The sequence below is a fragment of the Halomonas sp. IOP_14 genome, from assembly GCF_021021315.1.
GTDB lineage: Bacteria > Pseudomonadota > Gammaproteobacteria > Pseudomonadales > Halomonadaceae > Vreelandella > Vreelandella titanicae.
Genome location: NZ_JAINWD010000007.1, coordinates 57,500 through 172,842 on the forward strand (window position 1 = coordinate 57,500; position 115,343 = coordinate 172,842).

Annotated in this window: 106 protein-coding genes (1 of these 106 cut by a window edge); 45 read left to right on the plus strand and 61 right to left on the minus strand. The window is 54.2% G+C overall.

Annotation, left to right across the window (positions count from 1 at the left end):
* Positions 1-193: 193 nt before the first annotated feature.
* The gene (locus tag K7H09_RS07330; RefSeq protein WP_230804253.1) at positions 194-1,144 is read left to right on the plus strand and encodes an AEC family transporter; all 951 of its coding nucleotides are present in this window, start codon (positions 194-196) and stop codon (positions 1,142-1,144) included.
* Positions 1,145-1,195: 51 nt separating this feature from the next.
* A complete protein-coding gene (locus K7H09_RS07335; RefSeq protein WP_051912793.1) occupies positions 1,196-1,939 on the plus strand; it encodes an SDR family NAD(P)-dependent oxidoreductase in 744 nt (247 codons plus the stop codon).
* Positions 1,940-1,980: 41 nt separating this feature from the next.
* On the opposite strand, the gene hglS is transcribed toward K7H09_RS07335, so the two are convergent.
* From hglS to K7H09_RS07375, 8 genes are all read right to left on the minus strand, one after another.
* Positions 1,981-3,342 carry a 2-oxoadipate dioxygenase/decarboxylase HglS gene (hglS, locus tag K7H09_RS07340; RefSeq protein ID WP_144810011.1) on the minus strand — a complete coding sequence of 454 codons (1,362 nt, stop codon included), beginning with the start codon at positions 3,340-3,342 and terminating at the stop codon, positions 1,981-1,983.
* Positions 3,343-3,389: 47 nt separating this feature from the next.
* Positions 3,390-4,886, minus strand: a complete 1,497-nt coding sequence (locus tag K7H09_RS07345) for a tripartite tricarboxylate transporter permease (protein ID WP_022521135.1) — start codon at positions 4,884-4,886, stop codon at positions 3,390-3,392.
* A 27-nt stretch (positions 4,887-4,913) separates the two neighbouring features.
* A complete protein-coding gene (locus tag K7H09_RS07350) occupies positions 4,914-5,420 on the minus strand; it encodes a tripartite tricarboxylate transporter TctB family protein (protein WP_230804255.1) in 507 nt (168 codons plus the stop codon).
* 72 nt (positions 5,421-5,492) lie between these two features.
* On the minus strand, positions 5,493-6,479 hold the full coding sequence (locus K7H09_RS07355; protein WP_022521133.1) for a Bug family tripartite tricarboxylate transporter substrate binding protein: 987 nt from the start codon (positions 6,477-6,479) through the stop codon (positions 5,493-5,495).
* Between the two features lie 225 nt (positions 6,480-6,704).
* The gene (locus K7H09_RS07360) at positions 6,705-7,748 is read right to left on the minus strand and encodes a Gfo/Idh/MocA family protein (protein WP_230804257.1); all 1,044 of its coding nucleotides are present in this window, start codon (positions 7,746-7,748) and stop codon (positions 6,705-6,707) included.
* Positions 7,749-7,778: 30 nt separating this feature from the next.
* The gene (aroQ, locus tag K7H09_RS07365; RefSeq protein ID WP_027958712.1) at positions 7,779-8,228 is read right to left on the minus strand and encodes a type II 3-dehydroquinate dehydratase; all 450 of its coding nucleotides are present in this window, start codon (positions 8,226-8,228) and stop codon (positions 7,779-7,781) included.
* Complete coding sequence (locus K7H09_RS07370; protein WP_230804259.1) at positions 8,225-9,091, minus strand: shikimate dehydrogenase family protein; 867 nt, start codon at positions 9,089-9,091, stop codon at positions 8,225-8,227. The genes aroQ and K7H09_RS07370 overlap by 4 nt, the downstream gene beginning before the upstream one ends.
* 57 nt (positions 9,092-9,148) lie before the next feature.
* Positions 9,149-10,993: a bifunctional sugar phosphate isomerase/epimerase/4-hydroxyphenylpyruvate dioxygenase family protein gene (locus K7H09_RS07375; protein ID WP_230804261.1), complete on the minus strand. Its 1,845-nt coding sequence runs from the start codon at positions 10,991-10,993 to the stop codon at positions 9,149-9,151.
* A 445-nt stretch (positions 10,994-11,438) separates the two neighbouring features.
* Here K7H09_RS07375 and K7H09_RS07380 point away from each other — a divergent pair, with 445 nt between their 5' ends.
* The 7 genes from K7H09_RS07380 (at position 11,439) to K7H09_RS07410 (ending at position 18,642) form a co-directional block, all read left to right on the plus strand.
* Complete coding sequence (locus K7H09_RS07380; protein ID WP_022521127.1) at positions 11,439-12,440, plus strand: tripartite tricarboxylate transporter substrate binding protein; 1,002 nt, start codon at positions 11,439-11,441, stop codon at positions 12,438-12,440.
* Between the two features lie 58 nt (positions 12,441-12,498).
* Complete coding sequence (locus K7H09_RS07385; protein WP_230804263.1) at positions 12,499-12,975, plus strand: tripartite tricarboxylate transporter TctB family protein; 477 nt, start codon at positions 12,499-12,501, stop codon at positions 12,973-12,975.
* 21 nt (positions 12,976-12,996) lie between these two features.
* Positions 12,997-14,499: a tripartite tricarboxylate transporter permease gene (locus K7H09_RS07390; protein ID WP_022521125.1), complete on the plus strand. Its 1,503-nt coding sequence runs from the start codon at positions 12,997-12,999 to the stop codon at positions 14,497-14,499.
* Between the two features lie 74 nt (positions 14,500-14,573).
* Entirely contained in the window at positions 14,574-15,236 is a 663-nt protein-coding gene (locus K7H09_RS07395) for an HAD family hydrolase (RefSeq protein WP_022521124.1), read from the plus strand.
* A 114-nt stretch (positions 15,237-15,350) separates the two neighbouring features.
* The gene (locus K7H09_RS07400) at positions 15,351-16,145 is read left to right on the plus strand and encodes an IclR family transcriptional regulator domain-containing protein (RefSeq protein WP_022521123.1); all 795 of its coding nucleotides are present in this window, start codon (positions 15,351-15,353) and stop codon (positions 16,143-16,145) included.
* Between the two features lie 143 nt (positions 16,146-16,288).
* Positions 16,289-17,143, plus strand: coding sequence for a DUF72 domain-containing protein (locus K7H09_RS07405; RefSeq protein ID WP_230804265.1), 855 nt, complete (start codon positions 16,289-16,291; stop codon positions 17,141-17,143).
* A 155-nt stretch (positions 17,144-17,298) separates the two neighbouring features.
* Complete coding sequence (locus K7H09_RS07410) at positions 17,299-18,642, plus strand: sodium-dependent transporter (protein ID WP_041157420.1); 1,344 nt, start codon at positions 17,299-17,301, stop codon at positions 18,640-18,642.
* A gap of 89 nt (positions 18,643-18,731) precedes the next feature.
* Here the strand turns inward: K7H09_RS07410 and K7H09_RS07415 are convergent, their stop codons facing one another.
* Entirely contained in the window at positions 18,732-18,947 is a 216-nt protein-coding gene (locus K7H09_RS07415; protein WP_022521120.1) for a PA3496 family putative envelope integrity protein, read from the minus strand.
* Positions 18,948-19,272: 325 nt separating this feature from the next.
* On the opposite strand from K7H09_RS07415, the gene hexR reads away from it, so the two are divergent.
* The 4 genes from hexR (at position 19,273) to K7H09_RS07435 (ending at position 24,218) form a co-directional block, all read left to right on the plus strand.
* Entirely contained in the window at positions 19,273-20,124 is an 852-nt protein-coding gene (hexR, locus tag K7H09_RS07420) for a transcriptional regulator HexR (protein ID WP_009286287.1), read from the plus strand.
* Between the two features lie 184 nt (positions 20,125-20,308).
* Positions 20,309-22,507, plus strand: a complete 2,199-nt coding sequence (gene uvrD / locus K7H09_RS07425; RefSeq protein ID WP_230804267.1) for a DNA helicase II — start codon at positions 20,309-20,311, stop codon at positions 22,505-22,507.
* 32 nt (positions 22,508-22,539) lie between these two features.
* Positions 22,540-23,019 (plus strand): phosphate-starvation-inducible PsiE family protein, encoded by a 480-nt coding sequence (locus tag K7H09_RS07430; RefSeq protein WP_035582211.1) that lies wholly within the window; start codon positions 22,540-22,542, stop codon positions 23,017-23,019.
* Between the two features lie 104 nt (positions 23,020-23,123).
* On the plus strand, positions 23,124-24,218 hold the full coding sequence (locus K7H09_RS07435; RefSeq protein ID WP_230804268.1) for a TRAP transporter substrate-binding protein: 1,095 nt from the start codon (positions 23,124-23,126) through the stop codon (positions 24,216-24,218).
* Positions 24,219-24,297: 79 nt separating this feature from the next.
* On the opposite strand, the gene K7H09_RS07440 is transcribed toward K7H09_RS07435, so the two are convergent.
* A complete protein-coding gene (locus K7H09_RS07440) occupies positions 24,298-24,714 on the minus strand; it encodes an acyl-CoA thioesterase (protein ID WP_022521117.1) in 417 nt (138 codons plus the stop codon).
* Between the two features lie 208 nt (positions 24,715-24,922).
* Here K7H09_RS07440 and K7H09_RS07445 point away from each other — a divergent pair, with 208 nt between their 5' ends.
* The 7 genes from K7H09_RS07445 to K7H09_RS07475 all read left to right on the plus strand — a co-directional run bounded on the left by K7H09_RS07445 (position 24,923) and on the right by K7H09_RS07475 (position 31,463).
* On the plus strand, positions 24,923-25,810 hold the full coding sequence (locus K7H09_RS07445) for a PstS family phosphate ABC transporter substrate-binding protein (protein WP_230804270.1): 888 nt from the start codon (positions 24,923-24,925) through the stop codon (positions 25,808-25,810).
* Positions 25,811-25,944: 134 nt separating this feature from the next.
* Positions 25,945-27,060 (plus strand): ABC transporter permease subunit, encoded by a 1,116-nt coding sequence (locus tag K7H09_RS07450; protein WP_009286291.1) that lies wholly within the window; start codon positions 25,945-25,947, stop codon positions 27,058-27,060.
* The gene (pstA, locus tag K7H09_RS07455) at positions 27,057-28,481 is read left to right on the plus strand and encodes a phosphate ABC transporter permease PstA (protein ID WP_141440245.1); all 1,425 of its coding nucleotides are present in this window, start codon (positions 27,057-27,059) and stop codon (positions 28,479-28,481) included. Before K7H09_RS07450 ends, pstA begins: the two co-directional genes overlap by 4 nt.
* Positions 28,475-29,290 carry a phosphate ABC transporter ATP-binding protein PstB gene (gene pstB / locus K7H09_RS07460; protein WP_009286293.1) on the plus strand — a complete coding sequence of 272 codons (816 nt, stop codon included), beginning with the start codon at positions 28,475-28,477 and terminating at the stop codon, positions 29,288-29,290. Before pstA ends, pstB begins: the two co-directional genes overlap by 7 nt.
* A 31-nt stretch (positions 29,291-29,321) precedes the next feature.
* A complete protein-coding gene (gene phoU, locus K7H09_RS07465) occupies positions 29,322-30,047 on the plus strand; it encodes a phosphate signaling complex protein PhoU (protein ID WP_009286294.1) in 726 nt (241 codons plus the stop codon).
* 78 nt (positions 30,048-30,125) lie between these two features.
* Positions 30,126-30,881 carry a sulfate transporter CysZ gene (gene cysZ, locus K7H09_RS07470; RefSeq protein ID WP_009286295.1) on the plus strand — a complete coding sequence of 252 codons (756 nt, stop codon included), beginning with the start codon at positions 30,126-30,128 and terminating at the stop codon, positions 30,879-30,881.
* A gap of 87 nt (positions 30,882-30,968) precedes the next feature.
* Positions 30,969-31,463, plus strand: a complete 495-nt coding sequence (locus K7H09_RS07475) for a copper chaperone PCu(A)C (protein ID WP_230804275.1) — start codon at positions 30,969-30,971, stop codon at positions 31,461-31,463.
* 92 nt (positions 31,464-31,555) lie between these two features.
* Here K7H09_RS07475 and K7H09_RS07480 read toward each other — a convergent pair whose 3' ends face one another.
* From K7H09_RS07480 to K7H09_RS07510, 7 genes are all read right to left on the minus strand, one after another.
* Positions 31,556-31,885, minus strand: coding sequence for a hypothetical protein (locus K7H09_RS07480; RefSeq protein WP_161463614.1), 330 nt, complete (start codon positions 31,883-31,885; stop codon positions 31,556-31,558).
* A 498-nt stretch (positions 31,886-32,383) separates the two neighbouring features.
* A complete protein-coding gene (locus K7H09_RS07485; protein WP_022521111.1) occupies positions 32,384-32,686 on the minus strand; it encodes a hypothetical protein in 303 nt (100 codons plus the stop codon).
* A 651-nt stretch (positions 32,687-33,337) separates the two neighbouring features.
* Complete coding sequence (locus K7H09_RS07490; protein WP_022521110.1) at positions 33,338-33,652, minus strand: hypothetical protein; 315 nt, start codon at positions 33,650-33,652, stop codon at positions 33,338-33,340.
* A 311-nt stretch (positions 33,653-33,963) separates the two neighbouring features.
* Complete coding sequence (gene phoR, locus K7H09_RS07495; protein WP_009286296.1) at positions 33,964-35,250, minus strand: phosphate regulon sensor histidine kinase PhoR; 1,287 nt, start codon at positions 35,248-35,250, stop codon at positions 33,964-33,966.
* A gap of 2 nt (positions 35,251-35,252) precedes the next feature.
* Positions 35,253-35,942 carry a phosphate regulon transcriptional regulator PhoB gene (gene phoB, locus K7H09_RS07500; RefSeq protein ID WP_009286297.1) on the minus strand — a complete coding sequence of 230 codons (690 nt, stop codon included), beginning with the start codon at positions 35,940-35,942 and terminating at the stop codon, positions 35,253-35,255.
* 125 nt (positions 35,943-36,067) lie between these two features.
* Positions 36,068-36,958 carry a 4-hydroxybenzoate octaprenyltransferase gene (gene ubiA / locus K7H09_RS07505; RefSeq protein ID WP_009286298.1) on the minus strand — a complete coding sequence of 297 codons (891 nt, stop codon included), beginning with the start codon at positions 36,956-36,958 and terminating at the stop codon, positions 36,068-36,070.
* A gap of 35 nt (positions 36,959-36,993) precedes the next feature.
* Complete coding sequence (locus tag K7H09_RS07510; RefSeq protein ID WP_167522527.1) at positions 36,994-37,569, minus strand: chorismate--pyruvate lyase family protein; 576 nt, start codon at positions 37,567-37,569, stop codon at positions 36,994-36,996.
* A 137-nt stretch (positions 37,570-37,706) separates the two neighbouring features.
* Here K7H09_RS07510 and K7H09_RS07515 point away from each other — a divergent pair, with 137 nt between their 5' ends.
* The 4 genes from K7H09_RS07515 (at position 37,707) to K7H09_RS07530 (ending at position 40,660) form a co-directional block, all read left to right on the plus strand.
* Positions 37,707-38,897, plus strand: a complete 1,191-nt coding sequence (locus tag K7H09_RS07515) for an NAD(P)/FAD-dependent oxidoreductase (RefSeq protein WP_230804277.1) — start codon at positions 37,707-37,709, stop codon at positions 38,895-38,897.
* A gap of 108 nt (positions 38,898-39,005) precedes the next feature.
* Positions 39,006-39,278, plus strand: a complete 273-nt coding sequence (locus K7H09_RS07520; RefSeq protein ID WP_007112276.1) for an HU family DNA-binding protein — start codon at positions 39,006-39,008, stop codon at positions 39,276-39,278.
* Positions 39,278-39,634, plus strand: a complete 357-nt coding sequence (locus K7H09_RS07525; protein WP_022521104.1) for a hypothetical protein — start codon at positions 39,278-39,280, stop codon at positions 39,632-39,634. The genes K7H09_RS07520 and K7H09_RS07525 overlap by 1 nt, the downstream gene beginning before the upstream one ends.
* A gap of 78 nt (positions 39,635-39,712) precedes the next feature.
* Positions 39,713-40,660 carry a LysR family transcriptional regulator gene (locus K7H09_RS07530; protein WP_230804279.1) on the plus strand — a complete coding sequence of 316 codons (948 nt, stop codon included), beginning with the start codon at positions 39,713-39,715 and terminating at the stop codon, positions 40,658-40,660.
* Here K7H09_RS07530 and K7H09_RS07535 read toward each other — a convergent pair.
* The 5 genes from K7H09_RS07535 to K7H09_RS07555 all read right to left on the minus strand — a co-directional run bounded on the left by K7H09_RS07535 (position 40,639) and on the right by K7H09_RS07555 (position 45,660).
* Positions 40,639-42,189, minus strand: coding sequence for an aldehyde dehydrogenase family protein (locus K7H09_RS07535; protein WP_230804281.1), 1,551 nt, complete (start codon positions 42,187-42,189; stop codon positions 40,639-40,641). The genes K7H09_RS07530 and K7H09_RS07535 overlap by 22 nt on opposite strands.
* Complete coding sequence (locus K7H09_RS07540) at positions 42,189-43,091, minus strand: NAD(P)-dependent oxidoreductase (protein WP_009286303.1); 903 nt, start codon at positions 43,089-43,091, stop codon at positions 42,189-42,191. The genes K7H09_RS07535 and K7H09_RS07540 overlap by 1 nt, the downstream gene beginning before the upstream one ends.
* A gap of 101 nt (positions 43,092-43,192) precedes the next feature.
* Complete coding sequence (locus K7H09_RS07545; RefSeq protein ID WP_027958722.1) at positions 43,193-44,350, minus strand: M20 aminoacylase family protein; 1,158 nt, start codon at positions 44,348-44,350, stop codon at positions 43,193-43,195.
* Between the two features lie 10 nt (positions 44,351-44,360).
* A complete protein-coding gene (locus K7H09_RS07550) occupies positions 44,361-44,855 on the minus strand; it encodes an ABC transporter ATP-binding protein (protein WP_027958723.1) in 495 nt (164 codons plus the stop codon).
* Positions 44,842-45,660 carry a DUF3100 domain-containing protein gene (locus K7H09_RS07555; protein WP_027958724.1) on the minus strand — a complete coding sequence of 273 codons (819 nt, stop codon included), beginning with the start codon at positions 45,658-45,660 and terminating at the stop codon, positions 44,842-44,844. The genes K7H09_RS07550 and K7H09_RS07555 overlap by 14 nt, the downstream gene beginning before the upstream one ends.
* 171 nt (positions 45,661-45,831) lie before the next feature.
* On the opposite strand from K7H09_RS07555, the gene yccS reads away from it, so the two are divergent.
* The gene (gene yccS / locus K7H09_RS07560) at positions 45,832-48,036 is read left to right on the plus strand and encodes a YccS family putative transporter (RefSeq protein WP_041157430.1); all 2,205 of its coding nucleotides are present in this window, start codon (positions 45,832-45,834) and stop codon (positions 48,034-48,036) included.
* 9 nt (positions 48,037-48,045) lie between these two features.
* Here yccS and recG read toward each other — a convergent pair whose 3' ends face one another.
* Positions 48,046-50,124, minus strand: coding sequence for an ATP-dependent DNA helicase RecG (gene recG / locus K7H09_RS07565; RefSeq protein ID WP_027958725.1), 2,079 nt, complete (start codon positions 50,122-50,124; stop codon positions 48,046-48,048).
* Entirely contained in the window at positions 50,121-51,050 is a 930-nt protein-coding gene (locus tag K7H09_RS07570) for a hydrogen peroxide-inducible genes activator (protein ID WP_022521096.1), read from the minus strand. Before K7H09_RS07570 ends, recG begins: the two co-directional genes overlap by 4 nt.
* Positions 51,051-51,272: 222 nt before the next feature.
* Between K7H09_RS07570 and K7H09_RS07575 the strand changes: the two genes are divergently transcribed.
* Positions 51,273-52,154 (plus strand): SDR family oxidoreductase, encoded by an 882-nt coding sequence (locus K7H09_RS07575; RefSeq protein WP_022521095.1) that lies wholly within the window; start codon positions 51,273-51,275, stop codon positions 52,152-52,154.
* On the opposite strand, the gene K7H09_RS07580 is transcribed toward K7H09_RS07575, so the two are convergent.
* The 4 genes from K7H09_RS07580 to gmk form a co-directional block, all read right to left on the minus strand.
* On the minus strand, positions 52,151-52,540 hold the full coding sequence (locus tag K7H09_RS07580; protein ID WP_022521094.1) for a RidA family protein: 390 nt from the start codon (positions 52,538-52,540) through the stop codon (positions 52,151-52,153). The genes K7H09_RS07575 and K7H09_RS07580 overlap by 4 nt on opposite strands.
* Before the next feature lie 97 nt (positions 52,541-52,637).
* Entirely contained in the window at positions 52,638-54,782 is a 2,145-nt protein-coding gene (locus K7H09_RS07585) for a RelA/SpoT family protein (RefSeq protein WP_041157433.1), read from the minus strand.
* Between the two features lie 32 nt (positions 54,783-54,814).
* A complete protein-coding gene (gene rpoZ / locus K7H09_RS07590; protein WP_007112267.1) occupies positions 54,815-55,072 on the minus strand; it encodes a DNA-directed RNA polymerase subunit omega in 258 nt (85 codons plus the stop codon).
* Between the two features lie 118 nt (positions 55,073-55,190).
* Positions 55,191-55,823 carry a guanylate kinase gene (gene gmk, locus K7H09_RS07595; RefSeq protein ID WP_161463622.1) on the minus strand — a complete coding sequence of 211 codons (633 nt, stop codon included), beginning with the start codon at positions 55,821-55,823 and terminating at the stop codon, positions 55,191-55,193.
* 148 nt (positions 55,824-55,971) lie between these two features.
* Here gmk and K7H09_RS07600 point away from each other — a divergent pair, with 148 nt between their 5' ends.
* Positions 55,972-56,667 carry an extensin-like domain-containing protein gene (locus tag K7H09_RS07600; protein ID WP_230804283.1) on the plus strand — a complete coding sequence of 232 codons (696 nt, stop codon included), beginning with the start codon at positions 55,972-55,974 and terminating at the stop codon, positions 56,665-56,667.
* A gap of 15 nt (positions 56,668-56,682) precedes the next feature.
* Here K7H09_RS07600 and K7H09_RS07605 read toward each other — a convergent pair whose 3' ends face one another.
* The 4 genes from K7H09_RS07605 to K7H09_RS07620 all read right to left on the minus strand — a co-directional run bounded on the left by K7H09_RS07605 (position 56,683) and on the right by K7H09_RS07620 (position 59,077).
* Positions 56,683-56,934 carry a hypothetical protein gene (locus tag K7H09_RS07605; RefSeq protein WP_022521090.1) on the minus strand — a complete coding sequence of 84 codons (252 nt, stop codon included), beginning with the start codon at positions 56,932-56,934 and terminating at the stop codon, positions 56,683-56,685.
* 121 nt (positions 56,935-57,055) lie between these two features.
* Entirely contained in the window at positions 57,056-58,267 is a 1,212-nt protein-coding gene (locus K7H09_RS07610; protein WP_022521089.1) for an MFS transporter, read from the minus strand.
* A 160-nt stretch (positions 58,268-58,427) separates the two neighbouring features.
* A complete protein-coding gene (locus K7H09_RS07615) occupies positions 58,428-58,748 on the minus strand; it encodes a helix-turn-helix transcriptional regulator (protein WP_039857806.1) in 321 nt (106 codons plus the stop codon).
* Entirely contained in the window at positions 58,745-59,077 is a 333-nt protein-coding gene (locus tag K7H09_RS07620) for a hypothetical protein (protein WP_230804285.1), read from the minus strand. Before K7H09_RS07620 ends, K7H09_RS07615 begins: the two co-directional genes overlap by 4 nt.
* Before the next feature lie 150 nt (positions 59,078-59,227).
* Between K7H09_RS07620 and K7H09_RS07625 the strand changes: the two genes are divergently transcribed.
* Positions 59,228-59,854 (plus strand): DNA-3-methyladenine glycosylase family protein, encoded by a 627-nt coding sequence (locus K7H09_RS07625; protein ID WP_230804289.1) that lies wholly within the window; start codon positions 59,228-59,230, stop codon positions 59,852-59,854.
* Positions 59,855-59,915: 61 nt separating this feature from the next.
* Positions 59,916-60,866, plus strand: coding sequence for a LysR family transcriptional regulator (locus tag K7H09_RS07630; protein WP_230804291.1), 951 nt, complete (start codon positions 59,916-59,918; stop codon positions 60,864-60,866).
* A gap of 25 nt (positions 60,867-60,891) precedes the next feature.
* Here K7H09_RS07630 and K7H09_RS07635 read toward each other — a convergent pair whose 3' ends face one another.
* From K7H09_RS07635 to K7H09_RS07660, 6 genes are all read right to left on the minus strand, one after another.
* Entirely contained in the window at positions 60,892-62,157 is a 1,266-nt protein-coding gene (locus tag K7H09_RS07635; RefSeq protein ID WP_230804293.1) for an OprD family porin, read from the minus strand.
* A gap of 116 nt (positions 62,158-62,273) precedes the next feature.
* Positions 62,274-63,260: a hypothetical protein gene (locus K7H09_RS07640; protein ID WP_230804295.1), complete on the minus strand. Its 987-nt coding sequence runs from the start codon at positions 63,258-63,260 to the stop codon at positions 62,274-62,276.
* The gene (locus K7H09_RS07645) at positions 63,257-64,621 is read right to left on the minus strand and encodes a lyase family protein (protein ID WP_230804297.1); all 1,365 of its coding nucleotides are present in this window, start codon (positions 64,619-64,621) and stop codon (positions 63,257-63,259) included. Before K7H09_RS07645 ends, K7H09_RS07640 begins: the two co-directional genes overlap by 4 nt.
* 27 nt (positions 64,622-64,648) lie before the next feature.
* The gene (gene dcuC / locus K7H09_RS07650; RefSeq protein ID WP_230804299.1) at positions 64,649-66,046 is read right to left on the minus strand and encodes a C4-dicarboxylate transporter DcuC; all 1,398 of its coding nucleotides are present in this window, start codon (positions 66,044-66,046) and stop codon (positions 64,649-64,651) included.
* 202 nt (positions 66,047-66,248) lie between these two features.
* Positions 66,249-67,124 carry a pirin family protein gene (locus K7H09_RS07655; protein ID WP_230804301.1) on the minus strand — a complete coding sequence of 292 codons (876 nt, stop codon included), beginning with the start codon at positions 67,122-67,124 and terminating at the stop codon, positions 66,249-66,251.
* 112 nt (positions 67,125-67,236) lie between these two features.
* Positions 67,237-68,277, minus strand: a complete 1,041-nt coding sequence (locus K7H09_RS07660; protein WP_230804303.1) for a zinc-dependent alcohol dehydrogenase family protein — start codon at positions 68,275-68,277, stop codon at positions 67,237-67,239.
* Between the two features lie 135 nt (positions 68,278-68,412).
* On the opposite strand from K7H09_RS07660, the gene K7H09_RS07665 reads away from it, so the two are divergent.
* The 4 genes from K7H09_RS07665 (at position 68,413) to K7H09_RS07680 (ending at position 70,488) form a co-directional block, all read left to right on the plus strand.
* Positions 68,413-68,892 (plus strand): Lrp/AsnC family transcriptional regulator, encoded by a 480-nt coding sequence (locus tag K7H09_RS07665; RefSeq protein ID WP_230804305.1) that lies wholly within the window; start codon positions 68,413-68,415, stop codon positions 68,890-68,892.
* A 125-nt stretch (positions 68,893-69,017) separates the two neighbouring features.
* Positions 69,018-69,431 (plus strand): DUF1016 N-terminal domain-containing protein, encoded by a 414-nt coding sequence (locus K7H09_RS07670; protein ID WP_230804307.1) that lies wholly within the window; start codon positions 69,018-69,020, stop codon positions 69,429-69,431.
* A gap of 140 nt (positions 69,432-69,571) precedes the next feature.
* Positions 69,572-69,877: a helix-turn-helix domain-containing protein gene (locus K7H09_RS07675; protein WP_230804309.1), complete on the plus strand. Its 306-nt coding sequence runs from the start codon at positions 69,572-69,574 to the stop codon at positions 69,875-69,877.
* Positions 69,874-70,488: a hypothetical protein gene (locus tag K7H09_RS07680; protein WP_230804311.1), complete on the plus strand. Its 615-nt coding sequence runs from the start codon at positions 69,874-69,876 to the stop codon at positions 70,486-70,488. The genes K7H09_RS07675 and K7H09_RS07680 overlap by 4 nt, the downstream gene beginning before the upstream one ends.
* 162 nt (positions 70,489-70,650) lie before the next feature.
* Here the strand turns inward: K7H09_RS07680 and K7H09_RS07685 are convergent, their stop codons facing one another.
* The 8 genes from K7H09_RS07685 to K7H09_RS07720 all read right to left on the minus strand — a co-directional run bounded on the left by K7H09_RS07685 (position 70,651) and on the right by K7H09_RS07720 (position 83,102).
* On the minus strand, positions 70,651-71,469 hold the full coding sequence (locus tag K7H09_RS07685; protein ID WP_230804313.1) for a hypothetical protein: 819 nt from the start codon (positions 71,467-71,469) through the stop codon (positions 70,651-70,653).
* 2 nt (positions 71,470-71,471) lie between these two features.
* The gene (locus K7H09_RS07690) at positions 71,472-73,397 is read right to left on the minus strand and encodes an AAA family ATPase (RefSeq protein ID WP_230804315.1); all 1,926 of its coding nucleotides are present in this window, start codon (positions 73,395-73,397) and stop codon (positions 71,472-71,474) included.
* Between the two features lie 13 nt (positions 73,398-73,410).
* Positions 73,411-75,624 carry a restriction endonuclease subunit S gene (locus tag K7H09_RS07695; protein ID WP_230804317.1) on the minus strand — a complete coding sequence of 738 codons (2,214 nt, stop codon included), beginning with the start codon at positions 75,622-75,624 and terminating at the stop codon, positions 73,411-73,413.
* Positions 75,625-76,563, minus strand: coding sequence for a PDDEXK nuclease domain-containing protein (locus K7H09_RS07700; protein WP_230804319.1), 939 nt, complete (start codon positions 76,561-76,563; stop codon positions 75,625-75,627).
* Positions 76,560-78,344 carry a class I SAM-dependent DNA methyltransferase gene (locus K7H09_RS07705; protein ID WP_230804321.1) on the minus strand — a complete coding sequence of 595 codons (1,785 nt, stop codon included), beginning with the start codon at positions 78,342-78,344 and terminating at the stop codon, positions 76,560-76,562. The genes K7H09_RS07700 and K7H09_RS07705 overlap by 4 nt, the downstream gene beginning before the upstream one ends.
* A 21-nt stretch (positions 78,345-78,365) precedes the next feature.
* Complete coding sequence (hsdR, locus tag K7H09_RS07710) at positions 78,366-80,810, minus strand: EcoAI/FtnUII family type I restriction enzme subunit R (RefSeq protein WP_230804323.1); 2,445 nt, start codon at positions 80,808-80,810, stop codon at positions 78,366-78,368.
* A 291-nt stretch (positions 80,811-81,101) separates the two neighbouring features.
* Positions 81,102-81,980, minus strand: coding sequence for a YicC/YloC family endoribonuclease (locus K7H09_RS07715; protein WP_230804325.1), 879 nt, complete (start codon positions 81,978-81,980; stop codon positions 81,102-81,104).
* 105 nt (positions 81,981-82,085) lie between these two features.
* Positions 82,086-83,102: a substrate-binding domain-containing protein gene (locus K7H09_RS07720; protein ID WP_009286319.1), complete on the minus strand. Its 1,017-nt coding sequence runs from the start codon at positions 83,100-83,102 to the stop codon at positions 82,086-82,088.
* A gap of 300 nt (positions 83,103-83,402) precedes the next feature.
* Between K7H09_RS07720 and K7H09_RS07725 the strand changes: the two genes are divergently transcribed.
* The 5 genes from K7H09_RS07725 (at position 83,403) to K7H09_RS07745 (ending at position 89,500) form a co-directional block, all read left to right on the plus strand.
* On the plus strand, positions 83,403-84,386 hold the full coding sequence (locus tag K7H09_RS07725; RefSeq protein WP_039857817.1) for a substrate-binding domain-containing protein: 984 nt from the start codon (positions 83,403-83,405) through the stop codon (positions 84,384-84,386).
* A gap of 76 nt (positions 84,387-84,462) precedes the next feature.
* A complete protein-coding gene (locus K7H09_RS07730; RefSeq protein ID WP_230804327.1) occupies positions 84,463-85,950 on the plus strand; it encodes a sugar ABC transporter ATP-binding protein in 1,488 nt (495 codons plus the stop codon).
* Positions 85,943-86,941 (plus strand): ABC transporter permease, encoded by a 999-nt coding sequence (locus K7H09_RS07735; protein ID WP_161463629.1) that lies wholly within the window; start codon positions 85,943-85,945, stop codon positions 86,939-86,941. The genes K7H09_RS07730 and K7H09_RS07735 overlap by 8 nt, the downstream gene beginning before the upstream one ends.
* Positions 86,938-87,930 carry an ABC transporter permease gene (locus K7H09_RS07740; protein WP_041157439.1) on the plus strand — a complete coding sequence of 331 codons (993 nt, stop codon included), beginning with the start codon at positions 86,938-86,940 and terminating at the stop codon, positions 87,928-87,930. The genes K7H09_RS07735 and K7H09_RS07740 overlap by 4 nt, the downstream gene beginning before the upstream one ends.
* 13 nt (positions 87,931-87,943) lie before the next feature.
* Complete coding sequence (locus K7H09_RS07745; protein ID WP_230804329.1) at positions 87,944-89,500, plus strand: FGGY family pentulose kinase; 1,557 nt, start codon at positions 87,944-87,946, stop codon at positions 89,498-89,500.
* A gap of 122 nt (positions 89,501-89,622) precedes the next feature.
* Here K7H09_RS07745 and K7H09_RS07750 read toward each other — a convergent pair whose 3' ends face one another.
* Entirely contained in the window at positions 89,623-90,507 is an 885-nt protein-coding gene (locus K7H09_RS07750) for a D-alanyl-D-alanine carboxypeptidase family protein (RefSeq protein WP_230804331.1), read from the minus strand.
* A gap of 41 nt (positions 90,508-90,548) precedes the next feature.
* Positions 90,549-92,261, minus strand: coding sequence for a M10 family metallopeptidase C-terminal domain-containing protein (locus tag K7H09_RS07755; RefSeq protein ID WP_230804333.1), 1,713 nt, complete (start codon positions 92,259-92,261; stop codon positions 90,549-90,551).
* Between the two features lie 478 nt (positions 92,262-92,739).
* On the opposite strand from K7H09_RS07755, the gene rph reads away from it, so the two are divergent.
* A complete protein-coding gene (rph, locus tag K7H09_RS07760; RefSeq protein WP_230804366.1) occupies positions 92,740-93,462 on the plus strand; it encodes a ribonuclease PH in 723 nt (240 codons plus the stop codon).
* A gap of 119 nt (positions 93,463-93,581) precedes the next feature.
* Here the strand turns inward: rph and K7H09_RS07765 are convergent, their stop codons facing one another.
* The gene (locus K7H09_RS07765; protein WP_009286323.1) at positions 93,582-94,349 is read right to left on the minus strand and encodes an exodeoxyribonuclease III; all 768 of its coding nucleotides are present in this window, start codon (positions 94,347-94,349) and stop codon (positions 93,582-93,584) included.
* A 141-nt stretch (positions 94,350-94,490) separates the two neighbouring features.
* Here K7H09_RS07765 and pyrE point away from each other — a divergent pair, with 141 nt between their 5' ends.
* A complete protein-coding gene (pyrE, locus tag K7H09_RS07770) occupies positions 94,491-95,156 on the plus strand; it encodes an orotate phosphoribosyltransferase (RefSeq protein ID WP_230804339.1) in 666 nt (221 codons plus the stop codon).
* Between the two features lie 6 nt (positions 95,157-95,162).
* Here pyrE and K7H09_RS07775 read toward each other — a convergent pair whose 3' ends face one another.
* A complete protein-coding gene (locus K7H09_RS07775) occupies positions 95,163-95,627 on the minus strand; it encodes a tRNA (cytidine(34)-2'-O)-methyltransferase (RefSeq protein WP_159177852.1) in 465 nt (154 codons plus the stop codon).
* A gap of 110 nt (positions 95,628-95,737) precedes the next feature.
* On the opposite strand from K7H09_RS07775, the gene rep reads away from it, so the two are divergent.
* Entirely contained in the window at positions 95,738-97,807 is a 2,070-nt protein-coding gene (gene rep / locus K7H09_RS07780) for a DNA helicase Rep (RefSeq protein WP_230804341.1), read from the plus strand.
* 106 nt (positions 97,808-97,913) lie between these two features.
* Here the strand turns inward: rep and K7H09_RS07785 are convergent, their stop codons facing one another.
* Both K7H09_RS07785 and K7H09_RS07790 read right to left on the minus strand, forming a co-directional pair.
* A complete protein-coding gene (locus tag K7H09_RS07785) occupies positions 97,914-98,789 on the minus strand; it encodes a c-type cytochrome (RefSeq protein WP_039857834.1) in 876 nt (291 codons plus the stop codon).
* Between the two features lie 184 nt (positions 98,790-98,973).
* Positions 98,974-99,924 carry a GNAT family N-acetyltransferase gene (locus K7H09_RS07790; protein ID WP_230804343.1) on the minus strand — a complete coding sequence of 317 codons (951 nt, stop codon included), beginning with the start codon at positions 99,922-99,924 and terminating at the stop codon, positions 98,974-98,976.
* 169 nt (positions 99,925-100,093) lie between these two features.
* Between K7H09_RS07790 and K7H09_RS07795 the strand changes: the two genes are divergently transcribed.
* The 3 genes from K7H09_RS07795 (at position 100,094) to K7H09_RS07805 (ending at position 102,887) form a co-directional block, all read left to right on the plus strand.
* On the plus strand, positions 100,094-100,774 hold the full coding sequence (locus K7H09_RS07795) for a response regulator transcription factor (protein ID WP_022521064.1): 681 nt from the start codon (positions 100,094-100,096) through the stop codon (positions 100,772-100,774).
* Positions 100,771-102,156, plus strand: coding sequence for an ATP-binding protein (locus K7H09_RS07800; protein WP_230804345.1), 1,386 nt, complete (start codon positions 100,771-100,773; stop codon positions 102,154-102,156). The genes K7H09_RS07795 and K7H09_RS07800 overlap by 4 nt, the downstream gene beginning before the upstream one ends.
* A gap of 131 nt (positions 102,157-102,287) precedes the next feature.
* A complete protein-coding gene (locus tag K7H09_RS07805; protein WP_230804347.1) occupies positions 102,288-102,887 on the plus strand; it encodes a CBS domain-containing protein in 600 nt (199 codons plus the stop codon).
* An 89-nt stretch (positions 102,888-102,976) separates the two neighbouring features.
* On the opposite strand, the gene nhaD is transcribed toward K7H09_RS07805, so the two are convergent.
* The 5 genes from nhaD to K7H09_RS07830 all read right to left on the minus strand — a co-directional run bounded on the left by nhaD (position 102,977) and on the right by K7H09_RS07830 (position 109,971).
* The gene (gene nhaD, locus K7H09_RS07810; RefSeq protein ID WP_230804349.1) at positions 102,977-104,443 is read right to left on the minus strand and encodes a sodium:proton antiporter NhaD; all 1,467 of its coding nucleotides are present in this window, start codon (positions 104,441-104,443) and stop codon (positions 102,977-102,979) included.
* A 157-nt stretch (positions 104,444-104,600) separates the two neighbouring features.
* Positions 104,601-106,427: a glutamine--fructose-6-phosphate transaminase (isomerizing) gene (gene glmS / locus K7H09_RS07815; protein ID WP_230804351.1), complete on the minus strand. Its 1,827-nt coding sequence runs from the start codon at positions 106,425-106,427 to the stop codon at positions 104,601-104,603.
* 189 nt (positions 106,428-106,616) lie between these two features.
* Positions 106,617-107,987 carry a bifunctional UDP-N-acetylglucosamine diphosphorylase/glucosamine-1-phosphate N-acetyltransferase GlmU gene (gene glmU / locus K7H09_RS07820; RefSeq protein ID WP_190374218.1) on the minus strand — a complete coding sequence of 457 codons (1,371 nt, stop codon included), beginning with the start codon at positions 107,985-107,987 and terminating at the stop codon, positions 106,617-106,619.
* Between the two features lies 1 nt (position 107,988).
* Complete coding sequence (locus K7H09_RS07825) at positions 107,989-109,158, minus strand: FAD:protein FMN transferase (protein ID WP_022521058.1); 1,170 nt, start codon at positions 109,156-109,158, stop codon at positions 107,989-107,991.
* 12 nt (positions 109,159-109,170) lie between these two features.
* Positions 109,171-109,971: an undecaprenyl-diphosphate phosphatase gene (locus K7H09_RS07830; RefSeq protein WP_027958510.1), complete on the minus strand. Its 801-nt coding sequence runs from the start codon at positions 109,969-109,971 to the stop codon at positions 109,171-109,173.
* A 217-nt stretch (positions 109,972-110,188) separates the two neighbouring features.
* Here K7H09_RS07830 and K7H09_RS07835 point away from each other — a divergent pair, with 217 nt between their 5' ends.
* A complete protein-coding gene (locus K7H09_RS07835; protein WP_022521056.1) occupies positions 110,189-111,382 on the plus strand; it encodes a cation diffusion facilitator family transporter in 1,194 nt (397 codons plus the stop codon).
* A gap of 26 nt (positions 111,383-111,408) precedes the next feature.
* Here the strand turns inward: K7H09_RS07835 and mgtE are convergent, their stop codons facing one another.
* From mgtE to atpG, 4 genes are all read right to left on the minus strand, one after another.
* Positions 111,409-112,791: a magnesium transporter gene (gene mgtE, locus K7H09_RS07840; RefSeq protein ID WP_009286337.1), complete on the minus strand. Its 1,383-nt coding sequence runs from the start codon at positions 112,789-112,791 to the stop codon at positions 111,409-111,411.
* 173 nt (positions 112,792-112,964) lie between these two features.
* On the minus strand, positions 112,965-113,393 hold the full coding sequence (locus K7H09_RS07845) for a F0F1 ATP synthase subunit epsilon (protein WP_027958509.1): 429 nt from the start codon (positions 113,391-113,393) through the stop codon (positions 112,965-112,967).
* A gap of 24 nt (positions 113,394-113,417) precedes the next feature.
* On the minus strand, positions 113,418-114,797 hold the full coding sequence (gene atpD / locus K7H09_RS07850; protein WP_009286338.1) for a F0F1 ATP synthase subunit beta: 1,380 nt from the start codon (positions 114,795-114,797) through the stop codon (positions 113,418-113,420).
* A gap of 73 nt (positions 114,798-114,870) precedes the next feature.
* Positions 114,871-115,343: the 3' portion of a F0F1 ATP synthase subunit gamma gene (gene atpG / locus K7H09_RS07855; RefSeq protein WP_141440222.1), read on the minus strand. Its footprint extends 415 nt past the window's final position; only the last 473 of its 888 coding nucleotides appear in the window; its start codon lies beyond the right edge, outside the window; it ends in the stop codon at positions 114,871-114,873.

Sequence of the window (115,343 nt, forward strand, 5' to 3'; positions counted from 1 at the left end):
GTCTGCGGGCTGAAAACACCGATTGCATCGCCTCTGAACAGATCGATCCGCATGTGACACCGCTGCGTACGCATTATATCGAGCAACTTGTCACGCCTTCTGTTCACTCCATGCCATGAAGCGCAAGAGAAATAGCGTACAATTATTCGTTATTCGAACTTAACCATTTGCCTTCATGCGCTAAGGGGCCGCCATGCTCGCTATACTTGGGATTACCACGCCCATATTCCTACTAATTGGCTTAGGCTATATAGCGAGATGGAGCGGCATTATCCAGCGCGAGCAGATGCAGGGGGTGGGCGTCTTTGTGCTCTACTGCGCACTGCCCGCGCTCGTGATTCGAGCGTTAACCCAGCAGCCTCTGGGAGATATTTTCAAGCTCAACTATCTGGTTGCTTACGGCCTGGGCTCTATCGCTGTTTTCGGGTCGGGGTTACTGCTCTGCTTAAAACTACAGCGCCAACCACTTAGCGCCAGTGCTATGCAGGCACTCGGTATGGCAGCAGCTAATAGCGGCTTTGTCGGCTATCCCGTGGCAGTCATGGTGATCGGTTCACCTGCGGCAGTGCTGTTGGCGCTCAATATGATCATTGAAACGCTGATTATTATTCCTATGGCGCTGATTCTGGCCGAAATGGGCAGCCATCAAGGTTCCAGCGTATGGAAAACGGTCAAACACACAGCGCTTAGCCTAATCAAAAATCCGGTGCTGATTGGTTTACTGGTCGGCATTAGTCTCGCGGTATCCCACGTACAGATACCTGGCCCGCTGTTTAAAGCCATTGATATGCTAGCCGACGCAGCTGGCCCTGCGGCGCTTTTCGTCATTGGCGGGGCGCTGTTTGGCCTGCAGGTGAAAGGAATGGCCAGGGACGTTGGCCAAATAGTGGCCGGCAAACTCCTCTTTCACCCGCTGGCTATATTCATCGCCTTTTATCTTGTCCCAGGTATCGACCCACTTTATATGGCCGGTGCGCTGCTGTTTGCTGCCGCACCGTTGATCAGCATTTACCCCCTACTCGGCCAGCGCTATGACTTAGCCGGGGTGAGCGCGGCGGCTCTGCTGGTGGCGACTATCGCCTCCTTCTTTACGCTTAGCCTAATAATTTGGTTGATGACGATGTCGGGACTGATGACGTTTTAACGTTTGGGTTTATACAAAAACAAAGATTGATGACCGCCAAGGATAACAAAAATGCATCCACACTCTGATCAAAGCAGAACATCTCAGCATCACTGCGCCGTGGTGACCGGCGGGGCTAGAAACATCGGCCAAGCCATTGCACTGCGTCTCCAGCAAGAGGGTTACCAGGTTATCGTGGTGGATATTGTTGAGCCGGAAGCAGCGTCTTTGCAAGCTGATGCCGTCCTGGTCGACCTTGCCGATGCCGATGCCTCTCGCCGGGTGATGGCGAAAATAGCCGAGCGCCATACGGTGACCCGGTTGATCAATAACGTAGGCATTGTCGCCCCCGCGCTGCTTGAAGAGACGCGGCTTGAAGACTTCGACACATTAATGCACCTGAACGTCCGCTCGGCGCTGATATGCACACAGGCACTGCTGCCTTCCATGAAAGCAGCCGGTATGGGGCGCATCGTCATCAATGCCAGCCGCGTGGTGCTCGGCAAAGAGGCGCGCACCATTTACAGCGCCACGAAAGGAGCGCTGCAGTCTATGGCGAGAACCTGGGCGTTGGAGCTGGCGGAACACGGCATTACGGTTAACTGCGTTGCCCCAGGGCCCATCGCTACCAGTGCCTTTTGGGAGAATAATCCTCCCGATTCTGAGCGCGCCCGTCGCATCATCGATAATATTCCGTTAAAGCGTATGGGCCAGCCCGAAGACGTAGCCCAGGCCGTCAGCTTCTTTTGCGACGACCGAAGCGGCTTTATGACCGGCCAAACGCTGTTTGTTTGCGGCGGTGTTACGGTCGGATAGGCCAACCAAGGGCTGCGCGCTCAGCGCAGGAATACTCCCCCTTATGCGCCGCCCAGCTCGGCAAGTGCCTGGGCCAGCGAGTTGGCTTGGCGACGCTCATACAGCGCAATTTCATCCGTCACGGCGGTGCCCAGGGCCTGCTCAAACGTCTGCTGGCTGGAGTGGCTGCTGTACTCATCGCGCGTCCCATCGCCCAGGTTAGACTGGAAGATGCCCGCCGCACTCACCGGCAGAAAATCTTCGTAGATCATGGGCGTTGCCACCAGCGCACCCGTTGCTAAAAGCCGTTCGATGTTATCGCTAGTGGCGTCCTCTGCCGTGGTAGCCCCCGGCACTGCACGGTAATGGAAAAATGCCAGCTCTTGGCGGCGCAGCGCGTCTTGATCATCAGGAAACTCAGCAAACGCTTGGGCTAAATGAGCTTGATGGTCAGCATTAGAAACGGCTGGTTCGCCCTGACGTGAAGCAGCCAGCAACTGGTCGTAAAGCATCCGCCCTTTACGGGTCAAGGCAACCCCGCGCTGCTCGATTTCACCAAAGCGCGCCGTATGCTGGCCTTCTGCCTCATCCGCAAAGTAAATGGACTCCTCCAGTGCTTTAAAACTGGTTTGCCGTAATAGAATTGGGCAGTGGCGCCTAGGCGGCCCTTCAATAATCGCCTTCGGGGTAATACCTTTTGTCGGCATGCGCTGCTGCACCGCGTCTATGTCCAGGGTACGCGGGGTCAAGTGGTTGATATGCGGCCCGCGGAAGCAGACCACATCCGCGATCAGGCGATGCTCTTGGTGTAGCGCTTGATAGGTCGCTAAATCGACAGTGGCATCGCGGTGCCAGCGGAAGGTTTCCAGCGCCTCAACCACAAAGGTTTCGGCCTCGGCTTCGTTGAGCCCACCCTGAGCCTCAAAGCGTTCGATCAGGGCGACGGCCTGCGGGGTGACGATCTCTCGCGACGCTATAATCGCCGCCGCCCGATCGCGCAGCTCGGCATCCGCAATGAGCTCAAGCCGGAGTAACGACGTGAACAAACGGAAAGGGTTTAACTTCAGCGCTTCATCGTCAATGGGACGAAACGCCGTTGCATGAACAGGCACGCCAGCGACTGAAAGGTCATAGTAACCCACCGGAAACATGCCCATAACGGCAAACATGCGGCGCAACAGCGCCAATTCTTCGGGGCTGCCCACCCGGATAGCGCCGTGTCGCTCAACGTGCAACCGCTCCATCTCACCGTTTGCAGTGAGCGTGTCCGCTAGCCTGACATCGCGCTCAATGACCTCTCGATTAACGTCCGCCACCAGCGAGAGCAGCGTGCCGTACTGGGGTACCTCTTGCTGATACATATCGGACATCGCTTGGGAAAAACGGTCGCGGATACGATCGGCACTATAAAAGTGGTCACTCATTGACTTGTTCTCTTGTCACATTCAAATGTTTGTAAAGCCTTAGCGGTTTAGGAGGTCTTAGACGTTATAGGGCGCTTCCTGCGCGCCTCCCAAAAGCGATAAAACGCCAAGCCAATCGAGCCCACTGTCAGGGCGATAAAGAACCAAGTAATCGGGCCACGTACAAAAATTGATAGGTCATTGGAGCCGATTAAAAGGGAGCGGCGCAGGTTATCTTCAAACATCGGACCCAGGATAAAACCGATCAGAAAAGGAGCTGCTGGTATCGCCGCCCGATTGAAGATATATCCCAGCACACCGAAGGCCAACATCAACCCAACATCGAAGGTATCGTTATTGACCGCATAGGCGCCGTATACGCAAAACATCAGGACGATGGGAAACAGAATCGGCTTTGGAATATCAGCAATTAATGAGAAGTACTTAATTGCCACATTACCCACCACCAGCAAAATAACGGAGCTGAGCATGATGCCCATAAACAGCGCATAAATCAGCGATAGGTTCTCTTGGAACATCAGCGGGCCAGGCGTCAAACCATGCACCATAAAGGCGCCGAGGATAATCGCGGTAATCACATCACCAGGAATACCTAACGAGAGCAGAGGGATCATGGTAGCGCCCGCGACGCCATTATTGCCCGCCTCCGCGGCCGCAACACCCTCGACTTCACCTTTACCGAAATTAGCCTTATTAGGCGAGCGCCTACGCGCATCACTGTAAGAAATAAACGCCGCCGCGGTGGCGCCAGTACCCGGTATCGCGCCGATGATGACCCCAATTAAACTGCCCCGTACGATGCTCGACATGCAGCGCTTCAGTTCGGAAAACGCCAAGCCAGCACCACTGGCCTTAGCCTTAATATGCGGCACCGCTTTTTTGCGATAAAACTCAATAATCTCCGGTATGGCGAACAGGCCAATCAACAAAGGAATAAAGGAGATGCTATCCATTAAGTTGTAGCTGCCAAAGGTCAACCGCTGAGAGCCAAAGACATCGTCAAGCCCTACCATGGAAAGCAGAATGCCCAGCAAAGCCGCCATTAAGCCCTTAATCATCGAGCCACTGGCCAAGGAAATAATAATGGTCAGCGAGAAGCAGATCAGCCAGAAAAATTCTGGGGCGCCGAAATTAAGCGCGATCTTAGCCAGATAAGCGGCAAAGAAGATAAGCGCGATGTTGGAGATAAAATCGGCGATAACCGAAGAGTATAGCGCCGCCTTGAGGGCTTTCTTCGCATGCCCCTGCTGGGCCATGGGATAGCCGTCAAGCAGCGTACAGGCAGAAGCAGGAGAGCCTGGCGTGCGTATCAAGATCGCCGTAATCGAACCACCGTACATCCCCCCTTTGTAAATCCCCACCAGCAGCAAGATGGCGGCAATCGGCTGCATTGAGAAGGTGAAGGGTAGCGCTAATGCCACCGCCATTGTCGCGGTTAATCCTGGGATCGAACCCACCACCACACCGATGACAACCCCCACGGCGATCGCCAGGAAGTTCTCCAGGGTAAAGAATAGGTGTATGACTTCCGAAAAATTTTCCATAGCTCACCCAGTACGAGAATCAGTCAATCAGAGCCAAAACGGCATTATCGGAAGCGGTACATTCATCACTTCAACAAATAAGAATGTCACGACGATGGGAAACAGGAAGGCCAAGCTATACACCCACCATGTGCGCACAGGGTGGGCCACAAACAAGACGAGCGTTGCAAGGATGCCACAGAACACCGCGCCCATCGTTTCAAACAGGGCAACGTAGATCACTAACGCAACGACCATCATAAAGAAACGCCGCGGCGAGCCCTTTTCAATCGCTCGCTCATCTTCCTCGCGAGCACCTGTTACCAGTAAGCCTTGGAGGATGAGCAGAATGGAAAACAGCAAAATCAACCAACCCACGATCGTGGGCAGCCAGCGGGGCGACATCATCGGGTTTTGCAGAATGGGCGGCTCATTGATGTAGTTGGGTACCAGGTAAAAGACCAGCACAAGGGCAAATCCCAGCAGGACAACGCCTGCTATCACATCGCCGATGTCCTTTATCCTCACCCTGCGATGGGAATCCGATGTCGTCATCGCTGCCTTCTCCTAACAAATAAGAGAGGCGAGGACATAGCCCTCGCCTTAGCTTATTGGGGGTTACTGAACTTATTGACTGATACCAGCCTGCTCGGCAACCTCTTCCCAGCGCTGCAGGTCATCGGCGATAAACTGTTTGAACTCATCACCGGCCACTTGGCCCGGCTCAGCACCCAGCTGTTCGGCGAAATCCAGAAACTCTTCGCGCTCCATGACATTGGCTAGCGCTTCTCGCATTGTGCTCTGGGCCTCTTCAGGGAAGGAGCTGTGCGCAATCAGGCCGAACCAGGCAGTCGTGATAAACTGGTCGAGGTTATATTCACCGATTTCTGACAACGTCGGGACATCGGGAAGGTACTCGGAACGCTCGGCAGAAGTAACCGCCAGCGCACGTAGATCACCTGAACGTATGTGCGAGAGCACCGCTGGCATGTTCTCAAACGAAACATCCACATCGCCGCTCAGCAACGCAGGAAGCGCCGCGCCGCTACCCGCAAAAGGCACTGCCGTCATATTCGTTTCGGTCAGCGTTTTGAATAACTCACCCGACATATGAATGGAGCTACCTACGCCGCTGTGGCTGAAGGTCATGTTGTCTTCTTTCGCAGCTTCGATAAACTCAATAACATTCTCATAGGGGCTGTCTGCGGGCACCACCATGACATTGGGGATATCGATCATATTTTGTAGAAAGACAAAATCTTCAACGGGGTCATAGGCCAGGTCTGGGTAAATCGCGGCACCAATCGTGTGCCCTGGGGATGCCATCAGGATGGTGTGGTCAGCATCACGGCCACCGCGGGCCAGCCTGCCAGTGCCTACAGTGGAGCCCGCGCCCGGGCGATTTTCTACAATGACATTGGCATCGAGTTCTTGCTGAAGGAGATCAGCAACACGACGGGACAAGACGTCGGTAGTGCCACCCGGCGCATAAGGAACGACCAGGCGAATATCGCTAGTCGGCCACTCATTGGCGCTAGCGGAGGAAACAGTGAGACCGAGAGCCAAGGCGCTGCTGCAAACGGCGAGACAGGTTGCGGCAAAGATTTTTTTCATTTTAACTTCCTATTATTGCTTTGTTTTTATGTTCGCATTTCGTACATCTATTCGCGCTACATACAGCGAGATTACTCTTTTACTTTAGTCATAAAAAACACGACTTTAGTATAAACATCTAAAACTAAAGCATATTTAACTTAATAGGTTTATCAATAGACAGTATTCTAACTATCAGAAATGTTAACTCTTGTTGTGGAACGACAACTTATTTTGATAACTCGCCTAGAGTGCTATACACCGGCCTGTGGCAGCCGCATCGTAAATCGCCTCAACGACTCTTAGGTTTTGCAAACCATCGTGCACGCTGACCAAGGGCGTTGCTTCGCCGCGGATAACGGCGACAAAATGAGCGAGTTGGCAATCCAAAGGGTCATCGCGGCGAACATCGAGTGTCAGCTCATCAAACGGTTCCCACCATGAAGCAACTTGCTCCTCACAGTAGCGTTTGATGCGCAGCGTCGGTACCGACAATGACCCCTGAGTACCGGCCACCAGATAACACTCCTCATCGGGGTAATGCGCGTAGACAGGATCCTCACCGCTAGACTGCTCCCAGCTACGCGGCGTGGCCGCCGTATCGCTCAGTAAAAATGTGCCCAGCGCGCCGTTAGCAAACCGAAAGTTAATGGCCGCGGTATCTTCCACGGTGAACTGGCGCGTGGCCTGGGAGGTCATCGCCTGCACATGGGTGATATCGCCCAACAGTGAGCGCAGATTACCAATCTCATGGATTAGGTTGATCAACACAGGCCCACCTCCCGGCTCCCTGCGCCATGCAGCCTCGTCAAAATAGCTATCCGGCTTATAAAAAAGCGCGCTTCCCTGAATAGCGACCGGCTGCCCAATCACCCCTTCGGCAATGATGGCACGCGCTTTGGCTAAAATGGGGCTATGGGCCCGGTGATGACCGACTAAAAGAGGGACTGAGGAAGTGCTTGCCGCGTTCAACAGCCGCTCGCCTTCCGCCACGCTATGCGCCACGGGCTTTTCAATTAGCGCAGGCACACCTGCTTCTATGCACAGCAGGGCTTGTTCCACATGTAGCGCGTTGGGGGTTGCCAAAATCACCCCGTCTACTGTTTGCCGGGCAAAAAGCGTGGGTAGATCCTGGTGGTGCTCAACGGCCAACGTATTGGCAAGGGTTTGCGTTGCAGCCCCTGGGCCAACAATGGCGGTTAGCGCTACCTGGGCACTCTCCTGGATCAAGCCGATATGGCGACGACCGATAACACCCGCCCCCACCAAGGCTAGTCGAAGTCTGGTCATGACAACCTTCTCAACTATTAATGGATCACCCTAGGAGATGCTCGCCGCTTTCATGATCGCATCCAGCGCGGCCTGATAACCCTGTGTGCCCAGCCCGGCAATGACGCCATCGGCACGCAGCGATACATAGGAGTGGTGACGGAAGCTTTCGCGCTTGTGTACATTAGAGATATGCACTTCGATGACCTTACCCTCAAAGGCGTTAAGCGCATCCAGAATCGCTACTGACGTGTGGGTATAGGCAGCGGGATTGATAATAATTGCCTGGGTACCATCAAGCCGTGCCGCATGAATAGCATCAATCAGCGCGCCTTCGTGGTTGCTCTGCAGGCAGTTAAGCTCCCAGTCAGCCATGACGGCTTTTTCACGTAGCGCGTTATTGACGTCTTCAAGGGTCTCATAGCCATAAATTTCCGGCTGGCGGGTACCGAGCAGATTCAAATTAGGTCCGTGCAGCACTAATACTTTACCTTGGCTCATTCGTCAGTTTCCTTGAGTAGTTCGCGACGGTAGTGGGCAAATAGCGTGGTTGACTGCTGGTCAGCCGCCTCGCGTTTAGCTTCATCTTCACAGAACAGCTTAAAGGCGTCGACGCCCTGATACACAAACAGGCTAACCCCGCTAACCACCGCAGCGCCCGCTTGCTTTGCCGCGGAAATAAATTCAGTGACGGCGGGCACGTACACCGCATCAAAAATCCAGTGGTGCGCCTGCACCAGCTCTGCAGGCAGCGGGCAGCCGGGGCTTTTTTCGTGCCCAATCGGTGTACAGTTTACTAGCCCATCGCAGTGGGGCACGGTATCAGCCAGCTGCGCGGCGGTAATGGTCGATGCAGTGAAACCGTGTTGCTGTAGCTCCTTGGCCAGCTGGCGCGACTTGGCGTCATCCAGATCCATCAGGATTACCTCGCTTGCACCCAGTTGCCCCAGGCCAAAAGCAACGGCTTTGCCGACGCCGCCGGTGCCCATCAACAGTACGCGGCCCGGTTTGCGCTCACCTAAGGTGGCACGAAAGCCACTCATAAAGCCGGTAAAGTCTGTGTTCTCCGCGATGATTTCGCCGTTTTCAAACACCAATGTATTGGCAGCGCCGACCATTTTTGCGCCCGTGGATAGACGGGAGGCCAGCCCAACGGCGGTCTCTTTCCAGGGAAATGTCACATTAACTCCGCGATAGCCTGCGGCGATGACTTTATCTACCTGTTTTGCCAGTGACTTAATCGGTTGCTCGTTGGCATCAAACAGGTCGTAAGTAGTAAGTATGCCAGTGAGCTGCCCCAGCCGAACATGCAAGTCCGGTGAACTGGAGTTCATAATCGCTTTACCGATTAGGCCAAGTTTCATTGCTATCCTCCCGAGCAGTGCCGCTTTGCACCGCCGCATTGTTTTCGTTTTGTCTAATTAGCGCTGGGCGGCCTGAGCGGCCAGGCGAATGCCCGCGTTGGCAGCACCAAACTGCTGGTAGGCTCCACGCCGCTCAACGATTTCGAAGAAGAATCGGCCCGAGAACGTTTCGGTATAGGCGTGGAGAAAGTCGCCTTCGTCGTTGCGATCAAACAGAATATTGCGCTTACGCATTGCCTCTAACAGCTCCTCTTCCAGCCCGTAGCGTGCTTCAAGATCGTCGTAGTAATTCTGCGGAATTTTCAGCAGCGGCAAGCCGCGCGCTTGTAGCTCATCAACCGTGGCGAAGATATCGTGGCTTTCAAAGGCGATCTGCTGCACGCCACCGCGAAACTCGCTCAGAAAACGCCCTGGCTGGGTATCCTGGGCCTGTGAAACCGTCAACGGGATGCGAATACTCTGCTCTGGGCTAATCACCGCTTGGCTGATCATCATGCCCCTTGGGTCGATGATCTCGTTCTCTGCGGCCGCGTTAAATCCAAATACGGTGCGGTGAAAGAGCTGCCAACTGAGTAGCTGCGTAGCGGGCAGTACGTAAGAGAGGTGATCTACCCGGGTGAGACCGGCCTCATTGCGGCTCTCTTGGTCAAACAGTTCAAAATCGGTTCGCCACTGCAAGTCCTCAGCCGCTTGATCATCCACCAGGTAAACAAGGCTGCCTTCTATACCCCGCAGCGCTGAGATTTCCATCTCGCCTTCGCCCACCTGGCCACGGAATGTCTGTGCTTTAAATGCTTTTGCACGGGCAAGCCCGCGTTCAACATCATCAACACGGAAACCCACCGCACACACTGAGGTGCCGTGAAGCAGCCGGAAAGTATGGGCAAAGCTGTCCGTTTCAAAATTGAGCACCAGATGAATCTCACCCTGCTTCCAGAGCTCGACATTTTTGGAACGATGGCGGCCTACATGACGAAAGCCCAGTGCATCGATAAATTCGCCGAGCGGCGCGGCGCTCTCTTCGTCGAGGGTAAACTCTATAAAATGAATGCCGTTGTAGTTGGGCGCCGGGGGAATAGGGCTTGCCCAGGGGCCCTCCTCGATAAGGTTTTCGAGCAGAATGAGCGAACGAAGACCATCCAGGGCAGTGATTTCGGTTGGTGCGGCGCGAAAGGCGTCGCTAAAAATTTCCAGCGACAGCGGGCCGTCGTAACCGGTTTTGGCGAGTTCGGCCATGAAGGCTTTCAGCGGTAGGCGACCTTGGCCGGGAAAGCAGCGGAAGTGACGGCTCCACTGCAGTACATCCATATCCAGCAGCGGCGCATCTGCCACCTGGACGAAGAAGATCTTTTGTTTAGGGATTTTGCCGATGGCAGAGAGATCGTGACCACGCGATAGAATGTGAAAGCTGTCGAGCACAATGCCCAAATTAGGGTGATCGACGCGCCGCACGGCTTCCCACGTATCGCGGTAGTCAGAAATATGCCTCCCCCAGGCCAACGCTTCAAACCCCACCCGAATATTCCGCTTCGCTGCCAGCTCGGCAAGCTCGCGCAAATCGGCCACTACGCGATCCATATCATCCATGGCCTGAGGAGATACATTGCTACACACCAGCAGAAAATCAGTACCTAACTGCTCCATCAGTTCGAACTTACGCTCTGCACGCTTTAGATTGCGGCTGCGCTGCGGCTCCGGCATCGCCTCAAAATCGCGAAACGGTTGAAAGGCAACGATCTTCAGACCCAGGCGCTCACACAGCGCACGCACTTCCTGCGGCGAGCCATCAAAAGAGAGCAGGTCGTTTTCAAATATTTCTACGCCATCAAAACCGGCACGGGCAATGGCTTCCAGCTTAGTTCGCAGGTCTCCGCTTAAACAAACAGTGGCAATTGCGCGCATAGCATCCTCCCAGGTAGTGCTTTCAAGCGAATGAGCTCTAGCACCACGACTATTATGTGTCGCTATGGCTGAGCTAATGGCTTTCAGTATAGGTGACCATTGTTCGCATAGCGCTCTTTAGTTCGCATTATGCACGATAGGATAGGGGGTGTGGCAACCTGTTCCCTATACGACTAACACGACACCTATCAAAAACCGTTACTATATAGAGGTAATAGAGGTTTATTGTTATCAGAAACAATGGCTAATAAGCCCAAAGTTCTATTAACACCTGCTAAAACAGCATGTTTAGTACTGCCTTGTAACGGCCATCACGCAATATTAAACCTTGGTCTTATACGAAGGTTTGTTGATTGACAGCCGCCATAGCGATCACTAGTGTTCGCCTTAAGCACTTAAGTTCGTAAGGCGAACTAATATAATAACTCGTTGGAGGATAAGCATTATGACTAAGCCACTTTTCACCCAGTTGGCTATCGCTATCGGCTCTTTGGCAGTCGCGGGGGGCGCCCTCGCCGATTATCCTGACCGTAACATTCAAGGCACCATCCAGTGGGGAGCCGGGGGCGCCACCGACAACGTCGTACGCAGCCTGACGCCCCATGTTGAAGAGGTTCTGGATACCACTATTGTTCTAACCAACCGCCCTGGCGGTACCGGCGTTATTGGCATGAACCATGTTATGCGCCAGCGTCCTGACGGCTATAACCTCCTTTTTGGTGCGGAGAACCCCCAGCTATACCCGCTGATGGGCTTAGCCGATTTCACCTACGATGATATGTACCCTATCAATATTATCGGCCAAGGCCGGGTGGTCATTGCCACCCATCCTAATAGCCCATTCGATACTTTCGCGGAGCTGCTTGAGTACGCCCACGAGAACCCAGACGAGCTCAAAATGGGCGGAACCGGTGCCGGTGGCTTGCCCAGCACGATTCACGCAATGATCAACTCTGTTGACGATCTTAATGTTCGCACAGTGACCTTCGGTGGGGATGGACCTGGTGTTACGGCACTGCTGGGTGAACATATCGACTTTATGCCGCTAAGCCTTTCCGCTGTGGCCGAACAGATCCGCGCAGGCCGCCTGAAGGGCCTTGCCGTGCTGGGTAGCGAAGAGCTGGAAGACCTACCGGATGTTCCGCCGATCACCGATGCTATCCCAGAGCTTGATTCCTTCTTGCCTTGGGGCCCGTTCTGGGGCGTCTTTGTGCGTGAAGATACACCCGATGACGTAAAAGCCACTCTGGAAGATGCTTACGAGCAAGCCGTTGCTAGCGATGGTTTCCAAGAGTTCTTGGCCAATTTTGGTGGCGAATCGCTCAACCTCAACGGCGAAGAAGCGCAGCAATACTTGGATAACTGGCAGTCCGTCACAGCGTGGTCAATGTTCGAAGCGGATGCGGTCGAAAAATCCCCTGAAGAGTTAGGCATTCCACGCCCCTAACGCTATCTTCCTATGACTTAGGGGACAGGACTACCACCTGTCCCCTTGGAGTCTCTGTATGACTAAAATAAATGAGCGCGTTCAAGCGGGTGAAAAGGTATTTGACTGGCTGCTTCTGCTCTTTAGTGTCGGTGTTCTCTACGAGGCTTATCGTATCGATAATGGAGTGCAGCTGAATTCCGCTGGCTCATTTCCTGTCGGGCTCGCCTTGATAATGCTTGCCTCCTCAATAGCGATTCTTTTCAGCCATCGGCGCAAGCAGCGAGACCCACAAATCCGTAGTGCAGGCCAAGAGTTTAAAGTGTTTTTACATGAGCATTTTAAAACTCATATTGTGGTGTTCTCGATAGTATCGATGCTCTATTTAGTAGCTATCGTATGGACAAGCTTCTATGTAAGCACCTTTATCTTTTTAGCCGCTATGTTCATTTATTATCGGCAAGGAAAAATCATTAGTTCTTTAGTGATTGCTTCACTTGCCATTGCGGTAATTTATGTACTTTTCACGATAGTGTTTCGTGTCTATCTTCCTTGATTATGAACCCCGAGGCATCCAATGAGTGATACCTTCTCCTATCTGCTCATGGCTTGGCTTGATCCAGGTCTATTGGGCTTAACTGCCCTTGGCGTTATCGCCGGTATTTACATCGGTGCCATTCCCGGCCTCTCGGTTACAATGGCCGTCTCTATTCTGATTTCATTTACGTTTTCCTGGGACATTAATAACGCGCTAGCGCTGATGGTGGGTATTTATGTCGGCGGCGTTTACGGCGGTTCGCGCACGGCCATTCTGCTTAATATTCCTGGTGCTCCATCAGCGGTCACAACTGCTTTCGACGGTTACCCGTTAGCCCAGAAAGGTGAAGCGGGCAAAGCGATCGGTCTGAGCACCGTGATGTCGGTCATCGGTGGCTTGATTGGTGTGGCCGTACTCGCTGCCACGGCCCCGCACCTTGCCGATCTTGCTCTTAAATTTGCCCCCCGCGACTACTTTTTAATCGCCGTCATGGGTTTGCTATTGGTCAGCTCGCTATCGGGTAAATCGCTTGCACGCGGTATTTTCTCTGTCGCCCTGGGGGCCACCATTGGGTTGGTCGGCATGGACATGGTAACCGCCCAGCCACGCCTAACCATGGGCAGTATGGAACTGCTGGGCGGGATTCATTACGTGGTGGTCATGATTGGCCTGTTTGGTGTCGCGGAAGCGTTTTACCAGCTACATAATATGGCCAAAGTGCCCGTTAAACAGAACGTCGATAAGATCGTTCCGCCTCTTAATATGGTGCTCAAGTTTTTACCGCTTTCTTTACGCACGTCTATTATCGGCGTCGTGGTTGGCGCTCTCCCCGGTACTGGTGGAGATATTGCATCACTGTTTGCTTATGATCACGCCAAGCGCACCGTTAAAAACCCTGAAGTGCCTTTTGGTGAAGGCGCGTATGAAGGGCTTGTGGCACCTGAAACCGCCAATAACGCAGCAGTGGGTGGCGCTTACGTACCTATGCTTACCCTCGGCATGCCGGGTGACGCAGTCACCGCCGTTATTATCGGTGCACTAGTCATTCATGGCCTGAATCCAGGCCCAATGCTGATGATCGAAACACCCTATATCTTTTGGTTTACGGTCGGCAATTTAGCATTGGCCAATATATTCCTGCTCATCTTTGGACTCACCGGTATTAAGCTTTTTTCAAAAATTGTTGAAGTGCCTAAAGCCATTATGATCCCGCTGATATTGGTGCTGTGTGTGGTAGGTACCTACTCGCTTAACAGCAGCATGACAGAAGTTTATTGGATGCTAGGCTTTGGCATATTGGGCTACTGGCTGAAGATGTTTGGCTTTCAGATGGGCCCGATTATTCTCGGTGTCATTCTTGGCCCGCTGCTGGATGAATCTTACCGACAGGCTATGTCATCGGTCGGTGACAGCAGTACGGATTTCCTACTCGCGCTGGTAATCAACCCACTTTCATTAGTGCTTACCTCAGTGATTGTGCTGGTTTTACTAGGCAATACTCCCCTAAAAAGTTGGTTATATTCACGCTTCAAACGTAGCTAATGTTCGTGTAACGGCACTTGTCGCCTAGGTATAGTGCCGTTTTTTGCCTGGAACCTAGCCAGCGGAGTAGTTCCGTGAGTGATGACGATACGATTCCTTCTTATGCATTGGTGTTTGACTTCGATGGCGTTGTTCTCGATTCAGCAACCCTAAAACGCCAGGCGTTTGCTGACGTATACTGTCAAGCGCCGGAAGCTCAGTACCGCGCCATCGTGGCCTACCTTAGCAGACGCGGTGGTCAGCCTAGAGAGGTCAAGTTTCGCCATATTGAAGAACACATCCTGGGCAAGCGAGCCAGTGACGCACGTATTCAGGCGCTTTGTGAGCAATTTAAAGCCAGTGTCGAAGAGCACTTACTGACCGCACCGCCCATTCCCGGAGCGCTAGAATTTTTAAGCGATTGGCACCACCACCAGTGGCTATATTTGCTCTCTGCCACCCCCGAACAGGAACTCAAGGCCATTGTGGAGCAGCGCCAGTTGGCGCCTTACTTTAAAGAGGTGGTGGGAGCGCCCCCGGACAAAGCCACGGGCTTACGCAACTTACTCACCCGACACCAACTAGCAGTGAAAGCCACCGTTATGATTGGCGATTCGTATAATGACTATCGCGCCGCACGCTCAAACGGAACGCTTTTTGTCGGTGTTACAGCGAATCCCGCTCAATCTCCTTTCCCAGCCGATGTCATCACGATTAAAGATCTACGCACATTGGTTCAAGCGCTCAACCGTTTATAGCGCCGTACACGGCGAATATATTCGCCAACCAAAGTCGCGCATACATGTTCGCCATTCGAACAATATGCTATATTGATCTTTAAAATTTACGCCTATTCCGATGAGTGGACACCAATGGAAGAGCAGCTTCAGGATGAAATGTTAACCCCCGATGACCGCGACTTCGTGACAGCGCTGGCGAGTGGCCTGGAAGTGATTTTAGCATTTGATGAGGGCCACCCAAGGATGACGCTTAGCGAAGTGGCCGCACGCACAGGCATGAACCGGGCCAAGGCCCGACGCTTTCTGCTCACCCTGCATGCACTCGGCTATGTGCGCAAACAGCAGCGCTACTTTGAGCTAGCGCCGCGAGTACTGCAACTGGGTTACTCGTTTTTGTCCGCCAATAATTATCGCAGCGCTATTCAGCAGTATTTGGAAGAGATCACCAACGAATGCGGTGAGTCATCCTCATTGGGTGTACTTGATGGCGACGATGTCATTTATGTTGCGCGCTCAGCGGCGCGTCACCGCTTGATGGCCATTACTCTGTCCATAGGAACCCGTTTACCGGCCGCATACACCTCAATGGGGCGCGTTCTGCTAGCCCAGCTGTCAGAGGCTGAGTTGGATGCCTACTTAGAGCGAATAACCCTACAGCGCCATACGGATAAAACCTTTACCTCTAAAAGCGAACTAAAAAAGTGTATTCACAAGGCCCGCCAGCAAGGCTACGCCATTGCCGATCAAGAGCTGGATTCAGGCTTACGCTCGCTGGCGGTACCGGCGTTTGATGCGAATGGCAAACTGTTAGGGGCTATCAATATTAGTACCAATGCGGCACGTATCGATTTAGACACCCTGCTCAAAGAGTACTTGCCGCTGCTGCAATCAAAAGCGCGTCTTATCCGCACCACCATTAGCTGCTAACCCGCCAGTGCGCCAGCCTCTGCTCACCCACGGCATACTGGCGCCGCATCTATAGACGTTTTAGAGCCGCCATTCACGCTTAACGGGCAAGGCTCTTAACCTGTTACATTAGCGCTTGATCTTGTCGATGTAGGCTGGCACCCATGACGCTTCCTCTTTATCTAGGCTTGCCTATGTGGGCCAATCAAGACTGGCTGGGCAACCTTTATCCACGCCACGCCAAAACTGAGTTGCTAAGCGATTACGCGGCGGTGTTTTCCAGCGTTGAGGGCAACACTACCTTTTATAGCGGTACCCCAAAACCGGACACCATTGCTGCCTGGGCGCGCCAGGCACCATCCCACTTTCGCTTTTGTTTTAAATTACCTGCCAGCGTAACCCACGATCAACGGCTAACGCGGTTAGAGGAGGCCTGGGCATTTTTAGCGGCGCTAGAACCTCTGCACGACCGCCTTGGCCCAACCATGGTGCAACTACCACGAGATTTCGGCCCCCAAGAGCTTCCCCAGCTTGAAGCGCTACTTGCCGCTTGGCCTACCCATTTGCCTTGCGCGGTCGAGGTTCGCCATCCTGAGTTTTTCCACAAAGGGGCCGCCGAAATTGCCCTTAACCGCCTGTTGATAACTTATTCGGCCAACCGCGTGATGCTCGACGTGCGCCCGCTCTTCTCAACCCCGGCAAATGACCATTTGGGCTTGGCCCACGCCCAGCAAGAAAAGCCGAAACTCCCGCTACACGTGCTTTCCACGGCAAATTTTCCTGTCATTCGCTTTATTGGCCATATTGACAAAACAATTAATAACGACTACTTCACCGCCTGGAAAACCCGCCTAAAGCTGTGGATAAGTCAGGGGAAAACCCCTTTCTTATTTGTGCATACTGCGGATAACCGCGAGTCTCCCCACATGGCCCGCTTACTCTATAACGCACTAGGAGAAGTGACGCCATTACCCGCTCTTGGCCCCTTTGCGGGTGAAAAGCAAAGCCAACTGTTTTAACCCACCTTTTTAGGCCAGCTAACTGGCATGCTTGCGGTCGATCAGATAAATTGCGCTTACTTTCGGAAAAGTACGCAGGCAATGGCGCAATTTTCCGAAAACTAGCGTGTTCAACACGCAGTGATTTACACAACAATCGACTTAATGGGTGATGTATGGCGAAGCTTGCGCATGCGCAGTGGTCATCGCGAATGACCTTTGTGCTGGCCGCCGCTGGTTCGGCGGTGGGTCTAGGGAATATCTGGAAATTTCCGTATATGGTGGGTGAAAGCGGCGGCGCTGCTTTCGTATTTGTGTATTTGCTCTGTATCGCGCTGATCGGCTTGCCCATTCTTGTCTCTGAGTGGCTATTGGGACGGCGCGGCCAGAAGAACCCCGCCAGCACCATGTCAGAACTGGCGCGCACGGCGAAAAAGCCCAAAGCCTGGGCCATCGTGGGCATTAGCGGCATTGTCGGGGCCTTCTTGATTTTATCGTTTTACAGCGTGATTGGCGGCTGGTCGCTCTACTACACCGTCAACTCGGTGAGCGGTGCTTTTAGCGGTCAAGATGCCGATGGCATTGGCGCGCTATTTAATGGCATGTTGAGTAACCCTGGGTTGCTGCTGCTGGGCCACTCCGTGTTTATGCTGCTGGTCATTGGGATTGTCGCCCGCGGCGTTACCAAAGGCCTTGAAGGCGCTGTACGCATTCTGATGCCAGTCCTCGCACTACTGCTGGTCGTGCTGATCGGTTATGGCATGACAACCGGCCACTTTGGCGAGGCGTTGACGTATATGTTCAACCCGGACTGGAGCAAGCTCACAGCAGAAACCGTGCTAGCCGCCTTGGGCCACGCCTTCTTCACCCTCTCACTGGGTATGGGCATCATGATGGCTTACGGCTCTTATTTGGACAAAGAGATCGATCTGCTGCAAACCGCCCGCACGGTCATCATCATGGATACCGTCATCGCTTTAGGCGCGGGTTTAGCTATATTCCCGATCGTGTTTGCTAATAATCTGGATGTCGCTTCGGGCCCAGGGCTGATTTTCGTCACCCTACCACTGGCCTTTGGCAATATTGATGGTGGTTTACTTTTAGGTTTGATGTTCTTTCTGCTGCTGACGTTTGCGGCATTAACATCGGCCATTTCACTGCTTGAGCCCGTGGTGGAATTCATTGAAGAGCGCACGCCGCTAGGCCGCGTCATGGCTACCGTTGTGGCCGGTGTGGGTGCTTGGTTACTGGGTATTGCAGCGCTGCTGTCATTTAACGTGTGGAGCGAACCGCTGCTGTTTGGACTGGGCGTGTTTGACCTGCTGGATACGCTGACCAGCAAAATAATGCTGCCGCTGACGGGGCTGGGTGCGATCCTATTCACCGCTTGGTGCCTGGAGCGCAGCAGTGTGGAAGACGAACTGGGTCTTTCAGCGACCGGCAAGAGCGTATGGAACATCATCGCGCGCTATGTAGCGCCCGCTGGCGTTATTGCCGTGTTCGTAACAGGGCTAATCTAAGCTGAGCCGCCAAGGCCCTGCTAACCGGCAGGGCAGCGTGGTTCTGCGCAGATAATAGTTGCGCCCCTAACCTCTTGGCACCCTAAAACTTAGTGCAATTCGCTCTCTTGCCGATCTTCATCAGGCAAGGGGGCGATATCCCGCGATAACTTTTGAAACTCACGATGAAGCTCAATACCCCGCCGCGCTCTTAAGCTGCGTTGGGCAGCGCTGCGCTGGCGCTGGGCATGCTCATCGACTTCCATACTCATAAAGATGTCGAGCAATTCGCTTTTAACCGAGGTGATTCGTTCGACGTTTCTCATAATCGACGTTCCTCCAGATGAATATGCCTTCGTCCACCTGCATCCGTGACGACTGTGATGATGCAGTGCGGCACTTCAATTATTACTATAACCTACTTGACAAAATGATGACCAATCTTAAAAAAACTGACTAACGACCTTAAACGCTGTTGGATCGCTGCCTAATAGTTTGTGGCCCTATGGGCTCATTGAGGCATACTGTCCTTATCGCATTGAAGCAATACGAAGCATCACAGTGAGCAGATAGGCAGAAACGGTCGTTTAAAACGACTGTATATTGGCGTACTGTTAACTACCTGTTGGTTGAGCACCCAAGGAGCTGAACGTGAGTCGCGCCCTGTTCGATGAAATGAGACGCCGCATGGAGCACTTTCGACGCTCCGAGCAAAAAGTGGCGCGGTTTGTACTGCGCAACCCCGAAGAGGTCATCCACATGCGCATTGTGGATCTGGCCACCGAAGCCACCGTTAGCGAACCTACCGTGGTGCGCTTTTGTCGTGCGCTGGGGTGCAATGGCTTTCAGGATTTCAAGCTACAGCTGGCGCAAATGCTGGCCAGCGGCAGTCAGTTCGCGCAATTCTCCATGAACGACAGCGACTCGGTCGCTGAATTTTCCCACAGCATCTTCGACTCGACCGTAGGTACACTGCTCTCGGTTCGTGACCGGCTGGATAACGATGCCCTGGGCCGTGCGGTAAACGCCCTGGCGATGGCCAACCGGGTCGAGTTCTATGGCTTTGGGGCTTCCGGCGCAGTGGCCTTTGATGCCCAGCACAAGTTTTTTCGCCTGCAGATCTCCACTTCTGCCTACGCCGACCCGCATATGCAGAATATGTCGGCAGTGACCTTGAACGATGGCGATGTGGTGGTGGCAATTTCACAAACCGGCCGTACCAAAGCGCTAGTCGCCAGCGTACGCCTGGCTCGCGAGGCGGGTGCAACAGTCATTGGCCTGTGCCCCAGCGGCTCGCCACTCGCCGAAGAGGTCAGCCTGCCGCTGTATATCGATGTCCATGAAGACACCGAAATCTACACCCCGCTTAGCTCGCGCATTGCCCATCTGGTGCTGATTGACGTACTCGCCGTGGGAGTGGCCAAAACCCGCGGGCCGAAACTCGCCGAACAGCTCAAAGCAGTTAAAAAGAGCCTGAATACGCTGCGTTTCCCAGAAGAATAATTAGCTTCTTAGCGCTGCCATAACTATAAGCCTCGGTGCCGAGGACAGGCTTACGCGAGGGCGCTGTTAGAAAGTTTTTAAAGGTAGCAGTTGCGAATAACTGCAATCACTACACCTGTATACACAGCCAGTTCGCTGGCTGTGCTAGACTAGCCGCCTATTTTTTGATCCGGCAGCGGCTACTATGGACGACGTCACGGCGATTCTCGATCAGCTCAACTCCGCCCAGCGCGAAGCAGTGAGCGCCCCTCAAGGTAATCTGTTGGTGCTCGCAGGCGCAGGCTCCGGTAAAACCCGCGTGCTGGTGCATCGCATCGCCTGGCTGATGCAGGCCGAAGGGCTGTCCCCTTATGCCCTGCTGGCAGTGACCTTTACCAATAAAGCCGCCAAAGAGATGCGCACCCGCCTTGAGGCACTGCTGAGCATCTCGATGCGCCATGTGTGGGTAGGCACCTTTCACTCCATCGCCCACCGCCTGCTGCGCACCCATTGGCAGGACGCCAAGCTGCCACAACACTTCCAGATTATCGATTCTGACGATCAGCTACGCCTGGTCAAACGGTTGCTGAAAGATTACTCCATCGACGATGAACGCTTCCCACCCCGCCAAGTGCAGCACTTTATCTCCGGCTGCAAAGAGGAGGGGCTGCGCCCGCACCAGGTCAATGTGGATGGCGATGCCTACATGGGCCAGATGGTTGAGCTCTACGAGCGCTACCAGCTCACCTGCGAGCGCGGCGGCCTGGTCGATTTCGGCGAGCTGCTGCTGCGAAGCCTGGAGCTACTACGCGACAACCCGGCGCTGTTAAACCACTACCAGGAGCGCTTTGGTCACGTCCTGGTGGATGAGTTTCAAGATACCAATACCCTGCAATACGCCTGGCTAAAACTGCTCACCGGTATGAAAACGCCGATGACCGCCGTCGGTGATGACGACCAGTCGATCTACGGCTGGCGCGGTGCCAAGGTGGAGAATATCAGTCGCTTTGAGCAAGAGTTTCCGCAAACCCACACCGTGCGGCTTGAACAGAACTATCGCTCCACCAGCGCCATCCTGGAAGCCGCTAATACGCTGATCAGCCACAACAGCGAGCGAATGGGTAAAAACCTGTGGACTGACGGCATCGAAGGCGAGCCGATCTCAATTTACGCCGGGTTTAACGACCTGGAAGAAGCCCGCTATATCGTCGATACCATTAAGGAGAAGGTTGACGAAGGCTTTAACCGTTGGGATATCGCGATTCTTTACCGCTCAAACGCCCAGTCGCGGCTGCTGGAAGAGACGCTGATTCGCCAAGGCATGCCCTACCGTATTTACGGCGGCCACCGCTTCTACGAGCGCCTGGAAATCAAGAATGCCCTGGCCTACCTTCGCCTGATGCTCAACCGCGACGACGATGCCTCGCTGGAGCGGGTGATTAACGTACCCACCCGCGGCATCGGCACGCGCACGGTCGAGATTGTCCGCCTGCGCGCTCGGGAACAAAGTATCCCTCTCTGGCAAGCGCTCCACGATGCGATTAACGACGGCACCTTGAAAGGCCGCGCGGCCAATGCCGTGCAAACCTTCGCCAACCTGATCGAGCAGCTCGATAACGATGCCTCTGGCATGGCGCTGCATGAAATTATCGATCACGTCACGATACACACGGGCCTGATAGAGCATCACAAAAGTGAGCGCGGCGAGAAAGGCCAAGCGCGGGTCGAGAACCTGGAAGAGTTGGTTACCGCTGCCCGTGCCTTTACCCAAGGCGATGTCTTTGAAGCGCCTGAAGCGGGCGAAGGCATGGCGGCACTGGAAGCATTTCTCTCAGAGGCCGCTCTTAACGCAGGCGACCACGAAGCCGAAGAGTTTGAGGACAGCGTACAGCTGATGACGCTGCACTCCGCCAAAGGCCTGGAGTTCCCCGTAGTATTTATTGCCGGTGTCGAGGAGGGGCTGTTTCCACACAAGATGTCCCTGGAAGAGCCGGGTAGGCTCGAAGAGGAGCGCCGGCTCTGTTACGTCGGCGTCACACGCGCTATGCAGAAGCTCTACCTCACACACGCCGAAACCCGCCGCCTGCACGGCAAAGAAGTGTTTCCACGTCCATCACGCTTTTTGCGCGAGCTACCGCCACACCTACTCGAAGAAGTTCGCCTGCGCGGGCATATTTCCCGCCCGGTGACGGCATCGCGCACTTCCTTTGCTCAGCAAAGCGTCGAAAGCGACGGCGACATACCCAGCCTGCACGTCGGCCAGGGGGTTGAGCACCCGGTATTCGGCGAAGGGATTATCCTTAACGCGGAAGGCGAAGGCGCGCGTGCCCGGGTTCAGGTCAGCTTTGAAGGCGAAGGCGTCAAATGGTTAGTCCTCGGCTTTGCCAAGTTGACGCCGCTTTAAGCCCAACGCTGTCACTCAACAGGTAGACGATCATGAAACAACGCTTAAAACGCCTATTCCCCGAAGTTAGTAACGGCTGGCAGACACTCAGCGGTTACCAGCGTTTTGAACGCTTGGTATCGATGGTTCTGACGCTCGCCATTGGCGGCGCTGTGCTCGTCGCCATGTATTATCTGGTCATTCATGTGGTGCAACTGCTGTTTATTCAAAGCCGCGACCCGTTTGACTACCGGGTGTTTCAAGCATTATTCGACATGATTCTTACCGTCTTGATTGCCATGGAGTTCAACAACTCCATCATCCGCACGATGACCAGTGGTAAAGGTTTCATTCACGTTGAGATCGTCGTACTCATTGCCATTATGGCGCTGGTGCGTAAGTTTATGGTGTTGGATATGGAAGTCATCGACCCCTGGCAAATTGGCGCGCTTTCGATGGCGGTCTTAGCGTTAGGCGGCTGCTATTGGCTGGTACGCCATGGCAACAGCATGAAAGACGCAGCAGATGATTAATCAAGCTTGCGGGCTAAATTCGCTATACAGCATACTAACTAGCGAATACCGCGCACTCAGCGCCTTATAACAACAGTACGTTTAACTCTGGAGTTTCGCTCACTATGCAACGCCGTAACTTTCTCAAATCCGTCGGCCTGGGTGCCGCCGGTGTCGCTGCTGCCCCTTTTGTCACCACCTCTAGCGCGCGCGCTCAAGAGACCTATACCTGGGACATGGTCACCTCGTGGCCAAAAAACTTTCCCGCCCTGGGCACCGGTGCGAATGATTTCGCCCGCCGGGTAGAGCAGCTCTCCAATGGCCGCATGCAGATTCGCGTCCACGGTGCGGGTGAATTGGTTCCCGCCCTGGAAGTGTTCGACGCCGTGGCTGCTGGCACCGCTGAAATGGGCCACTCTGCCTCTTACTACTGGCGCGGCAAAGTGGCTGCCTCGCAGTTCTTTACCGCCGTGCCGTTCGGCATGACCACCACCGAAATGAACGCCTGGTTGTACCATGGCGGTGGCCAGGAGCTGTGGGATGAGATCTACGCCAATCACAACCTGAAACCGTTTGCCGTCGGCAACACCGGCACCCAGATGGCAGGCTGGTTCAAGAAAGAGATCAACTCGCTAGACGATATGCAGGGGCTAAAACTTCGCCTGCCAGGCCTAGCCGGCGAGGCGATGAACGGCATTGGCGTCAGCACCGTGAATATGCCGGGCTCGGAAATTTTCACCTCGCTGCAAACCGGCGCACTGGATGCCGCTGACTGGGTGGGGCCGTATAACGATATGGCATTCGGCCTGCATCAGGTGGCTGACTACTACTACACCTCGGCGTGGAACGAGCCCTCTGCGGTACTGGAAGGGACGATCAACCTGGATGCCTGGAACTCGCTGCCGGAAGACCTGCAGGACGTGATCCGCGAAGCGGCGCGGGCGTCTAACCTGGCCATGATCAGCGAATTTGCCTTCCGCAACGCGCAAGCACTGGAAACACTGGTCGATGAACATGGCGTTCAGCTACGTACTTTCCCTGACGACGTAATGGCAGCGCTTCACACCTCTTCACTGGAAGCCATCCAGCGCCAGGTCGACAGCGACGAAGAGTCTCGCCGTGTTTACGAGTCTTATTCAGCTTTCCAGAAGCTGCTGCGCCCGTTCAGCGATGTGGGTGAATACGCCTACCTCAAGAACCGCGATAACGTCGACGGTTAATGAGCCGCTAGACAAATAAACGATAAGCACGACAAAAGGGCGCCCTAAGCGCCCTTTTGCTATTTCAAGTTGAAGTGAGCTAGTCGCTATGTACTGCTCGGATGCGCCCATTATCGTCCAGCGCAACCATCACAAAGCGCGCCTCGGTAACTTTTTGGCGCTCCTCTATGCGTTGCCCATGGGGAGGACGCACCCAGACCTCCACATCAATCTTGATCGAGCTATGACCAATTTCTTGCACCTGGGTGTAAACGCTGACCATTGAGCCAACGCGCACCGGGCTTAAAAAGTCCATGGCTTCAATCGCCACGGTCGCCGTGCGACCACCCGCTTCACGACCGGCCGCCAGCTCAGCCGCCTGGTCCATTTGATTGACCAGCCATCCACCGGGTATATCACCATAAAAATTGGTATCTTGGCGGGAAGCCAGTAGTTTTAAAGTAAGCTGCCCTTGAGGGGCCGGTACGTCATCCAAATCGGTTTCCAGAAGAGTCATGAGTTAGTCGCTTAGTCAGTTTATTGTTGTAAACGTTGCAGAGTGGCACGTTGTTTATGCGTGTTGCTGCATCGCAACACAAAGGAATGAATTTAGTTAACCATAAGAGGACGCTCGTTTGAATACTCGTTTGACGACTCTTTGCATTAATCGGAGGTTAACTTCCGCCGTCCGTCGCACCGTATTGAGCGGAGTGGCGTTTATACTGATGCTGATAACGCCCCTGACCTGGGGGCAGCAGCCAACAGTTATTAGCGGCACCTTGGGCGCGGTGGGCTCCGACACTATGGCGGGGCTAATGCTGCGCTGGGGTGAAACCCTCACCACCCGCTATCCTGACGTAAAGCTGCAGTTTCAAGCAAGTGGTTCAGCCAGTGCGCCCACGGCGCTGATGGCTGGCACCACCCGGCTTGGCCCGATGTCTCGTCCGATGACCAGCGAAGAGCGTGATAACTTTATTGAGCGCTATGGCTATCCACCGCTGGAATTAAAAGTCGCCCGTGACGCACTGATTGTAGTCGTACACCGCCATAACCCCTTGCGCGCTCTGACCCGCCAGCAGGTTGATGCGATCTTCTCAACCTCGCTGGCCTGCGGTGGCGAAACACCGATCAGGCGCTGGGAGCAGCTATCGGCAACCCGTGACTGGTCGTTTGGTAGCATTGCGCTGCATGGGCGTAACCTTGCCTCGGGTACCCATGGGCTATTTCAACAGCGTGCGTTATGTGGCGGTCTTTTTCGTAACGACATTAGTGAGCACCCCGGCTCATCGGCGGTGGTCGCGGCCGTTGGCGAATCTGCCAATGCGATGGGCTATGCGGGATTTAACCACCTCACCCCAGCCGTGCATGCATTGAGCCTGTATAACGATGATGGCATTGCGATACCGCCCGATGAAGCGGCGATACAGAGCGGTGACTACCCGCTGTCGCGCTATCTTTACCTCTATGTGAACCTACCGCCGGGGGAGAACTTACCCCCCGCCGAGCAGGCACTGCTCAAGTTGATTATGTCCGATGAGGGCCAGCAGATTGCGCGCGCATCCGGCTTTGTACCATTAACCTCCAGTGTCCTTAGTGCACAACAGAGGTGGTAAATCACTGTCATCTAACTGACACATAATTGTCTTAGGGTAGGGATCCTGTCTATGCACTGTTTTTCACCACATTCTGGTTTTTCACTACCTATTGGTCAGCGCTATGATCACCTCGGTTTTGCCATGATATCCACATGACCCTACCTCGGTTAACCTCTTCTCGACAGCCACTTAGGCTACTGCAAGACCGCATGGCCACCGGTTTAATCACCGCTGGCGGCATAGGCGTGCTGCTGGCAATTCTGGCTATCGGTGTCTTTTTGGTGTGGGAAACTCTGCCGCTGCTGGCGATTGGCGATACCTTAGCGCTGGCTAAGCTTTCTCCCCTGGCGTGGGGCACGCTCAAAGCCGCCCTAGCCGCACTGCTGTTCGCCATTCCCGTGGCCTTGGGGGCCGCCATCTACTCCGCGCTGTTTATGTCAGCGCGCCTGCGCTCGCGGATCAAGCCCGCGCTCGAAATGATGGAGGCGATCCCCGGTGTGGTGGTGGGCTTTATTGCCGGCCTTATTTTGGCACCTTGGGTAGAACGCCATCTCGCCAGCGCTTTGGTGCTGATCATTTGGCTGCCGCTTAGCGCAGCGCTTGCCGGCTTACTCTGGCAGTGGGCCAAAACACGCCTACGCCGCCGCTTACCGCTCTCCTGGGCGGGCCTCTGGCTCGTTCCCTGGCTCGCTGTAATGGTGGCGATAGCACTATGGCTCGCGCCCTGGATGGAGCAGCAGTGGTTAGGCGGTGATTTACGCCAGCTACTCGACCAGCGCTATGGCATGGATTACGCCACCCGTAACGCACTGATTGTCGGCATTGCCATGGGCTTTGCCGTTATTCCCAGCATATATTCACTGGCAGAAGACGCGCTCGCCGATGTGCCCGCTAGCTTAATCGAGGGCGCCCAGGCGATGGGGGCCAGCCGCTGGCAGGCGCTATGGAAAGTGGCGCTGGTGGCAGCGGGCCCAGGTATCTTCTCGGCGATAATGATCGGTGCGGGCCGGGCGGTTGGCGAAACCATGATAGTGCTTATGGCCAGCGGTAATACGGCTCTGTTTAGCGCCAGCCCCTTTGAAGGCATGCGCTCCATGGCCGCGGCTATCGCCATTGAGCTACCTGAAGCGTCACCCGGTGGCCAAACCTACCATCTGCTGATCTTGGCTGCACTGGTGCTGTTTATCTTCACGTTTCTGGTCAACACCCTTGCCGAGGTCGTCCGCCAGCGTTTACGCCGCCGCTTCCGCCAGATGGGGGGCACATGATGAACTCTGCGACCCACACCGCCTCTCGCCGCCGGCGCTTTAGCCGGGTAAATGATGTATGGCCCTGGCTTTGCGCAGCCAGCGTAGCGCTCTCCCTGCTGATGCTGGGCGCCTTACTCGCGCTACTGCTGGTACGCGGGCTAGGGCACTTTTGGCCCGCTACGCTGGAAGAGGTCACCCTTGACTCGGGTGAAACCTTTGCTGGTCAAGCTGTGCGCGAAGTCGCGCTACCCCAGCGAGCTGGGGATGAACGCCTCTACTTTACCGGCAACCAGGATATAGAGGGCGTTCGCTGGCGCTGGGTGGCGATTGATGAAATTGCCGAGCGCGCCCAGCCAGACGATTTGATTCGTCTTGATCGCAGCCCCTGGGGTGACTTTATTGGCCGCTTGGTGGCCATTGAGCAGCATGATCAACGCTGGGAGGGAGACGCTGCCTGGCAGCGATTAAACGCTTTATTGGCACTTCCCGCCAGCCAACGCCAGGATAGCCAACTGCTGCTTACCACCGTGGACGGCCAAACCCTGCGCCAACCGCTGGCCAGCGTGGCGAACGCTCAGGCTCCCAATGCCATGAGCGTGTGGCAGAAAACGCTCGCCTGGGGGGATGCGGTTTGGCGGTTTCTGAGTGAGGGCCCACGGGCCGCCAATACCGACGGTGGCGTCTGGCCCGCGATATTTGGCACGGTGCTGATGGTGATTTTAATGTCGGTGATGGTGACCCCGTTTGGGGTGCTGGCCGCTATTTATCTCAATGAAATCGCTCACCAGGGGCGGCTGACCCGGCTGGTACGTATTGGTGTGCGCAACCTAGCGGGCGTTCCGTCGATTGTGTATGGCGTATTTGGCTTGGGGGTGTTTGTTTACGGCATCGGCGGCTCGCTGGATGAGTGGTTTTTCAGCGATACCCTACCTTCGCCCACCTTTGGCACCGGCGGCCTGTTATGGGCGTCGCTCACCCTGGCACTGCTGACCCTACCAGTGGTGATTGTGGCAACAGAAGAGGGGTTAGCGCGGATTCCCGAGGCGCAGCGGGAAGGCGCCGTGGCGCTCGGCGCTACGCGCTTAGAGATGCTCACCCGCATTGTGCTGCCCATGGCAGCCCCTGCCATGCTGACAGGTATCATTCTAGCAGTAGCTCGCGCGGCCGGCGAAGTGGCGCCGCTAATGCTGGTTGGCGTCGCTAAGCTGGCGCCTCAAATGCCCATCGATGGTGAGTTTCCTTACCTACATTTAGAGCGCAAGTTCATGCACCTTGGCTATCATTTATTTGATACCGCCTTTCACGGCGAAGATGTGCAGGCAGCCATACCGCTGGTTTACGCCACGGCGCTACTTTTAGTGTTAATTGTGCTGGTGCTTAACCTAACTGCCATATTTCTGCGTCATTATCTTAGGCGTCAACGGGGAAACGAATGCTAGCGTCATTACATTCAGCCAATACCTCTCAGGCACCAGTGGCGCACTTTTCGTCCGAGCACAGCTGCCTGAGTATCGATCACTTTAGCCTCGCCTACGCGGGGAAAGAGGCGTTGCGCGAGTTAACCCTCAGCGTTCCCCGGCATCGTGTAACGGCCTTTATCGGCCCGTCAGGTTGCGGTAAGTCGACGTTGTTACGGGCAATTAACCGTTTGCACGATCTTAATGAGTCAGTCACCCACAGCGGCCAAATCACGCTGGAAGGGCAGGATATTCATGACCCGCAAATGAATGTGACTGAGCTGCGGCGGCGTGTCGGGATGGTGTTTCAAACGCCCAATCCCTTCCCCATGTCGATCTATGAAAACGTGGCCTTTGGGCTACGACTGCAACAGCGCATGCCCAAGCGCAAAAGGGACGACATTATTGAGTGGGCGCTAACTTCCGCCGCTCTGTGGGATGAAGTGAAAGACCGCCTACACCGTTCCGCTTGGCAGCTTTCCGGTGGCCAGCAGCAGCGTCTGGTGATCGCCCGTACCTTAGCAGTACAGCCCGACGTGCTGCTGCTTGATGAGCCAGCATCAGCTCTAGACCCAATTTCAACCCTCAAAATTGAGGAGTTGATCCGTAACCTCAAGTCGGAGCTGACGCTGATCCTGGTCACCCACAATATGCAACAAGCGGCGCGCGTATCGGATTACACCGCCTTTTTGCATCAAGGGGAGCTGGTTGAATACGGCCCTACCGATCAGGTCTTCACCAACCCCCGTTTGCAACGCACTGAAAACTACATCACCGGCCGTATCACCTAGGCCTTAGCAACTGAACCGTCAGGAGTGCTCCATGGATATTACTAGCGACTCTCACAGCCAGCATATCTCTCGCCAGTTCAACCAGGAGCTGGAAGAGCTGAAAACCCACCTGATGGCCATGGGCGGTCTGGTGGAAAAACAAGTGCAGGACGCTGTCTTTGCCCTACTGGAAGGAGACACCCGATTAGCCGAGCAGGTGCGTGACAATGACCGCCAAGTCAACGACCTGCAGCTGCAAATCGACGACGAATGCACCCGCGTACTGGCGCGCCGCCAGCCTGCTGCTTCCGATTTGCGTCTGGTGCTGGCCGTCATCCGCGCCACCTCAGACTTAGAGCGCATTGGTGATGAAGCCAGTAAAATCGCCCGCAACGCCCTGCTCCTGAGCGAAAGTTCTAGCACCATTCGTGGCCTGGTGGAGGTGCGTCACATTAGCGAGCACGTACGTAAAATGCTGCGCGATGCGCTCACCGCCTTTGCCCGCTTTGATACCGACCTGGCTATGCAGGTCGTACGCGAAGACGAACTGGTGGATGACGAGTACAGCAGCGCTATGCGCTCATTAATGACCTTTATGATGGAAGACTCACGCTCTATTACGTCAGTACTCAGCATCATGTGGGTACTGCGCGCGCTAGAGCGGGTAGGCGACCACGCCGATAACCTTGCTGAGTACGTGGTCTATCTCGTCAAAGGTTTGGATATTCGCCATAGCGACACCGATGAACTGGAACCACAGGTGCCAAAAAAGTCTTGACCTGATGGGGCTTTCCTCCTGCAATACGTCCAGGCTGCCACGCAGCCTGGACGTTGGAATCACGAGGAGCTCACCTAAATGCTGGATGCTGTCACTGCGCTTAGCCGAGGTACACGCTGTGTGTATCAACCGGGTATGCGCCGCTATGTTTTTCTGCCTATTCTGGTCAACCTGATTGTCTACGTGAGCATGTTCAGCTTTGTGCTCAACCGTTTTGATGGCTGGCTCGCCCATTGGATGGGCATGGTACCCGCTTGGCTTGACTGGTTATCCTGGCTTATCTGGCCCCTGTTTGTGATTAGCCTGTTGGTGGTGGTGTTTTTTACCTTCACGCTGGTTACCAGCTTGATTGCAGCCCCTTTTTACGGCTTTTTAGCCGCCAAAGTTGAAATCCAAGCCACTGGCCGCGAACCCATTGATGACCGAAACCTGACCAAAACAGCCATCGATGCTGTGGGACGCGAGTTTGTTAAGCTCGCCTATATTCTGCCTCGTGCCGCAGGCCTATTTGTGCTTAGCTGGATTCCAGGCGTCAATATAGTTGCTCCGCTACTCTGGGCACTGTTTTCTGCCTGGGTGATGGCAATCACTTATCTAGACTACCCAATGGATAACAACAAAGTAACGTTTGCCGATATGCGCCAACGGCTCTCTAAGCGCTGGTGGCAAAGCCTCACCTTTGGGGGGTTAGTGACCTTAATTACCTGGATTCCGCTGGCCAACCTGTTTTTGATTCCCGGCGCCGTTGCGGGTGCCGTACTGCTGTGGGATGACCATTATAGAGACGTACGTAGCGACAAACGTGGCGATGCACGTGGCATTACACCGCAGTAGGCGCCTATTACCCAGGCTACGTCACTTTGCTACCTTTATGTTTTGTTCGTCTATCCTGGGCTCAATCAACAACAAAGGAATCACCGCATGATAAAACCGATGGCTTGGCTGGGTGGCGTACTCTTGATTGGCGCTATGTCTATTTCGATGACATCTATGGCGTTAGCCCACGACGTAAAAACAGAGACTCTTCGCATTGCGCACCCCTTCGCTACCCCAACCCCACCGGGTGCGGTAAACGGTGCCGCCTACCTTGATATCACCGCCGTTTCAGGCCCCGTCACTCTGGTTGGCGCGAGCAGTCCTGCGAGCAGCAACGTTGAGCTGCACGATATGCAAATGGACGGCGATATGATGCAGATGCGGCATGTGGACGAGATTCGTGTCGAGGCAGGGGAGACTTATACCATGCGCCCTGGTGGCGGCTTTCACTTAATGCTGATTGGCTTAACCGAGCCGCTGAAGGAGGGTGAGCGGTTTCCCCTCACGCTCACCTTCGCTGAACAAGGTGACGTAGACATCGAGGTCTGGATACAGAGCGCCCAAGACGGTAGCGAAGCTGCTGATGGGCATCACCACTGATGTCGTTGGCTTTTAACACATAGCAAAAACCCCACCGAAGCGGGGTTTTTAGCGAGTAACGCTTACATTAGCAGTTACACTTATCCTATTATTTACCAGTCGGTGCTATCACCTTCATCCCGGTTGAGTTCTCCAGGGGTGTAACCCTCTTGGCGAGAAGTAGGCCCTTTTTCAGCCGTAGAAGGACGGCTACTGGAAGGCGAAAAGTCCAAGCTATCAGCTTCGTCACGGTTCAAGTCGCCCGCAGAGACATGAGATGGTTTGGAAGCTGCATGCGACTCAGGTTTGTTAATGACATCCTGACCAGCGGTGCGGTCTTGGTTCAGTTCAATAGATGAGTGCGCCATCGCCATGGGGCTCGCGACCAAACCAAAAGCAATACCTACTATGGCGACTTTTTGGCTCATTTCTTTTAACAGCAAGATGTTCTCCTCATTATCCATGGATTCCGTTCATCGATGATTAGAACGGCTATTACGCTTTGCGTTGCATATTAGGCGTCAAAAAAGTTAGCTCACCCTTTACGGTCAAAATGATTGTGAGACCGGATGCCTGAGACATAACCCACCGGCAGGCTGATGATGGGCAGTGTATAAATAGCGACGCAATGAAATTAGGCTCCGCTAGAAAGCCGTACCTTAAACTAAAACAAGAATAGTGTGGGAGAGGTGTTGGATGCCACAAAAAATCAGACCCCGCATCAGCAGGGTCTAAGGACACAAGACTTTGACAATGACTAGCGCTAGCTTCCTTTCCTTTTGCGGGGCTGCTCCAACCTTGGAATTTAACCCTGACCAACGCTCTGATTGTCGTTTGATTCATTCCTTGAATCGATATGCATCCGTATCGGTGTGACACGCTTTCGCGTGTTTAGCTCACGTGTTAATCGTAATATATTTCTTCAGAATTGCAAATTTTTGTTACCAAACGTTTCCATCACCTACGTCTTGGGTCAAATCTTTTGCTGTGTACTCCGCTTGAGCGCTAGTGTGATGCGACTCTGCCTTGATGACTCGAGGGCGGTCGCCTTCGTCATACATCAAATCAGAGGGGCTAAATTTAGCCTGACCCGAGGTATGATGTGATTGAGCTTGAATAGGCTCATCGTCAACGGTCAAATCTTGATTTGCTTCGATGGACATATGGGCAAAGGCAAGCGGGCTTGCCAGCAAACCAAAAGAGAGACCTACGACGGCTGCTTTTTTAACAAAATCGTTAAACATACTATTTACTCCTGGTGACCGTTTGATACCGCTGAAGTGAAGTGAGAAGGGCTCTCTGGCCAGATCTCACTGCGGCTAGCTTCACTACCTCTAGAGAGCATATGTAATGCCAACTCTCTTATAAAAATAAAATAATTATATAAATCAATAATTTAAAATAAATACATTGTGCACAATTATACACCGCTAAAAACAAAAGCACGCTAATTACATGTGCACTAATGACACATGCGCAAAACTGTCTGTGCCTTTATGACACACTCAGCAAAATAAAAGGCTCGATGCCAACAAAGCGCTACGGCATCAATTCATAAAAAACAAGACATGGCATTGGATAGAGAGGCGCAAAGAAAGATCGGCGGAAAAGATAGGGGAGAAAGTAGCGGGGGGATAAGCGAGATAAAAAGTAGGCAGCAAAAATTAGGCCCCGCATTGCGGAGCCCGATATCAGAATTGGCTATAGGTAATAACTAACGCTAGCTTCCACTCCTTGTGCGGGGCTCCAACCTTGGAATTAACCCTGACTAGTGTTCTGATTGCCTACTGATTCATCCGTGAATCTTAAAAGCATTCTTGCTTTTGTAACATCCTGTTAATCGCTTATTCATTCTCTGAAAAAGCTTTTAATGATATCTAAAAGGTCATTGATAATTAGCTACCGCCATTTTCTTCTACAAGCTCATCCTTGTCATACTCAGCATCGTCTGAGTGACTGCTTGATTGCGGATCCATGTCGCTGGCACCATCACCTTCGTCATGGGTTAAATCGTCAGTCATGTCTGTTGTATCACTGCCAGTTGAACTACCGGTACCTTGGGAATCCATCGGTTGCTCGTCAGCGGTAATACCTTGGTTTTCGTCAATCGCCGAATTTTCATCGGTTTGTGCAAAAGCTAATGGGCTTGCCATCAGACCAAAAGATACACCTAAAATGCCAGCTTTCTTGAGAAAATCCTTGGACGTCATATCCTACCTCCGATCGCTGTTTAGTACCGCTTAATGAAGAAAGAAAGGCTTACTGAGAAGCCAGCAATTCCTGCGGTCATCTTCCTTCAATCTGTACTCTGCAGAAGGCATGCCAAAAAACTTAAGCATATAAATAAAAACAACAAAATCAGTCTCTTAATTAAAAATAAGTTATGCCAAAAAGGCATCGACTGAGTCACGACACAACGCTTTAAGCTGTGTAAAAATGGCACATGGGTAAAGCTTTACCAACCTTGCATGCCAATATTGCACATTGCTACAAATATTATGCGATGGGATGACTTGCTAAATTAAACAAGACGCGAGGGGGGGAAGGCGCAGCGAAACAACGCACCCTTGCCGGGAAGGGACTCAATTTGTAGTTGCGCATCGTGGCGCAACAGCACGTGCTTAACGATCGCCAAGCCTAAACCTGTGCCGCCAGTCGCAGTGCTGCGCCCCTTATCAACACGGTAAAAGCGTTCTGTTAGTCGGGGAATATGAACGGGATCAATCCCTTCACCGTTATCTTCCACATCGATATAGCCGCCACCAGTAGCACTAGCTTTCCAGCGCAGGGTGATTTGGCTGCCAGCAGGCGTGTAGCGAACCGCATTAAAGGCAAGGTTAGAGACGGCGCTGCGAATCTCCTGTTCACTGCCTAACAGTCGGGCATCGCTCTCAAGGGCGACGGTGATGGTATGACGTTGATGCGATAGGGCCAGCGCATCATCACAAACGCTTTGCAGTAAAGGCTCGAGTGACAGTGGATGATGATCTTGGCCGCCCTGGTCAATTTCCAAACGCGAGAGCAGCAATAAATCGTTGACCAGATTCTGCATCCGCTGGGTCTGTTCCTGCATTTGCTGAATACTACGTCCCAAGCGCGGCGGAAGCTGGTCGGAGATATCACTGTAGGTTTCCAAATAGCCGGAGAGAACGGTCAGCGGCGTACGTAACTCATGGGAAACGTTGGCGACAAAGTCGCGCCGCATCTGCTCAAGACGATGCAAGCGGGTGATATCGCGAGCCATCACTAAGCGTTCGTCGTCACCGTAGAGGGTAATTTGATACTGCAGGATTCGCCGTTCATCAATCGGTGAGGTGAGCGTTAACGGCTCACTGTAGTTACGCGAATTAAAATAGCTGATAAAGCCCGGGTCGCGCAGCAGGTTGGTAATGTGTTGACCACGATCATGGGCGGTTTGTAGCCCCAGCATGGCGGTGGCGGCGCTGTTCCACCACTCCAAATCACCGTGGCGATCAAGCATGACCACGCTATCACGCATTGCTTCAGACGACTCTTGAATACGTGCCAAAGTAGCCCGCAGACGGCTTTGGGTGATGCGCTGACTTTTTTGATAGCGGTATAAACGATCGAATAGCTCGCCCCACATCCCGCGAGCGGCAGGCGGTTCATCGTTAGGGTGGAGGGTGAGCCACAAATAGAGTTCGCGTAACTGTCGTAAGTGGTAAAACAAGCATCCCGCAAGCCCTGCTGCAAGCCCCAGCCCAGCCGAGCCCAACAGCCAGCCCAAGCAAGTGCCCAGCGTGGCCAGCCACGCTATTCGCCACAGCTCACGACTCCATAAACGCACATTTACACCCGTGCAGAGAAACGGTAACCGGTACCCCGAACCGTTTGGATCAGGTTTTGATGCACGTCGCCCAGCGCTTTACGCAAGCGGCGGATATGCACATCGACCGTGCGCTCTTCAACGTAAACATTGCCGCCCCACACTTGGTCAAGCAGCTGGCTACGTGTGTAAGCGCGCTCTTGGTGAGTCATAAAAAACTGCAGCAAACGGTACTCGGTGGGGCCCATTTCCAGCGCTTTGCCGTGGGCACTTACCCGGTGGCTCACCGGATCAAGCAGCAGGCCGTTAATCTCAATCGGGTCTTCAACGCCACGTGGCGTCGCACGGCGCAGCACCGCTTTTAGCCGTGCCACCAATTCCCGGGGTGAAAAAGGCTTGGTGATATAGTCATCGGCACCGGCTTCAAGCCCTTGAATTTTATTATCCTCTTCGCCTTTCGCGGTGAGCATAATAATCGGGATTTCAGCGGTGGTTTCTTCACGCTTTAGGCGTCTCGCCAGCTCAATACCGCTAGTGCCGGGCATCATCCAGTCCAGCAGCAGTAAATCGGGTTGGTGGTCGACCACCATGGCATGGGCATCCTGGGCGTTATCCGCTTCGAGCACGCGATAGTCAGCCATTTCCAGCGCTACCGCGATCATCTCGCGAATCGACGCCTCATCATCGACAATCAGAACGGTCTTGGCGGTCATACCAGAGCCTCACGGTGTTCAAAGAAACTAGTTCAAAGAAAAACAGTTCAAAGATAAACAGATCAATGACATGTCAGTGACGATAACACCATGACTTGATGACAATTACATGACAATCGCCTCGATCAGCCAGCCGCAGGCCACCAACTTAGCGCGATACCGGCAAAAATCAGCAGTCCCGACCAGTGATTATTGAGAAACGCCTGGAAGCAGGCATCCCGCTCCTGGTCGCGAATTAAGCGCTGCTGATGCAGAAAAGTCGCTGCCATTGCCGCTAGCCCTAACCAGAAGAAACCACCTAAACCAACCCACCAGCCTACCCAAGCCAGCAACCCCAGGGTGGCTAGCTGGAGTAAGCCGATAATCAAACGATCCGCATTTCCAAACAGCACGGCCGTCGATTTAATGCCAATTTTTAAATCGTCGTCGCGATCGACCATGGCGTACTGGGTATCGTAGGCCACTGTCCAGCACACATTAGCGCAGAATAGCAGCCATGCTTCCAGCGGCACGTGGCCGAGCACGGCGCCAAAAGCCATCGGAATTGCCCAGGAAAAAGCCGCGCCCAGCACCACCTGAGGAAAGTGGGTATAGCGCTTCATAAACGGATAAATAATCGCCAGCAGCACCCCGCCCAGCGAGAGCAGCACCGTAAACCAGTTGGTCAGTAATACCAGAATAAACGCAGCGGCCACCAGGGCGATAAACAGCAGTTGAGCTTCGGTTTCGCTGATACGGCCCGTCGCTAGCGGACGTTGTTTTGTGCGTTTCACATGCCCATCGAAGTGGCGATCCGCATAGTCATTGACCACGCAGCCCGCAGCGCGCATCACATAAACGCCGGCCACAAAAATCAGCAGCACATTTCGCCCTGGTACACCTTCCGCAGCCACCCATAATGCCCACAGCGTCGGCCACATCAAAAGCCATGTGCCTATCGGCCGATTCAAGCGCATCAGCTGTAAAAAATCTGCCACGCGAGCCCATCCCTTCGGCCGCAACAGTGAACGATCCATGCTTACCTCACGAAGAATAAGATGCAGGCGCTAGCCTAGCGCGAAGGCAGGCCAAGATCATCCGCCATCGCCGTCAAAAAATACTCTTGCACTAATAACGACAGACTGCCGTGCTTACAGCCGTGATAAAAAACAGAGCGCCTTCCCCAGGCACAGCCTTCCTGTATGCCGTTGACGCTAGCAAACTGGGGGGAATGCGTCGTTACTTCCAATGGCCCACGCACTAAACCCGGCTGGCGAAATAGCCAACTACCTAGCGAGCGCTCGCCCAGGCACTCTAGCCGTTGGCCCTTTACCTGTGAGAGCGGGGCGACCGAGCGCGCCACCACCCATGGCGTTCCATCTAAGCACAGCGCCACTTCCCGCAGCCAGGCGTAACGCTTGGCACCAATGCCCAGCGCCTGAGCCTCATCCTGGCGCGGCCAACCAACCCCCTGGCGCAACAGTCGTACTCGAAACGGCTTCTCGCCACCTGCGACCATTAAGTGGGCGGTTAACGAGTCGGTGGAGGCAACCCACTGCCACCAGGAAGCACTCATCGCCGGGCGCGCCGCATCAATCGGGCGCCAGCGGGAAAATAGAGGAGTTTGCCGAAAAGCAGCAGCCGTCACCGAGTTCTCCAGGGCAATTAACGGGTTGGCTAGTGTAACATGAGCACTGAAAGGCTTTTGTTTCAGCGACTTTTTTAACGACTCGGTTTAGCGCTTCTTTTTTCGCAACCTTATTTAGCAACTTTTTTGGTGTCTGCATGCCCGCCACCCAAACACAGAAAACCTCTTCGCACTCTGCGCTGGTGATTATTGGCACTGGAATGGCAGGGGTTGGCCTTGCCCGGGCGTTGCGCCGATTGGGCGACCAACGCTCAATCACGCTGGTGAGCGCCGACAGCGGCGATGATTACAGCAAGCCGTTGCTCTCCACCGGCTTCGCCAAGGGCCTGGTGCCCGAACAATTAGCCCAGCGCAGCGCTACTGACCTGGGCGAAGAGCTAAATGCCCAAATGGTTATCCACACCCAGGTAACCGCACTGGATGTGGATAACCAAACAATTCTGCTCGAAGGCGGCATGGTGCTCGGCTACGACACACTGGTACTGGCCACTGGCGCTGCACCACGGGTGCCCTTCAGCATTGAACCCAGCGTAGCCCCACGCTGCTTTACCATTAACGACCTGGATGACTACCGCCGCTTTCACACGGCGCTAGGCCAGGGCCCTGCACGGGTGGCGATTGTTGGCGCGGGGCTGGTCGGCTGTGAATTTGCCAACGACCTCCACGCTGGCGGCCATCGTGTCAGCCTCATTGCCCCAGAAGGAACCCTACTTCCTCGCTTGCTGCCACCGCCCTTAGGGAACGCCCTAGGCGATGCCTTTAGCGAAGCAGGTATCCATCTTCACCTTGCACGTTCGATTGATTCGATAGCGGCCGAAAGCGGCGAAGATATCGTATTACGTCTGGATAACGGCGACGCTGTCAGCGCTGATCTCGTGTTGATGGCAACCGGCCTTGTACCTCGCACAGCACTTGCCGAATCGGCTGGTTTAAACGTATCACCTGGCGGTATAGTCGTTGACCGCCAGTTGCGTACATCGCACCCCAATATCCACGCCCTAGGCGATGCAGCCTGCGTAGACGGTGTTAATGCCATGTACGTGCAGCCACTACAAGCCAGCGTTAAGGCGCTGGCGGCAACCCTTTCAGGCGCGCCCACGCCGGTTAGCTTCGGTGCTTGGCCGGTAGTGGTTAAAACGCCGCTGCTACCAGTGGTGGCCTACCCGCCAACGAACACGCCTGAGCACTGGCGAATTGAAGGCGAAGGCGGTGATATCAGTGCCTTGGCTGAAAATAAAGACGGTCGTTTGATTGGTTTTGCGTTGACAGGCGGCTGCGTGAGAAGGAAAGTGGAGCTTTCCAGAGCAGCACCTGCACTGCTAGGCTGATTTTCGTCGCGTTCACGACTAGGCTAGAGAAGCTAACCTAATCGGCTACGCACCCAACAACATGCATTTGTTTGATGTTTGATTTCTTTTAAAAAGGGGAGATTCCTTATGCGCAAACCTGAACTCGCTGCAGCCATCGCTGAAAGTGCCGACCTATCCAAAGATAAAGCTGGCCAAGTGCTGAACGTTATTCTGGATGAGATCACCAACAGCGTTGCTAAGGGCGAAGATGTCGCTTTGATTGGTTTTGGTACCTTCACGGTACGTGAGCGCGCAGCACGTACCGGCAAAAATCCGCAAACCGGTGCCCCGCTGCAGATTCCGGCCAGCAAAAACGTTGCCTTTAAGCCAGGCAAAGGACTTAAGGACGCCGTTTCTTAATGAAGCTCAAGCTGACGCTGTGGCTACTGGGCGTACTGCTCAAACGTGCCCTGCGCCGCAAGCCGCGCTTTCGTGAACAGTTAGAACGCATGCGCGGCCTGGACTGGGGGATTGCCACGGAAGATCTAAGTATTGCCCGCCACTACCGGATGACACCGAAAAGTATCAGTACCGGCAAAGGGCTGCCTGTGGACTTAGATCTTGAGCTACGCTTCCGTGATCAGAATACCGCCTTGAAAGTGCTCAAAAAGCCAACACAGCAGGCCTTTCTCGACGGCATGATAAACGGCGACGTGCGCTTAGTGGGTGATTCCGCCGATATGAATAAGCTGCAAAAACTACTCAAGTATTTGTAGCGGTTTACGATTGGCATAGGGTAACGGCTTAGATTAAATAAATTTAGGCTGAACTAGGTAGAGGTATAAAAGCTATCGATGGACATACCTCATCAACGCCTCGTTTACTTTCGCGTTACCCTTGAGTCTGGCTCCGTGCGCCGCGCAGCGGCGCGCTTGGATATTGCTCCCTCGGCGGTAAGCCGGCAAATTGCTTTGCTGGAAGAAGCCTTGGGAGCGACGCTTATGGAGCGTCAGCGCGACGGCATTTCGCCTACTCCGGTAGGCGAAATGCTGCTTGAGTACTGCGAGCGCCGCGGCGCCCTTGATGAAGGGTTTATTGCGTCACTTGAATCGTACCAACGCATGGAAACCGGCAAGATATCGCTTACCGTCGGAGAAGGGTTTGTCAGTGACCTAGTAGCATCCCCACTGCATGAATTTACCCAACGCTATGCGGGCATTCAGCTCGATATCCATACCGCAGGCACCTCGGGCATTATTGACGCCATTGTCGGCGATCACAGTCATATCGGCTTGATGTTCCATGAGCGTACCCATCCCCAGCTGCGTTTCTGGTCATCTACTCCTCAGCCACTCATGGCTATTCTATCGCCCAACCACCCCTTAACCAGCCAAACGTCACCGCTCACGCTTACCCAGCTTAGCGACCAGCCCATGGCCATGTGGGACACCACTCATGGGGTACGTCAAATGGTCGACCAAGCATTCCAGCAATCACGCATAGCCCCGCGCATGGCGATGAATACCAACTCAATGGTGATTCTGGCCCAATATGTGCGCAGCGGCATGGGCATTACCCTGCTACCCGCCTTTGCCGTCGCCCACGATTTAGAGCTCGGTACGTTAGTGGCGCGCCCGGTAGATAATCCGCTTTTTCAGCGCTCCCAGGCCCACATGGTCACGCGCGTAGGCCGCCAACAGCCCAAGGCCAGCATTCTGCTGCTACGCCACCTGCAGCGCTGGATGCAGGCGTTTCGCGCCCCAGGCTCGGCGCTAGGCAATCAGCCAACACCGCTACCGTAACCAAACGCCACGCTGGCTTCCGGGGCGGTTTCCACCCAGACGCTTTGCGGCACCGTATATTCGCGCAGGCCATCCAAGCCGCTGGAGCGACCGAAGCCGCTATCGCCAAAGCCACCAAACGGTGACATCACGCTGATCGCCTTGTAGCTATTGATCCACACCGTGCCAGCTCGCAACTGACCGGCTACGCGATGCGCCCGCGCTACGTCCTGGCTCCAAACGGCGCCAGCCAAGCCAAAGCGGGTCTCGTTGGCGAGCTGAATGGCCGCATTTTCATTGTCAAAGGCCATGGCCACCAGCACCGGACCGAACACTTCTTGTTGAGCAATCTCCATATCCGGCGTGACATCGACCAGCACGGTAGGGGCGATAAAGTAGCCCTGAGCCTCGGCAGGTAATCCCTCTGGCCGTTTACCGCCCGTTAACAACGTTGCGCCAGCGGCTACCGCCGCGTCGATCATGCGTGTGACCTGCTCAAATTGGCGGTGATTCTGCAAAGGCCCCATGCGGGTCGCTTCATCGTTAGGCAGGCCCACCGAAATCTGTTCCGCCGCCCGCGCCAAACGGCTGGTGACTTGCTCAAACACCGGGCGCTCGATCAACAGCCGCGAGCCCGCCACACAGCTCTGGCCGGCGGCGGCAAAAATGGCCGCCTGGGCACCCGCGACAGCTTCATCCAGCTTGGCATCGGCAAACACAATATTGGCGGATTTGCCCCCCAGCTCTAACACGCTGGGCACCAACCTCCTCGCGCCCGCTTCAGCAATCATGCGACCACTCTGGGGAGAGCCCACGAACACCAGTTTGCTGATGGCAGGGTGGTCGGTCAGCGCTGCGCCGGTCGACTTGCCCAGCCCGTTGACGATATTGATCAGCCCTTTAGGAAGTCCGCCGCTTTCAAGTAGCTTGGCAATCACCACCGATGAAAAGGGCGTCAGTTCGGAAGGCTTTAGCACCACACCATTGCCCGCCGCAATGGCAGGGGCTAACTGCCAGGCACAGGTGAACATCGGGGCATTCCAGGGGGTAATCTGCCCCACCACGCCGTAAGGTACATGGCGCACATAGTTAAGATGCGAGGTAGGCACTGGAATCACTTCGCCATGCTGCTTGTCGCACCAACCCGCGTAGTACTCGAACATCTCGCGTACTTTGCCTACTTCAGCCCGGCAGTCACGAATCGGCTTACCGGCCACCACACTTTCCAGCTGAGCCAGCGCCTCTTCATGGCCCGCCAGGCCGCGTATGGCGGCATTCATGCGCCGTCCACGCTCGCTGGCGGTTAGCGCCATCCATTCGCGTTGGCCTCGCTGTGCCGCTTGGGTAGCACGCTTAATCAGTCCAGCACCCGCATCGCGATAGCTCACCAGCGTTTCGCCGGTGGCTGGATTGGTCAGGGTGATCACGTCCCCCTCTCCCGCCACTAAACCGCCATCAACCCAGTTGCTCAGCAGCGTGGTGGCCGTTAATCCAAAACCTTCGAGTAGCGTGGCAAGGTGATCTTGGGCATGTTGGCTAAGTGCGTTCATTACTGCTCCTCCGCCTGGCTGGCACGCGCTAATATCGGCGTGGTGATATGGTTAAAGTCATCGCTATCGGTTGGTTGTTCGGGGTTCGCGTGCCAGGCATCGACCACGGCTTGTAACAGCGGCGAGGGGATATCCAGTTGCTCAGCGGCATCCCGGGCCAAACGTAAATCCTTACGCATCAAACCGGTGGTAAAGCCTGAGTCAAAACGCTCACTCAACACCCACTCTGGGAAGTTCACCTCGCTGACCGCGCTGCGCCCCGAGCCACTGTTAAGGCCCGCCAAGCAGGCCGCGGGGTCAACGCCCGCCTTGACTGCCATAGCAACGGCTTCGGCGGTGGTTAACAAGTGCGCGGCACACAGGTAGTTATTGGCAAGCTTGACCACATGGCCGCTGCCCGGGCCGCCCACATGGGTACGCTTGGCCGACATGGCTTCCAGCATCGGCAATACCCGCTCAATGGTGGCGACATCGCCTCCTAACAGCATCCCTAGCTTGCCGCTGGCAGCTCCTTTCGGGCCGCCGCTGACCGGGGCATCCAACCATAGAAGGCCTGCTGCGGTTACTTTTTCGGCCAGTTCACGCGTCACGGCGGGGTCACTGGTGGAGGTATCGACAATCACGCTACCTTTCGGCGCAAGGTCAAGCAGGCCTGGCGATTGCTCGATCACCTCACGCACATGGGCAGAGGTGGGCAACGACAGCAGGTAAACGTCGCTAGCGGGTAATTCTTCGGGAGCCACAACGGTTAGTCCTTGAGCAGCAAGACGCGATCGCGCTTGCTCAAATACATCGCTACCCGTTACTTCAAACCCTGCTGCTTTGAGGGTGAGCGCCATATTGCCGCCCATCTGCCCCAAACCAATGACGGTAATCGATAAAGGGGTGGTGACTAAAGACATAGTAAAGCTCCTTTAAACGTCATGAAGACGCTATGTTCCGGGTAGACGCTCCCCTACCCAGAGGGCATCAGAGAGCGAATAACGTGTATTAAGTCAGGAATTTAGACGAGTAACGCCCTTACCAGCTCCACCCAGTAGCGCGTGCCCAGCGGCAGCAACGCGTCGTTAAAGTCATAGCGGGGGTTATGCAGCGAAGCGGACTCCTCGCCATTGCCCATCCAGATATAGGCACCTGGGCGCTCGGCCAGCAGGAACGAGAAATCCTCAGAGGCCATACTGGGCGGCGGGTTGCGCACCACATTGTCGCTGCCGAGTAAGCTTTCCAGCACCGAGGCGCAGTGCTGGGCATGTTCAGGGGTATTGATAGTGGCGGGATAGCAGCGCTGGTAATCCAGCTCAACGGTTAAGCCGTGAAACTCCGCCAAGCTGGCAATCGCCTGCTTAAAGCGTGCCTCCAAGTGCTCTTTAAGCGCCATATCAAAACAGCGCAGCGTGCCGCGAAGCGCCACCTGTTCGGGAATCACATTGAAGGTATCCCCCGCGTTAATACTGGTAATACTCAGCACGGCAGATTTGTCTGGCGGCGTTTCGCGGCTCACCAGCCCTTGCAGTTGGCTGATCAGTTGGCAGCTCGCCAACACCGTATCAGTACCTAAATGGGGCATCGCCGCATGGCAGCCCTTGCCAGTCAGCGTCAGGCTAAAGACATCGAAGGCGGCCATGACGTCGGTATCGTGCACCGCGGCGACGCCTACGGGCAGACCCGGCCAGTTATGCAAGCCGTACACGGCATCCATGGGAAAGCGCTCAAACAGCCCCTCTTCAACCATCACCCGCCCGCCGCCTGCGTTCTCTTCGGCGGGTTGAAAGATGAACACCACCCGGCCTTTGAAATCCGGCTGCTGCTTTAACGCCCAGGCAGCGCCCAACAGCATGGTAGTGTGTCCATCGTGGCCACAGGCATGCATCTTGCCCGGCGTTTGCGACGCGTAGGCAAGCGCAGTCTCTTCACGAATATCCAGGGCGTCGATATCGGCCCGCAGGCCGATGGTTTTACCTTCACCTTGTTGACCATCCAACGCGGCTACCACACCCGTTCCGGCAATCCCGGTGGTTACCTCAAATCCCCACTCAGTCAGCAGCTCGGCAATACGCGCACTGGTGCGATGCTCCTCAAAAGCCGTTTCCGGGTGCTGGTGAAAATCATGGCGCCACGTTTTTAGTTCTGCGCAATCCGGTAAGTCTACTGAAGCAGTCATCGTCTTATCCTTAAAGCATCAAGTGGGCGACAACGGCAGAGCCAATAAAGGTACCGGTAAAGACCAGCAGGGCCACAATCACCAGCTTCCAGCCAGTCTGCTTGAACATGGCAAACTCACGACCGGTAAGCGCCAGCCCTGCGTAGGCCAATACCGGCGTGACCACTGCCAGGAAATCCACCTCGGCCAACCGTGCGATGATCCACCCATTACCCGGGAAGAACGGCAGCGTCGCGATAATACTAACCAGCGACACCCAGGCCACGCTGGGCAGGTAAAAAGGGCAAAACCGCCCAACCACCAAGCCGATAATGACCATGGCATACAGAATCAACATGCCGGGCAGCGCATCTAATAAAGGTGAACCGTTGACGATATTGCTAAACCACGCCGCCACACACACTGCCGCCAGTACCAACGCGGTTTTGCCTAGCTGATTTTCGGGACGTAGCTCTTTTAACGCCTCAGCATCGAACTGATCGATTGGGCTCTCATGAGTTTTCATGGCTAACCTCCTGGCGCGAGCCTTTTAAGCGCTTGTACATCCACTCAGTGATCGGTAGCGCGATAAATAGCGAGATATACAGACCGGTGGCGTAGGTAAGCAGGTTGCTTGCCCCGGCAAAGGCGAGTAGTTCGTCTTTGGATGCGGGTACCGCTTCAGCTAAAGCTGCTGAACACGCCGCCACCATACTGCCACTGCCCACCCCGCAGGCCATGGCCAGAGCACGAATATCGAGAATATCCAGCGAGGCGATGTAGCCCGCCATTAAGGCGAAGTAGAGCGTACCGAACATGGTGCCCACTACGTAAACGCCCATAATGCCGATACCTTCAGGGCTTCTCAGCCCGTAACGGTCTGAAATAATGGCAATATTGGGCTCACGGGCGATAGAGTAAGTGGCACCGATCGCTTCACGTCCCATTTTGAGGACTAATACTGCAAAGGGGAGCGCTATGAGCATGGTGCCCAGATTACCCAATTCCTGGAGAATCAGTGCAGGGCCGGCGGCGATGATCTGCTCGATCGCTGGGCCAATGGTGGAACCGAATTTGGCGATAAACGGCAGGATGGCGATTAGAATAATCGGGCCAGCCGCATTGCTGACCGGCTTGGGAATGACTTTGCCCATTGCCGAAAAAAGATGAGGGTTGAACAGAACGCCAATCACAAAGGCATAGAGCAGCGGTAATAACAACAGTGTTCCAGGCCCGAGGGGGATGCGTACGATGCCGACCCACTCGGCAAACATCGACGTCACAATCACCGTAAGGTGAAGACGCCAGTCCAGCAGCAGTTTGATATCCATAGGAGTGTCCCTGTTTTTTTTAGAGTCACTCCGAGTATCGAAAGGTTACTGTTTCAATCATAGGGCTTTAGTGCGCTATTTTTTAGAACACCCAAACGTTGAGTGCTGAGTAGCGACATCCAACGCCTACGCATTTATACTAAAGTCTAACAACCATCTATAAGAGCTTTTATGCCCCTATCTTTGCCGCTACGGCGCCTTTGGACTCTCGATAAATTCGCCTACAGCCTGCGCGTTTTTATAGCGTTCAGCGGTGCGTTGCTATTTAGCGGCTTAATGGGCGATGTAGCGCTGGTCATTCCGCTTTTCCTCGGCATTATCGCCTGCGCGCTGTCTGAAACTGACGATAGCTGGCAAGGCCGTCTTCAAGCGCTGCTGGTAACGCTAGTGTGTTTTACGTCAGCGTCCTTTATCGTGCAGTGGCTATTTCCCTGGCCGTGGCTATTTGTAGTGGGCCTGGGGCTTTCGACCTTTTGCCTGATTATGCTCGGAGCAATCGGACAGCGTTATGCCACCATCGCTTCCGGCACGCTAATACTCTCGATCTACTCGATGATCAACATCGAGCAGCACGGCGGGGTGGATGAAGACGTGGCGGCGCGCCAACTGCTGCTGTTGGCTGGAGCGGTGTGGTATGGGCTAATTTCGGTGGTGTGGTGCGCACTGTTTTCGCGCCAACCGGTCAAGCAGAGCATGGCACGGGTGTACAAAGCGCTGGGTGAGTTTCTGATACTGAAATCGGCGCTGTTTGAACCGGTGCGCGGTGTCGATGTGGAAGCCCGCCGGGTGGCCTTGGCGCGCCAGAACGGCAAAGTCGTCGCTGCGCTCAATCAAGCCAAAGAGATGATTTTTAGGCGGCTGGAAGGCCAGCGCGGCGACCAAAAACTCAACCGCTACCTACGCATCTACTTTATTGCCCAGGATATTCACGAACGCGCCAGCTCCACCCATTACCCCTACAGCGCGCTCAGCAAAGCCTTTTTCCACCACGATGTGCTGTTTCGCTGCCAGCGGCTGCTGGATCAACAGGGGCGCTCCTGTCGTCAGCTAGCCAAATCGCTGCTACTCAATAGGCCGTTTGACCATCAGCAGAGTGAAGAAGCGCTGGCTGACCTGCACGCCTCGATTGAGAACCTGCGCGGCCGTGGCAAGCCCGAGTGGCGCCCACTGCTTTACCCATTGAGCGCGCTGGCAGAGAACCTGGCCACCCTGGAAAACCAGCTCGCCAGCGCCCACAACCCCGGCGTCAGCGATGAGCGGCGCGACAGTTCGCTGTATGACCGCTCGCCGTCGAGTCTGCAGGAAGCGTGGAAGCGGGTGCGCCTAAACTTTACTCTCGGCTCCCCCACTTTTCGCCATGCAGTGCGGCTCTCCATTGCCCTCACGACCGGCTATGGGCTGATGCAGTGGATCGACCCCGAGCAGGGCTTTTGGATTCTGCTGACCACGTTGTTTGTTTGCCGACCCAACTTTGCCACCACGCGGCGGTTTTTGTCACAGCGGATTATGGGCACGATATTGGGCCTGACAGTAGGGTGGGCGTCGATCAGCCTCTTTCCGCACCCGCTGGTGCAGAGCATGATAGCCGTGGCCGCCGGGGTCTCGTTCTTCGCTAACCGCGAAAAACACTATGTAATCGCTACTGCCTCTATCACCCTGCTCGTGCTGTGCAGCTTCAACCAGGTAGGCGACGGCTATAACCTGATCCTACCGCGGCTGCTCGATACCCTGCTTGGCTCACTCATCGCTGGCTTAGCGGTGTTTTTTATTCTGCCCGACTGGCAGGGTCGCAGGCTTTATCGCGAAGCCGCCAACGCGCTCAATAACCACCGCCGCTACCTGGAGGAGATTATCCACCAGTACGAGGAGGGCAAGCAGGATGACTTGGCCTATCGCCTGGCGCGGCGCAATGCCCATAACGCCGATGCAGCGCTCTCCACCCTGCTCACCAATATGCTCCATGAGCCGGGGCATTACCGGAAACTGGACGCGGACAACGGGCTGCGCTTTCTGGTGCTCTCCAATACCCTACTCAGCCACCTCTCTGCACTGGGCGCCCATCGCCACCAGTTGGCAGACGATGAAGACGATGCCACGCTAGTGCCGGTAGCAAAACGTATTGGTGAGCTGCTGGGACAAATCGCCGAGCGATTAAACCAGCGCCAGCCGGTTGAGCCACTAGCGGATCAAGCTGCCGAGTTATTAGCCCAGCTAGAAGAGAAAAGTGCGCTATCAGCAGATGAAAAAGCCGTCACGCTCTACCGCCCTATCCAAAGCCAGCTACGCCTTATTACCGAGCAGCTCGCCCCGCTGGGTGAAGCTGCGAATCGTCTGGTGGGAAGTGAAGAGCATACGCCAAGCACCGCTAGCGTCTAACCAAGCTAACTACACCTGCCCATAGCGCCCTGCCGCCTCGCCAAGCCAGCGGCGCACCAGGACAGCGGTAACGTCTGGGCTGCCCTGCAGCGTTTGGGCCATGGCCGTTACCCGCTCTAGCAGGTCGGCATCGCGTTCCAGGTCGGCAATTTTCATCTGCGCAAGGCCGGTTTGGCGGGTGCCGAGCACTTCGCCGGGGCCGCGGATTTCCAAGTCTTTCTCGGCGATGCGGAAGCCATCGGTGGTTTCGCGCATGACCGCCAAGCGCTGGCGGGAGCTTTTCGACAGCGGCGGGTGGTAGAGCAGCACACAGAAGCTTTCCGTGCTGCCACGCCCTACCCGGCCGCGCAGTTGGTGCAGTTGGGAAAGCCCCAGACGCTCGGGGTTTTCGATAATCATCAGGCTGGCGTTGGGTACATCCACTCCCACCTCGATCACCGTGGTAGCCACCAGCAAATCCAGCTCCCCCGCTTTGAAGGCGGTCATCACCTCGGCTTTCTCGCTCGACTTCATGCGCCCGTGAACCAAGCCCACCGCCAACTCGGGCAGCGCTATGGTTAGCTCATCGCGGGTAACCTCGGCCGCCTGGCACTGCAACGCCTCGGATTCATCAATCAACGTGCACACCCAATACGCCTGACGACCTTCGCTGCAGGCCAGCCGAATACGCTCAACCACTTCAGGGCGGCGTTCGTCGGGCACCACCACGGTTTTTACCGGTGTACGGCCGGGGGGTAGCTCGTCGATCACCGAGACATCCAGATCCGCGTAGGCGCTCATGGCCAAAGTGCGCGGAATCGGCGTGGCAGTCATGATCAACTGGTGTGGGGTTAGCCCGCCCGCCTCACCCTTCTCGCGTAACGCCAGGCGCTGATGCACGCCAAAGCGGTGCTGCTCGTCAATGATCGCCAATCCCAGGCACTGGAAGTGCACGTCGTCCTGAAACAGTGCGTGAGTGCCCACCACCATACGCGCACGCCCATCGGCAATCGCCGCTTTAGCATCCAGCCGCGCCTTGCCTTTGAGCTTGCCCGCCAGCCATGCCACTTCGATCCCCAGCGGCTCAAACCAGGCTTTAAACGAGCGGTAGTGCTGCTCAGCGAGGATTTCAGTCGGCGCCATGATCGCCGCCTGGCAGTTGCCCGCCAGGGCGCTCAGCGCGGCCATGGCGGCGACCACGGTTTTTCCCGAGCCGACATCGCCCTGGATCAGCCGCAGCATCGGTGCCGGGCGACTTAAATCGTGGCTGATCTCCTCCAGAACGCGGCGCTGGGCACCGGTTAAGGCAAACGGTAATTGGGCCAAAAAGCGCGCCTGCAGACTGCGCCCAGAGGGTAGCGTCGGTGCGCCATCCGCCTGAATACGCAGGCGAACTTCGCGCAAGCTTAGTTGGTGGGCGAGCAGCTCTTCCAGCGCCAGCCGCCGAGTGGCCGGGTGCTGGCCACTGGTCAACTGCTCTATATTCACATCGGGAGGCGGCTGGTGCAGCAAGTGCAGGCTGGCGTGTAGGCCTGGCAACTGAAAGCGTTGAAGCAGGGCATCGGGTATTACATCGGGCAAGGCCTCGGGGGCGCTGTCCAGTAAACCGAGCGCCTGCTGCGCCAGAGCACGCAGCCGCGGCTGGTTCAACCCTTCGGTGGTGGGATAAATAGGCGTGAAATACTCCTCCACCGGGGTCTCACTACCGCCACTGAGCCGGTATTCCGGGTGGTAGATCTCTAAACCGGTCGCCCCAGCCCGCGCTTCGCCAAAGGCGCGCACGGTCGCACCTGGGCGCATCTGTTGCTGCTGGGCCGGTGAGAAGTGGAAAAACCGCAGACTCAAAATACCGCTAGCATCACGCAGGCGCACCAGCAGGCTGCGGCGGCGCCCTTTGACTACGTCGCAAGCGGTCACTTCGCCCTCTATCACCGCCTCCTGACCTGCACGCAGCAGGCCAATAGGCGTAAGCCGCGTGCGATCCTGATAGCGCAGCGGCAGGTGGAACAACAGGTCGCTTACCTGCTCGATACCCAATCGACCCAGTTTCAGCGCCAGCGCTTCGCCCACGCCCTTCAGCGCGGTGATGGGCGCGGAAAGATCACTCATAGGGCGCTTTTCACGGCTTTAGTAGGTTGGCGGCAGTGGCTGATCGCCTGAATCAGCGCCTCAATAGCCTTGGGACGGGGAAAGCTCGCCCGCCAGGCGATCGCCACGGTGCGCGACGGCGCTGGCTCCACAAAGGGCCGACTGGCCAGCATGGCATTTTCATACTGGTCGGTGCCCAACGCCGACTGCGGCAGCACCGTAATACCTAATCGAGAGGCCACCATATGGCGAATGGTTTCCAGCGACCCGCCTTCGGCGATCAGCGTATTGTTGGGGCTGTTGAGTTTTTGGGTAATCGCCGGGCAGGCTTCCAGAATTTGATCCCGAAAACAGTGCCCTTCGCCGAGCAGCAGCAGGCGCTCTTCGAGTAAGTCCTCTTTATTGATCGCTTCCCGCTCGACCCATGGGTGGTTAGCGGGAATGAGAACTTCAAAGGCTTCGTCGTAGATTGGCTTGGTGACCACATCGGTTTCAGTAAACGGCAATGCCACAATAATCACATCCAGCTCACCGCTTCTTAGCTTGGCGCGCAGCGTACCGGTCATGCCCTCTTCAATATACAGCGGCATTTGCGGGGCCGCGTTCGCCAGGGCAGGCACTAGATGGGGAAACAGGTAGGGCCCAATGGTGTAAATCGCCCCAATGCGCAGCGGGTTGGCCAACTGATCTTTACCCGCACTGGCGAGCTCAAAAATCAGGCTACTCTGCTCCAGCACACGCTGGGCCTGGGCGACGATTTTTTCACCCAGCGGGGTAACTTGGACGGTGGACTTGGAACGCTCAAAGAGCGGCGTTTCGAGCTCTTCTTCCAGCTTTTTCACCGCCACCGAGAGCGTGGGCTGTGAAACGTGGCAGCGTTCCGCCGCACGGCCAAAGTGACGCTCCTGGGCAAGGGTTACGATGTAGCGAAGTTCTGTTAAAGTCATAGCGGTGCCAGTGGCATCCTCTCGTAGCAGCTCGTGACTAGGGCTTGTATGAAAAAAGTAAAGTGATGTATGCAAGGCCTTGCATCATGACAGTCAGCGAGACGGAAAAGGACAAGCAAGCTCTGCCGTCGGTCTTCTCAACCGACAATATCTCGGTTCAATGTCATCGTTGGTAGAGACTTTGCATCTAATAGGGAATATTAATCAAGAGGAGTGAGCACGGTGAAGCTAACCGTACTGATTATCGGCTGTGGCGATTTAGGGATCAACCTTGGGCGCGAGCTGCTTGAGGAAGGGCACCAAGTGATTGGCCTACGCCGCAACGTGGAAGCCTTAAAAGACACCGGCATTACACCGCTGGCGTTAGATCTGGATAGCCTTGAAGAGGCCGATGCCAAAAGCCTGCCCCAGGCTGACTATGTGGTCTATACCGTCAGCGCTGACCGTTTCGAAGAGAGCGCGTATCAAAGCGCCTATCCGGAAGGTTTAAAGCGCGTGCTGAGCGTGATGGAGCAGCACAAAACGCCTCCACGTAGGGTGTTTTTCGTCTCTTCAACTAGCGTGCATGGCCAGCAGGAGGGCGAGGTCGTTAACGAAGAGAGCCCCACCGACCCCACTAGCTTCTCTGGCACCCTAATGTGCGAGGCTGAGCAGGCGCTGATCAATCACCCCCTGCCGGGCACGGTGATTCGCTTTTCCGGCATTTACGGCCCTGGCCGCGATCGACTGATTCATCAGGTTGCTGAAGGCCGCGTGGCTGCGATCACTCCTGTGGTCTACTCCAATCGCATCCACCGCGACGACTGCACAGGTATTATTGCCCACCTGATTCGCTATCAGGAGCGCGGTGAGACGCTGGATGATATCTACCTGGGCAGCGACTGCGAACCGGTCACCATGCATAACGTAATGATGTGGCTGGCCGAGCAGTTAAAAGTAGAGGCCACAGAGACCATGCAGTCCCCTTTACGTCGGCGAACGAGCAAACGCTGCGATAACCAGCGCATATTGAGCACTGGTTATCAGTTCCGCTTTCCCAGCTACCGCGAAGGCTATGCACAGGTACTCAAAGAGGGCGGCTTTCTAGAGCTAAACAAAGCCTAGTCACCGATAACCATCACCGCTTCCGCTTCCACCTGGCTGCCTTTGGGTAGTGCTTTGACGCCAACGGCGGCACGGGCGGGGAAAGGAGCGGTGAAGAACTCCTCCATGACTTGGTTAACAATCGCAAAGTTATCCAAGTCCACCAGGTACAGATTCAGCTTCACGATATCGCTTAGCGAACCCGCTGCTTCTTCGCACACTGCCTGAAGGTTGGTGAAAACTTGGCGTGCCTGAGCTTCAAAATCCTCTGACACAATCGCCATGGTCGCGGGATCCAGCGGGATCTGGCCAGAGAGATAAACCGTGTTGCCCGCTTTAATGGCCTGGGAGTAAGGACCAATAGCCGCGGGGGCTTTGCTGGTGTTGATAACGGCCTTATTGCTCATACGTTGTTTCGCTCCTGTAATGGGTAACACTTAATTATTTGATACTGAAAAATAGCAATCGCTGCCGATTTATATCAGCATGTTGTTATGTATAGTATTAATTAGCGAGTCGGGTAATTTTGCCAACGTTGGGAAGGTTACGGATGCGTTTAATGATGCGTGCCAGATGCACACGACCTTTCACCGACAGCGTCAGATTGACGGTGGAAAGGTGGGCATCGCGCTCTTCAATACCAATCCGCTCAATATTGGCATCGGCATCGGTGACCAGCCCGGCAAGCTCTGCTACTAGCCCACGACGGCTCTCAATTTCGATACGCAGCGCGACCGGGAAATCTTCATCAATGGTGTCCGACCACTCCAGCGCGAAGAGCTTATCAGGGTCATTTTTATCGGCGAAGTTCTTATCCACCACGTTTTTACACTCAGCGCGATGCACCACCAACCCTTTGCCTGTGGAAAGGTGGCCCACCACGGGGTCGCCTGGTAGCGGATGGCAGCAGCGCGCAAAGTTAATCACCATGCCTTCGCTGCCGCTGATCATGACGGCTTTGCTGCCCTCCCCGCCTACAGGGTGCTCATAGCTTTCGCCATGCGCCGCAGCCACTAGGCGGCGTGCCACCACGTGGGTCATGCGGTTGCCCATCCCGAGCGACTCCAACAGAGCATCCTCAGAAGAGACATCCAACTCTTTGAAGGCGCGCTTAAGGGCGCTCTCATCCAGTTCTTCCAGGCTGGTATCGAATGGCGCCAGGGCTTTATTGAGCAACCGTCGTCCCAGCATGACCGCTTCGGTCTGCTGCTGATATTTAAGCGCGTGACGGATTGCCGAACGCGCCTTTGCGGTGGTCACAAAATTGAGCCAGGTAATATTGGGCTTCGCACCGGGGGCGGTGATAATTTCCAGCGTCTGTCCGCTCTCTAAGCGCGTCGAGAGCGGCGCCAAATGGCGATCAATGCGGCAAGCGATACAGTTATTGCCGATATCCGTGTGCACGGTGTAGGCGAAGTCGATTACGGTAGCGCCCTGGGGCAGCTCCATAATATCGCCTTTAGGTGTGAACACGTAGATATCGTCGGGGAACAGGTCGTTTTTAACGTGCTCGATAAACTCCAGCGAGTCGCCAGCGTGGCGCTGCATTTCCAGCAGGCCCTTAACCCAGGCGCGAGCACGTGCATGGCTGCCCTCGGCAATCGGATGGGAAGTCTGCCCCGCTTTATAAAGCCAGTGGGCAGCGATACCGTTATTGGCCATGGCCTCCATTTCACGGGTGCGTATCTGCACCTCAATGGGCATACCGCGGGAACCAAACAAGGTGGTATGCAGGCTCTGGTAACCGTTAGCTTTGGGAATCGCAATGTAGTCTTTAAAGCGCCCCGGTACCGGCTTATAGAGGTTATGCACCACGCCTAGAATACGGTAGCAGCTGGCCACATCTTCGGTAATGATGCGAAAGCCAAACACATCCATAATTTCGACAAAGGGCTTACGCTGGTCGCGCATTTTTTTATAGATCGACAGCAGATGCTTTTGGCGTCCAATGACGGTGCCATTAAGCCCGTCATCGTCCAGGCTTTTTTGCAGGGAGGACTGTATTTCGCGCATGGCACTACGCCGGTGCCCCCGCGCTTTAGCAACCGCACGCTTGATGCGCTCCGAGCGCATGGGGTGAATCGCCTGAAAGGAGAGATCCTCAAGCTCGATACGAATCGTATTGATACCCAGCCGCCCGGCAATTCGCGCGTAAATTTCCAACGTTTCACGGGCGATGCGACGCTTTTTATCTGGGCGTAGGGCGCCCAGGGTGCGCATGTTATGCAACCGGTCAGCCAGCTTGACGATGATAACGCGAATATCCCGCGACATCGCCAGCACCATCTTCTGAAAATTTTCCGCCTGGGCGACGGCTTTGTCTTCAAAGGTGATTTGGGTAAGTTTGGATACCCCATCTACCAGCTCTGCTACCGGCTTGCCAAACTGAGCCTCCAGGGCTTTTTTGGATACGCCGGTGTCTTCGATAACGTCGTGCAGCATGGCGGCCATCAGGCTTTGATGATCCATGTGCATATTGGCAAGAATATTCGCTACCGCCAGTGGGTGGGTAACGTACGGCTCGCCGGAACGCCGCCGCTGACCGTCGTGGGCCTGCTCAGCATAGTAAAAGGCGCGTTTGACCTGCTGGATCTCATCCGAGGGTAAATAGCCGCCGAGTCTATCGGCCAGGTCATCAATGGTGAACATCTACCGCGCCTCTATCGGTTTCGTTGAAAACGTTAGTCGTCGATATGAGTAGGCGCCATAGCCGGGCGCGGACGAACAGCGGCTTCAACGGGCTCGTCCAGTACAGTGTGATCGACCAGGCCTGCGGCAATTTCACGCAGCGCCATCACCGTAGGTTTATCATTTTCCCAAGGTAGCAGAGCATCGCGGGAGCCGCGCGCCAGCTGGCGAGCGCGCTGAGTGGAAATCATCACCAGCTTGAAACGGTTTTCAACATTTTCAAGACAATCTTCAACGGTTACGCGAGCCATGGGAGCCTTCCTGTTATGACGGAACCGGGCCGACACCGTAGAGAACGGCGCCGACCCAGTGAAAAAATGGTGCGACAAAAATAGTGCAACGCAATAGAAAGTAGTAGAACCGTATAGATTACTCGACCGTAGGCGTCTGTGACAAGAGCGCAGCCAACAGCGGCGCGTGGCGCTCGGTCATTACCGGGCGACTTAAGCGACGGCTGATCACCAGTGACTGTAACTCCTGCAGCGCCGTGGTGAAGTCATCATTAACGACGAGGTAATCATATTCGTGGTAATGGGACATTTCACTCACCGCATCGCGCATCCGCCGGGCAATCACCGCATGCTCATCGGTGCCACGGCTAGCAAGACGTCGCTCCAGCTCCTCGCGGGAGGGCGGTAGAATGAAAATCGACACTGCATCAGGCATTTGTGTGCGTACCTGCTGGGCGCCCTGCCAGTCGATTTCCAGAATGACGTCCTGGCCTGCCGCTAGCAATACCTCTACTGCCTGGCGCGAGGTGCCGTAGTAATTATCAAATACTTTGGCATACTCGAAGAATTCACCCCGCGCGATCATCGCTTCAAACTCGGCTACATCGGTGAAATGATAATTGACGCCATTCACCTCACCCTCGCGCTTGGCACGCGTAGTGTGCGACACCGACACTTGAATCCCATCCAGGCTTTCGATTAGCTCGCGCACCAAGCTAGTCTTGCCGGCACCTGAGGGGGCAGAAACGATAAACAGCGTACCTTGGGACATGAAGTACTTTCCCTTCAGTTAGCAAAATAAGTAGCGGAAAACGTAGTAAACGCAAGTAAAGCGACTGCAGCAGAGCAGCAAGGCTGCGCAGTATCGCACACCCAGCGCGACGACTGTAGCGTTGGTGGTGACATACAGGGAGGTAGGCATGCGCAGTACGCTATTTATTTTAGCCTTGATTGCGCTGGGCGTAGCCCTGCAAAAAGGCATCATTGAGATTCCCCGCCACTGGGCGCCATGGGCTCCGCTGCATATTGACGACCCCATCACGCCGGTCACGCAACTGAAGCTAAGCCGCTTGGCGGATGACCGCAATGGCTGTTTAGCTGCGCTAGATACCGTCCCTGAAGGTAAGCTGCGCTACACACCATTGGCCGATTACGCCCCCACGGCGAGCTGCCCACTTTCTAATATCGTGCGCATGCACTCTAGCGGGGTCGCGTTCAACCAGAGTTTCGTGGCCTCCTGCCCGATGGCGCTGGCGTGGGTCATGTATGAACGCCACGCGTTACAGCCTGCCGCCGAGGAGATTATGGGTAGCCGAGTGAGCCAGGTTAACCACGTAGGTAGCTTTGCCTGCCGTAACGTTTATGGCCGCGAAGCCGGCAGGCGCAGCGAACACGCCACCGCCGAAGCGCTGGATGTAGTGGGATTTCAGTTTGAGAATGGCCAGCGTATTACGCTGATCAATGACTGGGATGATGAAGGCGAGGTAGGTGAGTTTTTACGCGCTGCGCGGGATGGCGCCTGCCATACCTTCGGTAATGTATTGGGGCCCGATTACAACGCCGCGCATGCGGATCACTTTCATATGGGCATGCGCGGATTTAGGCTGTGTCGCTAAGAGATCAACCATTACTTATTCGAGATTGATGTCATCTGCATCGGTGGCGGCACCGGTGGCAGCACCAACGCCACCGCCGATAACGGCGCCTTGAACGACGCTACCACCGGTTACGGCTGCGGCACCCGCGCCAATGGCAGCACCGACACCCGCGCCGCTAGTAGCGCGCTCTCCGGTAGTGGTACCACAACCCACCAAGCCAATGGTTAACGCCACCACCGCGCCGAGGGTCAATATGCGTGTCAAATTCAATACCTGAATGTGCATGGTCATCTCCTTATGGGTTACTACTCTTACACAGTAGAGAGAATTCGACTTTTTAGCCATGTTAATTATCACTGTTCGATAACTAGGCAGCTGGCCAATCACAATGCAACGTTAGCCAACGCTAGGCTCGCTGGGCCACGGCGCCGTAGGTGCGCTTTTCCAACCATCGCCCAGCGGCAAAAATCACCAAGCCACAGAGTGCCAATCCCGCACCGACCAAGCCCGTGCTCGACCAGCTAAAGCCAGCGCTGATTGCCAAGCCAGCAAGCCACGCCCCTAGGGCATTGGCACCGTTAAAGGCCGCGTGGTTGAGTGAGGCCGCCATGGTTTGGGCATCTTCCGCCACATCCATCAAGCGGGTTTGTAATGAAGGCGCTAGTGCCATACTGGTGCCCACTAGGCCAACAAACAGCAGCCCCGTCCAAACGTTATTCGCCGCAAAGTAAAACAACCCTTGTACCACGCCACACCAGAGCAGAATGGTAGGTATGGCACGCATCAGGTTTTTATCCGCCATGCGCCCGCCGATTAAGTTACCGGCAATAGAGCCCAGGCCGAAAATGACCAGCACCAACGGCCCCAGCGCTTCGCTCATACCCGCCTGCTGGGTTAATGTCGGCATCACATAGCTAAAAATGGCGAACATGCCGCCGCAGCCGATGCAGGCAAGCGCCAGGGTAACCAACACCCGCTGCTTAAGCAGCGCTGACAGCTCACGCACCGGGCTTGCTAGAGTATCGACGGGCTGCACCGGTACATAGAATCGGATCAACAGGGCGGTGAGCAACGCAATGCCACCGACACCCGCAAAGGCGATCTGCCAGCCCAACAGGTTACCCGCCCAGGTACCCAGCGGCGCACCGATCAGAATCGCCACGGTTAAGCCCATCATCACCCGAGAAACGGCCCGCGCCCGTTGGTCTATCGGCACTGCCCCCGCGGCCACCAGTGCGGCGATGCCAAAATAGGCGCCGTGAGGCAAGCCAGCCAGAAAACGCAGCCCTACGAATGACCAGAACCCTGGTGCCATGGCACTGGCAATATTGCCCACCGCAAATACCAGCATCAGCATAATCAACAGCGACCGCCTAGGTACTCGCGCGGCCAGCGCCGAAATCAGCGGCGCACCGACTACCACGCCCAAGGCGTAGCTGCTTATTGCGTAACCCACTTGAGGCACCGTTACCGCTAAATCACCCGCCACACGGTTCATCAGGCCCATAATGACGAACTCGCTGGTGCCAATCCCAAATCCACCCAGCGCCAACACAAATTCGGCCAAGCGCGGGTTACGCGCCAGCCCTTGAGACGACGATGCTGTCGAATCCTGCATGTTTAACTCCTTGGGATACCACCCTGTTGGCATCTCGATTAGCGCTAAATGATCGCAGGATTAGACGAAAGTAGAAACATGCTGCGTTTAAAAAGTTAGCGGGCGAACACAATCGTTAAGTTGGGTTGAATAGGAAATGTTTGGATAAGGTGTTTGGCGGTCAGGCGATAGGGGATTCCACTGAAAGCAACCGCTCACGCAGACGACGGTTACGCGGCACCAAGCCGGTTTGCAGACCCAAGGGGCGGAATACTTGGTTTAGCAGAGCCAGTGTAGGGCTTGCCTTATCGGCTTCCAGATCAGACAAGGTGCGGCGACTGATACCCACCAGCTCGGCATATTGTGTCTGCGACATTCCCAATACTTCGCGGCGTAGTTGACGCAGCACCTGCCCTGAGCTGATCTCTTCCCGCAGCAACTGGGACAATAGCGCCATAAGTAGTGCCTCGCGCTCAATGCTAGAGAGTTCTTTGCGTTTCATACCAGCCCCCAGCGGCGCAGCTTAGCATCCAGATAATCAACCCCCACCGCGTTTATTCCCAACTGCGTGACCCAGTAACGGCGGCTAGCCCCGGAAGGCATGATATCGTCTAAAAAAGCGAACCAGCGTGGCGATTGATGGGTATTCATTAGCTCAATGGGTAAACGCAGGCTGCAAGCATGCACGTCATCGCAATCCAGCCATTGAAGGGCATAATCGGTGATATAGCCCAAACGCGCAGGCCCTCGGCGACCTTGCGCTGGATACTCAATCACCAGCTCAGCGGCATCGTGCCTCTGGCCATGATGAAATGCCTGGATGGTTAGCAACGTGGGCCACCTTAATTGAGCAGTTAATAACTGAGCAGCTTAATGCTCAATAGTGTAGTTCAAGACACAGTAATGTGCATTTTAATGCTCATAAATATATAAAAACCCAATTAGTGAGCAATATAATACTCATTTTAACCAGGAGTAATAATGCCAGCTGATGACCCATCTTTTAACACGATCGAGCACGCCATGGCTGAACTCGCCAAGGCCGACACCGATATCGCCCGTGCCCTGCCTCTAGTGGGGGCGCCATCCCCCCGGGAGCGCGATAAAGGCTTTGCGACGTTCTTCTCGACTATCGTTAGCCAGCAGCTATCTACCGAAGCGGCTCGCGCGATTATGGGTCGTGTAAATACACTGCTGCCCGAGCTTCACGCCAAGGCAGTGATGGAGGTAGAGGGCCAAGCGCTACGCGATGCGGGGCTTTCCTGGCGCAAGATCGAGTACGCTAAAGGGCTGGCTGAAGCAGAGTTGGCAGGCACTTTTAGCGCCGTGGGGCTTGAACAGCTAAGCGATGATGAAGCCATTGCCGCGATTACCGAGCTACGCGGCTTTGGCCGTTGGAGTGCCGAGATCTATCTGATGTTCTCGCTGCAACGCCCGGATATCTTTCCCGCTGACGACCTCGCCCTACGAGTGGCGCTTGGCCGCTTAAAAGGCATGGACGATAAACCCACGCCTAAACAGGCCCGCCAGTTGGTGGAGCACTGGGCGCCCTGGCGCAGCGTGGGTTCGCTGTTTCTGTGGCACTACTATCGCGGCGAGCCGTTATGAAGCATAAAACCAGCTAGAATCGCTTTCTCAACATGTTTACTTCAATAAGAATAATGGTGTTATGAATTTAAAAGCATTACGTCTGTTTAGGCTAACCGTACTACACGGCTCTCTTTCAGCGGCAGCTCAATCCGTCAATCTGAGCCAACCAGCCGCCAGCCGCCTGATATCCGCCTTGGAAGGAGAGCTGAAGCTTTCTCTCTTTGTACGCAATCATCAGAAGTTGTCATTGACCCAGGAGGGAGAGCGCTTCTACCGGGAAGCCGAGCATATTCTCAATGGCGTTGAAGAAATTCCTTCTATTGCCTGTGAAATCAGGCAGCGCAGCGTAGAGGCGCTTCGAATTATTACTTCTGCCCCGCTAGGAGCCACCCTGCTGCCATCAGTTGTCGGACAACTGCGATCAACCTGCCAAGAGCTCAACTGTAAGATCGACATCGGTAGCCGGTTTGATGTCGAGCGCCTTGTAGGCTCCCGCCGATACAACCTGGGACTTCTATCGTTACCAGTTGAGAATGCGATTGTCGATTTATCGGTCACGCCTATTCTCAAGGCACGCACCCAGGTACTACTACCCTTCGATCACCCACTGGCTGAGCAGGCGAGCATTTCGATAGAGGCACTAGCGGAGATGCCCTTTGTCACACTCAGGCCAAAACAAATCTGGCGACAACGCCTGGATCGACTGTTCGAAACCATCGGCCAGAGGCCTCGTATCGCACTGGAAGTTGGTTCAACACAGCTGGTGCCAAGTTTTGTGGAGGCGGGCTTTGGCCTTGGTTTACTGGATAGGGCGTGCTGCGGCTCCAGCCTCAATGGCAAGACGGTCATGCGCCCTTTATCACCGGCGAGTGAGCTCACCTATGCCTGTATTCTGCCGCCCGCCGGGCAGCGTCCTATTGCGCAGCGCTTCATTGAAGCGCTGCGCCAGGATCTAGAGGAGAAATGTGAACGGGAACGTGCCTTCGCTGACAACATCAGTGTTCTGCCCACCCCCGAGCATGCTGAGTAAAGGCATACACAACCCGAACGGCGAACTACAACGGCAGGACGTAACCGATAAGCAGTCGGTTTTCATCAATATTGCTGGAAAAGTTGGCCCGTCGAACGGCATTCCTCCAGCGTAGTGACAGCCCTTTGAGTGGCCCGCTCTGCAGTATGTACTCCACATCAAGATCCCGTTCCCACTCACGCCCTTCACCGACATACCCTGCTACCGTAGCGTTATCTCCTGTTGTATAGCGAGCGGTGAACGTAAGCCCAGGGATACCGGCATCAGTAAAATCATAATCGTAACGGGCATGCCATACGCGCTGTCCGGTTTCTGTAAAGTTGCTGAATTGCATTTGGGAGAAAAGATAAACCGTTGTCCCATTCACGTAAGTGAAAGGCGTACTACCAAACTGCTCCTGATAACCACCACTCCAGACATGACCGTTCAACCGATAGCGTAGTCGACTACTGGCTGCCCGGTTATCAACCTCTCCGGCCATGGCCGCACCCGACTCGTCGGACGAGAAATAGCGAAGATCCATCCCAAAGCGCCCTTCCCCTAGATTCAGAGAGTGGCTCACACCCAGATAATGCTGATGATAGACATTCTCCAACTGAGCGAAGTGATAGCCCAACCGAGTACGGTTGGATAAACGGTAGTCGCCCCCCGCGAACTGAAATCGCTGGCTGTCTACAGCTCTATAGGCGCCGCTCTTACGGTTGATGCTTAGATCTTCGTAGTCGGTTGCATCACGCTGTCTGGTACGTGTGAGCAAGCCTGCAGTCAACTCCAGATCGTCAATATCATTTGATGTAACATTAAAGCCACGAAACGTTTGTGGAAAAAGACGGCTAGTATTCGGTCTCAGCGTGGGCAGGGCCGGTTCTAAATCACCATAGCGTAACTCACTGTTTGCGACTCTCATCTTCGCGGCAATCCCAAACTTGGCGTAATCATCCTCTGCGCGCCTGGCATAACGTGGCGCCCCTGGTGCTGGTTCATCTTCCCGGTGCAGCAAGCCAGTATTGGAGCGGGAAGGGCTGGAATCCAGCTTGAGACCGTACATACCCAGCGTATCCACACCAAAACCAACCGGACCGTCAGTAAAACCCGACTCCAGCCTTAGTAAAAAACCCTGAGCCCACTCCGCCCGCTCAGTTTGTCCACTAGTATCCAGATAATCACGTTGAATATAGTAGTTTTTGAACTCCAGCGAAGATGACATCTCATCAATAAAACTGGCCTGTGCCCAGCTGGAAAGCAGAAGAACGGGCAGGCCAATGGCCGACAACCTTACCGGTATTGTCATAAATACTCCTCATTATCATTTGTTTTGTGGGAGTGTTGGGCAAGCCAGAAGGACAACTAAACGCGTGCCCTGCTGACCTGCCTTGCTTAAAGGCTTATGGGGAATAGATAGGGGGCCTAGCTATCAGGAGCGGTATCCGGTGTCGTAACACCAAAGGCTCCCGTACGCTCAAAGGCATCAAACTGCGCTGCTGCGAACGCGGCTACTTTAACGTTGTCATGCCCTGTATCAGGCACCGTCTGGAAAGCCCAGTTAAAGTCCAGGCCGAAGCGATTAGCTTTCTGTTCGGCGGTTTTATAATAGACCCAGGCACGTTCAACTCGATGATTGCCCTGCGCCATGGCTTGATAGCTACGGCGCAGATACCGGTGCCACGGATCCGTATCTCCATCGCCTACCGTCACTAGCAGTTTTTTTGCAAACAGAAGACGTTGCTCATCCTTGTCGAGCTCAACGGGCGCATTCGCCAACCCATAAGGCCATTCATTATCGGTATCGGGTAGCGTCCACCAGCCAGCTGCCGAGCAAATTGTTGCCTGGGCCTTGCTCTCGGGTACAAACGTTATCATCCGATGCACAAACTGACAGCCCGCGCTATGGCCAAACAAATAGTAGCTATCCCGCTCGGTTTGCCCACGCTCCTGAAGATCGCTGTAGAGAGCATCAATGACGCTAAACGACCACTCCTCGGGTGGGTTTTCTTCACCATCCTCGGCGGTCAGATTTCCCAGGTTGTAGCCTGCCACTCCGGGGTAGTCTTCAGGAGAAAAGCGGGGCACCACGATAGTGAAGTTGTACTGATCCGCCGCTTCAATCCAGGCATCACGGTACTCGTCTGCATTGCGGCGTAGTCCGGTTAATACGAACACCGTGGGCGTTTGAGCGTCAGCCCCTTCGGGGGCATAGTGGTACACATCAATCTGCCGCTCTGAGTCCGGCAAGGTAAAGGTAGTCATACCACTTCCCAGTGAAAGAACTTCTCCTGCCATAACGCCTGTTGCCACGGTCATGCCACCCATCAACAACAGCCGTTTCGACCAGCGTTTTGATCTCGCGATGCTTTTTTCTCTTAATGTGCTTTTTGTCATAGTTATCGTTGTCATGCGGTTTCCTCGTTGAATGCGCTCCTTAAGCGCTTGGCACTGGCACGCGCCGATGCCGCCATCTTCAGGGCGGTCTGGCGACTTTGGCCCGTGTAGTGGAGTGGGTTAAGCGCAGCTTCTAATATCGGTAGCTCGGCATAGTGGCTGCGTACAGTTTCATTCTGGAACAGGGTGCTGGCGAAAGAGGCTCCGGTGTCTTGACTACGGGTAATCGCCTCATGGACAAGGTCGTGCGCATGTTGACGCCCAACGGTCTTGGCCAGCTCCAGCATCACCTGCTCTGACATCAACGGCGCGGCATTTGCCATCAATGTTTCCTGCATACGTGTGGGATTCGGCACCAGTCGTTCAAGTAGGGTTTGCTGACTGACCGCCAGTTGGTAAGCCAAAGCGCCAGCTTTATCCAGAAGCTTGTAGAGACGGAAATTACAGGCAGCATCCCCTTCGTGGGAGGGAAGCGCGGTTTCCAGCGCAGGCGCTGCCAAACTTCTTAGCTCAGCCGCCTGGGCGAGCAGATTGACGGCATATTTGGGATTGAACTTGTGCGGCATGGTACTGCTGCCCACAACGCCCTCATCCTGGTCTTCTGATATCTCGTCGAACTCATTTGCCATCAAGGTATACAGCTCTTGCCCAAAGCGTTCACAGCCCGCTGCAAAGAGTGCCAAGACCCCGACATATTCAACCAGCCCATCAACTGCAGCCCGGGAGTGCACCTGGGAGACACCCAGTTTCAGGCGGTCAGCCATAGCGTGCGCCAACGGCTGGCCCTGATCACCATAGCTGTGCATTGCACCACTTGCCCCACCGAAGGTCAGTACAAAGGCTCGCGCTTCGGCTGACTCAAGGCGCTGGAGATTGCGCTCCAGCTCCTCAATCCAGCCTGCCACTTTGTAGCCAAACGTGATGGGAAGCGCATGACGACGATTGGTTCTCGCCACACAGGGCCAGTCAGCACCCTTTTCGGCTAAGGTGGCAAGCAGCTCTAAATGATTGGCCAAACGCCCCTTCAGCCAGTGATGGGCGCGCTGCAACTGCAGCACCTTGCCGGTCAAGATGATGTTCTGGGTGGTGGCACCAAGATGCACATAGCCACCAGCATCGCCATGACAACGCTCTGACAATGCCCTGACCAGGGACATCACCGGCGACATGGTGCGTTCGATATCCGCCGCCAGAGCCTCAACGTTCAGTTGCTCCAAAGTGGCGCAACGAGAAATTTCATCAGCTGCCTGCTGGGGAATCATCCCCAGTTCTGCTTGGGTAATTGCCAAGGCACTTTCCACTTCTAACCACGATTGCCAGGTGGCATCACGGGAGAACAGTGAATCGGCTGAATCAGGTAGTTTTTCACACGCCATTGATGTTCTCTTCGTCGGCATCATGAGTTACTCAAGTCCAATAAACAGTGCGGTGTAGGCGAACAACATCACCAGGGCACCTATCAGTGGGATGGCTGTTCGCTTGACGATATCGATAGGGGAGCAGCCTGCAGCTTCACTAACAGCAATAATCACACCTGAGACGGGTGATAGCGCACGCGCGAGCCCGGCTGTGAATTGCAATGGCAGTAGAATTGCCACGGGTCCGGCCAGCGACGATGCCGTTACGTTAGGAGCAAGCCCGGCAAAGGAAAAGAATGCGGCATTGCCTGAGCCGGTAAGAATAGTGGTCACCGCTACAAGCAAACAGGTTATTAGCGTCATACCGAACAGCCCGAAACCAACGCTCTGCGCGGAGCTGATCATAAAGTCAATCGCACCAATTGCCGTCAGGCCCGCCGCAAAAAACTCAGCGCAAATAATCAGCGAGATGATGGAAGTAAACATTTGCCCCATGCCCTGAAAGAAGGTCATGAAGCCTTTAAAAACTGCCTGCAATTCGTGCCGTTTTCGAATCATCTCGCAGAACAGCCCAAGTACCGCACCGATGATCATCGCGGTCACCACCCCAAGCTCTATCTGATGAATCAGCAGTTTGCTGAAAATCAGGATCATGCTGAGAGGCAGGATCGGTAATAAGGCATAAAAAGCGGGAACGTGCGATTTTTGATCATTGGCGTGCGCTTCACTATCTGCTTCAAAGGCAGAATTTTGCTGGGGAATATGCCCGCTACGACGGTCGAAGTATTTGGCGCTGAAGTAAGTAAGGATGCAGATCACCGGCACAATAAATAGTGCTGCGGGTACCTGATACTGGGCGAAATAGATGGCCACATACATATCAGCGGTATAAGCCGCCAGATTGGCTGTTCCCGATGCTGGCCCCAGATCCAATACCGACGTTGTACCAATCATGGCCGCCGCGGCGGCTTTGCTAACGCCCAACCTGACCAGGGTTGGGTAAAGTGTGACCAGGAGGAGCATGGCCAACCCGGCCGCACTGGGTATAAAAATATTAAGCACCTGACCCACGGCATAGCCTAACGCGAGCACGACATAGGGTGCTTGCAGTCTCAATAACGGCCGAGTACCGATATTGACCATGGCCTGGGTAGCGCCGATGTGATCCATATATTTGGCAAAGCCACCGGCCGCCATGATGATCAAGCCCAGCCCTGCCAGACGATAAGACATGATCTGATGGATAAACTCGAAGATATCGAAACCTGACCAACCACTCGTTTCGACATCTTCGAACAGCACAGACTGCGCCGGAAAAAAGACAGCCGTGAGCGCAAACAATGCCAGCCCAGCCAGCAGCAGCACTGTTTGCGGTTGGTATTTCTTGATGATCAAGGTGCCAGCAGATGTGGTAACCGTGATGGCAAGGAGGAACGCAATCATTTTCACTTCCCGTGATTTTTTTTGGTGTCATCACGGTAGGGAGGAGTGACTACGCTTGGCTATTGCAATTTTGCTATGTGCCCATCACATTGCTGCATATTTCTTTAAGCATTTGATTAAAATAAAAATAAAGAGAGAAATCTGAACTGCTGCCAGCATCGGCTAGACCAAAGTTGTAGCACTTTACAACCGGCTAGAGTCGTTAAAGGCTCAGCCCGCCGAACTTACCGTTCTGGTAATCATCGACCGCCTGAACGATCTCTTCACGGGTATTCATTACAAAAGGGCCGTGGGAGTAGACCGGCTCATCGATCACATCGCCATGACCAAACAGCAGGCGCGCATCGCTGCTTGCTTCGATCACCAAGCTATCGCCATCGCGATCTACTTCAATCAGATGGTGGGGCTGGACTGGTTCGCCACCCACCGTGACATCGCCATCCACCACGTAGAGAAACACCTGCCGTCCTGGTGCCACGGGCAACTGTTCGTGGCTACCGGCAGGCAACCGTAGCGTTGACATAAACACGCCAGTCAGTGAGTTGATAGGGCCAACGCTACCCTGCCACTCACCAGCGATCAGATTCAGCTCACCGCCACCCGGCAACGCGATAGCGGGAATAGATTCTTGTTGCAGCCCTACGTAGCGCGGCTCGCTCATCTTTAAATGCGCTGGCAGGTTGACCCACAGCTGCAGAATTTCCAACGGGCCGCCGTCGCGCAGAAACTCCTCCGGCGAAATTTCCGCATGCACGATGCCGCTGCCCGCGGTCATCCACTGCACGCCGCCCGCATTGATCACGCTTTGATGCTTGGCGCTATCGGCGTGGGCCAATGAGCCTTCCAAGATAAAGGTGACCGTTTCAAAGCCCCGGTGCGGATGCGGGCCGAACGGCAGGCCATGGTTGTTAGCCGGGTATGTCTGCGGGCCGTGATGGTTAAGAAACAGAAACGGATCGAGCTGTTCAAGCTGCGGCCCCGGCAGCGGGCGCCGGGTAATTAAATCACCGATATCATCGCGCTTGGCTGGATGCTGGGCGATCACGCGGCGTGCTGATTGAATAGTGTCTGCTGGCATAACTTACTCCTTATCAATACGCACAGCGTAAAACCTCAACCCGCCGATGAGGAGCGAATAATTTGCCCTGTTTCATTGAAAGAAATTGTTACTAAACTGCTCAACGGTTTCCTCAAAACTCGGTCACCACCGTCACCCCCGCCCCTTCGAACTTATCCATGTTCATTAGCGCATCAATGGACTGTTCAAGATTGATTCGTTTGCCGATTAGTCTTTCAGGCGCCAGCTTTCCAGACTGGATCATCGCCAGCATGGCGTCATAACGGTGGGCCTGCATGCCGTGGCTACCCAGTATTTCAAGCTCATGGGCAATGACCTTACTCATGGGAATGGCAGGCGTGCTGTTCTCGGCCAACATCAACCCGACCTGAACATGCTTGCCACGTTTACGCAGGTTACTGATGGAATTAAAGCAGGTCGTCGGGTGGCCCAGCGCATCCAGCGATACGTGAGCGCCTCCCCGGGTTATCTCCGCAACCGCTTCGACCACATTGGGTACCTTGGCAGCATTCACGGTGGCAGTGGCTCCCAGTTGGCGAGCCAGATCAAGCGCCTCGTCCGAAATATCGATGGCCACCACGTTGGCACCGACGGCGTTGGCAATCATTACGGCAGAGAGCCCAACCCCACCGCAACCGTGGACGGCCACCCACTGACCTGCCGCTGTTTTGCCCTGATCCACCACGGCCCGAAAAGAGGTAACGAACCGGCAACCCAAACTCGCCGCCGTCGCAAAATCCAATGTCTCTGGCAGCGCGACCAAATTCACATCGGCGTAGTGAATACTCACATACTCGGCAAATGAGCCCCAGTGAGTGAAGCCGGGCTGAAACTGGCTATCGCACACCTGGTGGTTGCCAGAGTGGCACTCAGGGCAAGTACCGCAACCGCCAACGAAAGGCACCGTGACGCGGTCGCCAATGCGCCACTGCTTGATGTCTTTACCCACGGCTTCGACTACGCCTGCCAGCTCATGCCCGGGCACATGGGGAAGCTGGATATCGGTATCATGTCCCACCCAGCCATGCCAGTCGCTGCGACAAACTCCGGTCGCCATGACTTTCACCACAACGCCATGCGGCTCAGGGGTGGGATCAGGCAGTTGCTGGATCTGTGGTGGGGCGGAAAATTGCTCAAAAACAACGGCTTTCATGAGTAACTCCTAGGTACTTTTCGTTGGTTCAATATAACTAACTGCGCCTGAAATTACTTTTCTGATAAATGGACACACATGCTGTTTTTGAAGCACTCTTTCTATCAAGCGCATCAACATGAAAGAGTTTTTCAAATGAGCCAACTGGATAAAGTAGACGCCCAAATAGTCGATAGCCTTCAAGCCGATGGTCGGCTATCCAACGCCAAGCTGTCCGAGCGGCTAGAAATGAGCGAAGCCACCTGCTGGCGCCGCCATAAACGCCTGGAGGAATTGGGCGTGATTGAAGGCTACCAAGCCACATTGAACCGCCGACAGCTAGGCGGCAACGTGCTGGCGTTTGCGCAGATCACCTGCACCCAGCATAGCGAGGCGGCCACTGCTGAGTTTGAACGCATTATTCAGGCCAGCTCTAGGGTGCTCAGCTGCCACAACACCACCGGCGAAGCGGACTTTCTCTTGCAGGTGATCGCCCGTGACCTCGATGATTACAGCCGCTTCGTGGAGAAAGTGTTGCGCCAGTTGCCGGGGGTATCGAGCATCCGCTCTAATATTTCCCTACGGGAAATGAAGGCGACAAGCCACTTGCCGGTTGGAGAGTTGCTGGGACTGTAAGCGAGCCAGCAGGCTACTCGCACTGCCGATATGACGACCGCTTATCCGACTATTTCTATCGGCAAAATTTGATATTGTTAAATTAAAACCAGCTGTAATTACTCTATGACGCAAAGGGTAAGCTTATGACCGAGCAGAGCCCAATCGCTTTTAGCAACCTTGTTAGCGCGATTACCCAACAGATAGAGCAGGCACGCGGGCAGGTTCGCCAAGCCGCGAATACGGCCATGGTACAAAGTTACTGGGAAATAGGCCGTTTAATTGTCGAGCACGAACAGCAAGGCAATAGCCGTGCCGAGTATGGTAAGCAACAACTACAGCAGCTCTCACAACAGCTTACCGAACGACTAGGCAAAGGCTTCGATGTCCGCAACCTACGCAATATGCGCCAGTTTTATCAAAGCTTTCCAAAACGGAACGCAGTGCGTACCGTTTTGAGCTGGACTCACTACCGCACTTTGCTGCGGGTGGAAAACGCCCAAGCCCGCGACTGGTATTTGCACGAAGCTATCAACCAAAGTTGGAGCGCCAGAACCTAGGACTATATTCCCATAATTTAATAAAAAATGGGAACATAGTACCTAGCTTTTCGTGCTTTGATTGGCTAACTTACAAGCATTGGACTATATTCCCATTATAGTTTCAAAAATGGTAATATAGTCCTTTTATTGGTGATTATATGGCAAAGCGAGACTTACACCGTGTGCTATTCCCAAAACAGCTCAAAATTCTCACTCATTTTGGGGAGGATTTGTTGCTAGCGATGAAGCGGCGTGGGTTAACCAAGAAGATGCTCTGCGAGCGAACGGGTTTTGATCATAAAACGGTGAACAAGGTGTTTGCTGGCGATCCTGGTGTGGCAATTGGTACCTATTTGAAAATTATGGCTGTGTTAGGCATGGAAAGTAACTTCTCTGAAGTGGCTGCACATGACGAGCTAGGCATCAAACTGCAAAACATCAAACTTCTGGAAGGTTCAAAATGAGCCGTGAGTTGGTAGAGGTTTATGCGGATTGGCATCCCATTGAGCAACCATTATTAATTGGTCTGTTGGCTTATAGTGACTCAAGTCGTGGCGGCGTATTTAGCTTTGCCTATGACAAAGCTTTTTTAAAATCACCCTACTGTTTGCAAATTGACCCCTTGCTGACTCTGCATGCCGGCGAGTTTCACAATGACGAAGCCGATAAAAACTTTCGTGCCTTTCTAGATTCATCGCCAGATCGCTGGGGACGTATTCTGATGCAGCGCAGGACGGCTATCGAAAATCGCAAAGGTATTCGGCCGAGCAATCGATTAACGGAGCTCGATTATTTGCTTGGGGTACATGATTCCTACCGTATGGGCGGAATTCGCTTTAAAAGACCAGACTCACCTCATTTTCTTGATAACAATGCCGAATTTTCGGCCCCACCCATGGCATCGCTTCGCGAGTTAGAGCATGCCGCCATCCAAATTGAAAAAGACGATAACATCGACAGTGATGAATACTATCGGTGGTTGAAAATGTTGATTTCTCCCGGCTCTTCTTTGGGCGATGCAAGACCAAAAGCCTGTATTACTGACGAGCAAAAATACCTGCCATCGAGCTTCTAACCGACCATCACTCTACCTAACCGAAGTCAAGACTTGCGAACTGGTTAGCGAAGGTAAATCGGTTGCAGATGGTTGCATCCGGGTTCCAGCAGATTTTGTACCTGATGGGTTGGCATAGTAGGTCGTTGAGATTGATTGGGAGTTTGTTCATTGTCTTTTTCCCTACCGTTCAAATACTGCAGCAATCACTGCTTCAGGTGCTTTTTTTCGAATACAAGCTTCTGCTACTGATGAAAACTCCATATCGTATTTTACTGTTGCCTTTAAGCGAGCAATCGACATTTCCTTCGTTAGCCAAACCAAAGCATGGACACCATGTTGTGTCCTAGCCCCACGATAGTCTTCAATTATCGATAGACATTCATCCCACTTTTTACCGCGCTTTTGATTTAGGCGGTTAATACGATTCAAACCTAAAATTTCGATAGTTTTTTCTGCTTTGAATTGCTCTAATTCATCAATACCACCAGCTAATACCGCTACACAGCCGTCATCATCTCTATCATAGGAGATCAGACGTGTTTGGTCAGTTAATGGGTCAATCAATACTGCACCCTCAAGCTTAAGCAGCATCTCTGAGCAATTAACAGCAGCACGTTGTTCGCCAGCAATAATAGGAAACACATCACTTTTTTTACTGTTGATCAAGTGTCCGGCTATTACATAGTTTTTCCAGTTAAACGTGAGCCACCAATAGCCACTTTCGTAACTTCCATCTAGGTTTTTTACACGGCCTTTGGGGCGAAAATGATCTACATGAATCGGGGATATAGATTCTTCGGCTTCGGTGTACCAGCACTTATTGGCAAATTGACCCATAAGCCAGTTACGGATACGGGCATCTCGCCAGAAGCCTTCATGTTCATCAAGTATAATTTTCCGGGCTGCTTCATCAGGGGCGCCTTGTAATTGCGCAGTTATAGCCTCGGCTTCGGCAATCCAATCGGCTGGTGGTGTGCCTGTAATAATTACTTTTCGCATGCCTACACCTTCAACTTCTCAGCCAGCTCTTGCGCGAGCAATGACAAATCATCCATACGTTGGGCTTTTACTAGCTGCTCAATGATCTTCTCGGCCTTAGCATTTTGTTCGTTTAACTCATCTTTGCTAAATAGTTTATCAAGCGGCTTGCTGCGCACTTTGTACATTTGCTCGATAAAGAGCTGATACATCGGATCGCGATATTCTCGTGAAAACCCTAAATCATCAAGGCGAACCACTAGGTAATCAAGTTCTTGCTGCTCCTCATGACTCAAACCTTCATGCTTGCGCTTGGCAAGCAAATCGTTACGACGTTGCAGCATGTTCAAAGTGTGATGGTCTAGAGTAGAAGGCAAACCAAACATCTCACTTTTTAACAAGCCAGATACACCCATCCCTTGAGGATCTGCAACAGGTGGCTTGATCAATGTGTCACCATCGCTTTTACTAATAATGTGAACCTGTTCTTTTCTTAGTGAACCAACCATCATCGGGTCGTGAGTGGTGATCAGGATTTGCGATTCACCTTGCACCAACGATTTTTTTCCAGAACTTAAAACGCCTTCAATATCGTCAAAGTAGCGTAATTTCCAGATAGGATTTAAGTGAGTGTCGGGTTCATCTAATAAAAACAAACAGTGGTCTTCACGGGTGATGCGCATCAACCCGAGTACGGTGAGCATTTGCAGCTCGCCTTCAGAAAGTTGGGTAAAACTCACCTTGCCACCGTGCTCGTCTCGCTTCTTGACGGTGATACGAACTTCGTCAATTAAATCGCCAATATAAGCGCCTTCGGCATAACGGAAAAAGCTATCAGGCCCACCAACCAGTTCGCCTAGTTCTTTAAGTTTTTTATTGTTCGGCACATAAAGGTACAGCTGTTTTTGCTTTTCGGTGCGGCCACGAAAATCAATTTGCTTGCTGGCTTCCTGCTCAATCGGGGCCCAGGCCACTTGCCAGAGTTTATCCAGAAACTCACTGACCACATTGCCACGGGCATACCAAAAGCGCGGATCACCCTCAATCAGTTCATGTTCGTCAAACCTACCACCACGGCGTTTTTCGCGCAGCCGGTGGGGCTCTTTGAGTACAAACAGAGCGGACTCCAGTGATTCGATATGCAGATTATTCAGTACCTTTTGAAATACCGGGTCGTCGGATAGCAAACAGGCCAGCAGCACCAACTGGCTGTGCCCGCCCCGGCAATAAAACAGACGGCGTAATCGGTCATCACCTAATCTTTCTCGCCGCTTTTGGCGCTGCTCTTCAGCTCGGTCGAGAAATTTAGCTCTTTGTTCTTCAAATGGCTTGAGTTCATATTGTATTGCCTGATACTCAGTTTGCTCCTCTTCACTCATTTCATTGACTGATTTCCCTTCGAATTTTCTGAGTTCGTCTTGGAGGTCAATTATCCTCGGGGAGTTGGTATATGCGTTCAGTTCGGAATCTGAAAAAACCTCATCAGTGGTGATTTCCTGCCGCTGATTAAAACGCCGTTGATGTTCCTGAAATAACTGCTCGATGCGCTCATTACGGCCCGAGTAGTAAGCAAAAATATGCGAGGGCAGTAGCTCTCGGTTTTTGAGCAGATAGCCTTGAGATTCGCTTTTGCCATTGACCCACACATAAGGGCGTTTTTGTTTGGCAGTATCCGCTTCAATACGCACGATATGTCCACGAATTTCATATTCCAGGGTGTAGTCAAAGGCGGCTTCCTGATCGAGATCCACATCACGAAACAAGGTGATCAACGCCTCAATCAGATTGGATTTGCCGGTGCCGTTCTGGCCGATCAAGGCATGGCTGCGAATGCGTTTGGCAGGCTCATTCGTGGGCGCACCCGTGGCTGTATCCAGCTCGGTGGCAAAACTCACTTCCAAGTTGCGAAGGTTACGGAATTCCGGAATTTCAAGGTGTTTTAGTTGCATTTAAGGATATTCCTTAATCTTCTTGAAGGACTTTGCTCTCAGCTGGTGAGTGCTGAATGATCCATCCATTCTGGATTTCTAATTCGAGTTGTTCATCGAAGGCATTTTTGCTCTGTCCAAATTTTCGCCATAAGTCATTTTCATACATGGCTTCGCCATTCTCTTTTATTAGGCAAATTAGTTTTGCTGCTTTGTCTTCAAAACAAATTTTGTCTACGTTCAAATCATCCTTTAGCCATAAAACTGTAGGTTCTAACACCCAACCGTTAGTCACTTCGGTTTTTAATTGCTCATAAAATTGGTCGATTGTTTTATCGAGCCCCCAGTGCTGCCATAAATCTTTGGCCCTCATTTCGCCGTTACGCCGAGCGAGAATAGTGGCCAGTGGTGCCTGGGCTTTGACATCTGGCGGCGTACCCAAACGCACAGGAGACACTAGTTCAGTTTTCGGGGCTTTCATGGGTTCCTCCTCTTGCTCAATAGCGATACCGGTGAGGGCGGCAACTGCACTCGATACTAGGTTTGCTGCGATGCGTTGCTTCTTCGATAACTGTTCCTCAAAGCGATTACATACTTCAAACAGCGCATCGATGATTTCAACAATCGAGTCTTGCTCTTGCTTTGGAGGAACCGGAACCACTAGATCTTCAACGCCACCCACGCGCAAGTGCTTTACCGTCATTCCAATTGCAGCCTCCACCATGCGAGTCTGAAAACTGGGGCTTCTAATTACATAAAGCAGGAATCGATTATTAAATAACTCAGGAAATAACCGGATAAGCATTGTGCGCTGACCAAGGCATACTTTTTCACCCTCGGGCACAATTGCCGCTTCACCCATTGGAGCTTCCCTTGTAAAGAAAATATCACCGGCTTTAGGCGGCATTCTTCTTGCCCAGTAGGAGAATGTTTCTTCGGTTATTTTTCTTGTATTGGCTAAATTCATTTCACCATTGCGAATATCAGTTGTTCTAATCAGGTGAATTCCGCTCGCCACATAAGGTGCAGTCTTATTATGACAGTCCACAATAGCCTTAGAAATTTGCAAAAATGTAGCCCAAATCCAGTGTTCTGGTAGCTTAGTGTCAGGAACATTGAACTGCTGCGTACGTAGTTTCTTGAGCATGCTTTGTGCTTCTTTTTTCTCCTGATCATCGGTTTCCTTTGACCAAGCAACTCTTTGTTTCGTTATCGTCTCCAGCAGTTCAGTGCCCGTTGAGTCATGACGGAGCTCAATATCAGATAGATTTCCCGATACGGCTAAATCGAGTATTAATCCTCTGAAAGCGGCCACATCCTCCGGCGTGGAAAACAGTTGCCCGAAATTGCCTTCTAGACGCTGCCAGTTTTCTTGCAGCTCATGGGGGCTTTGGCTGTTGGCCACGGCTTGCAGAGTGGCGTGGCGCAAATGATTTTGCAGGGTGCGGCGTTTTTGTTGCTGCGTTTCCAACTGATCACATAAGGCCATCAGCTCATCAACTTTGGCGACTATGCGAGATTGTTCATCAGTTGGCGGCAACGGCATAGCACAAAGTGCAAAGTAGTCGGTGGGTAAACGTTTTTGCCCAGCAGTACCTGTCATGCTGGCTTCGCCCTTGGCTCTAAATAAAGGCGAGCGAACGAAAAGGTATATATAAGCAGGATTTATATCTTGGCTTATGGGGCGGAAAACATGAAATTCTGTAGAACCAGCGCCAATATCAAATTCAAGCCCACGAACCACCGCTGATTTGCCGTTTTCAAAGCACGGCGTAATTTTGGCGAGCAACACATCGCCGTTAGCAAAATGGGTGTAACCTTTGCTGATTTCTGTCCAAGGTTTTACTACACCTGCAATAGCTTCTGAGTGATTCTCAGAAACTGCGGCCATAGGAACAAATGTGGCCATAGCTACAGATTCGCTATCAGTTTGGGCTTGATTGCGGGGATTAATTTCACCTAGATCCAGTAATCGACTCCATCGCCAACCGGGCGGAATTACAATAGCTGGGGGTGTTAATGGTGCAGACTCAAGCTTGGGTGAACGCTTAAACTTTTTCTCGGTAATAAGGCGCTGGCGGATACGAGCAATGTTCAATAGTGCAACGTCCGCAGTACCATCTTCTTCTAGCTGAAGTGTTAACCTTCCCGTTACGGCAAGTTGATAAACCAACTCCCGTAACTTCGCCACGCCCCCCGGCGCATTGACGATATGCCCAAACTCAGCCAAAAACTGTTGTGCGTCCATTTAGCTGTCCTCGCCACGGTTTTCGAGGCGAGCCCGTGAGTTTTCAATGGCCTGATGCAATTTGGCTTGTAGTACTTCTTTGGGGGGTAAAGCAGTCAAATATTCAGCGACATGGATGCCGCTGGCATCCAGCTCTAACAGTTCGATTTGCTCCTGCTTTTTACCGCTGCACAGAATAATACCCAGCGGCGCAGCTTCGCCCGCTTCCTGTTCATGCTTGGCAAGCCAACGCAGATACAACTCCATTTGGCCTTTGTGCTCGGCTTTAAAGTCGCCCAATTTCAAGTCAATAGCGACCAACCGTTTCAGCCGGCGGTTGTAGAACAGCAGGTCGATGTAAAAATCATCGTTGTCGATCTGGATTCGTTTTTGCCGTGCGACAAAGCTAAAGCCGGCTCCTAGCTCCAACAGAAATTGCTCCAGATCGCGCAGAATAGCGTCTTCCAGATCTTTTTCCAGGTAGCGGTCATTCAGGCCCAAAAAATCGAGAACGTAAGGGTCTTTGAGCACTAGGTTTTGGCTCAGCGAGCCTGTTTGGCGCAGGTTGGCTAATTCTTGCGTTAGCAACATTTCAGGTTGTTTAGACAGGACGGTTCGCTCAAACAGCAGGGTGTTTTTTCTTTCCCGCAATTGGCGCACACTCCAGCTCTCCTGCGCGCACATTTGACTGTAAAAGTCGCGCTGAAGCGTATCTTTTAGGTAAATCAGCTCTAAAAAATGACTCCATGACAATTGTCTCGACAGTGTCGAGACTATTTGCTCGCCATAGGCAGCACGCTCACCCTGAAGCACTTCATGGTGAATACGCTGGCCAATTTGCCAGTAGAGGATCGTTAGTGCGCTGTTGACGGTTGTGGCCAGTTGCTGGCGACCCTGCTCAATCAGCGTACGGATATCGCCGAGCAGTTGTTGTTCAGTCGGTAAAGCTGGCTTGCTCATGCGTCTTCTGCCTCTGGTCTAAAGTGGTGAGCAAGGGCTGCCGCCAATTCGCTTTTGAGCTGGTTTTCGGTTTCTTCAATTTCACCCAAGAGTTTTTTGTATTTGACCAGTAGATCGACAGGGTCATGGCTTTCTTCTTCGGGGCCATTCGGATTTTTAATATCCAAATTAAAGATGGGCCAGTAAAGGCGGTCGCCTGCGGACTGGGCGTCGCGGGCTTTTAAGCGCAGCGTTTCACTTTCGCTGCGTAAGCTTTCAATTTCATCGTCCACGCTTTGGCGTTGTGTTTTATCGTTGTTTCCTTTAATAGAGCCACGCAAGTCACGAATGCGGCTTTCCAATGCGCTGGCTTGGTTATTAAGCTGCTCAGCATTATCCCAATGCGGTTTGGCGGCAGCTTCGGCCTGTTCGCGCTTAGTTTTAAAATCGACCTTCCAGGCGAATTCGTTTTCCTCACGGCTGGCAAAGTCATCGCTTTCATCGCCCCACCAGTCTTGCTCAGGTTTAAATTCTTCCAGGCGTATGGGTTTGGTTTTACTATAGCTTTTGTAGCCCGGTGGATAGGGGTGTTCGTAAAACCAAATGGTGTCGGTATGGAAATGCTCGCTGCCATCGTCTACCCGCTCGCCTTTGGTAAAAAACAGAAGGTTGGTTTTGATAGTGGTATAGGGGGCAAACACGCCTTTAGGTAGCCGGATAATGGTGTGCAGTTTGCACTCTTGCAGCAGCAGCTTTTTAAGCGTGCCTTTGATGCCATCACCAAACAAAAACCCATCTGGAAGTACCACAGCGGCACGACCGTTTTCTTTTAAAAGCTTTTTGATAATCAGCGCCATAAACATATCGGCGGTTTCACGGGTCTTTAAGTCAGTCGGGTAGTCGCCACCTACCGTGTCATCTTCATAGCCACCAAAGGGTGGGTTGGTGATGATACAGTCAACTTTTTCGTTAGCACTCCATTCGTTCCAGCCCTTGCCTAAGGTGTTTTTATGTTCGATCTGGCTGGGAATATCAATTTCGTGCAAAAGCATGTTGGTGGTGCATAGCAGGTGCGGTAGTTGTTTTTTCTCAATGCCGCGAATAGCAGCTTCGATAGCGTGCTGTTCCTTTGTGCTAGATTTATTAGTGCGCTGTTTACGCAAATGGTCGATGGCGGCGGTTAAGAAGCCACCAGTGCCGCAAGCTGGGTCGAGCACGATCTCGGTGCGTGGCTTCAATCGAGGATTTACTCGGTCAACCATAAATTGTGTGATGGCGCGAGGGGTGTAGAACTCCCCTGCGTTACCGGCACCACGCAGATCATTAAGTAGTTGCTCATAAACATCACCAATCTGCGAGCGAGTCGTAAAGTCGTGAAAGTCAATGGCTTCTTCAAGCTTTTCGATCACCGCCAGCAACTGGGTGCCCGACTTCATGTAATTGTTGGCGTCTTGAAAGACGCTGCGAATGACCTTGTGTTGTGGGCTGGCGTTGGCGTCCAGCTCTTTCGGTGCCTTGAATAATTGGTTGTTAACAAAGCCGACGATATCCGACGGGGCCATTTTATGGGATTTTTTGCCTTGGCCGTCATCATTCATTTTGGCCCAATTGCGCCAGCGAAACTCTTCCGGCAGTGGTGATTGATAGTTGGCGTTATCGTCTTCCCACTCTTCCTCGCGTTGGTCAAATACTTTTAAAAAGAGCATCCAAGTGAGCTGGCCCAAGCGCTGCGCATCGCCATCGACGCCATCGTCTTTGCGCATGATGTCTTGAATGGATTTGATAGTGCTGCTGAGATTCATTAGGTTTTCCAGTACTCGTCGTTAAGCGCTTTGGTCGTCGTAAAGCGCTTTTTCTAATTCGTGAATGGCTTGAGTGTACTGCTCGATACCACCGAAAATACCGCGACGGATTTGGGTTTTACTGCCGAATTGGTCGAAAGGTGGCAGCTCCAATACTTTGGCATCTTCAATATCTTGCACGCCGTGGTCAGCAAATTTTTCCAGCAGGGCTTCGAGCACGATGCGGGATTGTTCGCCGTACTTACCGAACACATCGCGTTTTTTCACATTATTGGCGCGTTCACGTCGGGTGAGAGGCTTTTGGTTGAAGGCGACATGAGCCACTAGATCAAAAGCGTCCAGCTCACTGCCGTTGGGAACGGCTTGCTGCAATATCTCCAGCGGTATCCCATGTTCGGCAAGTTCTTTCAGCACCACTTGCTTACGCTCGGCCCCATTCCAACGGCGCAAAAAGTCGGTGAGGTTGCCAAATTCAGCCTGCAGGGCTTTTTGAATATCGGCTTTGAGTAGGACTCGGTAGTCGTCAGTAATCAGTTTGCCGTCGGCGTCTAGATACTGTTCGAGTATCACAGCGACCCGAACATTGACATCCCCGATCACGTATTTGGTGCGGCCTTCTCTCTCTCCAGTATTGCGGCCATCATCAAACCCGCCGGTTGTGCCGGTATCGTAAGGTGGAGGCTCCACTTCACCAATACCAGAGGTGCCTGTGATATCGGGTGGCAGATCTTCCGGCGGCATTTCGTCAGGGGGGATTACCGGGTCATCAGGCTTGGGTTCATAAATGACGACGGGGTCTCCATCAAAATCCGGATCAGCAAACAGTCGTGTGGCACCCTTGAAGTCCATGATAGTGAAGTAGAGCTTTTGGTAATCCTCGCGCAGGCGAGTGCCACGACCAATCATTTGTTTAAACTCGGTCATGGAATTGATGTTTTGATCGAGCACAATCAGCTTGCATGTTTTGGCATCTACCCCGGTAGTAAGCAACTTAGATGTGGTGGCAATGACTGGATAGGGCTCGTCGTTATCAATAAAGTAGGAAAGCTGGGCTTTGCCTTCGTTATCGTCACCGGTAATGCGCATCACATAGCGGCGATTACTAGCGGCTGCTGGAATCAGTTTTACCAGTGCTTGGCGCATGCGCTCAGCGTGGTCTTGATCGTCACAAAAGACGATCGTTTTGGCCATGGGGTCGGTGGCTTTCAAATACTCCCAGACTCTTCTAGCCACCAGTTCGGTGCGTTTTTCCAACACTAAGTTGCGATCAAAATCTTTGGTGTTGAACTGGCGCTGTTCCACCAATTGGCCGAGTTTATCGATCTTGCCTTTTTCGGGTGTGTAGCCCACGGCATCCACATCCGTGGCTATACGGATCACTTTGTAAGGGGCGAGAAAGCCATCTTCGATGCCCTGTTTGAGCGAGTAGGTGTAAATGGGGTCGCCGAAGTAGGTGGTGTTGCTGATGTCTTTGGTTTCTTTCGGCGTAGCGGTTAAACCCAGATGGGTGGCACTGCCGAAATACTCTAATATATCACGCCAAGCAGAATCATCCGCTGCGCTGCCGCGGTGGCACTCATCAATCACGACCAGATCAAAAAAGTTTGAGGGAAACTGGCGATAGATTTGTTTCCACTCTTCCCGGCCGGTCACCGCCTGATAAAGAGCAAGGTAGATTTCGTAGTTCTTTTTGGCTTCTCGATTAGTAACCTTGTGCATGACTTCGCCAAAGGGGGCAAAGTCTTGTTGCATGGTTTGATCCACCAGAATGTTGCGGTCGGCCAAAAACAAAATGCGTTTTTTGGCTTTGGCTTTCCATAAGCGCCAGATAATTTGGAAGGCAGTGTAGGTTTTTCCAGTGCCCGTTGCCATAACGAGCAGCACACGCTGCTGGCCTTTGGCAACTGCTTCGATGGCGCGATTAATGGCAACACGCTGATAATAACGGGGCTCTTTGCCACTACCATCGCTATGAAAGGGTTCCTCGACCAGTTTCACCGCTTCCGGTTCTACCAAGCCTTTCCATTGCTGATACAGAGGCCACAAATTTGCCAGGGATGGCAACTCATTGAGTGAGATCTCTCGTTCGATAGGATGAGTAATGCCGGTTCGATCATGCAGCAAAAAACCTGCTCCGTTGCTGCTGATAGCAAAAGGGGCATCCAGCATTTCGGCATAGGTCAGCGCTTGCTGCATGCCGTGGCCGACTGAAAATTTTGATTGTTTGGCTTCAATAACGGCAATGGGCACGCCGGGGCTGGCGTAAAGCACATAATCAGCGCGCTTGGGGCCGCCCTTCGCATTGGGATTTTTCACCCGCGCAGCCAGCCTTCCCCGCACCATAACGCGACCATCGGTAAGATTCACTTCTTCCCGAAACTGATGCTGTTGCCAACCCGCCTGCAGAATGGCTGGCGTGATGAACTTGGTGCAGATGTCTCGCTCACTGAGCTGGTGTTTATCCATCGAGATGCATCCCTTTATTTGTGCTTATGGTCATCGTCATCTGCCACACCGCAGCGCATCCGCTCATCTACCTCTGGTAAAGACAATAAATGTACGTTTTTCCATTGCGCTAGAATTTGCCATTTTTGAATTACTTCCTCCACAACAAGGTGGAGTGGCCATTAGCTAATTGAGTAGACAGCGGCATTGGTTGATATATGAGCCAGAGTGAGTGCTTGCACATTGTCGCATTGACTTAGATCAGGGTAGAAGGTGAATTGCCATTACCCGTTCAGCAAGACCAATACTTCGTCACTCAATATTTTGAATCTGCTCCCGCATCTGCTCGATCAACACCTTCAACTCCACCGCACAGCGTGTCGTCTCAGCCACTACCGATTTTGACGACAGCGTGTTGGCTTCGCGGTTGAGTTCCTGCATTAGGAAGTCCAAACGGCGGCCTTTGGGGCCTTTCTGGGCGAGCTGGTGGCTCACTTCTTCTATATGCGCGGTCAGGCGATCCAGCTCTTCGTCCACATCGGCTTTTTGCGCCACCAGCACCAGCTCGGCTTCCAGGCGCTGGGGGTCGAGTTCAGTTTTGGCAACCTCCAAGCGTTCCAGCAGCTGGGCGCGTTGGCGCTCTAAAATCTGCGGTAGCAGGCTGCGTACGGTGGCGACCTGTTCGCTTACGGCGGTCAGGCGGGTGGTGATCATCTCAGCCAGCTTGTCGCCTTCACGGGCGCGGGCGTCAATCAGCTCATTTAGCGCCTGATCAAACAGGGTTTTGGCGGCGGCCTTGATGGCGTCTTGGTCAAGGTGCTGGGTTTCCATCACGCCGGGCTGGTTGAGTAGCGCAAGTGTGGTGGGCGGCACGGCGCTGGGCACTTGCTGCTGAATGGCGGTTAGCGCATCAGCAATGGCGGCTAAGCGGGCGCTGTTAACAGCGGGGGCTTGGGCGGTTTCGGCGCTCTCAAAGCGAACACTGCACTCGACTTTGCCACGGGCTAAACGGGTGCGCAGCGCTTCACGCAGCACTGGCTCTAGGTCACGCAGGCTTTCATGCAGGCGGAAGTGAGGCTCTAAATAGCGCTGGTTCACCGAGCGAATTTCCACCTGCAGCGTGCCAAACGGGGCAGCCTGCTCGGTGCGGGCAAAGGCGGTCATGCTGTGTACGCGGCTGGAAGTGGCCATGTTTCATCCTGGTAGTGAATAACGGTGTATAAAGCATTGCCAACAGTCGTGTCTAAATGGCTAGCCTATTCATTCGATTCAGTAAATGCTGTGCGAAAGAGCGTATCAAACACCCATTATTTCTGGCTGAACCTCTATGAGCAGACGGGAATCCCGCGGTGGCGTATCAATCAGCTCGAAGACGCGGTCGATCATCTCGATCACATTTTGCCGAACCATCATCAAACGCGGATGAAAGGCAGCGGCAAGAGGATCCCAGTCAAAACAACCAAAAATAATGTCATCTAGATAATAGCCATTTAGCTGTAACCCACGAACGATGCCCTCAAGAGAAATCGTGGAGTTGACGAACATAGCGCTGGGCAGAGTAGACCGATTACGCATGTATGTTGCCAACGCAGCCTGGGCCTTATCGGCAGCATAATCGCAGGGGAGGATATTCTCTTCCGCCGTCGCCAGCCCCACCTCCTCTCTCGCTTGCTTGAAGCCGGCAATACGCTCGCGGGTATTGTGATCCTCATCACGGCCGCCAATAAATAGCACAGGGTCATCACTGCGCTTCTCTTCAGCAAGGCGGTTGAGGATGGCATGGGTAAGCTGTCGCGCGCCATCACGGTTATTGGAAATCACCGACGGTGCCTTACTGCCAGGAAGATCGAGATTAATGCTTTGCACGCCGCTCTCTGCACACATCTGTGCAATCGTATCCGGATCCGTTGCGCCGGTGCATACCAGGCACTCAACACGGTAAGCCAGCATCATTCGGGCTGCTTCACACTCTTGCTTGGGATCTCGATTCGTACACGAAACAATCGCAAACAGCCCCCGTCGACGTGCTTCTGATTCGAAATGTTGGGCTATCGAACTGAAATAGCGGTTGTCGTACAGCGGCAGGATCATGCCGATGATACCTGAGCGTTCGCGCCGCAAGGCACGGGCCTGCATGTTGGCCGAGTAGCCTTCCGACTGGGCGAGCGAAAGAATTTTGCTGGCAAGTTTCTTGCTGATGCGACGGCGCTGCCAAGTGCCGTTGAGCACGGCACTGACGGTACTGGGCGATGTTTCTGCCAACCTCGCCAGGTCGTAAATAGTCAGCCGCTTGGATGAAGAGTCGCTAACCACGTGGCAGCTCCTTGCGATTAGATAAAAGTAGCATTGACGTGATGATGCAATAGATCAATCCTACGCTATGCACAACCGATTGTGCATTCTCGACTAAATGACAATAACGATAGCGATGACGCATCGCTTAGGCACCACTCAACGTATCCAGCACTGTGTAAAGCTCCTATGCATTGTGAGGCTCGGAAGCGTCTGCGCCATTTTATTTGACCATGACGCAACGTACAGCAGCACTATTAAAGCGCTTCAATGCACTCTATTCCACTGACTGGGTCAGCCAACAGCAAGCAGGAAATCACAATGAAATACAAAGCACTTCTTACCGCAGCTACGCTAACAGGCATTATCGGCAGCACCGGCGCAATGGCTCAGGAGTCTCCTACGATTGCCGTGGTCGCCAAGGTGGGTGGCATCCCCTGGTTCAATGCCATGGAAATGGGCATCGAACAAATGGGTGAAGAGCTTGGAGTAGAAGCCTATATGGTAGGCCCCACCAGCGCTGACCCTGCCCTGCAGGTACGTGCGATAGAGGATCTGATCAGCCGTGGCGTTGATGTCATTGGTGTTGTCCCGAATGATCGCGAGGTTCTTGAGCCGGTATTGGAACGAGCACGTGATCAGGGAATTATCGTACTGACCCATGAAAGCCCCGAATCGGTCAACATCGACTACGACTTTGAAATGATTTCAGCGCAGCAGTTAGGTGAAGAGCACGCCAAGCTATTGGCTGACACCACCGGCTGCGAAGGCTCTTATGCCGTTTACGTTGGCGGCCTCAGCGTGCCCGCTCACAACGCCTGGGCAGATGCTGCCGTGAGCTGGCTCGATGATAACTGCTCGGGCTTGACCCAGGCCGCTGATCGTTTCGGCGTTGCCGAAAGCGTCGATGACAGCCGCAACACCACCCTGGACTTGCTGCGTGCCCACGAAGATTTGGCCGGCATCATGTCATTTGGTAGCCAGGGAACCATCGGCGCTGCTCGGGCCGTGAAAGAACGGGGGCTGGAAGGGGATGTGGCCGTTATGGGCCTGTTTTCTCCTGGCCAGGGGCGCCGTCTGGTGCACGAAGGTGTGATTACCGGTGGTTTCCAGTGGAGCCCTCTGGACGCGGGCAAAGCGTTCGTTGCCCTGGGTGAGATGCTCTATAACGGCGAAGAGATTACCGATGGCGCCGAATTGCCGGTACTGGGTGAAATTACCCTGGACGGCAAAACGATCTTTGCCTCACAGCCACTCAAGCTGAGCAAAGATACCGTGGATGAGCTGGCAGAGCTCGGACTGTAAGACTGCGCTTATTGATCGTGTACAGACTGCCGCGCTCCTGATGAGCGCGGCAGTGATGTTGAGAGAGGAGCCTCCAATGGGCGATATCGCGATTCGAGCGCGTCACGTTAGCAAGATTTTCGGTCAAAGCCGGGTGCTTGATGATGTCGAATTCGAACTTCGCCGGGGTGAGGTGCTTTGCCTTGCAGGTGAAAACGGTTGTGGCAAAAGCACGCTCATTAAAATTATTAACGGCGTATACACACCTGAAGCGGGGGTAGAGCTTTCGTTTGGCGATGAAACCCTCTCTGCCATCAGCCCGATAGAGGCGCGCAACCGGGGCATCCATGTGATCTGGCAAGATCTCGCTCTGTTCCCGCACCTGACCGTCGCGGAAAATATCGTCTTCGATGACTACGTTGCCAAGCCTTGGCGGCCTATTTCCTACAAAGATGCGCTGACGCAATCCCGCGAGATCATTCAGCAGTTTGGCCTCGACCTGGATCCGATGGCCCGTGTTGAAGACCTTTCGATTGCCCATCGCCAACTCGTTGCTATTTGCCGCGTGCTGCGTGCAGGGGCCAGTATCATTTTTATGGATGAGCCCACCGCCTCGCTTACCTATAAAGAGGTGCAGACACTGCTGGGCATTACCCGCTCACTGGCGGCGAAAGGTATTTCTATTGTCTTGGTCAGCCACCGGCTGGTGGAAGTGTTGGAGGTGTGCCAACGGGTCACCGTGCTCCGCAACGGGAAGTTGGTCGGCACCTACCCCACCGAGGGGATGACCCAGGCACGACTTTCAACCCTGATGACCGGGCTTGAACTTGAGTTTACCCCCCGTGCTGAAATGCACAAAGGCGCCCCGGTACTGGAGCTTAAAAACTTAAGTCGTGAAGGGGAATTTGAAAATGTCTCTTTCACCCTGCATCGCGGTGAAATTCTTGGCCTGACGGGTTTGCTGGGCGCAGGGCGTACCGAAATAGCCCACACGATTTTTGGGATGACCCAGCCCACTTCAGGGCAACTGCTAAAAGAGGGTCAACCGCTGACGCTAAACTCCAACCGCGATGCCGTGCGCCATCGCATTGCCTACCTCTCTGAAGACCGACTCAATCTTGGTCTGGTGCAAAACCAGTCCATCAATATGAATACCGCAGTGACAGTACTACCAAAACTGGAAAAACCGCGCTTCTTTCTCTCCCCTCAGCGCATCAAGGCACTGACCGCCCACTGGATTGAGCAGCTTAAAACCAAGGTGAGTGATGCCGAGCTTGCGGTCTCCTCATTATCCGGTGGTAACCAGCAACGCATTGCACTCGCCAAATGGCTAGCCACTGAACCCGACGTTCTCATTCTTGACTGCCCGACGATTGGCGTCGATGTAGGCGCCAAAGCCGGTATTTTCGACATCATCAGAAATCTTGCCGACCAGGGCATGGCCATCATTCTGATTTCGGATGAAGCAGGAGAAATCTGGATGAACGCAGACCGTGCGCTCGTATTGCGCGAGGGGCGCATCTACTCCGAGGTCATACCTGCGGAGACCACGGAAGAAGCGCTGGAGGCGATCATCAATGCATAAACGACTGCTAAACAGAAGGATCGGCACTGAAGGTACGCTATTGAGTATCCTCATGCTGCTGTGCATAGTGTTGGCACTAGCGACCGACAGCTTTCTCACCTTTCAGAATCTGTTCGACCTGCTTAACAATCAGTCGGTCAATATCATCTTTGCAGTGGGCCTGGTCGTCGTTCTGATTGCGGGTGGGATAGATATTTCCTTCGCAGTGGCGGCATCCGTGGTGCAGTACGTGGTGCTGTCATTGCTGATGAATTACCTGGGCGGGGGCAACTGGTTGCTTGGCATCCTGCTTTCGATGCTGGTTGGCATGCTACTGGGGCTCTTCAATGCGCTGCTGATCCATCGCTTCCGAATAGTTTCGATCATCGTCACCATCGGCACATTTAACCTGTTTTTCGGCCTCTTGATGTATTTCACCAGCGGGGTGTCCATCTACGATATCCCCGATTGGCTCTACTACTCCGTTCCGCTGCTTGACCTACCCGCCGAACGCGGATCAGCCACGCTCTACTTACCCGCGGCAGTTATGGTGGTGATGGTAATACTCACCTGGTTCATTCTGGCCCGCACCGGTTTTGGTCGCGCGATCTACGGTTTCGGATCAAATCCCGAGTCCGCCCGCCGCTCTGGCGTTAGTGTCTGGAAGATCCATGCCTTTGCCTACGGCTGGCTGGGTCTATGCGCGGGGGTGGCGGGCCTGATGCAGGCACATATCGTACAAGAGGTCGTGCCCAACGCCTTGATAGGCCAGGAGTTGCCAATTCTGGCGGCTGTCGTGCTAGGCGGCGCCACCCTGGGTGGTGGGCGCGGCTCAGTGCTCGGCGCCGTACTGGGTGTTCTGCTTCTCGCCGTTGTCCAAAACGGCCTGAACCTGCTGGGCGTTACTCCTTACGCCTTCCGCATGATTGTCGGGCTGATTATCTTGATTGCGATCACCACCAGCAACCTAGGCAACCTGTTGCCCCGCACCACCAAGGCGAGGAACGTATGAATAAGCGCCTGAATAAACAGCCCTCCACGGCCGGACTCCGCCTGGGGGGCGATAGCATTGAAGTGGCCGCCATGACGGCTCTGCTCATCGGCAGTATTGGACTCTTCTCGCTATTGGCACCGGGCTTTCTGACCGCCACTAATTTTGGCTCGATGTCGATGCAGCTGCCGGAGCTGGGGTTACTCTCACTGGCGATGCTGCTACCCATTATTTCCGGCGGCCTGAACCTCTCGGTTACCTTTACCGCCAATATCGCAGGGCTGATGACCGCCTGGCTGGTACAGGGGTTACTGGCGGGCATGGGCATACTAAGCGTTCCCATGGCGATTATCGCCGGGCTTGCCGTCGGCGCTGCCGCAGGCTTTTTGATTGGCGTTATCGTTGCCTATGTGGGCGCCCACCCCATTTTGGTTTCCCTTGGGGCAATGATCTTTCTGCAGGGTGTGGGTGAGTTTTTAACCCGCGGTGGCGGTATTTCAGGCATGCCGGAGGTATTTCAAACCATCGGCAGCGGCAGTTTTCTGGGCATACCAATCCCCATGCTGATCTTTCTCGCCGCTGCCGCAGGGTTGATCTACATCATGCATTTCACCCGCACTGGCTTTTCGATTTATATGCTGGGCTCCAACTCTCGGGCAACGGAGTACTCGGGCATTAACGTCAAGCGCGTGCTGATCACCGTCTACACGATTTCCGGCATTTTGGCAGGGTTAGCGGGCATGGTGATGCTCGCCCGCTTTAACTCTGTACGTGTAGGCCACGGCGAGAGCTACCTACTGATTACGGTTTTGGCCTGTTTTCTGGCCGGGGCAAACCCCTTTGGTGGCTTTGGCCGCGTACTGCCACTGGTGCTGGGCTTGATGAGCCTGCAGGTAATCGCTTCCGGCATGAATCTGATGGGCGCCAGCCAGCATCTAGCCACCGCGGTATGGGGGGCTTTTCTAATTATTGTAATGGCACTACGTATGCCATTTATTAAACAGTCGTGAGTAAGGTTTTCCCATGAGTCATCAAGAACATGTTCTAGGCATTGATATCGGTACGGGCAGCGCCCGAGCAGGCATTTTCACGCCGGATGGCGTGATGCTGGCCGAAGCGAAAACACCGATTGCAATGCATCGCCCTGCCGAGCATCACGTGGAGCAAAGCTCAACGGATATCTGGCGCGCGGTATGCAGCGCAACCCAGCGTGCTCGCGAGGTTGCCGGTGTGACGTCCGATTCCATCACCAGTATGTCGGTGAGCGCCACCTGCTCGTTGGTGCTCCTTGATAAGCAGGATAAGCCTCTAGCGCTCTCACCGGGCGATGAGGCGTGGAATATCATTGTGTGGATGGATCATCGGGCAACCGCAGAAGCCGCTGAGTGCACGGCTACCCAGGCAGCGCCGCTACGCAACTTGGGTGGCGTCATGTCTCCAGAGATGCAGATGCCTAAGCTCATGTGGTTGAAGCGGCACCGGCCCGAGCTCTATGCAAAGATCAGCTACGCAGGTGATCTAGGCGATTGGCTGGGCTTTAAATGCACCGGCTCTCTTGAACGCTCGGTCTGCATGCTCTCCTGCAAGTGGACGTTTGACCCACGCCCTGATCATGGCTGGGATCTCGACTTTCTAAAGCAGATCGATATGCAGGATGTACTCGAGTGCGCCCGCCTGCCCGAACAAGCCCTTCCGGTGGGCGTAGCACTTGGGCAGTTGACCGAAGAAGCCGCCGATGACTTGGGACTGACGACTCGGTGTACCTTCGCAGTGGGCATGATTGATGCCTATGCCGGTGCGCTTGGCACGCTAGGCAGAAGCCTCGCTGATGCTCCCGAGCGCCGGCTTGCCGTGATTGGCGGCACCTCCACCTGCCATATTGGGGCCCAGCCAGTGCGGCGAGAGGTACCCGGCGTGTGGGGCCCTTATCCGGGTGCGCTATGCGACGGTTTTGTCGCCAACGAAGGGGGGCAAAGCATTACCGGTGCCCTTCTAGATCACCTGGCGGCACTATTTTCAGCCAGCCGTGAATTCGGCGACGATCTTCACGGCGCGTTATCAGACCTTCTACTCGAGCGCTTGGCATCCGGCGACCCAGCTCCTGACACCCATGTTTGTCCTGACTTCATTGGCAACCGCTCACCCTTGGCCGATCCGGAAATTCGCGGCACCATCACGGGATTGACCCTTGATACTCCTCGCGAGAGCTTCATCAAGGTCTATTGGGCGGCAGCCACCTCGCTGGTTTACGGCACCCGCGCCATCATAGAGCGTATGAATGCCCATGGTTATGCCATCGATACCCTGCACCTCAGCGGAGGGCATGGACGTTCAGCACTGCTGCGAAAGCTCTATGCCGACGGTACCGGTTGTCGGGTTGTGCTGGCGGATGCGCCGGAACCCGTACTACTTGGGGTAGCCGTGGCGGCGCTGGCTGCTCAGGCCAATGGTGAGGTGCTCAGCGTTGCCAATGGCCTGACCCCAGGCGAACAAACATTAGAGCCCGACCAGGCAATGCAGGCGCTGCACACTGCGCGTTATGCCGCTTTCAAGAAACTTTACGAAGGGCGTCTCAATTGACGCAACCAACCTACTTCATGGGGTCATTACATGAGTAGTGCGTAGGTGTCCGAAATCCGTGAACAAAACATAAACATCGTTCCCACCCGGAGCGATGATCATTAGCGGTGCAAGGTACAGATTCAAACGGTGCCGCGTGCTAATTCATTACTGAGGTCAACCAATTTCAAATAGTCGTGGTATCGCTCCTCTACTGTTGGTGACCCAAGCGATACTGAGACGCAGATCCCTCCGCTCTTAGTTGCCGAAACAGATGCCAGGTTGAATATAGCTGGCCATAGCGTGCCCGTTTTCCCACCAAGATATTGCGGAAGCGAGAATTCCGGTACAGCCCGTCGCGTTGAGGAGTGAAAAGCAGACTTTAAAACCAGCCTGCGCGGTACCGGTCCCGTTATCCCAATAGCAAAAGCCTTGGTCCCCCAAACCCTCGTAATCGGGCCATATATCAGACATTTCTTAACCAGCAATGATAAATCACGGGCAGTAGATCGTTGTCCGCGTACCGCCAACCCGTGTGGGTTCAGGAATTGCGATTTCGTCATCCCCAGATTTCGAGCGGTCGTGTTCATTTCCGCAACGAAGCGTTGCACGGCGTCGTGACTTGTGCCTGTCTTCGATCCCAGCATCATTTGGCCAAATGTCCGCGCAATCAGATTGGCTGCTACATTTGATGACGGCACCAAAAGGTTAGCAATGCTGTCGCCGAGTGAAAGGCGGTCTCCTGCATGAAGGTTACGACCTGATCCTTCGACATCATCTTCAGGAACTATTTCTAGCTTGAAGCTTTTCGGCAACTGAAAGTTACTTGCCATCTCGATAGCAACGACGGCCGTCATCAGTTTGACGATTGACGCAGGCGTCATTGCCTTGTCGGCATCCTTCTCATAGATGATGACATCAGAGCCAGTGGAGTTGTGGGGCAACTGCAAACAGATCGCACTTTTCGCGGCGAGATCGGGTGTAGGACCTATTGATTTGTGTTCATCATACGGAGCGTGATTAGTCAATCCCGTCATCCCCTACTGTTGTCGTCAATGGTCACGAGGATTCAGATGACAAAGATGTCGTCTGCGCTCAGCGACGACGAATTTGTCAAAGTTGCAAACCAGATAGCAGTCATCGCTCCGTTGCCATCCGGGTCGTAGGATAGGTGGCCAGTCGCGCTGTCGTAGAGGATGCGGTCATCCGCATCTTCCGCTGTTGTTCCAATCTGAAATGCGTCTTGTGCGAGTGGACCCGTCGATCCCAAGGCGGTAAAAACGGAGTCCTCTAGCTGGATCTGGTCCTCATTCACCGTGAAATCAAGAATCTGATCGATGTTTGGCAAGCCGTTGATTTCTGAATCGAACCGAAAGACGTCTGCGCCTGCATGTCCCCAGAGACTGTCATTGCCAAGGCCGCCGCGCAGAATATCATTACCTGCGCCACCAAGCAGACTGTCGTTGCCCATTCCGCCGAGCAAATGGTCATCTCCGTTGCCGCCATAGAGCAGGTCAATGCCATCGCCCCCGATCAGAAGATCTGCTCCGTTTTCACCTCTGAGTGTGTCATTGCCGGCAGCGCCGGCCAAATAATCGTCGCCGTCGCGGCCGTAGAGCGTGTCATCGCCAATGCCGCCATTGAGGTTGTTCCGCGCGTTGTTTCCTATGATCTCGTTGGCCAGTGAGTTGCCAGTGCCGTCTATAGCTGCACTCGATATAAGCTCTAGGTTTTCGATGTTAGAGCCCAAAACAAAGCTTACGCTCGATAGAACCTTGTCCGTTCCCGCATTCAACTTCTCACAGATCACATCAGATGTGTCGTCGACGTAATATGTATCGCTGCCCTTGCCGCCGGCCATTGCGTCGGAACCAGCACCACCATCGAGTACGTTATTCAGATCATTACCGGTGATGGTGTCATTACCAGATCCGCCAATCGCATTTTCGATCCAGCTGGTGAGGTAAATTCCGATGTTCTGAACGTTTCCGCCAATGTTTGACCAAGTGCCAGGCCGCAGGTCAATGATCTGATCATTTGAAAAGCCTGAGACGTCGAACACGTCTATACCACCCGTGTCGTAGATGACAAAGCCAGGCTGGTAATGGAAGGGATTTGCATCGCCCTGATAGTATGTAAAATCGTAGACGCTGCCTGCGGTGCTAGTCGACGTGTTGAAGCCATAGACATCGTTCCCTGGGCGCGCATCATTTGCGCCATAGCGATCGATTGCAGCCTTGATATCGGCCATCTGTAAGGTCGTAGGCGGAAGCGTGGTCGCACCCTCATAATTCGACTGTTCAAAATAGGAAAGAATAGTGAACTGCCGTGTATCGTTGGCGAAGGCTCTGTCCTCGTCATAGACGGCGCCAGAGCCATACGTCACAGGATGACGGAAGCCCAGTACATGACCGATCTCATGCATTAAGCTAACCATGGTGTTGCTCACTGGCACGAATGAACCTTGTAACACGAAGTCGGGCACGTTGATCACGCCTGGGCTCTGTGTTGTGGGGTTAGGGGGCGTACCGTGGAACTGCGGATTGGTCAAACTAAATACAATATCGGCGTTCTCATTGGATGTTACCTCTACAAATGTGACATCAATGATGTCACTCCAAGCCTTGAACGCCGCAACGGCTAAATCTTTCCGATAATTCTCTTCCAAACCAGCAAGGCTATATGTGATCTCAGCCCGACCAATAGCCCATGTCACGTTATCATTTGTGATGGCATCCACGATCTCTTCAATTGTGGCGACATAGTTTGGATCGAATGACATGATCTGTTGCCTCTGCTGCGAAATCGATAATGGCCATACCAAAGCTGATTTTGCGCAAGGCTGGTTGCTTATGCAATGTTGAATAGACGACGTTTCCCGCATTTTCTAGGGCGTAGTGGCTTGGCGATTTCCTTTCCCTTGGCTCCAAGCAAATACCACCAGAGGCCCATAAATCTTATAGCCACCGATTTCCTGCTCACCGAACACATCGCAGATATGGTGCTTTGTTGCCAATTTTGAGCCGCGCAGCAGCTTCTATTCCTTGTTGCGTGAGACGGAAGTACCATCCGTCCATAAGTTCCTATTTCGCTCACGTATTTCGGATGCCTACGTACTACTCTTGAAACGCCCCTTTCAAGACGCTAGCTGGATGTTAAGCCCATCAGCGCACTCCCAGACGTGTACAATGGACGGCTTTTCCCAGTTACGCGTTTATCGAGAGGTAATATTTGTGAGCAGTGCTAAGCGTCCTGATGTTGTGCGCCCCAGTGGTCGCGAAGCCGACCAGCTCCGTGAGATTCGCCTGACCCGCGATTACACCCGTCATGCGGAAGGCTCCGTACTGGTGGAGTTTGGCGATACCAAAGTGCTGTGTAATGCCAGCGTAGAAGCCGGTGTGCCGCGCTGGCTGCGCGGCAAGAATCAGGGCTGGGTCACCGCTGAGTACGGCATGCTGCCCCGCGCCACTCACACCCGCAGTGGTCGTGAAGCGACCCGCGGCAAGCAAGGCGGCCGCACGCTGGAAATTCAGCGTTTGATTGGCCGTAGCCTGCGTGCCGCGGTGAATTTGAAGAAGCTGGGTGAGTTCACCATTACCGTGGATTGCGATGTAATCCAGGCCGATGGCGGTACCCGTACCGCGGCGATTACCGGTGGCTGCGTAGCGCTGATCGATGCGATCCGTTACCTGCAGCGCGAGAAGAAGATCAAAGCAGACCCCTTCAAGCAGTTGGTGAGCGCCATTTCCGTGGGCATTTATAAAGGCGTGCCGGTGCTGGATCTGGATTATCCGGAAGACAGCAAGGCCGATACCGATCTAAATGTGGTGATGACCGAAACCGGCGAGCTGATCGAAGTGCAGGGTACCGCCGAGGCTGGCGCCTTTACCCGTGCCGAGCTGAACGGCATGCTCGATTTAGCCGAGAAAGCGGGCGATGCGCTTCGCGACCATCAGCGCGAAGCGCTGGGTATTCGTGGGTAATGAAGGTGAGGAGTAAGGCGTAAAAAACAGCAGGCCAGCATTTAGCTGGCCTGTTGTTTGTCACCCCGGCTAATCAGCAAGGGTGACAGGCGACGCGGGAAAAGTTCGTTGCCTAGCGCCTAAAGCGCTAGGTCGTACTCAACGATTAGCGGTGCGAACTCTGAGAAGGTCGCATCGTAATCGATCCACGCGTCGACCACGTGGCGGCGGAAGTTGGGGCCGACTAACTGATAGTCGATCCGCCAGCCTTCCTGGCGCTCACGGGGCACGTCTTGGTCAAGCTTCGGCCACCAGGTGTACTCACCTGCATCGCGGTTAATTTCGCGGAAGGTGTCGATAAACCCGGTGGGACCAAGCACCTGATCCATCCAGGCGCGCTCTTCCGGGCGGAAGCCTGAGGTCAGTTGATTATCCGACCAGTTGGCCAAATCGACGGTTTTATGGGCAATATGCCAGGTACCGCAGAGGATATATTCGCGGCGTTTGCGCGACATCTTCGTCAGGTACTCCTGATATTGCTCCATAAACGCCTGTTTGGCTTTTTGGTCACTTCCGTCAGGCATCAGGAAGGAGACGATACTGAAGCGTTCATAATCCGCCTGCAGAAAACGTCCTTCATGATCGCACTGTGGGAACCCAAGACCATACATAATCGCCTTGGGAATTTTGCGGCAATAGAGTGCCACACCGGAGAAACCGTCCTCTTCGGCATCCAGGAAATAGCCTTCATAGCCTTCCGGATACAGAATGTGGTCACCCAGTTCAAAACTTTTTGCCTTGATGTTCTGCACGCAGACCACGTCGACATCCTGCTGAGCCAGCCAGTCCAGGAAGCCACGATCGACGGCATCACGAATACCATTGACATTGATGCTGGCAATTTTCATAAATCGTCCCTTTTGCGTCGCTGCTGTATGATACCCGACGTTTAGACGTTTGGGTAAAGGCAGCTAGTAAAACTTGCCATTTACCCCACTTTTATTGTTGCTTTCGTACTGATTTAAACCTACCGCCTAGTGAGGAATGCCGTGGCCACCACTCTACAACCCTACCAGCGCGATTTCATTGCCTTTGCCATTGAGCAAGGCGTGCTTAAGTTTGGCGAGTTTACGCTTAAATCTGGCCGCGTTAGCCCCTACTTTTTCAACGCAGGGCTGTTTCAAACCGGTCGTGCGCTGGCCAAACTAGGGCGTTTTTACGCCCAGGCGATTGTCGATAGCGGCTTAAACGCCGATGTGTTGTTTGGCCCGGCGTACAAAGGTATCCCACTGGCGGCAGTCACCGCGGCGGCACTGGCCGATCATCACGACCGGGATATGCCCTACGCCTTCAACCGCAAAGAGGCTAAAACCCACGGAGAAGGCGGCAATATTGTGGGCGCACCGCTTGCTGGCGATATTTTGATCATTGATGACGTGATTACCGCGGGCACCGCTATTCGCAAAGTGATGAGCCTGATCGAACAGAGCGGTGCCCAGGCCGCCGGGGTAATTATCGCACTCGACCGTCAAGAGCGCGGTCAAGGCGAGCAGAGTGCGATTCAGGAAGTGCAGGCTCAGTATGCCATGCCGGTGGTCAGTATCGTCACCCTGGAGCAAGTGCTCACTTACCTTGAAGAGCATGCCGGTGGCGAAATGCTCGCCTACGCTGAAGCGATCAGGGCTTATCGTGACCGCTATGGGATTACCAGTTGATTAGACCTACAACGCGCCAGCAAAACCTTGCTGGCGCCACGCCTCGTAGCTCACAATAGCCACGGCATTGGAAAGGTTTAGGCTACGGTTGTTCGGCTGCATGGGCAGGCGCAATTTATGCTCCGAAGTTAGCGCTTCATGCACCTGGGGTGAGAGCCCAGCGGTTTCAGAGCCAAACAGCAGTACATCTCCTGGGGCAAAGTCCGCATCGCTGTAGGTGCGGGTTCCCTTGGTAGTGATCGCCCAAATGCGCCGCCCCTGCATGGTTTGCTGAAAGGCGCTAAAATCGGCGTGGCGAGTGACGTTGTCGAGGTCGCGGTAATCCAGCCCGGCGCGACGCAGCTTTTTCTCTTCCAGGTCGAAGCCAAGCGGCTCAATCAGGTGTAACCGGCAGCCATTGTTGGCAACCAAGCGCATGATATTGCCCGTATTGGGCGCCATGCGCGGTTCAAAAAGCGCTACTTCAAACATCTCCACCTGCCTGTTTATTATGCATTCGCCAAGCGGACGATTGTACTTGAAACCGTACTTGAAATCGTAATTGAAACCGCCTGCAACTCTCGTAGAGGACGACCGACGCCATGACGCCCGCAACGCCCAAGAGCATTCTTAGCCGCATCAAAGGGTTAAACCCGCGCCAGCAGGAAGCCGTGCGCTACATTGATGGCCCTTGCCTGGTGTTGGCGGGTGCAGGTTCCGGTAAAACCAGCGTTATCACCACTAAAATTGCCTATTTGGTGCAAGAGTGTGGGATGAGCGCGCGCAGAATCGCCGCGGTGACCTTTACCAATAAAGCCGCCCGAGAGATGAAAGAGCGCGTGGGCCAGATGCTCCACGGCAAAGAGGGCCACGGGCTGACGGTCTCTACATTTCACACCCTGGGGCTGAATATTATCCGTGGCGAGCTTAAAACCTTGGGCTATAAACCGGGCTTTTCGCTATTTGACCCGGAAGACGCCAAAGCACTGCTGCGCGATTTGATGAATAAAGACGCTCAGGTGGACGCCGAGCAGATCAACGCCGTGCAGAGCAAAATTTCCACCTGGAAGAACGACTTGGTGCTGCCCAGCGATGCGCTCTCGTTTGCGGCTGATGACGATGAGCACTTTGCCGCTCGAGTGTATGAAGCCTACGTACGCCATTTAAAAGCCTACAACGCGGTGGATTTCGACGACCTGATTCTGCTGCCGGTGGTATTGCTCAAGAACGATCCGGAAGCGCTCGAGCGCTGGCGGCGCAAAATCCATTACATGCTGGTGGATGAGTACCAGGACACCAACGTCTCCCAGTACCTGTTGGTGAAACTGCTAATGGCGGAGCGCTCCACATTCACCGTAGTGGGCGATGATGACCAGTCGATCTACGCCTGGCGCGGTGCACGCCCTGAAAACCTGATTACCCTGGGTGAGGATTTCCCACGCCTGAAAGTCATCAAGCTGGAGCAAAACTACCGCTCTACCGCCACGATACTGCGCGCAGCCAACACACTGATCGCCAATAACCCCCACGTTTACGAGAAGACACTATGGTCTGATATGGGCGACGGCGCGCCTATTCGAGTAATCGTGAATCGTCATGAAGAGGCGGAGTCTGAGCGGGTCGCCAGCGAAATGCTCACCCGGCGTATCAAGGAAAAGGCCGAGTGGCGGGACTTTGCGGTGCTTTATCGGGGCAATTTCCAGGCCCGCTTGTTAGAGCTTAAGCTGCAGCACTACCAAATTCCTTACAAGCTCTCCGGTGGTACGTCGTTTTTCTCGCGCAACGAGATTAAAGACACCATGGCTTACCTGCGCCTGCTGATTAATCCCGCCGACGACAACGCTTTTTTGCGCATTGTGAACGTGCCACGCCGCGAAGTGGGCCCTGGAACGGTAGAGAAGCTCGCCAACTATGCTACAGAACGCTCAATTTCGCTGTTTGCCGCCTGCCATGAGCTTGGGTTGGAGCAAGTATTACCGACCCGAGCCGTGGAGCGGTTGTCGCGCTTTACCCACTTTATCGACGGCGTGCGCAAGCGCATGGATCAAGGCGATGCCATTGCCGCCATTCGCGACATGCTGCGGGATATGGATTACGAAGCTTGGCTGTATCAAAACGCCAGCGCGCCCACCGTCGCCGAACGTCGCATGGCCAACGTGTGGATTCTAATCGACCAGCTAGAAAAATCCCTCAACCGCGACCCAGAGGACGATACCGATTCCACCGAGACCGAAACCGACGGCGTAGAAGCAGCTATTTCACGCTTGGTACTGCGCGATATTCTGGAGCAGCAGGCGGAAGAGGATGACTCGGATAGAGTACAGCTACTCACCATGCACGCCTCAAAAGGCCTGGAGTTCCCCCACGTCTATTTAATGGGCTTGGAAGAGGATCTACTGCCTCACCGCAACGCCATCGAAGTAGGCACTGTGGAGGAGGAGCGGCGGCTGGCCTATGTGGGCATTACCCGGGCGCGGCGCACGCTAACGCTGACGCTTGCCCGCCAGCGCAAAGCCTACGGTGAACTGATGGACTGTACGCCCAGCCGCTTTTTAGACGAGCTTCCCGGGGAGGATTTGGAGTGGGAAGGTCGTGCCGATAAAGAGGATCCGGATAAGAAGCAGGCCCGCGGTAAAGACGCCATTGCCGGGCTGCGTTCGCTGCTGGGGTGATAAAGTGGGAGTTATAAAATTAGGCTTTTAAAAAAAGAATATCCACAGGGCGGCGACTAAAACACCCTGTGGATAAATTTACCAAGCTAAATCATTGCTTCTTACTTTACTGGGCTTCAGCCATTAAATAATCGACAACGGCCATCACTTCTTCATCGGAAAGATTGGGATTACCGCCTTTGGCTGGCATAGCGCCGATACCGTTAATGGCGCTGGCGTAGAGCTCATCAGCCCCCTTCTCTAAACGCGCCGCCCAAGCTTCTGAATCGCCAATTGTCGGTGCGCCAGCAACGCCGTTATCGTGACATGCCACACAGCCAGAGCTTGCGTAGAGGGCTTCACCGTCTAAGTCGCTGCCACCGCTGGCTTCTTTAACTGCTGCCGCGTCTTCTTCACTCGCTGCATCGTCGTTAGAAGCCATTTCTTCAGTTGCCGCTTCACCTTCAGCAGCGGCGGTCTCTTCGGTAGCGGCCTCATCGGCGGCACCTTCGTCGCTAGAAGCTTCGGCCTCTGCAGCAGCTTCATCACCGCCACTCAACTCGGGCACTTCCATAACCGGCTCAACCATATAGGCGACCGCCGCTTCCACTTCTTCATCGGAAAGGTTGGGGTTACCGCCTTTCGCCGGCATGGCGCCAATACCGTTAATAGCGTGATCTAGCAGCGTGGCGAAGCCTTGTTCAGCACGTTCAGCCCAGGCCTCTTCATCACCACGAATAGGTGCGCCCGCAGCGCCCGATTCATGACAGGCGCTACATACATTACCGTAGATGCCCTCACCGTCGATATCACCGCCACTGCTACTATCGCTAGGAGGTGCCGCTGCGGTGCCACAGTCTTGGCCTTGTAAACAGAGTTGACCCACCGGCGCCAAACGCTCGGCAATCGCATCACGTGCGGCGTCATCTTGGGCATAAACACTGGATGTGCCCGCCATGAAGCCGAGGGCCGCCAGCCCGCTCATGATCAGCTTAGCTTTCACTCTCACCACCTCTTGAGTATTGTCATCAAACTTTTATCCTCAACCCCTGTGCGTGGCAGCGCCAATATCGACGGTGCGCAGCTGAGACGCCAAGACGTGCATATAGGACTAGTATAACGGCAACGCAAAGCGCAAGAAAATGCTACTAAGCGCGCCTATTCAACCGTTGACTACTATTGGCAGCTTAATTTGGCAAACTCCTCCTCTCACCACTGCCTTTCCAGGCGAATAAACGTTGCTGCGCATAGCGTATGAAACCCGCCTGCTGGTAAAGCCGTTTAGCCGGTAAATTTATGTCATCTACCGCCAGCGTGACCTCCTGCACGCCAGCCTGCTGGGCAAGCGCGAGGCCTTTATTTAACAACGAGCGCCCCAAGCCTTTGCCACGCCAATTCGGTGTTAGTCCCATTAACATTAGCTCCCAACGGCCTAGCGCAGGGCGCGGCGCAAGCAGTAGCACACCCACCACAGCCTCGTGATAGCCCACTGCGTACCAGTGCTGTGGCGCTTGGGGATCCTGCTGATAAAACCCATTCAATAACTCTTCCACTGAGAGTACGTCGCGCAGGGGTCGGCTATCCAGCGAACCCTGACCCACTGCGGCCAGCAGATTCAGCTGTTCCGCCCAAGAAAACTCGCAAAGCGGCTGCAGTGAAAGCGGCAGCGCTTCATTCATCGCTAAGCGGTAGCGGCTACTGCCGGTTAAATGATCCAAGCAAGCCAAACGCTGCATGCCATGCTCACGTAGCAGCGCTTCTGATACGGGCGCCTGGGATGACAGCTCCAAGTGGCACAAGCGAATATTGTGGGCTTCTACCCATGCATTGGCCGCACGCAATAGCGCGCTAGTATGCACACCCTGCTCGCTGGGCAACGGCTTGGGTAACCATAGCTGCGCCATATTCATGGGCAGAGGTTGTACCCAGATGGCGCTCACTAACTGGCCTGCCTCAATAGTTATCCATAGCCCATCCCACTGGACATCTGGTTGATTGTACATTGCCTTTACGGCAGCGCTCAGTGCCGCTTGCTGTTCAGGGTCATGAGCAGCAGTCAGCTGCAGCAGTGCCTCGCGACGCCGTGCTGGCGGGCAAAGTACTACCTCTGGGCTATTTGAGGGGTAACTAGACGTCATGGCTGATCAATCAAATGCCGAGCTCCGAAGAAGTAATAAAGCGTGCTACGTTATTAGCCTACAATTTATAACCTCATCCTGACGGCCTAAGCCTTTGCACGCCACCCTTATCCGTGCTTATTTCAAAGGTTAATGGCAGCGAATGATTTAAAGGAGTAACCATCCCGCCATGCGTATATTGTTGGTAGAAGACGATCCGAGCTTAGCCTCGGGCATTCGCTTGGCATTAAAGCCCGAGAATTTCACGGTGGATCACCTGAGTGATGGCGTTAGCGCCTTGGCCGCGTTAAAGGAAGGTGAACCTTTTGATGCGGTCATTCTCGATCTGGGGCTACCGCGTATGGATGGTATGCAGGTACTGGAAGCCGTGCGGCGGCTGGGCAATCGCGTGCCCATTTTGGTATTAACCGCTCGCGATGCCGTCGATGAACGTATCGCCGGGTTGGATGCAGGTGCCGATGATTATTTAACCAAGCCGTTTGAGGTCGCTGAATTAAAAGCCCGCCTGAGAGCCTTGTTGAGACGTAGCAGTGACCAGGTAAACAGCGCCCTAGAGTGCCGAGGTATTCGCCTTGATCCGTTAACCATGCAGGTTAGCTACCAGGGGAAACCCGTGGTGTTATCACGACGGGAATTAACCCTGCTGCAAGAGTTTATGAGTCACCCTGGGCGAGTGTTCACCCGCGATACCCTAACGCGCTTGGTCTATGGCTGGGATGAAGATGTAGAAAGCAATGCCATTGAAGTACATGTGCACCACCTTCGGCGAAAATTCTTTCCTCACCTGATTCGCACACTACGCGGCATTGGTTACGTAATGGATAAAACGGATCAGGATCAGCACTCATGACCTCTATCCGCCAACGCACTCTGGGGCTAGCGCTGCTGGTGTTTGGCATTAGCATGCTGGTGATTGGCTTTATCAGCTATCGCTACGCTGCCCATGAAATTGAAGCACTGTACGATGCCAGTCTTGAGCAAAATGCGCGCTTATTAGAAGGTTTGTTGCAAGCACCATTGCCAGATGAAGCCCGGGGTGTACTGCTCAACAGCCTAGAAAGCGCTCTAGGCAAAACGGCGAGATCTGATCGACGCTTTGCAGGTTACCGGGCGGATAGCCAGCTGGGCTTTCAGCTATGGGAACGGAACCGCCTCCTGTTGCGCTCAGCTAATGCGCCTGAGTCGCCGTTGGCCGATCTCCCTTTGGGTTTCACTAGTCAGTCTATTGATGAGATCCAATGGCGCATTTATGTACTCGACATCCCCAACTCCATACAGCGGATTGTGGTTAGCGAGCGCGAAGACGTTCGCGGGGAGCTGATCAGGGCGGTAGCATTGCGCACGTTACTGCCCGACCTGATTGGCCTGCCGCTACTCACCGCCCTGCTGTGGTGGTCGATTGGCTGGGGCTTGGTACCACTGTTGCGCATGGCCGAGCAAATTCGCAATCGTGATCCGCATAATTTACAGCCCCTCACCCTCAGCCCACTGCCCCAGGAACTAGATACTATCGCCGGTGCGCTCAACCGGCTGTTAGAGCGAATCCGCATAATGCGCGTGCGTGAAAAGCGCTTTATTGCCGATGCCGCGCATGAATTACGTACCCCGTTAGCAGTGCTTGATCTACACGCCCAGAATGCCCTGACTGCCGACAATCTTGAAGATCGTCAGGAGGCGCTCAGTCACCTTCGCGGCGGCGTTGCACGGGCCACGCGCTTGGTTACCCAACTCTTAACGCTGGCTCGCCTGGAGCCTGAAGAGGAGTCGCAGCCTGAATACCGCACTAGCCAGTTGCTTAGTGAAGTGCGTGAGACCCTGGCCAAGCTTTCGCCGCTGGCCGCTGAGCGCGAACAGCAACTACTGTTAAATGCAGATGAGCAGGCAGATTGGTCGATATTAGAAGAGCCCGGTGCCATTGAAACCCTGGTACAGAATCTAGTCGGTAATGCTATCCAACACTCGCCTAACCATAGTGTCATCAGCATCACTCTAGCGACGACGCCACAAAGCTTTCAATTAACGGTGGATGACCAAGGCCCGGGGATACCAATCAATGAACGCAAAAAAGTGGTTGAGCGCTTTCAACGCGCGGGCCCCAGTGCTGGTTCAGGATTAGGGCTTTCCATCGTTGAGCGACTGGTCACACGCCATGGCGGCACCCTTCAGCTTGATGATGCCCCCAGTGGGGGATTGTGTGTGCGTATTGTTTTACAGCGTCTAAAAGAGGAGTAGCACCCTCTTTTCTTGCTAAACTGAGTTTTATGAGTCTCTTAAGGTTGCGATAAGAATTGCGTGCAACTGTGGAGGTGCAAGGCGAGCCAGACACCCACGGCTCCCTCTTTTCTCCACATGGAGGTACCCTGATGAACCAAGTGACTTTTTCACCTAAACCCTTAATTCAACTAGGCTCAGCGCCACTGCTAGCCAAGCCAGCTGCGCGGCGGCTACTGCCTACTAGCCCAGCGATGACGGTACTGACCGACTTTTCCCAAGTCATGCCCCAATCCGTTGATGCCGACACGCCTATCGACGAGGCGCATCTCAAGATGCGTTATAGCGGCGTAAGACTACTGTTCGTGATGGATCACCAAGCGCACTGCATCGGCATTATTAACTCAAAAGAAGTGATTGGCACCCGGCGTATCAACATCGCAATGCAGCAGCGTAATCTCAGCCGCGAAGAAGTGACAGCTGAAATGATCATGACCCCGTGGCACAAGCTTAGCGCCATGCCCATCGCCCAGTTGGCATCGCTAACCATTGAGGATCTGGTGCTGTCGATGGAAGCCGTAACCGATCAACACCTGTTAATCACTGAGCAAAACGATAACCACGAACTTAGAATTCGCGGCATTATCTCAGCCAGCGATATACAGAGCGCGGTGGGTAAAGAGATCAACCCGGTGCCTATGGCGAAAAGCTTCGCCGATATTTGCCAAGTCATAACTGGCCACGATCTATAATGACTGATCGTTAACCGATTTAATCTACATCTAGAAACGCCCCTCACTGGTTACTCAGTGAGGGGCGTTTTCAGTTTGCAATACAGCGTTTAAAACAACGCGCCGTTAATCCAAAGATGCGTCGCAATGCTAGCGGCATAGCCCAACAAAATGGCCGGTACCCAGCGAAGGTGTACGGCAAAGGTATAAATACCTCGCGCCTGGCCCATAAGGGCAACACCTGCAGCTGAGCCCATTGAGAGCAAACTGCCGCCGACACCAGCCGTTAGGGTAATCAATAGCCAGTTCCCCTCGGACATATCCGGGGCCATGGAAAGTACCGCGAACATCACTGGGATGTTATCCACAACGGCCGAGATAAGCCCCAGCACCACATTCGCCCACACCGGATCCCAACTGCCGTAGAGCGTTTCGGAAAGCAGGCTGAGGTAGCCCATAAAGCCAAGGCCACCGACACACATTACAACCCCGTAGAAGAACAGCAACGTGTCCCACTCGGAACGGGCGATACGGCTGAAAATATCGAAGGGAACTACGCTACCCAGTTGCTCCAACTTCTTCCAGTCGCCGCGGCGAGAATAGCGCTCCCGCTTGCGTTCAAGCGATCGCGGCAGGCTGCGGCGTAGGTAGTAACCAAAGAACTGCAGCAGGCCTAAACCAAACATCATGCCCATGGCAGGCGGTAAGTAGAGGATAGAATGGCACAGTACCGAGATGGCCACGGTAATCAAAAACAGTACGATAATTCGCCGTGCGCCGCGCTTGAGCCAGACATTCTCTTTAAGCGAAGCAGGCTGACGATTGACGATAAAGAAATTCATGATAACCGCAGGCACCATGAAATTAACCACCGCCGGAAGCAGCAGCGCGAAGAAGCCTTCAAATGGTACTTGACCCGCCTGCCACACCATCAGCGTGGTGATATCGCCAAATGGGCTAAAAGCACCACCCGCGTTAGAAGCTACCACCACATTGACACAGCAAAGGCCGATAAACTTATTATCACCCTCGGCCACTTTGAGTACCACGGCGCACATCAGCATGGCGGTGGTCATATTGTTGGCGATCGCCGAAATACCGAATGCCATGACACCGGTAATCCAGAACAAGGAGCGATAGCTGAAGCCTTTACGCACTAGCCAAGAACGTAGCGCATCAAATACCCGACGCTCTTCCATGGCGTTGATATAGGTCATTGCCACCAGCAAAAACAGCAGTAGCTCAGCGTATTCAAGCAGTGTTTCACGGAAGGCGGTTTCCGCTTCTTCCGGCATCCCCGCTTGTACATAGACCCAGGCCACTAGCGCCCAGATAAGCCCTGCCGCAACCAGCACCGGCTTAGACTTACGCATATGCAGTAGCTCTTCACTCATCACCAACGCATAGGCGAGCACGAAGATCACGACAGAAGAGATACCGGCAAGCGAAAGAGTAAGATCAAGGGGCCCAGCGGCGGCATAAGAGAGGGAAGGAAAGACAAAAAGCGTGCAGGCGAGCAACAACCAAGCGACCCGGCTAGCATAATGCCGGGTTACGTGGACGTTTGGTGGTTTCATGGCGATGTTATCCAATCAGAAGGGAAAAAGACCGCCACGATCATAAGCACCCTAATGACATGCTGCAACGCAACGGTTGCGCATAAGATGCGACTTATTGCCGCATCTCGTAAAGCATTTTTATTAGTTCAACTACTCACAAGGTTTGGCGTCGTCGTCACTCCACCGTCACACTCTTGGCCAGATTACGCGGCTGGTCAACATCGGTACCTTTGAGCACGGCCACGTGGTAACTCAATAGCTGTAGCGGCAGGGTATACAGCAGCGGCGCCAGCGCTTCGTGCACGTGTGGCAGGGTCAGCACACGAATATCTTCCTGGACGTCGATACCCACGCTTTCATCGGCGAACACAAACAGTTTGCCGCCGCGGGCACGGACTTCCTGAAGGTTGGATTTTAGCTTTTCAAGCAGATCATCGTGGGGGGCGACCGAAATCACTGGCATTTCGCTATCCACTAGCGCCAGCGGGCCATGCTTTAACTCCCCTGCGGGATACGCCTCGGCATGAATATAGGAAATCTCTTTGAGCTTTAACGCCCCTTCAAGGGCAATCGGATAGTGAGCTCCGCGCCCCAAGAAGAGCGCATGATTTTTCTCTGCAAAAGCTTGGGAAAGTATTTCGATCTGGCTATCCAGCGCCAGCACCCGCTGACACACCTCGGGCAGCGTGCGCAGCGCAGCGATAATATCCGGATACTCAACCTGATTTTTGGCTTTACTGACCGAAAGCGTCAGCAGCATTAACGCCACTAACTGGGTAGTAAAGGCTTTGGTAGAGGCCACGCCAATTTCAGGGCCCGCGCGGGTCATGAGAGACATATCCGACTCCCGCACCAGCGAACTACCGGGCACGTTACAAATCGCCAGCGAACCCACATAGTTGAGGGTTTTAGCAAAGCGTAACGCGGCCAGGGTGTCGGCGGTTTCACCGGACTGGGAGAGGGTGACAAACAGCGTGCCTTCGGGCACGACCGGGTGGCGATAGCGATACTCAGAGGCCACCTCGACCTGCACCGGCACCCCCGCATAGCGCTCCAGCCAATAACGCGCCACCAGCCCCGCATGGTAGCTGGTGCCGCAGGCAATGATATGCACGTGGCGAGTGCGCTGGAAAAGCGCCAGCGCATCGGGTCCAAAGCTCTCTACTAACACGCTTTGAGCGCTCAGCCGCCCCTCTAATGCCGCCTCAATCACCGTTGGCTGCTCGAAAATTTCTTTGAGCATATAGTGGCGGTAATCGCCCTTACTGGCCGCGCCATCGCCGTGCTCAAAGGTATGAATAGGGCGTTCGACGTCGTTACCGTGGCGATCCACAATGCGAATGGCACCCTGCTCGCGCAGCTCGACCAAATCGCCCTCTTCAAGGTAAATAAAACGATCTGTGACCGGCAGCAACGCCAGGGGGTCAGAGGCTAAAAAGGCCTCATTAATCCCCACACCGACCACCAGCGGACTACCTTGGCGCGCGCCAACCACCACGCCAGGTTCTTGAGCACACATTACGCCCAGTGCGTAGGCACCGCCTAAGCCGTTAACGATCTGCTGGGTAGCATCAAACAGGGTGAGCCCATCAGCCAGCTTTTCGGAGAGTAAGTGAGCAATTACTTCGGTGTCGGTTTCTGAGCTAAACGCATAGCCACTGCGCTGGAGGCTCTCTTTTATAGCCTCGTAGTTCTCAATGATACCGTTATGCACAACGGCAACCTGATCGCTACTGTGGTGCGGGTGCGCATTGGCCTCAGAGGGTTTACCGTGGGTTGCCCAGCGGGTATGCGCTATACCCGAAAAACCCGGTAGCGCGGCCTTATCCAATTGAGCGGTAAGCGCCGCCACTTTTCCAAGCGCACGATGGCGGGTTAATACGCCGTCGTTGAACACCGTCATACCGGCTGAATCGTAGCCGCGATATTCCAGGCGTTTTAGTCCTTCTAATAGAATTTCTTGGACGTTGCGCTGGGCAACGGCGGCCACAATGCCACACATAATCACTCTCCTAGTTTATTAACCAGAGCTCTTCACAAACGCTACTCGACCAACCCGCTGAACGGTAGAACGACGGCCATTGATTATGAATACGTCTTTTTAATGATTCTTAGCACCATTTTAAAAACGATTTTAAGCGCTGTTTTAAGGACTGACTCAAAAGCCCTCTTTAATTGCTTCCTTCCCGCCCTATGGCTTTGTCACTTTACTGGGACGCAGCCAATCAATTTTTTCTAGCTGACGGCCTCGCGTAACGGCCAACGCGTAGTCGGTGACATCTTTAGCAATCGTAGATCCAGCCCCTATGGTAGCGCCTTTGCCTACCGAAACAGGTGCGACCAAGGCGGTGTTCGAACCGATGAAGGCGTTATCACCAATGTCGGTGTGGTGCTTGTTAGCGCCGTCGTAGTTACAGGTGATCGTGCCTGCCCCCACGTTCACGTCACGCCCCAATCGGGCATCACCGACGTAGCTCAGGTGATTGATCTTACTGCCCTCACCCACATCGGCGTTTTTGGTTTCAACGAAATTGCCCACCTTGGCTTTTACTGCTAGCCGCGTGCCGGGGCGAAGTCGCGCAAAGGGGCCAACCTGGTTCAGGCCAGCTGCCACGGTGCCGTCTATCACGCTGTGGGGTTCTATCACGCTCTCTGCACCAATGGTGCTGTTTTTGATCACGCAGTAGGGGCCAATTCGTACGCCCTCACCTAGTTCAACCTCGCCTTCAAATACACAACCCACGTCGATAAACACATCGTGACCGCAGGTCAAATGCCCGCGCACATCGAGCCGTTCGGGGTCGGCAAGTGCCACTCCTTGCGCCATTAACTTATCGGCCAACTGGCGTTGATAAACGCGCTCCAAGCGGGCCATTTGCGCTCGATTATTAACCCCTTCCACTTCAACAGCGGAGGCCGGTTGGGCAGTGCATACCTTGATGCCTTCCGCTGCGGCCATGGCAATTACATCGGTCAGGTAGTACTCACCCTGGGCATTTTCTGCGGAGAGCTGCGGTAACCAGCGTTTAAGCTGGGCACTCGTCATGGCCATAATACCGGTATTGCATTCGGTAATTGCAAGCTCGGCGCTACTGGCATCTTTTTGCTCAACAATCGCCACTGCTTCGCCTGCGTCGTCACGCACAATTCGCCCATAGCCCGTGGGGTCAGCTAGCGTTACCGTCAACAGCCCCATGTGCTGCTCATCCACATGGGCCAACAGCTCGCTCAGGGATTCCCGCTGCAGCAGCGGTACATCGCCGTAAAGGATTAACACCTTACCGCTCCCTAACTGCTCGAGCGCTTGCGCCACCGCGTGTCCGGTGCCCTTCTGCTCGGCCTGAACGGCAAACTTTACAGGCTTTTCTGCCAGCACTTCGCGCAGTTGGTCAGCGCCATGACCAATAACGACATGGGTGCGATCCGGCTGCAACCCTGAAGCGGTATCCAGCACGTGCTGCACCATTGGCTTGCCGGCCAAGGGATGCAACACTTTAGGAATTTGTGAACGCATCCGCGTGCCTTTACCCGCGGCGAGAATGACAATATCCAGTTCTTGCATACTATTCACCTATTACTGATGGGTCAGCGGGCGCCGGGCTGTCTGTGGCGGGGCTGTTGGTCGCTGGGGCTCGTCGTTGTTCAATGCCCAACTCATTAACCAGTGTTTCCCCAAAATAATTAACAAATTCCGGGCTAGCAATGCTGCGCCACTGCTCGCCATCACGCACGAGCAAAAGCACTTTAAGGTTATTCTCAATGGCCAGTTGCATCGCCTCCTGTTCGCCAACCACCAGTAGCGCCGTCGCCCAGGCATCTGCCCAGGCATTGGAGGGATGGAAAACAGACACCGAGGCAAGCTGGTGGGTCACCGGCCGCCCCGTGCGCGGATCAATGGTGTGGGAAAAGCGCTGGCCATCCACTTCAAAATAGTTGCGGTAATCACCCGAGGTGGCCACCGACATACTCTCTAACGGGATAATATGCTGAGCACGCTGCTGGCCATTTTCAGGCACCTCAATGCCAACCTGCCAGGGCGTTTGTTCTTCCTCATCACGCAGGCCGCGGGCGATCAGTTCTCCGCCAATATTGACTAAGTAGTGCTCCAGCCCCTGCTGTTCCAGGTAAGCAGCTACGCGGTCAGTTCCATGGCCTTTGGCCACGCCGGAAAGGTCGACAAACACATCGCGGGTACGCCGCGCCTGCATATTTTGGGTGTCGATTTCTAGCGCATCAATGCCTACCTGGGCAAGCTCCTCGGACAGGGCATCGTCGGAAGGGACGGTTTCAGGCCGTGCACCGGGGCCAAAGCTCCATAAATTGACCAGGTCGCCTACAGTAATATCAAAAGCGCCGTGGCTGGCTTCCGCGACGGATTGGCTAATCGCAAGCACGTCAATAAGCTCATTGGAGAGCGGCTGCCACTCATCTAAAGGCGCTTCGTTGAAGGCGATCAGCTCCGAGTCATCCCGGTAGGTCGACATCGCCTGATCAACGCTCTCCAGCTCTGCTTTAAAGCCCTCTTCCAATTCAAGAGACTCGCCCTGAGTAAGCGGATCCATAATGGTCACCTGGTAGAAGGTGCCGAAAATATTGCCATCAAAGCGTACCGGTGGTTCCAGCGGTCGATCACTCTCTGAGCAGCCTGCCACGCCTAACCCCAAGCCCAGCAGTGAGCCCGTTACGATCAGTGCACGTCCCCACCTTGCTGTGCGTTCAACAGCCTTTTTCATCGTTGCTTTATCCTAAAAATAAAAGAACCACAGCAGCCAGGCGCCGAACAGCACGCGATAAATCACAAAGGGCTGCATTCCCAATTTTTTTATAACCACCAGAAAGTAGTGAATACACAAATACGCGCTTACTCCCGATAACAGGGTGCCCGCCAACATCGCGATCCAATCAATCGACTGTGGAGCGCTAAACAGCCCTACTGCTTCTAGGCCACCTGCCAGCACAATCACCGGGATTGATAATAAGAAAGAGAAGCGCGAGGCGCCTTCTCGGTTCATGCCCACCATCAGCGCCGCGGTAATGGTAATCCCCGAGCGCGAGGTTCCTGGGATGAGTGCTAGCGCCTGGGCACCACCAATAATAAGCACATCCTTCAAACGCAGTTGGTACTCGCTGCGCGTACCCTCTTTACGCCAATCGGCATACCCCAACAATAGCCCGAAACCAATTAAACTGAAGCCGATAATCAGCGTAGAGCGCATAAAATGAGAAATAACATCGTGCATTAGTAACCCAATAAGCCCCACCGGGATGGTCGCTAACGTCACCCATAAAGCCAGTCGTGCGTCTTCGTTCACTCCTTTGCCGCTGAGCGCAGCCAAGCTGCTAATGACCATCTGCCAAATTTCCTGCCGGAAATAGATAATCACCGCGGAGAGGCTGCCTAAATGTAGGGCAACATCAAAGGCTAGGCCTTGATCTTGCCACTCTGTCAGCACAGGCACCAAGATTAGGTGGGCAGAGCTTGAAACGGGTAAAAATTCTGACACTCCCTGAACAACCGCTAACACCACCACCTGGAGCCAATCCATAAAAAAATCCTGTGCATAGAAACAATTTAATGGTTGCAATGGCGCTTAAGGATACACATCCACCTATTCGTTGTCCGCCATTGCCTTTGCTGAGACTAGCCACCACTGACACACAAAGGTATCGTTTCACAGCCTGAAAGCAGTGGAGGCTATAGAGGATATAAGGAGTGCGCTACAATAGGCGTCTATTGAATGCGTGCGTCCTTGCAAGGTACCCATGACTCAGACCATCGATACGCCAGTGGTTCACGACCAAGCGCGACTTAGCCAAGAGGCCAAGCGCGTTACCTACATCGGAGCATGGCTGGATGCCCTGTTGAGCATCGTCAAAGTCGCGATCGGTTTTATGGTCGGCTCAGCGGCGTTGATTGCCGACGGCATTCACTCCCTATCAGACTTAGTCACCGACGGCTTTGTCCTGGCGGCCATTCACTATGGGCGTCAGGAGCCCGATAAAGACCACCATTACGGCCATGGCCGTATCGAAACCCTGACGACCCTGCTGCTGGGAAGCGTGCTAATTTTCGTGGCTGGCGCGATTGCCTGGTCGAGCCTGGATCGCCTGTTTAGCGGCGCCGACGTTAACGCCCCTGGCGCGCTGGCAATCGTGATTACTGTCATCGCGCTGTTTAGCAAAGAGTGGATTTTTCGCTACACCATGCGGGTTGCCAAGCGGGTAAAGTCAAAGTTACTCGAAGCCAACGCCTGGCACTCGCGCAGTGATGCATTATCCACTGCCGTGGTGTTGGTAGCTTTGGTGGGCGCCCAGTTTGGCTTGGGTTGGCTGGATGCCGTGGCCGCCATCATTGTGGGTTTATTAGTCGGCAAGGTAGGTTTGGACTTGCTGTGGGAGTCGGCGCGGGAATTGGTGGATACCGCACTACCAGAGGACGTACAGGATCAGATGCACGATGTTGCCTGCAGCGTTCCGGGGGTGGATAGTGTTCACGATCTGCGTACCAGGCAATCCGCCGGCTGGGTAATGGTCGACCTACACGTGGTGGTCGGGCCGAAAATTACCGTGTCGGAAGCCCACGAAATCGGTAACGAAGTCAGCCGTCGCCTACGCCACGAGTTCCCCGCACTGACCGACGTGATCTTCCACGTTGACCCCGAAGACGACGCCGGGGCGGGTGATCCTAGCCGCCTTCCCGGCCTTCCGCTCCGCCCTGAAGTAGAGGCTGCCCTGGATGCACGCTGGTACAAGCACCCTGTGTGGCGCACCCTGAACGAGCTCCAGTTGCACTACTTGGACGATAAGGTGTCGGTATCATTGATCATTGATGACGCAGTGCATCAGCCGCCCCAGTGCCTCGCTAGCCAACTAAAAGCGCTGGCTAGCGATATCGAGTGGCTCGGCCACGTCGAGGTGCTGTTTATCACCCGCGCCGCCAGTAGCTCGATGCGCTAGAGCCACTACCCGCTGGTTGTTTCCTCTTATAACCCCGTCAACAGCAGTGTGGCGATGCTGAAGTAGATCACCACCCCAGAGGCATCAATCAAGGTGGTGACCAGCGGCGCTGATGCCGTGGCAGGGTCGACCTTAAAGCGCTCGAGTACGAACGGCAGGCACATCCCCAACAGGCTGCCAAACAGCACGATGGTCACCATGCTCAAGGCGACCACCATTGCCAGCTCTTCTCCCCCGCGCATAATGCCAATAGGCGTTACCGCGATGGCCATGGTGATACCCAGTGACCCGGCGACAAGTAGCTCGCGGCCCAGTAGTTTGCCCCAATCTTTGACGCCAACGTCACCGGTCGCCATACCGCGCACCATCAACGTGGCTGCCTGAGCCCCGGCGTTACCGCCACTACCGATCAATAACGGTAAAAAGAATACCAGCGCTACCTGGGCGGCAATGGTCTCTTCAAAATAGGCAATCCCGGCCCCCGAAAACAGATTGGCAAAGACCAGCAGTACCAGCCAGAACACGCGTTTACGGTAGAGGCTCCAGAGCTTCACGCGGCTTACGCCATCTTCCAGTTGGCCGATCGACATCCCCTTGTGGAAATCCTCTGTCGCCTCGGATTCAGCAACATCCATCGCGTCATCGTGGGTCACTATACCGACCATGCGTTCATCGGCATCGATCACTGGCAGCGCCAACAAGTCATACTTCGCCACAATACGGGCGACATCTTCCTGGGCACTATCAACCCGTGTACTGATGACATCCTTGATCATAATGTCATCAACAATGGCGCCGGGGCGTGCCACCATAAGCTGACGCAGCGACATGGTACCGATCAGTTGTCCGTCGCTATCCAGGATATACAGCTGATAGACCGTTTCCGCATCCGGAGCGGTCTGGCGTACCCTCATCATCGCCTGCGACACCGTCATGCCGCTGGCTATGGAGACATAGTCAGAGGTCATGATGGCGCCTGCGGTACCCTCTTCGTAGCTGGCAAGCCGCTTCAGATCTTCTCGCTCGCGGTGAGCCATGCGACGCAGCAGTGCCTCACGACGGTCTTCATTGAGAAGATTGAACAGATCGGCACGTTCGTCCGACCCCATTTCTTCGAGCAGCTTGAGAACCTGACTGTCATCCAGCTTTCCTACCACCTCGAGCTGGCTCTCCCCAGGCAAATAGCCCAGCACATTGGCTGCCCGTTCCGCAGAAAGAATATCCAGAAGGGCGAGCGCCGCAGGCAGCTCTTCGTCATCCTCGATCATCTCTTCGAGCACTTCACCGATATCCGCGGAGCGGGTTTCGGCCAAACGCAAAGAGAGCACCGATTTACTGGGCACTTCCTTGCCCAACTCGTCGAGCAGCTCGGCTTTTAATTCCTGTAGGCTTTCATCATTCAGTGCCATGATTCTCCCCCCTTGCGCTTACAAGCGTCGTGCTGCCGAGCTAATCCATCACCCGGCCCATTCTACTGACCAAGCTCATCATACTTACTTATTTGACTACCAAACAAAAAAACGCCCCTTAAACCCTGGTAGCGGGTTTAAGGGGCGTTGGACACACGCCAAGTGCGTGAGTATTAGCCTTTACCCGCCTTTTTACGCAGCTGCTGAATCGTTCGCAGCTGTGCAACGGCTTCGGCAAGTTCAGCGGCAGCACGAGTATAATCGAGCTCCGATGACTTCTCATTAAAGGCTCTCAGCGCCTGCTGACGCGCTTCTTCGGCAGCGGCCTCGTTGAGGTCGCTGGCACGTGATGCAGAGTCGGCCAGAATCGTCACGACATTCGGCTGGACTTCCATGAAGCCCCCCGAGACAAAGAAGTTCTCTTCCTTGCCGCCATCGTGAATCACGCGTACCGGACCCGGCTGAAGCTCGGTCAGCAGCGGGGCGTGACCCGGCAAAACACCCAGGTCACCCATAATCCCGGAAGCAATCACCTGCTCAACGGTACCTGAGAAGATCGATGCTTCAGCGCTGACGATATTGCAAGTAAAGCTATTCGCCATAGCGAATCCCCCTAATGGACGGGATTACTTCTTCATCTGGTTGGCTTTCTCGACGGCTTCGTCGATGGAGCCGACCATATAGAAGGCCTGTTCCGGCATATCGTCGTATTCGCCAGCAAGAATGCCCTGGAAGCCACTGATGGTGTCTTTCAGTGAGACATACTTACCTGGTGAACCGGTAAATACTTCGGCCACGAAGAACGGCTGCGACAAGAAGCGCTGGATTTTACGCGCCCGGGAAACGGCCAACTTGTCTTCGTCAGACAGCTCGTCCATACCCAGAATGGCGATAATATCCTTAAGCTCTTTGTAGCGTTGAAGAACGTTCTGCACACCACGAGCGGTGGCGTAGTGCTCTTCACCGACGACCAGCGGATCCAACTGACGTGAGGTGGAGTCCAACGGATCGATCGCCGGATAGATACCCAGCTCGGCGATAGAACGTGCCAATACCACGGTAGCATCCAGGTGCGAGAAGGTGGTCGCCGGCGACGGGTCGGTCAAGTCATCCGCAGGTACGTAAACGGCCTGTACGGAGGTGATTGAGCCGGTTTTCGTCGAGGTAATACGCTCCTGCAGAACGCCCATCTCTTCAGCCAGCGTAGGCTGATAACCTACCGCTGATGGCATACGACCCAAAAGTGCCGATACTTCGGTACCCGCCAGGGTGTAACGGTAGATGTTATCGACGAACAGTAGAACGTCGCGGCCTTCATCACGGAATTTCTCGGCAATGGTCAGGCCGGTCAACGCTACGCGCAGACGGTTACCCGGAGGCTCGTTCATCTGACCATAAACCAGCGATACCTTATCGATAACGTTGGATTCAGTCATTTCGTGATAGAAGTCGTTACCCTCACGCGTACGCTCACCAACACCGGCGAATACAGAGTAGCCGCTGTGCTCGGTGGCGATGTTGCGGATAAGCTCCATCATGTTAACGGTCTTACCGACACCGGCGCCGCCGAATAGGCCAACTTTACCACCCTTAGCGAACGGGCAGACCAAGTCGATAACCTTGATACCGGTTTCCAGCAACTCGTTAGAAGCTGCTTGGTCGGCATAGCTCGGTGCTTTACGGTGGATCGGCATACGCTCTTGCTCACCGATCGGTCCCGCTTCGTCGATCGGTTCGCCGAGTACGTTCATAATACGGCCCAGCGTTTCCTTACCTACCGGTACGGAAATGGCGGCACCTGTGCTGGTCACGTCCATGCCACGCTTCAAGCCCTCAGTGGAGCCCATGGCGATGGTGCGCACCACGCCGTCGCCCAGCTGCTGCTGGACTTCGAGGATGGTCTCAACATCGGAGACCTTCAGCGCGTCGTAGACCTTGGGCACAGAGTCCCGCGGAAACTCTACGTCAATCACCGCGCCGATGATTTGTACGATACGTCCGCTCATCTTGGTTCCTCTCTAAAACCTGCAAATGAAACCTGTCTGCCGGGAGTCGCTTAAATAGTCGACTCCCTAGGCGTTATACGGCAGCAGCGCCGCCGACGATCTCAGAAATTTCCTGGGTGATGGCGGCCTGACGGGCCTTGTTGTAGACCATCTCCAGATCATCGATAAGGCCGCCTGCGTTGTCAGTGGCACTTTTCATAGCGATCATTCGGGCGGCTTGTTCACAAGCGCCGTTTTCCACTACCGCCTGATACACCTGCGATTCGATGAAACGAACCAGCAGGCTATCGAGCAACGCCTTGGCATCCGGTTCATACAGGTAGTCCCAGCTTCCGGGACGGGCGTTTTCGTTGTCTTGCTCAGCGTCTGCACCCATATCAGGCGACAGCGGAAGAAGCTGACGAACCACTGGCTTTTGTGTCATGGTGTTCACAAACTCGTTGTGCACCACGTAAAGCCGGTCGAGACGTCCTTCATCGTACGCTTCGAGCATGACCTTAATACTGCCAATCAGACCTTCAACGGTCGGGGCTTCGCCTAAACCAC

Coding starts and splice junctions, on each gene's coding strand:
- K7H09_RS07405 (WP_230804265.1), top strand. CDS start 16,289: ATGACGCTTCCTCTTTATCTAGGCTTGCCTATGTGGGCCAATCAAGAC.
- K7H09_RS07520 (WP_007112276.1), top strand. CDS start 39,006: ATGCGCAAACCTGAACTCGCTGCAGCCATCGCTGAAAGTGCCGACCTA.
- dcuC (WP_230804299.1), bottom strand. CDS start 66,046: ATGATTGCGTTCCTCCTTGCCATCACGGTTACCACATCTGCTGGCACC.
- K7H09_RS07735 (WP_161463629.1), top strand. CDS start 85,943: ATGCATAAACGACTGCTAAACAGAAGGATCGGCACTGAAGGTACGCTA.
- K7H09_RS07610 (WP_022521089.1), bottom strand. CDS start 58,267: ATGCAGGATTCGACAGCATCGTCGTCTCAAGGGCTGGCGCGTAACCCG.
- K7H09_RS07795 (WP_022521064.1), top strand. CDS start 100,094: ATGCGTATATTGTTGGTAGAAGACGATCCGAGCTTAGCCTCGGGCATT.
- K7H09_RS07645 (WP_230804297.1), bottom strand. CDS start 64,621: ATGGCGTGTGAAAAACTACCTGATTCAGCCGATTCACTGTTCTCCCGT.
- K7H09_RS07600 (WP_230804283.1), top strand. CDS start 55,972: ATGCGCAGTACGCTATTTATTTTAGCCTTGATTGCGCTGGGCGTAGCC.
- K7H09_RS07580 (WP_022521094.1), bottom strand. CDS start 52,540: ATGAGCAATAAGGCCGTTATCAACACCAGCAAAGCCCCCGCGGCTATT.
- K7H09_RS07605 (WP_022521090.1), bottom strand. CDS start 56,934: ATGCACATTCAGGTATTGAATTTGACACGCATATTGACCCTCGGCGCG.
- nhaD (WP_230804349.1), bottom strand. CDS start 104,443: ATGAAACCACCAAACGTCCACGTAACCCGGCATTATGCTAGCCGGGTC.
- K7H09_RS07830 (WP_027958510.1), bottom strand. CDS start 109,971: ATGGATTGGCTCCAGGTGGTGGTGTTAGCGGTTGTTCAGGGAGTGTCA.
- rpoZ (WP_007112267.1), bottom strand. CDS start 55,072: ATGGCTCGCGTAACCGTTGAAGATTGTCTTGAAAATGTTGAAAACCGT.
- K7H09_RS07475 (WP_230804275.1), top strand. CDS start 30,969: ATGATAAAACCGATGGCTTGGCTGGGTGGCGTACTCTTGATTGGCGCT.
- K7H09_RS07615 (WP_039857806.1), bottom strand. CDS start 58,748: ATGAAACGCAAAGAACTCTCTAGCATTGAGCGCGAGGCACTACTTATG.
- mgtE (WP_009286337.1), bottom strand. CDS start 112,791: ATGGCACTGAATGATGAAAGCCTACAGGAATTAAAAGCCGAGCTGCTC.
- K7H09_RS07725 (WP_039857817.1), top strand. CDS start 83,403: ATGAAATACAAAGCACTTCTTACCGCAGCTACGCTAACAGGCATTATC.
- K7H09_RS07415 (WP_022521120.1), bottom strand. CDS start 18,947: ATGAGAAACGTCGAACGAATCACCTCGGTTAAAAGCGAATTGCTCGAC.
- K7H09_RS07800 (WP_230804345.1), top strand. CDS start 100,771: ATGACCTCTATCCGCCAACGCACTCTGGGGCTAGCGCTGCTGGTGTTT.
- K7H09_RS07485 (WP_022521111.1), bottom strand. CDS start 32,686: ATGTTTAACGATTTTGTTAAAAAAGCAGCCGTCGTAGGTCTCTCTTTT.
- K7H09_RS07385 (WP_230804263.1), top strand. CDS start 12,499: ATGACTAAAATAAATGAGCGCGTTCAAGCGGGTGAAAAGGTATTTGAC.
- aroQ (WP_027958712.1), bottom strand. CDS start 8,228: ATGAGCCAAGGTAAAGTATTAGTGCTGCACGGACCTAATTTGAATCTG.
- K7H09_RS07585 (WP_041157433.1), bottom strand. CDS start 54,782: ATGTTCACCATTGATGACCTGGCCGATAGACTCGGCGGCTATTTACCC.
- K7H09_RS07545 (WP_027958722.1), bottom strand. CDS start 44,350: ATGACTGCTTCAGTAGACTTACCGGATTGCGCAGAACTAAAAACGTGG.
- uvrD (WP_230804267.1), top strand. CDS start 20,309: ATGGACGACGTCACGGCGATTCTCGATCAGCTCAACTCCGCCCAGCGC.
- K7H09_RS07700 (WP_230804319.1), bottom strand. CDS start 76,563: ATGAGCAAGCCAGCTTTACCGACTGAACAACAACTGCTCGGCGATATC.
- K7H09_RS07440 (WP_022521117.1), bottom strand. CDS start 24,714: ATGACTCTTCTGGAAACCGATTTGGATGACGTACCGGCCCCTCAAGGG.
- K7H09_RS07655 (WP_230804301.1), bottom strand. CDS start 67,124: ATGCCAGCAGACACTATTCAATCAGCACGCCGCGTGATCGCCCAGCAT.
- rep (WP_230804341.1), top strand. CDS start 95,738: ATGACGCCCGCAACGCCCAAGAGCATTCTTAGCCGCATCAAAGGGTTA.
- glmU (WP_190374218.1), bottom strand. CDS start 107,987: ATGCAAGAACTGGATATTGTCATTCTCGCCGCGGGTAAAGGCACGCGG.
- hsdR (WP_230804323.1), bottom strand. CDS start 80,810: ATGGATAAACACCAGCTCAGTGAGCGAGACATCTGCACCAAGTTCATC.
- K7H09_RS07550 (WP_027958723.1), bottom strand. CDS start 44,855: ATGAAAACTCATGAGAGCCCAATCGATCAGTTCGATGCTGAGGCGTTA.
- K7H09_RS07555 (WP_027958724.1), bottom strand. CDS start 45,660: ATGGATATCAAACTGCTGCTGGACTGGCGTCTTCACCTTACGGTGATT.
- K7H09_RS07825 (WP_022521058.1), bottom strand. CDS start 109,158: ATGAAAAAGGCTGTTGAACGCACAGCAAGGTGGGGACGTGCACTGATC.
- K7H09_RS07660 (WP_230804303.1), bottom strand. CDS start 68,277: ATGAAAGCCGTTGTTTTTGAGCAATTTTCCGCCCCACCACAGATCCAG.
- K7H09_RS07350 (WP_230804255.1), bottom strand. CDS start 5,420: ATGACGACATCGGATTCCCATCGCAGGGTGAGGATAAAGGACATCGGC.
- K7H09_RS07370 (WP_230804259.1), bottom strand. CDS start 9,091: ATGAAACTTGGCCTAATCGGTAAAGCGATTATGAACTCCAGTTCACCG.
- K7H09_RS07490 (WP_022521110.1), bottom strand. CDS start 33,652: ATGACGTCCAAGGATTTTCTCAAGAAAGCTGGCATTTTAGGTGTATCT.
- K7H09_RS07380 (WP_022521127.1), top strand. CDS start 11,439: ATGACTAAGCCACTTTTCACCCAGTTGGCTATCGCTATCGGCTCTTTG.
- K7H09_RS07730 (WP_230804327.1), top strand. CDS start 84,463: ATGGGCGATATCGCGATTCGAGCGCGTCACGTTAGCAAGATTTTCGGT.
- gmk (WP_161463622.1), bottom strand. CDS start 55,823: ATGTCCCAAGGTACGCTGTTTATCGTTTCTGCCCCCTCAGGTGCCGGC.
- K7H09_RS07525 (WP_022521104.1), top strand. CDS start 39,278: ATGAAGCTCAAGCTGACGCTGTGGCTACTGGGCGTACTGCTCAAACGT.
- glmS (WP_230804351.1), bottom strand. CDS start 106,427: ATGTGTGGCATTGTGGCCGCCGTTGCCCAGCGCAACGTCCAAGAAATT.
- pstA (WP_141440245.1), top strand. CDS start 27,057: ATGATGAACTCTGCGACCCACACCGCCTCTCGCCGCCGGCGCTTTAGC.
- K7H09_RS07835 (WP_022521056.1), top strand. CDS start 110,189: ATGACTCAGACCATCGATACGCCAGTGGTTCACGACCAAGCGCGACTT.
- K7H09_RS07740 (WP_041157439.1), top strand. CDS start 86,938: ATGAATAAGCGCCTGAATAAACAGCCCTCCACGGCCGGACTCCGCCTG.
- K7H09_RS07625 (WP_230804289.1), top strand. CDS start 59,228: ATGCCAGCTGATGACCCATCTTTTAACACGATCGAGCACGCCATGGCT.
- K7H09_RS07675 (WP_230804309.1), top strand. CDS start 69,572: ATGGCAAAGCGAGACTTACACCGTGTGCTATTCCCAAAACAGCTCAAA.
- K7H09_RS07530 (WP_230804279.1), top strand. CDS start 39,713: ATGGACATACCTCATCAACGCCTCGTTTACTTTCGCGTTACCCTTGAG.
- K7H09_RS07765 (WP_009286323.1), bottom strand. CDS start 94,349: ATGAAAATTGCCAGCATCAATGTCAATGGTATTCGTGATGCCGTCGAT.
- K7H09_RS07570 (WP_022521096.1), bottom strand. CDS start 51,050: ATGACTTTAACAGAACTTCGCTACATCGTAACCCTTGCCCAGGAGCGT.
- K7H09_RS07330 (WP_230804253.1), top strand. CDS start 194: ATGCTCGCTATACTTGGGATTACCACGCCCATATTCCTACTAATTGGC.
- K7H09_RS07705 (WP_230804321.1), bottom strand. CDS start 78,344: ATGAATCTCAGCAGCACTATCAAATCCATTCAAGACATCATGCGCAAA.
- K7H09_RS07635 (WP_230804293.1), bottom strand. CDS start 62,157: ATGACAATACCGGTAAGGTTGTCGGCCATTGGCCTGCCCGTTCTTCTG.
- K7H09_RS07450 (WP_009286291.1), top strand. CDS start 25,945: ATGACCCTACCTCGGTTAACCTCTTCTCGACAGCCACTTAGGCTACTG.
- K7H09_RS07535 (WP_230804281.1), bottom strand. CDS start 42,189: ATGAACGCACTTAGCCAACATGCCCAAGATCACCTTGCCACGCTACTC.
- K7H09_RS07775 (WP_159177852.1), bottom strand. CDS start 95,627: ATGTTTGAAGTAGCGCTTTTTGAACCGCGCATGGCGCCCAATACGGGC.
- K7H09_RS07715 (WP_230804325.1), bottom strand. CDS start 81,980: ATGGCCACTTCCAGCCGCGTACACAGCATGACCGCCTTTGCCCGCACC.
- phoU (WP_009286294.1), top strand. CDS start 29,322: ATGGATATTACTAGCGACTCTCACAGCCAGCATATCTCTCGCCAGTTC.
- K7H09_RS07755 (WP_230804333.1), bottom strand. CDS start 92,261: ATGTCATTCGATCCAAACTATGTCGCCACAATTGAAGAGATCGTGGAT.
- yccS (WP_041157430.1), top strand. CDS start 45,832: ATGCCCCTATCTTTGCCGCTACGGCGCCTTTGGACTCTCGATAAATTC.
- hglS (WP_144810011.1), bottom strand. CDS start 3,342: ATGAGTGACCACTTTTATAGTGCCGATCGTATCCGCGACCGTTTTTCC.
- K7H09_RS07685 (WP_230804313.1), bottom strand. CDS start 71,469: ATGCGAAAAGTAATTATTACAGGCACACCACCAGCCGATTGGATTGCC.
- K7H09_RS07845 (WP_027958509.1), bottom strand. CDS start 113,393: ATGGCGAATAGCTTTACTTGCAATATCGTCAGCGCTGAAGCATCGATC.
- K7H09_RS07355 (WP_022521133.1), bottom strand. CDS start 6,479: ATGAAAAAAATCTTTGCCGCAACCTGTCTCGCCGTTTGCAGCAGCGCC.
- K7H09_RS07410 (WP_041157420.1), top strand. CDS start 17,299: ATGGCGAAGCTTGCGCATGCGCAGTGGTCATCGCGAATGACCTTTGTG.
- K7H09_RS07540 (WP_009286303.1), bottom strand. CDS start 43,091: ATGTCTTTAGTCACCACCCCTTTATCGATTACCGTCATTGGTTTGGGG.
- K7H09_RS07680 (WP_230804311.1), top strand. CDS start 69,874: ATGAGCCGTGAGTTGGTAGAGGTTTATGCGGATTGGCATCCCATTGAG.
- K7H09_RS07665 (WP_230804305.1), top strand. CDS start 68,413: ATGAGCCAACTGGATAAAGTAGACGCCCAAATAGTCGATAGCCTTCAA.
- K7H09_RS07430 (WP_035582211.1), top strand. CDS start 22,540: ATGAAACAACGCTTAAAACGCCTATTCCCCGAAGTTAGTAACGGCTGG.
- K7H09_RS07640 (WP_230804295.1), bottom strand. CDS start 63,260: ATGACAACGATAACTATGACAAAAAGCACATTAAGAGAAAAAAGCATC.
- ubiA (WP_009286298.1), bottom strand. CDS start 36,958: ATGGATCGTTCACTGTTGCGGCCGAAGGGATGGGCTCGCGTGGCAGAT.
- pstB (WP_009286293.1), top strand. CDS start 28,475: ATGCTAGCGTCATTACATTCAGCCAATACCTCTCAGGCACCAGTGGCG.
- K7H09_RS07390 (WP_022521125.1), top strand. CDS start 12,997: ATGAGTGATACCTTCTCCTATCTGCTCATGGCTTGGCTTGATCCAGGT.
- K7H09_RS07805 (WP_230804347.1), top strand. CDS start 102,288: ATGAACCAAGTGACTTTTTCACCTAAACCCTTAATTCAACTAGGCTCA.
- K7H09_RS07335 (WP_051912793.1), top strand. CDS start 1,196: ATGCATCCACACTCTGATCAAAGCAGAACATCTCAGCATCACTGCGCC.
- K7H09_RS07515 (WP_230804277.1), top strand. CDS start 37,707: ATGCCCGCCACCCAAACACAGAAAACCTCTTCGCACTCTGCGCTGGTG.
- K7H09_RS07670 (WP_230804307.1), top strand. CDS start 69,018: ATGACCGAGCAGAGCCCAATCGCTTTTAGCAACCTTGTTAGCGCGATT.
- K7H09_RS07375 (WP_230804261.1), bottom strand. CDS start 10,993: ATGCGCGCAATTGCCACTGTTTGTTTAAGCGGAGACCTGCGAACTAAG.
- K7H09_RS07745 (WP_230804329.1), top strand. CDS start 87,944: ATGAGTCATCAAGAACATGTTCTAGGCATTGATATCGGTACGGGCAGC.
- K7H09_RS07695 (WP_230804317.1), bottom strand. CDS start 75,624: ATGGACGCACAACAGTTTTTGGCTGAGTTTGGGCATATCGTCAATGCG.
- K7H09_RS07345 (WP_022521135.1), bottom strand. CDS start 4,886: ATGGAAAATTTTTCGGAAGTCATACACCTATTCTTTACCCTGGAGAAC.
- recG (WP_027958725.1), bottom strand. CDS start 50,124: ATGAGTGATCTTTCCGCGCCCATCACCGCGCTGAAGGGCGTGGGCGAA.
- K7H09_RS07630 (WP_230804291.1), top strand. CDS start 59,916: ATGAATTTAAAAGCATTACGTCTGTTTAGGCTAACCGTACTACACGGC.
- phoB (WP_009286297.1), bottom strand. CDS start 35,942: ATGACCGCCAAGACCGTTCTGATTGTCGATGATGAGGCGTCGATTCGC.
- K7H09_RS07360 (WP_230804257.1), bottom strand. CDS start 7,748: ATGACCAGACTTCGACTAGCCTTGGTGGGGGCGGGTGTTATCGGTCGT.
- cysZ (WP_009286295.1), top strand. CDS start 30,126: ATGCTGGATGCTGTCACTGCGCTTAGCCGAGGTACACGCTGTGTGTAT.
- K7H09_RS07690 (WP_230804315.1), bottom strand. CDS start 73,397: ATGCAACTAAAACACCTTGAAATTCCGGAATTCCGTAACCTTCGCAAC.
- K7H09_RS07400 (WP_022521123.1), top strand. CDS start 15,351: ATGGAAGAGCAGCTTCAGGATGAAATGTTAACCCCCGATGACCGCGAC.
- atpD (WP_009286338.1), bottom strand. CDS start 114,797: ATGAGCGGACGTATCGTACAAATCATCGGCGCGGTGATTGACGTAGAG.
- K7H09_RS07790 (WP_230804343.1), bottom strand. CDS start 99,924: ATGACGTCTAGTTACCCCTCAAATAGCCCAGAGGTAGTACTTTGCCCG.
- K7H09_RS07445 (WP_230804270.1), top strand. CDS start 24,923: ATGCTGATAACGCCCCTGACCTGGGGGCAGCAGCCAACAGTTATTAGC.
- K7H09_RS07435 (WP_230804268.1), top strand. CDS start 23,124: ATGCAACGCCGTAACTTTCTCAAATCCGTCGGCCTGGGTGCCGCCGGT.